This window comes from Spirosoma sp. SC4-14 (assembly GCF_037201965.1).
Taxonomy (GTDB): Bacteria; Bacteroidota; Bacteroidia; order Cytophagales; family Spirosomataceae; genus Spirosoma.
This window is the reverse complement of the sequence record NZ_CP147518.1, coordinates 2,030,487-2,145,829: the sequence shown is the minus strand read 5'-3', so window position 1 is coordinate 2,145,829 and position 115,343 is coordinate 2,030,487. Positions and strand designations below refer to the sequence as shown.

The window sequence follows — 115,343 nt, the reverse complement described above, 5'->3', positions numbered from 1 at the left end:
CGTAAGCTCAGAATAAACCGTTTATAACCTGGTGGCACATTGCTCTGATCGGGATGCCAGATCATCGACGGATTGAACAGGGCCGCCGACTCCAGCGAATATTCCATCGTAAAATAAGCCCCAAGCAGTAATTTCCGCGCATCGGTCAATGGCTCGTCGGTTAGTAACTGAGGCTTAATCTGCTCAAATCGTTGCAGTAGAAATCGCTCCAGTTTGTAGTGTCGACCACCAAACTCACGAATAACTTCCTCCAGTTTTTGCTCGGCTTCCTCGTCGGTCATGCTGCCCACACGCGCAATAATTTTCAATGTGCGGGTGGTACTTCCCAATTCGAACGGGCGAAACAAAACACGTGTAGGATCGGGCCGAAGCACAATACCCGTACGGGTTGCTTTTATACTCATCTATCTACTTAGCGTTACAAAATAATCGAATCGTTGACGGCATGAAATTAGGCGATTTAGCCCGAATTCATGCCGTCAACGATTCGATTATTTATTTGTTATTATGCGTTTATAAGCGTCGACAGCTTAATACCAACTGGCTTTGTTTCTGACGACTGTTTCTGAACATGATATAACTCAGCCAGCGCCAGCAGATACGACAGCGTTGATTCGGCTCCCTGATTCTGATTGACCCGGTCAATGTGCAATCCATCGCGGCAGCCACCCGTTTGCTGATCATATATGGGCAATCCAAGGTCGTTGAGGCCCGTAAACCACTTAAAGACCCGAATAGCGGATCGATGCCAGTAATCGTCGCCTGTTATTTCAAAAGCTGCCAGACAGGCCGACACAGTGCTTTGGGCTTCGAGCGGTTGCTGATCGAAATAAGCTCGGGTTTGCCCTTTTGTGTAGAATCCATTCGAACCAATAGGCTGAAAATGGCCTCGCTCCGACGTCTGTAGCTGAACCAGCCATCGAAGCGACCGCAGGCCACTATCAACCAGATTCTGCTCGCCGGAGCGAATTAAGGCATGAGCCAGCACAGCATTATCGTACGACAATACATTCTCGAACCAGGGCCAGTCGCTGGCAGCAGTTTCCGTATAGCGAAACATCAGTTTGTCGAGTAACTGCCGTTGAATATTTTTAGCCAGACGGTCGTCGTTAAATTTCTTCTGGTATTCGTATATACCCAGCAGCGCAAAAGCCCAGGCCCGTGGCGACGACATATCGGCAACACCCGGCAGCACTTTTTCCATCAGGCTCATAGCCCAGGTAACGGCATTGCGATCGGCAGAGCGACCAATACAAACACCCAGCGCCCAAACGGTTCGACCGGTGCTATCGTCTGAGCCAACTTCTTCGAGCCAGCGACGGTCGTAGCTCATAAAGTTTCGGAAACGTCTATAATCGGCCGTATAGGCATGATTCAAAAACGCACAGTAGTTATCTGCGGCCTGATTTAATTTCTGACTGCCCAAACCGGCCTCCTGAAGTGTCAGAGCCAGAATAAGAGCGCGGGCATTGTCGTCGGTGCAATAGCCTTCTTCGTAAAAAGGTAAATGGTAGCGGGCATGCTGGACAATGCCCGTTGAGTCGGTTAGCCGAAAGAGATGATCCAGACGAATGGCGGGAAGTTTGAACGCAGCACTTCCATTTCCGCCCATATCATAGGGAGTCTGGTTATTGATGGTGCTCATCCGTTCACGACGGGCTTTGGCAAAAGCACTGGCATAGCCCTGAATAACGCGCTCCCAGATCATATCGCGCCCCATCATATACCCCTTTTTGCGCATGGCATGACGGGTTGGTTCGTCGGTCAGTAGCTTAATAATCTCATCGGCAATGGCTTCTGAATCGCCAAAGGGGACCAAAACGCCCCGTCCATCGGCCAGTAGCTCTTCGGCATGCCAGTAGGGCGTCGACACAACAGCCTTACCGCAGCCAAATGCATACGACAATGTACCGGAGGTGATTTGAGCCGGATTCAGATAAGGTGTAACATAAATATCGGCAGCACCCAGGTATTCCAGCAGGTCGTTCAGTTCAACAAACTCATTATAAAAACGAACATTCTCCCCTACGCCACAGTCGTCGGCCAGTTTCAGCACACTGTCGCGATAGGCTTCGCCTTCGTGACGAATCAGATGCGGGTGAGTAGCGCCCAGCACCATATAAACAACATTAGGGAAACGTTCGATAATGCGTGGCAATGCCCGAATCACATTTTCGATGCCTTTATTGGGCGACAAAAGGCCAAATGTGAGCAAGGTCTGCTTCCCTTCCATTCCGAAACGATCCTTATAAAAATGCGGATCAACAAATGGCATATCGGGAATACCATGGGGAATCAGATCAATTTTTTCGGCCGGTACGTCATAGATATTGATCAGAAAATCGCGTCCTTTTTCTGACATACAAATAACCCGCGACGAGAGATCGGCAATACTTTTCAGGACCAGTAGCTGTTCTTCATTGGGGCTTTTGAGTATGGTATGAAAGGTTGTAACAACGGGCATGGTTAAATTACGCAGCAACGTAAGAATGTAACTACCGGCTGGCCCACCAAAAATGCCATACTCATGCTGAAGGCAAACCACTTCGGTATCTTTTGCATTCAGAAACTCGGCGGCCCTACGATAAGCCTCCTGATCATGCTGGTAGAAATCATACCGAACCTCTTCCGGGTAATCATAGCCATCGGGCGTGTCGTTTACCGACACCACAACGGCTTTCGAATCAGGAATAAATGAATCGTATGATTTGCATAAATCTGAGGTAAACGTAGCAATACCGCACTGGCGGGGAAGGTAATCTCCGATGAAAGCTACATTTTTTGGATTGTGGGCCCAAACAACCGAATCCGTCGCGCGTGATGTCATATCCATTGAGTAATGTTTAGCAAAAACTGTAAATCCCAAAGAATCTGAGAGGCACAATTACTTATGATAAAATCGACTTTTTGGCATTTTTGTTTAAGCATTCCAAACGAATAGTTTCAGAAACAGAACCAATACTTTTATTATCCAATTCAAACCCTATTAAACCCTATTCCATACCGCTTACTAAACAAAAATGTCCGTACCCTTTTCGCAAGGGTACGGACATTTTATTCAGTCAATCGGAAGAACCGGTTATAGCAAAGAAAAAAGCTTAGTATCTGTTTTCCATAATCAAATACGATTTAATGGCTACCTCAACGACTCGGTGCAAGCTTAACATAAACGGGCTGCAAACGGTCGAATGTTCCCGTGTATTCTAGATGGGGGCGAAACTCATAATAAGTTAGCTCGATATCTTCGATATCACTGAATCGGAAAATCTGCCAGCGATTATCCTGACCTGCATAGAGCGTTGGGATCACGTCCCGGCAAAACCCATAAAGACTCGGCGTCTGGCTTTCCTTGTGCAGGCCAGCCATGTAGGGTTCCACAGTACGCCACACATTATTATACTTGATTTGAATAACCCGATGATCAGTGATTGCGGTTCCGATAACTGTTAAAAAGTCGTTTTGGGAAAGTGAGTTCATAACCTTGGCAGTTAGTAGGCCTGAGTAGATAATAGCAACTAGTTTTAGTGTACGATGACTGATGTATTCTACTTATACCATATAACATGCCAGATTTTTCAGCACACGCTTTTTTTTACAATTTTATTTTTTACCATAATCATAACTAACTAACCAACAGCCAGTTAGTTAAAAGACAATAGAAATCAGATCGAAAAAAATGTACTCAGGTAGATTTATTTACTTTTAAGTAATTTCAATAACATTTTCTCTACGTTTTTCTGTTTTCCCTTCATTTCTTGTATTTCTTTTTGCAATATATTATTTCTCTTTTCTAACTCAATATTATAAAGAGTTAACTCTTCAATTTTTTCTAATAATTTGGCATGCATCTGCCCAACATCCACCCCATCCTGTTTAACCTGTTCGGCTGAGGGTATGCCGGGGAGGTGTCGATTTATTTTTACGTAGGTTTCCAGTTCGGATAATGACCTTAATTTATATCCGGGCGCAAATACGTAATCAGACCAGTCGGATGTATTTTTTATGGCTACTTTTACTTTCTCGGTCAGTATTCCTCCTTCGACGAATAGCTTATAGCCGATCGGCATTTTACTGATCGATTGGCCAATAACAACTCCATCGCTGTCGGCATTCTGAAGAAACGAACCTGTTCGCTGCCATAACATGTCGGTAGCCGCATCAGCTACACCGGCTCGGGCACCAGTTCCTAAATTGCCCAGCACAACCATTCCGGCGGCATCGACAGTCAGGAACTTAGTTGCATTTACACTGGCAGGCGATGCACTGGTCAGGTTCGTCAACTTTATACCCGAACGACCGCCAACTCCGCTGGTTACTTCGAGTTTAGCCGTAGGTGCTGTTGTTCCAATACCAACATTTGCATTATTTCCTAATACCAGCGCATTACTGGCTGTTACTTTTGCATTGGCGCCAATGGCGGTAGCATTACTCAGGCTGGCGGCTCCAATATCGGCCCGAAACCCTAGCAGTGTATTCGATGCTCCCGAGAAATTTCCTGCTCCTGCTTCGAAACCAATCACAACGTTGTTAATCCCATTAACGCCGGGACCATTGCCCGCATTAACCCCCATGTAGATGTTGGATGTACCTGTTGTATTATTAAACCCTGCATTTTCGCCAATAAACAGGTTATATGAGCCCGTCGTATTGTTTAGCCCCGCATTGGTTCCAGTAATCAGGTTCGATGAACCCGTGGTATTATTCAGGCCTGCCTGCACGCCCAGAAACGTATTTAAACTTCCGGTAGTGGTATTCAACCCTGCGCGATAACCAATGAGCGTATTAGCTCTGCCGTTGCTATAAAATCCTGCCGAATCGCCCAGAAACGTTCCCTGAACACCTGTTGTATTCGAAAATCCGGCTTTGGCACCCACAAACGTGTTGGACGAAGCCATATTCTGGTAACCAGCCGAATCGCCTACAGCTACATTGTTTCGGCCGGTCTGGTTCGCCGTAAGGGCGCGTACACCCAGTCCTACATTGGCAAAACCGGTTGTGTTGGATGCACCGGCACCGACACCGGCAAACAGGTTGTTCGTTCCCGAAAAACCCGTTCCGTTGGTTTCAGTAGTAGCCGACGGATTGGTCGTGGCAATTGCGGTTTGGCTGGCAGCATCGGTAACTTTAACCGTAAACGAAGGTGGCGTTGTGGCGGTTAGGTTCGTAACAGTCGCTGTATTGCCATTGAGCGTAATGGTGCCAGGCCCAGTAAATGTGTAGCTATAGGGCGGTGTGCCTCCCGAAACAGTTGCCGACAGACTTGTAGTGCCAGATGCCGTTACGGGGCTCATGGTGAGCGATACGGCCAGCGAAGCCGCTGGACCGGGCAAAGCCGACAGATCGAACCGCGCCGATACGGGATTATGCCCCGATGTAGTAATCACATACGGGCCTTCGATACCCGTAGCAGGCATTATGACCGCCGACGAATTACCGACATAGGCCGAAGCCAGCTCGTTCGATACCGTAATATGGTCGATAAAGCTGGCCGCCGATACAAACGTTACGCAGGAGGTTGCCTCAAGTGGTTTCGTTATGATTCGATAGGCGCTCGTATCAGCCGAAAAAGCACTGTAGGACGATGGCTTTCCGGTGGTAGTGGATGTTGTAACTTCGTCTTCATAATCACCCAGCATTACCAGATTTGCATTGGGATAATTACGGTCGAGTTCTGCCTTCAGATCGTTGATATCGCTCAGCCGACGGTTATAATCAGCCGTAGCTGTTCCTGATTTGGCATGGATTCCGACCACATGAATTTTTCGGGTAAAACCATTGATGGTTACATTGGCCACGAACAGATACGGCAATCGACCCGACGACCAGGCATTTGAGGTTGGATAGCTATACTTGTCGGTCAACAATGCTTTACTTTCGGCCAGAATGGGCGTTACGGTTGCCTGATTATAAAGAACACATACCTTTTGAGCATAATTGGCCGGTATGTCGATGGTTCCGGCACGGTCTATGATCTGATCGCAATCAGCCTGGAAATAATACGAGAACTTATCAGAACAGACATAGCTGTAACTTCCGGGTAGCGATCGCACTACACTCGCATAACGGGCTTCGTCGCTTACTTCTTCATTGACAACAATATCGGCATTCAGCTTCTGGAGAATAGCTTTCACATTTCGCGCCTGCTTATCTTCGTCTACCGGGCCCTGATCGTTATACGACCGTTTAACTGGAGCCACTGGACAAACAACAGACCCCGAATCGGCACCGAAGAAATCGAGATTCCAGGTGCTGATGTCAAACGTCAGATCGTGCGATAGAGCCGTTCCGCCAGTGCCACCACACATCTGATCCAATGAAGCCGCTCCCGATACATCGCTGAGCAACCGGGGAGATAACTGCGATGAATTTACAGTACCACTCGTAACATGATCGACAATACCCGTTACGCTCACGGGTCCGGTTGGTTTCGATGCGCCATTCAGTTCCGAAGCTGCATTAATAAATAACGTTCCGTTTCCGGATACCGATCGTAGCGGGTAAGTGGTTGCGGCAAACGCCGTTCCCGAACCACTTATTGTTGTACTCTGAACGCTTACCAATTGACCTTCATAGTCGGGAAACTGACTGATTCGGATCACTCTCGGCACTGGAATGATGGGGGTACCGGCTACAATGGTATAACTGGTCAGATCCAGTTCACGAGCGCCCTGATAGGTATTTATAGCTCCCGCCACCTGAACTGAATCGCCGAGTTGCAGTAAATTCCCAACCGCTGTCACACTGTTGAATACCGAAATTCCCCCGGTGGCATCCTGAATATAAAACTGCTTTCCGCCAAACTGGCTGTTCACCGTAACCCGTCCAGCAATTTTTCCACCGGGCAGCGTGGAGGTTAGGGTTCCGTTCGGCTGGCTGCGTGCTTTAGCAATGGTAGTCAATGGAACCGCACCCTGCACTACACCACTAACCGTTACGGTAGCACTCACCGGAATTGCTGTATTACTACTCGTATTCGTAACAAGGGCACTGACCGAACCAGCGCTGGCCCCGGTTAGCCGAACGTTAATGGCAGCATTGATACTGCCACTAGTTGGGGTGATTGAAATGGTTGGTGTATAAATGCTACTGAGGCCGTTATTGATTTCTATACCGGCACTGGCCGATAGTGTAACCGGAGCCGTCAGATTGCGCCCTGTCAGTGTGTACGAAGCGGGGACCGATGTTGCGCCAACCGTAGTCGTCAGATTGGCAATGGTCGTTGGAGTAGCAACTAAAGTAGGCGTAGTCCCCGAGTTGGTCGACAGCGCCATGACCGACACATCGTCGATAGCCAGGCCGTGATCGTTTCCTGCCTGGTCGGCATCGAACCAGCGGAGCATAATCTCAGAACCCGGCGCTATGGATAGGCCGGTGATGACACTGGTTTTGGTTATTCGGTTCACGACGGCGTTGCCATCGATAGGCCCAATAGCTACGCTCGTTCCTGATACGGGACTGGTAAAACTTAAGGCTGCCACACTCGTATATCCAGCCGGTACGGCCAGGCTCGACGATAGGCCCAATGTCGTTATTGGCGTAGCCGACACCAGGTAGGCAAATGTAATTTCCTGAGCACCAGCTCCACTATTGCGCCATTGCTCGCCGGTATAGCTAACCTGAAGCGACGTTATAACCACACCTGTGCTGTTTCGAAACCGGAGTCCATACGCAAAGCTGCCGCCCGTGGTACTATCTCCAATTGATCCCAGCGAACGATCGGTACTGTTGGTAGCACCATAACTGTATAAACTTCCAGTCGCCGACACGCCATTGCTGGCAACAATAACCGCACCGGTTCCAGTATGTTCGGCATACACACCAGCAATCAGCGAATTCGACGAAAAGGTAGTGGTGCTGGCGGCTGGTAACGTATTAAATGTCTGCGAAATGGTTGTTCCGGTCGTGGTGATAGCGATCTGTGCCCAGGAAGGCAAAATTGCACATACACCACAAAACAACAACAAACAGAGCCGGAGCTTAAATCGTCTGTAGAAAGTACTCATAATGTCGGCGTTCAGAAGATTAGCGTTACAAATCTACCAACTTAGCTGACAAACCACACATTATGAACAACTTCGGCGAAAATATTTACTTTTCGAGCCTGGTTCTACTACCACAAGACTACGCAGTGAACAGTCGTGAGTAGGCGACTTATGCGTCTTCGAGCAGTGTATCGAACGAGACAAACTGGTTGGCGAAGCGATCCTGTATCTGTTGCTGCATCGTATCGGCATGAAGCGACTGATAGGTGAAGTAGTCTTCCATGGCATTAAAATCCAACTGTACTGAATAAGTAGCTCCACCATTGTCAATTTCGGTCAACAGACGCAGCACTTTATGGCCGGCAGGCAGGCCCGTTGCCAGCATAGACGGAATGTGGCTGGTTTTCATCCAATGCAGCCAATCCTGCTCTACTTCATTGGCAACGCTATAGGTCGTATTATAAAGAATCATATAGTTCGAACAACCAGGAACTGGTGTAAGTTGGCGTTTTGGTGTTTCTTTACAACAAAATTAACTTCGTATGTATACAGGACTCCTTCACACACACTCTGGACTGCGCTGGATTGCCCTCCTTTTATTAGTTGCCTCTGTTATTACGGCACTACAGAAATGGCAGGGCCAAAGTGGCTATACGGATGGAAACCGTAAATTATATTTGTTTACCCTGATCAGTATCCACCTCCAGTTGGTGATTGGTCTGATCTTATATTTTATTAGTCCCAAAGTAGATTTCAGCATGATGAGCGACAAACTCTACCGGTTCTATACTATAGAACACATTACGGGGATGCTCATCGCCATTATCCTGATTACGATTGGTTATTCGCGTTCTAAACGGGCTACTGATGCTCTAACCAAACAACGCCTGATCACCATTTTCTATGGTATTGGCCTATTGATTATCCTGGCCATGATTCCCTGGCCATTCCGTGGCTTAGGCGCAGGCATGTTCTAAAAAACAGTTTACAGTGCTCCGCTTAGTTAGGACTTTACTACTGCGGAGCACTGCAAACTAAATTAAAGTTTAGCCAGGTGCTGGGTCATTTCGGTCTGCAACGCCTGGGCTTCGGCCCTGGCCTTTCCGGCAAAATCGGTTCCGCTGGATGCATACAGAATGCTCCGCGACGCATTCACCAGCAACCCGCCCGAACGGGTTAGTCCCCGACGCGATACCTCGGCCAGCGAACCACCCTGAGCACCTACCCCCGGCACCAGTAAAAAGTTATCGGGTGCCAGTTCGCGAATGCGGGTTAATACGTCGGCCTGGGTTGCGCCGACTACAAACATCAATCGATCAGGACCGGCCCAGGTTTGGGCTTTCTCGATCACGGTTTCGAATAATTCCTGCTCCCCTACTGGCTGACGCTGAAAATCAGCACTTCCAACATTAGATGTCAACGCCAGCAAAATCACCCATTTTCCTTCATAGTCCAGAAAGGGCATTACGGAATCATGCCCCATATAGGGAGCTACGGTGATAGAATCAAAATTCAGTCCGGCAGCGTCGGGATCAAAAAATGCCCGTGCATACAGGCTCGATGTATTACCAATATCCCCACGTTTCGCATCAGCAATCGTAAAACAGTCGTTTGGCATATACTCCAGCGTGCGTTGCAGACTTTCCCATCCGCGCGGCCCCTGTGCTTCGTAGAATGCAGTATTGGGTTTATAAGCGACCGCAAAATCGGCTGTTGCGTCGATAATGGCCCGATTAAAGGCAAAAACCGGATCGGGTTCGTTCAGCAGATGTCGGGGCAATTTAAGCGGATCGGTGTCGAGGCCAACACAGAGATAGGATTGTTTTCGAAAAATAAGATTGCTTAATTCGTTGTATGTCATGCCGGTAAAATAAACCCACACAGTAAATAGGTATCCGGCAAAGGTACGAACTACCCTTCCGGTTTCGTAGCTTTGCATCAAAAGAGCAATATTATTTACTAGTCAACTATCCTGTATGCAAGTTCGCAAAACGGCTATTAGCGGCCTGATTGAACTAATCCCTCGTGTGTTTGAAGACGAACGCGGTTACTTTTTTGAGTCCTACAATAAAGCCTTATTTACGTCAAAAGGCCTGCCTATGGAGTTTGTGCAGGACAACCAGTCGTTTTCGGTAAAAGGCGTCCTGCGTGGTCTGCATATGCAAAAAGAGCCATTTGCACAGGGAAAACTCGTTCGGGTTATTACTGGCCAGGTGCTCGATGTGGCCGTCGATCTGCGCCCCGACTCGCCTACCTTCGGGCAATATGAAACGTTTCTGCTGGATGCCGAGCTTGCCAACATGGCCTACATCCCCGAAGGATTCGGTCACGGCTTTGTGGCCCTGGAAGATAGTATCTTCAGCTACAAATGTACAAACGTGTATAACAAGGATTCGGAAACCGGAATCATCTGGAATGACCCTGACCTGAACATTGATTGGGGCGTAACCGACCCGATTGTGTCAGACAAAGATATGGAGCTAAAAACCCTCCGCGAAGTATTCCCCCACACGGTGGTGTAATTCAGTTTACGGTTTATGGTTGCTTCACAGCAAGGGCTATTAACTGGCGGAGCAACCATAAACCGTACTCATTTCTCATACATCTCTTCAATTACCTTACGACCGACTTTGCGGGCCGATAATGGGTTCTGACCGGTCACCAGCCGTTCGTCGACTTCAATGTAGGGCAGAAAAGGAATCAGGCTTTTGCTGTAGAGGGTATTTTTCTGGCGCAGTGCATCTTCCAGTAAAAATGGAACCTGATCATCGAGACGTACCAGCCGTTCTTCCATATTGGAGAAGCCCGTTACTTGTCGATTATCGAGTAAGGGCGAACCATCGGAAAGTTTCACATTAAGGAGCCCGCTAACGCCGTGGCAAACCGCAGCAATTAGCCCTCCATTCTCGTAGATCTGCCTGACAATCGTCTGTAGAATCGAATTTTCCGGAAAATCCCACATAGTGCCATGTCCACCCGCTAAATACAGAATCTGATAATCGGTTGGATTTACCTCATCAAACCGAAGTGAATGCTCAAGCTTGCTCCGAAATGTAGGGTTATTATACCATTTTTCGTTGGTGTTGTCGCGCCGGTCCATGCTTTTTTCATCAATGGGAACTGGCCCTCCGTTTGGACTGGCAATGTCGTAGGGCAGATTACGATCGGCCAGTTCGTCGTAGAAATGCGTAGCCTCGCTCAGCCAAAGCCCGGTCTTTTGTGCTTTTGTTGGATAGTCGGTATGATTTGTACAAACAATCAGCGCTTTATAGATAGGGTCCATAGTGGCAGGAGGTCTTCGATAAACACCGGATAGTGTTGGCACGAAGATAAAGGGTTTCGCCTAAAGTGCCTATTCATCAACTCGTATGTAGGCTGGTCTATATCTTACGCGACGATACAGGCCCCACTTCCAGATTCAGTACACCACGCGGGCATACGGCCGAGCATATGCCACAACCTACGCACGAAGATCGGACAATATCCTGCCCCCGTTGTGCATAAGCCCGCACATCGATCCCCATTTCGCAATAAGCCGAACAGTTACCACAGGATATACATTGCCCGCCATTGGTTGTTATGCGAAACCTCGACCGAAACCGCTGTACTAATCCCAGATACGCAGCTAATGGGCAACCAAACCGGCACCAGACCCGGTTACCCATTAATGGATAAAACCCCGTACCAACTACGCCAGCAAAGATAGAACCGATGTAAAGTCCATAGGTAGACCGCACGCTGTAACTATCCAGAAAGCCCAATATGGTCGATTGCCCCGTAAAATAAGTGTATAACACGAGCAACGTCATGCCAACGGCAAATACCAGCACACCATGTACAATAACCCGTTCGGCTTTCCAGGCCTTCAGACTTTTGTCGGACAAATGCCGATACGGATCGCCCATTGTTTCGGCCAGGCCACCACAACCGCATACCCACGAGCAATACCACCGCTTTCCGAAGAAATAGGTCATGACCGGCACCACCACCAGCGCCAGCACAATACCCCAAACCAGCATAAAGATTCCGAATGAGCCAGCCTGAATCTTTTCATTGATTTTATAATCGAAGAAGAACGTATAGTCGAGTGGCCAACTATTTTTCAGGTCCTGATAAGGCTGATTGAGCCGCTGCATGATTTCGGGAATCAGAAAAGCAAAGGACACCTGGAAAAACATAACCGATAGCGTCCGAAGTTGCTGATAACGGCTATGCCGATAATTAACCAGCATTCGGATTCCCATAACCAGAATCACTAACGTATATAGAAATCCGTATAAAAACCAGCGACTGGCGTCTCCTCCATTGAGCATACGGCTAATTGGATCGACCAGTAAGACCCAGTTTGTCAGGTATTCGGGATAAAAATAAAGAGCGATGTAGAATCCAATCAGAAAAAGCCCCACACTTACCCCAATCCAGCCCCGGTTCGTAGCCGCACTTCGATACTGGCGATCATTTCGAACTCCGGGCTGCCGCTGCAACCCGGCCAGCGCATAGAGTAACCCTCCAATTGCGGCAACACCAAAACTTAGCCAAAACCATAACCACGACGAGCTGGTGGTCAGAACACCCAGCGAAGCGGCTTTGGTGATGTCGGCGGTATAATTGTCATAAATAACCTGATCCCAGGCTTTTTTCGCCCGCATATCGTCGTTATAACGATTGATTGCCTGCCGAAAATCGTGAACAAACGACCAGTTGCTGGTATATAGCCTGTTTGCCATAAATGCCGTTCGGTCATGGACAGCAGCCCGATGCTCGGGCTTAACAACGGTATCGACAATTGCATTTGTCAGGCGGAACTCGCCCATCGTCAATGTAACGAGCCAGCAACCGAAACCCAATATGAACAGAAGTAAACCAATGCGTTGGAGCAATTTCATAACAGCCAGTAAATTATGAACCGAAAGGTAAAGCAACAGGACCATATACGGTGTCGCTTAACCGACAGTTTCAATAGAATTAATTAAATCCAATTGCACTATTCTGGTTTAAAAATCGGCCATACTACCGTTTAACAAATTAAAATTTTCCAAAACCAAGAATAAGCCTTTTGAAAAGTCTGGTAAATTGGTATATTTGTTCATAAACCGTACAGTACTAATTCCAATGAAAACCGTCTCCTACGAATCACTTCAGGCGGAACAAGCCTGGATGATTGTTTCTGATCAACTACAACAACGTAATAATGTATTGGCCAAAGGTATTTCGCATATGGAGCGTAACCCTAACGAATTACCCATGGCCAGCCGACTGATGATCCTGCGCTATCATCTTAAAATGAGTCTACGACAATTGACAACAGAAGCCCGGCAAACAGCCCGGTCGCAGGAAGACACGAATCGACTGCATCTTCAGTGGCTTCACGTTCATCAGTTGTTCTTTCTACTTCGCCAGATCGATGCAGAAATTAACCAGGCTACCAGCGAAAACGATACCCTTCGCTCCTGGCTCGATTCGCTCGAAGGGCGGGTCTATCGGTCGGCATTAGTACACTTGAACTGACTTACCTTATTGTCTGTCCACAGAGACACAGAGGGCACAAAGACTATCTCTTTGTGCCCTCTGTGTCTCTGTGGACAAGTTAAACCGGTACTGGCTTTACGATCTAACTTGGCAATGAAGCCAGTGCCGGTTTTTTGTTGTTAGCGCGCCTATCTTAGCGCGAGAAGCCCGATACTTGTTCGGCTATAAATTTATCGGGTGTATTTCCCGACCGGATCACCAGCCGATACCGGAATGTTACCGACTTACCAGCTGGCAGCGTGTAGTTCATGGCCTGAGCTTTCCCATCGCTAAACACCGACGGCGCTAATGGATTGGCGGCAAACAAACCATAACCACGAGCGTGCCAATAGGTTGGATAGCCAACATTTTGAGGGTGATCAATCAGCACAACCGATAAATCTTCACCATTCACATTACCGGTCAGATTCATCCATTTAGCCCGTTTGCCCCAAACAGCATCGCCTTCAACTCCTTCGCTGCTATGATACATGCCCGTTACTCCTGCATTGTTGAGCGCGGGCACTTTGGTAGCTACGCCCTGGGCATCGGTAAAGACCTCAGGTTTAGTAGATGGCAGTTCGAGTTGGCGGGCCATACGGAGCGCAACCATACCTTCTTTATTATCTTTAAAAACAACATCGTTGCCTACCGCTTTCAGGGTTGTGATCCGGTCAATGGTGCGGCTATCGGCCGTACCACGGAACTCAAACGTTGTCGTTTCCTGAAGCATCACTTTATTGTCCTTATCGAGCCAGTTGGCTGTCACAACGAGTTCGGCTTTATCCTTACCGCTTTTCATTGATTTCACACCCGTATGAACAATGGTTCCGAAGGGTCCTTTATGGTCGGGGCCAACCGCCGTCGAGTTGTTCCAGAAATCATGACCGTTTACATCCCCGTAGTTGAACCACATACCTACATGGTGCGGATGGTCGATTCGTTCACCCGGCCGTGGGTCCATAGGCCAGCCGCGTGTAATAAAGTTTCCTCCCGCTGAGCGAATCGGGTAGAGAACCGGTTTCTTGAGCACCGAAGGACCGGGATAAATGTAAGCCGTAAATGGCTTTCCATCTATCGTAACTTCTACCTGTTTCCTGGCTTCATCATGAGAGAGTTGGATTCGGTTCTGAGCCTGAATCAACGGCACAGTCGTCGACGCAAGCAGTAGAGTAAAAACAAGTTGGCGCATCAGCTACTTTCGTTTGTATATCTTTTTCAATTCGGCAAAAAATTAGCCCTGTCTTATTAAAGCCAAGGCTTTTAAAATGCTACTGATATAAATACGTAGTAACGGACCGTTTGGGCTACTCAGTTGCCCGACAGAATTTTGTTGGTTACTTCCTGATCGATGGTGATATAACCAGGATAGTTAATTGCCTTATTACCAAGCGCCAGTGTCGGTTTAATTTTAATGGTGAGCTTTGAGGGCTGAGTCCCTGAAGCGCCAGAAAGATTCTGAACCAATTGTGTGAAGGCATCGCGGGTTTTTGCATCAGTCAGTAACTGATAGGCATTCGTACTGAGCCGAACAGGCACGCGCGTACGCCCACCAGGTTGCACTTCGATTCGCTGGTTCAGAAATCCGTTGAACAATTCCTGCCCCGTTAACAACACTTTGTATTCCAACTGATTAATACCAGCCAGCTTGCCGGTGGGGTTTGTAATATCGAGGTTAAGCCGGGCATCGAGTGGAATATTACGCGTCAGCAGGCCCGTGGCCAGCCGGGGAAAACGGGCAAGGTTCAGGTCTTCGAGCTTACGAAACTCCCGAATATCAATTCCTGCCAGATAGACACTATCGGCCGATGCGACCGAATAGCGGCAGTCGCCCAGCGTTTTTGCCTGCGAAAGTTGCTGGTTTACACTACACTGGCTGAACAAAGCTGGCAGCAAGGCCAGCAGTATGACAATTCCTTTTTTCATAGTTAATAGCTGATTCATAGTACACCTAACGTTCGACAGGGGGAAAAGGGTTTGGTTTAATTACTTTTAACAAATACCATTTGATTACGATCGGCCTTAGCTACTTTCTTGCGAAAATCAAGCCAATCGCTATAAGTAGCTGATGGAAATCGGCCCTGATGCATGGTAATTTTCCGTATGTACGTAATATGCTCATTTTCTACAGTGAGCTGAGCCGTATAGACTCCAAATTTTGACTCAATTCTGACAGGTGCTATCTGGTATTCGGGAACATAGCCTTTAGGGATATGATAGGTGATCGTATCACTATCCATAAAATCATAACTTGCCCCAAGCTCAAGGTCGGTCTTTCGCGTCTGTATTTGAGGTGTGGCAGACGAAAGAGCAGATAGCAGATTGAGAGGTAAAAATAACCGCGTACCACTTACCGTAGCCCATCGATGAATGGTTAGGGCAAGTTTCTCCGTAATGGCCGGAATTGTTCCTGGCTGTTCCTGATAGACAAACGAATTCAACTCAAAAGCAGGAATATGAATACGCTTCAATAACCAGCTCCGCTGGTCCTCCTGATTGAGTCGATGTAGTGCGCTACTATAGTCGTCCTGCTGAAGTCCCTTATACAGAGTTAACACATCAGCCGTTGCGTCGCCCTGTTCTGTCACGTTAACAACAATTCGTCGCTGCTGCAAATTATCAGCAGGTCGATAAGTCGGAGTTTTTATGACTTGGCCTCCTCCGGGAAGTATGAGCAGCACATGGCGATTTCCTGTAAAATCACCGACATAGCCTACTGGTCCGTGCTGACTGGTACATTCCAGAAAAAGTGTATCGCGCCCATCTGGAACGCACAAAATAACGTGATTGAACTGAAAACTCGGAAAATCTGCCAGAAGATCCGGTTCATTTTCGCCTGCTCTGACTAGCGCCGGATAGGCCGTTATACCCACCGTTTTGAGCAACGCTTTCATATAGTTTGTCAAGGCCTTACAATCGCCATACTTACTGGCCGCCACCTTATCGGCTTCGATCGTTTGCCAGCCGCCAATCCCCAATTGAATGCTTACATAACGAGTATGGTCCTGTAAGAACTGGTAAATTTTTCGAATTTTCCCGGCGGTGTTAGGCTCGTTTCGGGTCAGTTCTATCACCTGCTGGCGAAGATTATCTGGTATCTGATCACGTCCATTATTCAAACTATGATAAAACTTACCAACATCATTCCAACTCGTAAGTTTTCCTTTGTATTCCTGTACTTCAAATTCAGTTGGGGCCGTAAATACGATTGGCAATTGTTCACGGGCTGGCGGAGACAATGGCTCAAATTCAATTGCCGGGCAGTTAACGAGCTTCCAGACGTAGGTTTTACCTCCATTAGCTAATGTTTCCACTACGCCTGGTGTGGGCAGGTTCATTTCTTTATAACGCAGAGAAAGACCCGGCGCCATAGTAACGGTAAAAATAGCCTGCTCTACAGCTAATTGCTCCTCATCCTGTGGTATCCAGGCTGGGTAGAACATCAGGTTGTGTTCAACCGTTTCAACAACAAATTCAACCGTGTAAGGATACGCTGGCTGTTTCGGAAACGAAGCCGATTTGAAGCGGCTGTCATCGAATAAATTATAATCTGTATAGGTGCTATAATCCTCAATATCAGCTTTTTTCAACTTCCTGATCAGCTTTCCAGAAGCATCATATAAAGCCCCTTCCAGGCTGGTTATTTTCGATAGTTTGTCATAACCTACTACCATTTTTGCATGATCGTCGCCCTGTTCATCCAATACGGTTACAACAGTTCGAATGCGTTTTGTAGCCTCTCCCGCTGCTTTTACCGTAAATGTTGTTTCATGCCGACGAACTACCCCGTGCGCATTTTCTTTAAGCTCAGCCGGTATCACATTCGCCTGAAATTCAACTTGCGCCCAACTGATCTGACTAATCAGGAGAGCCAACAAAAGAAGTGGTTTCATTCTCACTTAATTCTTCTCAGCTACGGTTCCTCGTTTCAATACAATCTGTTCGGCATGTTTAGCTACAATTCGGCTAAACAATTCCCGCAAGGGACCATACTCGCCCGTATGATATACAGAACGACGTAACAGAATACGGCTAACAACCTGAAGTTGATTATTCGCATTTACGGATACCTGATATAAAAACCGACCGCCCTCTTCTGGAAGCATCATCGATACTGTTTTCGGCATTTCTTCAACCTGAAACCCAGCCGGTAGTGTATATGTAGCCGAAAATACTTCATCAATTGGCACTCCTAAATCGACCGGATAGAGCCGCTCAGCCTCCTTAAATGGGTTAATGCCATGTGCTTCTGTCAGCATTGGCTTAAAATAAAGACGTTCGCCCGCTTTCGAACAGGCTTCAGGAATTGTGATGGTATAATCGGCCGAGAATACATTCTTAGCAGGATCAAGAGGAGAAAAATCCGCCTTCCCGATTTGCCAGACGGGACGTTTTTTCTGCACCTCCTCCAGAAATTTCGTTTTTCCGTCTTTGGCAAATTGTTTACGAACACTCCAGGCACTATAACCACCATACGAATGCTTAAACGTACCAGCTATTTCGCCATCTTCGCTAATCGTAAATGAACCCATATACATATCCGTATCCCGTTCTTTGGGTAGCAATGATATAAATCGGGGAGCCGTTGGATGAACAAGCCGACCTGTTCCATTCAAACAATGAACAGGCAGCATACCGGGCGGCAGATAGGGGTCGGTTGCATCCAGCAACATATCCTGTCCGCCAATTGAAACATGGCCAATCACATAGTTGAATTTTTTCAGCAACGCATAAGATTCATTGATGCGCCCATGTGAACGAGTGCTTAAAATAACCGGGTTCGCATCGATATCCATCTCCCGAAGCAAGGCGATCAGCAGCAGGTTAATATCGGCCGCATTACCTTTTTTATTCTCAAATACTCGTTTGATACCTCCCTGCGACCAAAGCCCGGCTTCGTCGTTCCATTTGATACTCTGCCGGATAAATTCATAGGCCGCCTTTACCCTTGCCAGCGTATCGGTGTGTTGAGCCAGCAGTGTTTTTGCCGTTTCCCGCATGAAGCCCGCCCGCTTTATCTGCCCTCCAAAATCGGCATCGTCAAGCAATGTTTTGTCCATAGCATCCCAGCCAACCGAAAAATTTTGAGTATGTATCCCCACTGTCCCCGGTAATTGATAACTAGCTAATTCGAAATCAATCCTGGACAAATAATCATCCTCAGTGGTTATATACGCTTCGTCCCGGAAGGCTGGCACATTTTCCATAGCAAACCGATACGACGTTGCCGAAACAGCACCCTGGCCAGCCAGCAAATTTGTTGTTGTCTTTTTTTGCTCATTAACCGCTATCTGAACGTAGCCGGTCATCAACATTTTATAATAGAAATAATCAGGAATCGTGATACGGTATTCGCTCCAGTTAACCGGTATTTCCTGCTGAAAACGCCAGGTTCGGGGATTGTAACTAACCCCAAAAGGAGTATGCACCGTGTACTTATAATCAATAATTGACCCTTCTCGAACATTGGGTAATGTATACTTTTCAACCCAAAACTGATCCGATGCTTTTTCCGTAAAATGCCCGGCGTTAGTCAGTCGACTGATCATTACATTACCATCCGTCAGATTGTACGTATAACCATCAAAATCAGATATAAACTCATGCTGCCCCGACTTTCCACGGCGAATAGGAAGTTCTATAGTACCCCGGTCAGACGCCGATTTCTTACGAATTTGAATTCTGACATGATACTCACATACGATCCATAAATCGTTAGAATTGTTGTCAAATCGTGCTTCGCCATAATCATAAAGTACGATGGCCTCAGCGCTCGAATCACTCGGAGAAACGGCAAACTGATCGGCTTTAATTGTTCCGAATTTTACTGTCGGACCTTCATGAGCAACTTTCTGCGCCAGTGTTTCTGAAAAAAACAATAAACTACAAACGGCTATCAACATGGATAGCCTGTAACCGAAAAAGGAAGAAAACATAAATGGTGAGGTAAAGTAATCGCTACTAACCGAATCTTTAGTTACAAAGCTGCAAGGTATTTGTTCAAGGATATATATACAAGCATTGGCAGCAAGAGCCTTATTATAAAAGTTTGAAATGTAGTAAGCGGCAAGCCACTCACATTTTTTCTATATTTGTCATAAAACGTCCTCATCATTTCATGAATAAGCTTACCGCAGACGACCTGATTTATGGGTACATTAACGGCATCTTTCCGATGGCCGACGCTGACGGTACGCTCTATTGGTACGCCCCTGATCCACGTGCCATCATTCCGCTCGATACGTATAAACCCGCGAAATCATTACGCCCTGTGCTGAACCGGAAACAATTCGAAATCCGTATCAATGCCGACTTCGAACAGGTTATGCGCTATTGCTCACTTCCGCGGTCAGAAAACGACAGTACCTGGATCTCCGACGAAATCATTGACGCCTACACCGAATTGCACCGAATGGGGCTGGCGCATAGTGTCGAAACGTATATAGACAACCGTTTAGTTGGAGGCCTATATGGCGTTTCGCTGGGAGCGGCTTTTTTTGGTGAATCGATGTTTTATCTGGCTGATAATGCATCGAAAGTTGCGTTTCATTACCTCATTTTAACCCTTCGCCAGCAGAAGTTCGAACTACTCGATACCCAGTTCATCAACGATAACGTTCGGCGGTATGGTGCCATCGAAATCCCAAAGGCCGACTACATGAAGCAGCTTAAAAGCGCGCTTCGAAAAAAAGCCCGTTTCACCGAATCGGTGCTGGAACATCTGTTCAAAAATCACGCGGGCGATTCTGTTGCCTAACCTTTATACCTACTTCTTTACGTGGGTTTCGGTTAAATCCATTCGGCCGGGGGTGCACATCTTCCCGACTGTGCTTATTTTTGCGGTCTTTCTGCCCGTCAAGTGTTTTCGCGGGCAGAAAATGCATATTTCATGTCAAAACCTGTTCTTGTACTTAAATTTGGTACAGCGTCGATAACCAAGCCAAACGGAGAGCCCAACGAACCCGTTATGGTCGACATTGCCCGTCAGATTGCCGCGCTGCATCCACATTTTCGAATTGTACTCGTATCGTCGGGGGCTGTTGGTGCCGGCAAAGCACTGATTCAAGACTACCGGGGTGATATTACCCAGCGCAAAGCCGCAGCTGCCGTTGGTAATCTGCTCTTGCTGAATCAATACTCCCGTTTTTTCTCGATTTATGGCATTTCAATTGCCCAAAGCCTGTGCGAACGCCACCATTTCGCGAACCGCGACCAGTTTCTGCAACTGAAACAGACATATGAAGAGCTGTGGGCTAACAATATTATTCCGATTGCCAATGAAAACGATGTGGTCAGTAATCGAGAGCTTAAATTTTCGGACAACGACGAACTAGCCACACTTATTGCCGTTGGCTTCGGAGCCGAAGCGCTTATGCTCTGCACCTCGGTAGGTGGTCTGCTCGACTCCCATAACCAGATTATCCGGCAGGTTAGTAGTATCGACGAACACATATTTGGCGTTGTCCGTACCGACAAATCGGCGCTGGGTTTAGGCGGTATGGCCTCTAAACTGACCTTTGCCAAGCTGGCCACTCGTATGGGCATTCGGGTACTGATTTTTGGTTTGAACGAACCCAACAGCCTGAGCCGGGCTTTGAAGGGCGAAATCGGTACTGAATTTATCCCGCTGCCCACGACCCTATCGGCCCGTAATCGCTGGCTTGGAAGCGGGAGCCTGGCAGTTGGACAAATTCGGATCGATGGGGGTGCCGTAAAAGCACTGCAACAACGAAAAAGCCTGCTGGCGGTAGGCGTTAAATCGGTGCTGGGCGAATTTGAATCGGGCGAAATGATCGACATTCTCGACGAACAGGACAGTACGATAGCCGTGGCCCGTTCCCGCATTTCGTCGATAAGTCTGACGCAACAGCTTAATCAGCAAAATGTTGAGGTCGCAAATGCGAATGATATCGTACTTTTGTAACCCTGGTCTGTATTAACGACTTATTTATGACACCCATTACCCCACTCCTTCAGGATACGCAACAGGCAGCAGCGGCTGTTCGACGGCTGAGTAACGAACAGAAAACCGAGTTGCTCAACCGACTTGCCGACGTTCTGGCCGCGCACGTAGCCGGGATTATGGTCGAAAATCGGAAAGATCTTGATCGGATGCCGGAGTCGGACCCCAAATATGACCGACTGAAACTAACCGAAGCCCGAATTGCTGATTTGTCGAAAAGTTTACGGGATGTTGCCGTATTGCCCGATCCGGCCGGACAGGTTATTTTCGAGCGGACAATCGAACAAGGACTTCAACTCAAAAAAATTGCCGTTCCGTTGGGCGTGGTGGGCGTAATTTATGAATCCCGTCCTAATGTGACCATCGATGTGGCATCGCTTTGCCTGCGTTCGGGAAACGCCTGCGTGCTCAAAGGCGGCAAAGAAGCTGATTTTTCGAACCAGTATCTGGTTGCTTTAATTCAGAACGTTCTCACTGAGTTTGGCATACCTAAAGCTGCCGTTACGCTGCTACCACCCGACCGTGCCGTTGTGAATGAACTACTGACGGCTACCCGCTATGTCGATATCATTATTCCGCGCGGCTCCGAATCGCTGATTCAGTTTGTCCGGAAAAATTCGCTGGTGCCAACCATTGAAACCGGCGCGGGCGTTTGCCATGCCTACGTTGAAAAAACGGCTGATCTGGCCAAAGCTACGGCAATAGTAGTGAATGCCCGCGTTTCGCGGCCGTCGGTTTGCAACTCTCTCGACTGTGTGCTGGTCGACGAAGCCATTGCCGACACGTTCCTGCCGATGCTGACCGACGACTTCAAAAAATGGAATGTTGAGGTATTCGCTGACGAAACGGCTTATGCTATTTTCGAGAAAGCTGGTTACGAAAAGCTACAGCCCGCTGGCCTGGACGATTTTGGACGGGAGTTTCTGGATTATAAATGTGCCGTTAAGGTTGTTTCTGGCATCGATGACGCCTTGTCGCACATTCAGACCTATTCATCGCGGCATTCGGAAGCGGTTCTATCGCAGAATCAGTCATTGATTGACCGTTTTCTGGCTGAAGTCGATGCAGCCGCTGTCTACGCCAATGCATCGACCCGTTTCACCGATGGGGGTGTTTTTGGGCTAGGAGCCGAAATAGGCATTTCGACCCAAAAACTCCACGCACGCGGCCCATTTGCGCTCGAAAAGCTCGTTACTGAGAAATGGGTGGTTGTGGGCGACGGACAGGTTCGGTGGTAATGGGAGGCAGGTCATTTGTCATTGTTAGACCTAAAAGGTTTTGAAAACCTTTTAGGTCTAACAATGACAAATGGCGCTGAAGGCTAATTAACCGTATCGGCAATGATCAGGGTATCTACCGTTCCCTGATAGCGGTCGTCGATATTACCCGAGCTATCGCGCAGCAGCAGGCTAACATTATAGCTCACTGCACTACCATTGATTTGTGGATCACTGATGTCGACAATTTGTCGCAACACATGATGATCACCATCGGTATACCGAACATCGAAGCCATTTAAGGCAATTTGCGCCGAACGCACCTGGCTCGGAAAATTAACCGTACGGGGTTCGTTCTGAATCTGCCCTTTAGTTGGATCGAATACGACCCGGTCGCGAATGAATCGAAGTGCCATGGTTATACGAGTTTATGTTCGGCACATTAGTCGTACTCTACATCCCCTAAGGAAACAGAAGACTTGAATTTTATAACTGGCGCGCTTAAACAACCTGCTCCACAGCCTTGCACCAACACTCAAAAACGGCCTGATACCGTTTATGGCACTCCACATCGGGTTCAAACGTTCGTCCAAACTGCACTTCTTCGGCAATCTGCTCAAGCGGTTTTTTGAGATCAGCTACCAGCAAAACGGCTCCCATCGCGCTGCTTTCGTTACTGGCATTGAGCCGAACAGGAACACCAAAAATATCGGCCATCATCTGTACCCAAAAATCCGACTGGGCAAAGCCACCATTAGCATAAATCATACGGGTAGGCCCGGTTTGTTCGGCCAGTAGTTGTTCAATTCGGAGTAAGTTAAACATTACCCCTTCCAGGGCAGCCCGCACAAAATGGGCCTGTGTATGCCGAAAATCGACGTTCAGGTAAGCACCCCGCGCCGACGCATCCCAAACCGGTGCCCGTTCGCCATGCAGATACGGCACAAACAGTAAATCATCGGCACCAGCGGCTATGGTTTCGGCTTCGGTCAGTACAGCTTCGGTTTCCTGATGCGTGAGTTTTTCTGCCAGCCACTGCAACACGTTTGCTCCGTTGTTGGTAGGCCCACCAACCACATAATAAGGCTTGCCATTTCGTTCATCTAAATAGTAGCAGAACAACCGTCCGTGCGGGTCGCGCTCTGGTTTATTTACTGTTTGCCGCACAGCACCACTTGTGCCAATGGTAATGGTGGTAATATCGGCATCGACACAGCCCGATCCCAAATTAGCCAGACAACCATCCGAAGCACCCGGATACAGTTTAACACCAATGGGCAGTGCCGTTCTGGCAGCGCCTTTCTTATCAGGCTCGTAGGCGACATCAAATGTAGTTGGCTGAGGGGTGGAAAGTTGATCAGCCCGAATACCCGCAAAATCGAGGGCTGGTTTATACCAGGTTCGTTTTTCGGTATCGAACAAACCGGTAGCCGTCGCCATCGAATAGTCGATTTGGTATTGGCCGGTCAGTTTCCACCAGACATATTCTTTTAAGGAGATAAACTTTGCGGCCTGCCTGAGCAATTCGGGCCGATTGTCCCGAAACCAGGCCAGTTTGCACAGCGGAATCATCGGATGAATGGGCGTACCGGTATGGGCATAGATGTCGTTGCCGAGATTCGACTGTTCCGTATGCAACTTTCTGGCCTGCGGTTCGGCCCGATTATCGGACCAGAGTAAGGCATTGGTAAGGGGTTTACCATCAGCATCAACCGCCAGCAAACTATGCATACCAGCACTGAAACTAACGGCTTCAATAGTGGCCTGTTTTCGTTTCACGCCGATTACTACTTCACTAAGCCCTTGCCGAACAGCCTGCCAGATAGCCTCAGGATCTTGTTCGGCATAGTCGGGCTGAGCTGACAGGGTTGGTATAGGCAGCGACGTCTGTGCAATAATTTGCCAATCGTGAGGAGTTACAGCGAGAATTTTGACATTGGTGGTTCCAAGATCAACGCCCAACAAACAGGTCATAAAAGCAGCGAATAAGTAGCAAAGATAATTGGGTTTATGGTTTATCGTCTATGGTTTATGATTGCTCTTCAATAGAGAGTACTACTTGGCGGAGCAACCATAAACCATAGACGATAAACCATAAACACGCCATCCTCACGGAATTCGTTCCTGCTCCAGTAAGGTTTGAATAACGTAGGCCTGCGTACCATAAAACTTGGCCATCTCACCCAACTGCGACAATTCAATGGTCAGATTATCGCGGTAATTGGGTAGGCAGTACCTATCAATGGCCTGCTCAATGGGCCGTATGATGGCCCGTTCGGCTTTGGCCAGAACGCCATTCACAATAATTAGCTCAGGATTGAACAGATGTACGGTTGTCGACAAGGCTTTTCCTAATGCACTACCAACATCATTCAGTAAATCAATTGAGAAAGCATCGCCTAGTGTTGCTTTTTCAATAATGGTTTCAATATCAATCGTAGCCGGTTCTATATCGGCCAGCATCGACATTCGTCCCTCTTCGAGACCAGCTTTGGCCCGTCGGATCAGCGATGATGCTGACGCCAGCGTTTCAAGACAACCGACTTTGCCACAGGAGCATAGCTCGCCGTCGGTTTTCATCTGAATATGGCCTAATTCGCCCGCAAAACCCGCCGAGCCCTGCAGGATTTCTCCATTTGTGATTACACCCAGGCCGATTCCCCAATCGATATTAATCGACAAAACATGCTTTTTGGCCTGAGCGAGCCCAAAGCGGTGTTCTCCCAGAATGGTTGCTTTTGTATCGTTAATAAGATAAGCCGGAGCATTGAAGAGTGTTTCCAGCAATTGATCCAGTGGTTGATCTGGCGAATTAAGGCCAGGATACGTATGATTGACCGCTTCCCAAGGATTTACGAGCCCCGGCAAGGCTGCTCCTACCCCAATGACCTGCAATTGGTGCTCCTTAATGTACTGCACCAGTTGGTCGAGCGGTTCGGCCAGCACATTCAGAAAAGCTGGCGATTTATCGAGCCGTATATCCACATCAACCCGATGCACGACCTGATTAGCCAGGTTAAAGACCAATAGTTTTGTATCATGAATAGTGATGTCAATAACAACCGTAACGTATTGGGTTGAGTTGAGGGCAAACAAGGATGGTTTCCGGCCATACTGTGCTTCGCCAGTTCCGATTCCCTGCACCCAATGTCCTAAGCTTAATTCTTCAATTAACGAGGTTGTTGATGGAATACTGGTGTGCAAGCGGTTGGCTAACTGCGAAATAGTGCGCGACTGCAAGCGGTAGAGTTCTTTAATGATCTGCCGTTTGAGTTTGTTTTTTTTTGTATCTATTACCGAAAAGAACGTGTTATCCTGCATGAAGTGAAGCTATTCTACTTTTGTAAAATATGAGGTTGGTTCATAGACAAAAAGAACGATGCTGTTCAGAAATACCTTTAGATTCGATTATTTATCTCGTCAAAACAGCATCAATTTCTATTGTTTTATCAGGCGGCAGAACAACGTATCGGCAACAAACTTATAACACAGGCTCCACTCCTGCTTTTTTAAGTTTGTTAATAATAAATACCCCTACGGCTCTGCCCTGCGCCTGTCCGTTTTCTATGGCATCCAGATAATGAATGCCTCCATAAAGCCGCGATATGGCGGCCTCTTCGGCAGCTTTACGAAACGATGGAAATGACCGCTCGGGTAGTTCAAATAAGGTTTCGGTTGTGTCAATAAATGCGAAATTGTCACCCAGCAAATACGTAAGCACTTCGGCTACCGCCGTCGAAATAACGCTATGCCCGCTGGTATATTCAGGAAATGGGGGCGTTTGCAACAAAGGTTGCCAACGCACATTGATGTATTTGTTAATGACCGTTTCGGGGCGGATTCGGTTGCTTCGGTATTTTTCGTCCCAGCAACTAATAAAGGCATCCATCAGCGTAATCGACGCTAACGAATGAACCATAATGGCTTTTTCGAAACTCAACTGGGCTTTTTCGGCAGCAAGGCTAACAATGCTCATCCAGTGCCCGCCCGGACTGATTTTTTTGAAGCCAATAGACATATGCCCCGATGTGTTGATGGCAAACGGATTACAATCCCAGAACGAAGCAATCATTCGCTGCTCATCGGTTAGCGTATTCCCAACCTGATATACCTGATACGTCAATCGATAAAAGGCACTGCTGGTATCTTTACTGAACGATACGGGCGGGGCGGGTTTAAACTGACTACAGGAGTCGATCAGCATCGGGCGGATGGTGCGCCAGTGCGGTTCGATCCCTTCCATATAACCGGGCGGGGTCGGATACCAGGTGCTGTCGCTTTTGCCTGGGCGATAACGTTGCCGCGCGCTCAGGTTTCGGTAATTATCGTCGGCAGCGTAGGCCACAACCTGTTTGGCAACTGTTTGGGCAACAGCAACTGAGCTACGAATGAGCTGTTCGCTATATTTCTGTTTCTTTAACTGATCGATCAGCTTCGTTTCTTCCTCTTCCAGCATATACCCCGACGGCAGCAATAGTTTACCGGTTTCCAGAATGCAATAGAGAGCAGCAATCTGAGAATCGTACGGTTCTTTCCGGCCTATCTCAATCGGTTTCAGGCCACGCAGCAATTGGGTTGGGGCAACAATGGTTTTCTGGTTCCGGGCGGCTATCTCATGCGCTCCCAACAGGCAGTACGTATAAAATCGGCTGGCTGCGGGCGGGTTCACCACATCGTGGATCATAACCATCGTTATGGCAAAAACAGTCGGCTGAATCTGGCTGCGTAAATCGGTTTTTGTTGGTTTGGCCCGCGCAACGGTGGCCAGTAACAGACAAAAAAATAAAGCTTGTCGCATGGTTACTGTTTTTTATACACCTGAATTGGTTGATTAAGCGTGCCAATCAGCAACAGCGGTTGTTGCGGTGTATTCACCCAAAGAACTGACTTGCTGTCGCCAACAATCGAAAGGCCGGAATCAGTTTGATTAACATACAGAAAATTACCTTTTCCATCGCCCAACAATAAACAACCATAGTTTGCATCCATGCTGCCCAGCTTTAAGCGATTGTCTGACTTGTTGCCCAGCAGCAGCAGGTCGGTAGTGCCGTTGTGGTCAACATCGTCGGTCAGAATGGTGGTTACGGGTGCAAACTGCGCCTGCAACGGCAGGATATGTTTTTCAAATTTGCCATTATTGCTCAGAAAACAAACCGACTGCTGTTCAGTAACGGTCAGTTTCTGGGTTCTGGCCAGCTCATCGGGCGAGAGAATATCCGAGATTTTGGCATTTGCATAATCTTTATAGTAAGCGAATTTCTTCCGCATCGCATAAATCTGATCGTTCAGTTCGTCGCGGCTAACAAAGGGATAGGCGACCCCCTGAATATGAAAGCAGAAAAAGGGATCAATTGACCCATTGTTATCAACATCGGCGTAGATCAGTTCGGCAGGCTCCTGCTTCGATACTCTGATTTGGGAATTGTTGCCCAGATTACCGGCAACAATGTCTTTGTGGCCGTCGCCATTCAGGTCGGCAATGGCCAGCGAAAACCAGAATCCATTTTCCGAATTCGGAAAATAGTGCGCCGTTTGATCGACAAAGCCGGTAGCCGTATACCGATATACTTTTATGGGCATAAACTCTCCGCATACGATTAACTCAGTATGGCCATCAGCATCCAGATCAGCCCACTGCGCATCGGTCACCATCCCGACCGACGAAAACGGCACGTCTACAGACCGAAATTGACCTTTTCCCGTGTTTTCGAGCAGGTAGGAACGCGGTGCCTGTGGGTAACGGCCCGGAATAACCCGCCCGCCAACAAACAGATCGAGGTCGCCGTCGCCATCGTAGTCGAATGGCCGAACGCAGGCTTTACTACTAGCCTTCATGTCGGGCAATGCTCCCTTCTGTAGTGCTAAACTCCCACGACCATTATTGAGGTATAACTCATCCTGCAATGATTCTGTGTTTGGTTCAAACAACGAGTATCCGCCTTTAGCAACATACAAATCATCGAAGCCGTCGCCATTGGCATCGAAAAAAACAGCCGCCGACACCGCCGACGTGGCCTCGTCGCCAATGACAAGGCCGTCAATCGGTTTAAACGATCCGTTCTTCTGCTGCCTTAAAATAGTACCCGTTTTTTTCTGGTCGCCACTTACAAAGATGTCGTCGAGCCCATCTTTGTTTATATCACCTTTGGCTATGACCGGACCAGTGTGCGAATACATCCACAGCATAAGCGGCTGCCGCTTAAAATCATTTTCGGTATAACCCTCATGCGTATACGTAAACGTAGTTTCGGCTTTGGCAAAAAATGGCTTTCGCTGCGGATGCGCCGATGCAACGACCGAGCTATTGGTTGATGCCGACTGCTGAATAAGCAGTTGCTGATTTACGGCCGTACCGGTCAGTAGCTGCCGCGACTGATCGGGCCAGACAATGGCAATGGAATCGATAACTGTAGCGTTCCCTAATCCAAAATGAAGCACATACGGCTGGCTCGACAGATAGCCCCGAACGGGAGCCAGCTCCTGATATTGCCGATTTCCCTGCGCATACACCGTAACTTTAGTGCCTATAACGCTCTGATTGATCTGAGCAGGCTGTAGCTTCACCTGAATATAGGCATTGCCCGATTGTTCGCGGCTCATATTCTGATAAATAAAAGCCGGGTCGTTGATGTTATTGACGATTAATTCCAGATCGCCGTCGTTGTCCAGATCGGCATAGGCCGCCCCGTTCGATATAGACGGCGTTTCGATGCCCCACAGCCGCTGGGTGTTGGTAAATGTAAGGTCGTGGTTATTGCGAAAAATGTAGTTGGGCAGCTTGGTCGATGGCATGGCCCGTACCAGATCCATGAGCTGGACGGGTTCGCGATTGACTGCCTTTTTAACTTTGTAGTCGCCCCAGTACTTAAGAAAATCCTTGTTTGTATAATCGCGCAGATAGCCGTTTGTCACGAACAGGTCTTTGTAGCCATCGTTGTCGAAATCGGCCAGCAGCGGAGCCCAGCTCCAGTCAGTATTCGACACGCCGGCGGCCTGAGCGATCTCGCTGAAAGTACCGTTGCCATTGTTGATCTGCAACATATTGCGCATATATTGCCGGTATAGGCCCTGTTGCTGCATCAACTCAAACGACTCGTAGTTTTCCTGAAGTTGCAGCAGTTTCTGCCGTCGGTTGTCTTCGGGCAGCATATCGAGCGACATCACATCCGGCTTGCCATCGTTGTTATAATCGGCAATGTCGACACCCATTGAGAAATGAGCCAGATGCCGGAAATACTGCTGGGTTTCGTCGCGGAAAGTGCCGTTTTTCTGGTTAATGTAGAGGTAGTCTGGCTCGTTGTAATCGTTGGTTACGTAAAGGTCGGGCCAGCCGTCCAGATTTACATCGGCAACGGCAACACCAAGCCCGAATGTGAGCGGGAACTGATAAATACCCGCTTTTTTGGCCACATCTGTAAAATGGCCGTTCTGGTTTTCGAATAATTTATTACCGGCAAACTCATCGGTTTCGTTATGGAGCCGGGCAAGCTCCATATTGTCGAATTTCCGAACATTATGGTTCAGCAGAACCATATCCAGATCGCCATCGCGATCATAATCGACAAAGACAGCCTGCGTGCTATAGCCCGGATCGTCGAGACCGTATTCGTTGGCTTTTTCAACAAAACGTACGGTTCCGCCATCCTTAACACCCTGATTGATAAACAGTTGATTCCTACGTTTATCGGTATCTACTTTTCCAGAATAACAGACATAAATATCGAGCCAGCCATCGCCGTTTACATCGGCCATACAAACGCCCGTTTTCCAACCGCCCGATCGGCCAGCCAGTTCAGAAGCGGCTTCTTTCGTAATATCTTTGAACGTTAGCGCCCCCAGGTTTAGGTATAGTTTGTTTGCTTTCAGGTTGGCGGTCAGAAAAATGTCCTGTAAGCCATCGTTGTTGAGATCGCCAACGGCAACACCACCACCGTTATAGAAATATTCGTAAGCCAGCACGTTGAGGCTTTCGTTTTCGTCGATCTCATTCCGAAACTCAACGTGGGTTTGTTTTGAATCCAGTAATTTAAATAAGGGAGTCTGAGCGTAGAGTGTAGGACTAAAAAAGCAGAGAACGATCAGGAATAGGCAAAAACGATGTCTGTTCGGCTTAGTTTGGGCAATAGATTCAGAAAAAGTTAGGTCTATACTCATTACGTTACGATGTTCATTACTCAGTGAATATTCTCCTCAGAATGTTCAGGCAGGTAATCAAAAATAAGCATAAATGCCCGATTGGCATTACTCATCAATGCCTTTACACTGGTTTTCCGTTTTTACCAGCGAGTAATTCTTTTAGGTAACCCAATTTCATAATTTGCATAAAAAACGTAAGGGACTCCATGAGTCCCTTACGTTTTTGTTCGATTACTTATCCCACCAGACTCGACTGGTGAGCAAATCGCCACCCGTCAGTCGTGAAACCGCATCCTTATAATTGGTTGGATTATTCAGGATTTCGGACGAGAGATAGATCATTCGGCGGGGAATCTGACCGTTTGTTACATTGCCCGGATAATTGACTGGTGCCAGTGCCGGATAGCCCGACCGGCGCCAGTTCATCCAGGTTTCGATGAAGTTGAAGGTCGAACCCGTTTCCAGCCAGTATTGCGTATTGATTGCATTCAGCGATGCTTCTGTCGAACTAACATCAAGCGGATGGGCGGTGGCAAAAGCCGTAGCAACATCGGTAGAGACGGTTGCACTGGCATCGAGCTGAGCCAGTTCGGTAATAGCGGCAATGACACCATTCTTGTAGTGATCGGCAGCCGTACCCGGCACATTCCAGCCGCGAACTTTTGCTTCGGCCAGCAGGAATTCCGTTTCGGCATAGGTCATCACCATTAGCGTACCGGCCTTTTTCAGATAAACCGATATCCGCGGACGAGAGTAATTGCCCAGCGGAGCAACATCGTCGCCAGTTCCGGTAGGGCCTGGGTAGCCAGTAGCTTTCCGAATGTCGGTAGTGCCACCGTTCAGGTCGTAGCCGTTTGGCAATCCCATCTGAATAGAAGCCGTATTGTCGCCAACCAAGGTCTGGGTTTTGTTATTGGCCAGACCAGCCTGAGGCACTTCGGCAATGGCACTCAACCGCGGATCGCCTGCCGACTTGAGGGCATCGATAAAGGTTTTCGAGAACCGTAGTTCGCGGAAATCGTCGGCTACCTGATACACACTGTAGATTCCCGATGTCGCATTGTTGGCATCAGCAATTTCCATGGCATTATCGGCATTGGAAGTAAAGACACCACCAGCGGCCGCTTTCTCAGCCCAGGTTTTTGCCGTTGCCGGATCAATTTTCACCAGGCGCATGGCCGAACGAAGCATCAGCGAATAGCCAAAGCGCTTCCATTTGTTGATGTCGCCACCATAATAGAGATCGCCGGTAATTTTTGCCTTCGAGGCATCGAGCGCCGAAATAGCCGCGTCGAGATCGGTCAGCATAGCGGTATAAATCGACTGCTGCGTATCGTATTTAGGCTGTGCAATACCCGACGTTTTTACTTTGAAGGCTTCTGTATAGGGCACATCGCCATATACGTCAGTACCGCGCAGAATGTTCATGGCCTGCATGATCCGCCCAACATTGTAGAGGTTCGAATATTGGTCTTTCCCCTGCGTGAGGCTCAGCATTTCGGACAATACGGTTCCTGTCGAATAGGTGGTATTGAATAGCGTTCCCTGATAGCTGGTCGAGTTTTGCGTATTCACATACTTGTCGCCGTTGCCGTAGTAGCTGAACGTTGAAGCCAGCACCTGCATGGCTGGTGCCTGATACAGCATACTTCCGTATCCTAAATTAATATAGCTATTCTGCGCATTTGGGAGGAAGTAGTTCGGGTCCCAGTTGGCGGCAGTCGCTTTTGTTGGATCGGTATTAATGGTGTCGAAATTATCCGTACAGCCTGTTGTCAGAACCGATGCCAGCGCTGCTATATATAATGCCTTGTTTTTCATTTTCATGGCTTATTTTTTGAATCGAGCATTTAGCGTGAAACCATAAGTGCGGGTTGATGGCATCTGTAACCCTTCGATACCGGCATACCGTACGTCGGAAGAAATACCAGATTCAGGATCAAAATTGTCGGTATGTTTCAGCAGGGTTGCCAGGTTGCGGCCAACCACCGAAATAGACACCGCTTCGAAGGGAAGTTTGCTACCCGTAAACCACTGAGCGGGCAAGTGGTAGCTAAGCACAACCTGACGAAGTTTAATGAAACTGGCATCGAATACGTTCAGTTTAGATACGTTGGTAACTAACCCTTTGTAGTAGTCCTGAGCCGCTACATTTTTAGTGTTCACTTCACCCGTTGCCAGAACGCCATCGGCAACAACGCCCGTTTCGCGGCCAACCAGAGTCATTTTGTTCAGGCCATCCACAATCGAGTAGTGATTGGTTGCCGACAACACTTTGGCACCAAACTTATAATCGAACAGAAACGAGAACGAGAAATTACCATAGTTGAAGTTGTTGTTCAGACCACCATATACTTTAGGCAGCGCCGAACCCATTGGCTTCAGATCACCACGAACCGGAATACCATCGCTACCGACAATGACTTTGCCGTTCGCATCATATTTGAAATCGTAGGCCATGATCTGTGCTGCGGCCATACCCTGAACGTGAGCAACGTTACCATTGAGTGGCCGATAGGTACCCAGTGTCAGCGGAGCCGGATTAGCCGTACCGTCGATGCTCACAATGGTGTTTTTCACATTTGTGATGTTGAACGACACATCCCATTTAAATTTCTGGGTCATCACTGGCGTACCGGTCAGCAATACTTCGATACCCGTGTTTTTAGTCGAACCCAGATTCAATACGCGTGAGGTGTAGCCGGTTGCAATCGACAACGGACCGTTCACGATTTCTCCATTGGTTTCGCGGTTAAAGTACGCTACATCAAGACCTAAGCGGTTGTTCAGGAACTTAGTTTCAAAACCAACTTCCAGTTCTTTCAAACGATAGGGTTTCAGATTGATGTTCGGCAGCGTACTGCTGAAGCTACCCTGAGGCAGGTTGTTGTAGGTGTTGCCCAGCGAGTAGTACTGGGTTGTCAGATAAGCATCGTAGGCTTCACCGCTTGTCTGGGCATACGATGCCCGGAGCTTACCAAAGTTGAGTATGGTAGGCTTCCACAATTCAGAGAAGACAAAGCTTCCTGATACCGCCGGAGCAAAAATACCGCGGTTAGCCGATGGCAGCGTCGAATACACGTCGTAGCGGCCGGTTGTCGAAAGAGTCAGGTAGTTTTTGTAGTTGAAATCAGCCGTATAGTAAGCCGACTGTACCTGACGCTCGTTGTAGCCGTAACTCTGGCTTTTCGACAGCGTGTTGGTAATCGTATACAGATACGGAATGTTCAACTGACTACCCGAAATACCGATGCTTTCGAGCTTGTTTTTCCGCAGGTTAGCGCCCAGGGCTACATTCAGGTTCAGATCAGGAGCAATGTTTTTGTTGATTCCCAACAGTCCGTCGATGTTTAATTCGGAGGTCTGTTGCTTACTCTGACCAATACCTCCCAGATGCGAATAAGCTGTACCGTAAGGCGTAATATTGAACGCACCATCGTTGATGATGTCATAACCAATCCGGCCTTGCAGATAAATCCAGTCGGCAAACTGATATTTACCGGTGATGGCCGAAATCAGACGCTTCCGGTCGAAGTTGTTTTTATACTGATTGACAACAAACCAGGGGTTCGTTTTATATACGTCATCACTAAAGGTCAGCTCATCGCCCGTGGTTGTGTTGTAGCCAGGTTTGAGGGCCTCCTGATTGAAGCTCGTTGCCAGCAACAGAATACCATAGTTAGCATTCATCGGCGCATCCATCAGCGAAGGCCGGTTCTGGTCCTGCTGATCGATGTAGTTCCCCATCAACGACACATCGAACTTTTGCGTAACCTTCTGATTGATGTTAAGGTTGATCGTTTTCCGTTTCAGGCCGCTATTCCGAAGTACCGCTTCGGCATTCAGCGACGAGAGCGACATCCGGAAACTGGTCTGATCACTACCACCCGATACTGCAATGGTATTGGTCAGCGACGAAGCTGTGCGGTAGAACTTCTCCAGATTGTCTTTCACGGGCGAGTAAGGATATTGCTTACCATCGTATTGCGTAAATGGCTGACCATCCATTTTGGCTCCCCAGCTATAAACACCTGAGTTTTTCGCAGTAGCCACATCGGTAGGCCGCTGGCCCTGCTGCCCCTGACCATACTCATACTGAAAATCGGTATAGTTGATAATATGGTCGAACTGCTGGTTTACGTTATACTCGACCGACAGGTTCGAGTTTTTGCTACCGCTCTTGGTCGTAATCAGAATTACGCCGTTAGCCGCCCGCGTACCATACAGCGCCGAAGCCGTTGCTCCTTTCAGAACAGTCATGGTCTCAATATCGTCGGGGTTAATGTTCGAAATACCATCGCCATTGGTCGAGCCACCCCACTCACCGGAGTTACCGCGCTGGGTGTTATCCATCGGAATACCGTTGATAACAAACAGAGGGCTCCCCCCGTTGAAGTTGCTCACCCCCCGAAGGTTAATACGCGATGATGAACCAGGGCCGCCACTTGCCGGAGCAATGTTCAGACCGGCCACCCGGCCTTGCAACGAGTTTACTACGTTTGTTTCCCGGGCCACATTCAGCGCCGATGACTCAATGGTAGTAACCGAATAACCCAGGGCTCTATTTTCTTTTTTGATCCCCAGTGCCGTTACAACCACTTCGGCCAGTGAGGCATCTCCGGGTACAAGTTTCACCGTAAAAACAGTTTGATTGCCAACGGTTATTTCCTGTTTGGTATAGCCGATGTAAGAAAACACCAGCACAGCATTTCCATCGGGCACACTAATCCGGAACGCACCTTCCGAATCCGTATTTGTCCCTTTCGTTGTTCCCTTAATGGTTACCGTTGCTCCGGCCAGCCCATTTCCTTTCTCATCAAGTACTTTACCGGTCACATCCCTGTCGGCGGCCAGCGCAAACGATGAGGCCAGGAAAATCCAAGCTCCCAAGCACAACAAAACCTTCCTGAAGGTTAACTGTAGCTTCTGTTCCATACAATTTACTGGTTGGTTGATTAATTAATTAAAGAATACACAAATCTACTTTTTTGCGCACAACGTTGATAAACTATAAAATTAGTGATCGACAGAGCGTTACAGATAAGGATTTATACTTAATTAAAGTATAATAATGCACTACTACCAGTGCGCTGATGCTCTTTATGTAAGAATAGATGTATACCGCTCAACTGCTGCCTGAAGGCTGTTTTCAGAAACAACCCTCGTCAAACCTTACCTTATATACTTCGTTGATCGGCTATTTTCAGCAAATATAGTTGCAATTATTAAAAATATTCAAAAACTATCCTATATTTACGAATATAATTTACAGATTAAAATAAACTTATACAGTATATCATGAACAATTACTAAGGCGCACTTCCTTTATAAATACAACTAATAATCAATGATCCTTTCTGAACGCCAAGTATTTACACTTACCTAATCGATAAGTATGAACAGGCTTTTTTTACACAGCAACTTTTTTTTGTTATATGACGCTTTCCTATAGTTCTCTTTTTTTTCTTTTACTCGACTGTTTACTTTCGTTTACTGTCCATCCTTTGGTAGCACAATCGGCTCCAAAACCCCATCGCTATGTGATTATTGGCTACATCAGTGGCAATGGCTGGACAAAAGACCAGATCGAGGTCCAAAAACTCACGCACATCAACTACGCCTTTGCGGTTCCGGCAGCCAATGGCGAACTAGCTCCTCTGAGCAACAAAGACGCCAGCAATCTGGCCGCGCTGAATACCTTGAAAGCCGATAACAAAGACCTGAAAATCCTGATTTCGATTGGCGGATGGGGCGGCTGTAAATACTTCTCCGATTGTGCGCTGACCGATGCATCGCGAAAGAAATTTGCCACTAGTGCGATTGAGTTATTGAAAAAGCATAAACTTGATGGAATCGACATCGACTGGGAATACCCCGACCAGCCTGGCGATAACAACATTTTCCGACCCGCCGACAAACAGAACTACACGCTGCTGTTTAAAGAACTTCGCCAACAACTCGACAAACAGGGAAAACTAGACAAACGTACCGGAGCCAATCATTATCTGCTCACAACGGCAACCGGCGTCGACACGGCTTTTGTGAATCATACCGAACTTGGCAAAGCGCAGAAATACCTGGACTACGTCAACATCATGACCTATGACATCTATCATGGCAACGACAAAGTGACGGGCCATCATAGCAATCTGTATCAGTCGAAAAAAGGCAGTCAGGCGCGCAACAGCAGTGCCGACGGTGTCGAAGGGCATATTAAGGCGGGTGTTCCGGCCAGCAAAATTGTACTGGGTCTGCCATTCTACGGTCGCGGATGGGCCGATGCGAATCCGAAAGACAACGGCCTTTACCAGCCAGCTACCGGCAAACACTACTTCATTAGCTACGACGAACTGGTTGATAAATACATCAACAAAAACGGTTTTGTTCGCTATTGGGACAACGATGCCAAGTCACCCTATCTCTGGAATCCGACCTCACGGATGTTTATTTCCTACGCCGATGCCCAATCGTTCGACCCTAAGATTGCCTACGTGAAATCGAAACACCTCGCAGGTGTTATGTTCTGGGAGTATATCTATGACCTAAAACAGCCAACTTTGCTGAACAAACTGGCTGATGGACTAGGTAAATAGCACCGGCCTATTGCTTATAGAATCGCCCGTTCAGATCAACAGACTATATTTGAAAGAATTATTACTTTCGATATAGTCTGTTGATGCAATAAGCGGTCTAACTATTCAGTAAGCATGTCGTTTTTCCGATTGGCAGTTGTTCTTTTCACTGGTTCACTGCCGTTCTTCTCCTGTCAGTCGTCGTCCAGCGAAAAAAATAGTCCACCGACTCCTCCGGCTGCTACCCAACTCACCGGCAAACAACTTAGCCAGAGCTATTGCGGTAGTTGCCACCAGGCCCCAGACCCTTCGTTGCTCGATAAAGAAACCTGGCAGCGGGGTGTTTTGCCACAAATGGCACTCCGTATGGGTCAGTCGGGCAATTCGATGGCAGAATACATGCGCATCAGCAACATGGACGAAATGACGCGTTTGATGGAAGCCCACGTTTTCCCGGAAACGCCCATGCTGCACCCCTCCGACTGGCAAAAAATTGTTGATTACTATATCACAGTTGCGCCAGTCACACTCCCTTCCCAACCCCAGCACATACCCACGCAGGTAGGTTTACCGCTGTTTCGGCCCCAACAGTCAACGAAGGCAATCGATGCATTTGTAACACTCCTCCGGTACGACTCGCTTTCGCACCGCATTTGGGCAGGCGATGGGCGTACCAATCTCTATGCGCTTGATGCTGGTTTACATCGGCTCGATTCGGCCCGGCTGAGCAGTCCGGCAACCGATGTCCGTTTTAATCGCGATGGCAGTATGGATCTGCTATTGGTTGGCGTTCTGAATCCGAATGACCGGCAAGCTGGTGAATGGAGCCATTTCTCAAAATCCGGCACAATTCCGACTCCCCAACTAACCAAACTACAGCGACCCGTTCAGGCAACACCGGCCGATCTGAATCGGGATGGACAGGAAGATGTAATTGTTTGTCAGTTTGGTAATCATCTGGGCAAACTAACCTGGCATGAGCGATTGCCAACAGGCTATCGGGAGCATATTATCGACAGTTTGCCCGGTGCCCGCAATGTGATTGTGCAGGATATTAACCACGACCAGTGGCCCGACATTGTGGCCTTGTTGACGCAGGGTAACGAGCAGATTGCCGTTTATTACAACCAACACAACGGTCAGTTTCGCAAAGAAACGGTTCTCCGATTTCCGCCCGTTTATGGTTCCAGCTATTTCGAACTGACCGATATTGACCGCGACGGTGATCTGGACATACTGTATACCAACGGCGACAACGCCGATTATTCGATTATACTCAAGCCTTACCACGGTCTGCGGTTATACCTGAACGATGGGCAGTTTCGGTTTAAGGAAGCCTGGTTTTATCCGATGTATGGTGCTACTCAAACCGTTGTCCGCGACTTCGACCAGGATGGCGACGCCGATATTGCGGCCATTGCCCATTTCCCCGATTTTGCTCACCACCCGAACGAAAGTTTCATTTATTTCGAAAACCAGGATAATCTACGTTTTCAGCCCCGCACTTTCCCCAATACCGAACGCGGCCGCTGGCTGATCATGACAACCGGCGACGTTGACCACGACGGCGACGACGACATTCTGCTCGGCTCCTTCTTTCGTCCTACCGGTCCAGACCATGCCCAGTTGATGGAGCAATGGCGCAAGCCCGGAACCGGCATTTTGTTGTTGAAGAATACATTGAAAAAATGAGGTATGCCTAGGTTTACAACTCACCGAGCAATACCTGCGAACCAGTGCCGTAATTAAGTTTCCCGTTCCCCGTGAACAATATCTGCAAAGCCCGAACACTAACCCCATCAGGTACCGTTATGGCATGACGGACTTCAACCGGATCACTCCAAACAGGAACGCGGCCACACGACCATACCGCTGAATTCGTCCAGTCTCCCGCTTGTATGGTAAACATATTGCCGCATGATGCCGATAGGGTCTGAAACGTTAATGCCTGCGATGGATAGCCAGAGGAGTGACTGGCATCACATACCGTTTGTACCTGCCATTCGTAGCTCGTATTGCTGCTCAGCCCCGTAAGCGTATAGCTGGCCGATTTGCTTACTGTTAGAGACGTATAGCTTCCCCCAACAACACGGTATTGAAGTTGATAAGAACTGACCGCAGCACCAGCCGAATTCCACGATAGCTCTACTGAATTGGCCTTAATAAAATTGGCAACAAGATCAGTTGGCGCTGCACATTGCGTCTTGAAAAAGCTGGAAGCCGAAAAAGCAGAGCTACCACTACTACAATTTGTACGCACCTGCCATTCATAGCTGGCATTGGTGGTCAAACCTGTTAGTGCGTATGGACTAGTAGCATTGCTTACCGAAATCCAGGTTCCGTTGCTTTGTCGATACCGTAATTCATAGGTAACGCCAGTATAGCCTGTCCAGAGCAATGTTGCCGATGCAACTCCAATATTGGTGCTCGATAATGAACCGGGGCTGGTACAACTGGTTCGGAAAATCGAAATCAGCGAGTAGTTGGATACCGATCCACTATTACACAGGCCCCGAACCTGCCATTCGTAAGGAGTATCGGGCGCAAGGTTTGCCAATCGGTATGAACTATTTGTAGTTGTCAGGCTATTCCAGGTCGTTGTATAGCCTACCCGCCAGCGATACTCATAAGCGGGAGCCGCCGTGGCTATATTCGAACTTGTCCAATGGCTGGTAGCCGCCGTACTGGTAATATCGTCGGTATACACTGCGGCCGATGGAGCACAGGAACAGGCCGTTGAAACAAAACTGGTAGAAACAAATGAGGATGAATTACCGACAGAACACACAGACCGCACCTGTACATCGTAGGCCGTATTAGCTACCAAATCATTCAGCAAAACAGTCGTATAATTCGTAGTCCCTGCCGAAATCCAGATTCCTGTCGATTGTGGTTTGTACTGCACGTCATAATTCGTACCAGCACATCCGGTCCAGGATACCAATATCTGCCCACAGGTTTGCCCATTCGTATAGTATGTAAAAGCACTTAGCCCTTCGGGTAGAGAACAAGTTGCGGATGTCGTGAACGATTGTGGTTCGCTATAGGCCGATGCGTTCTCACCCTCGCCACATTCCGTTCTGATTCTCCACTCATAAGCAGTCTGCACCGAAAGGCCTGTCAGGCTATAAGCCGTACTGGTTAAACTACTCACCGTATTCCAGGTGGCCTGACCAACAGCTCTCCATTGAATGTCGTAACTTCCTTGCCAAACCTCAGTCCAATTGAGTGCAGCACTACTGCTCGTTGAGCACTGCACCGACAAGTTCGTAGGTACCGAACAAGCCGCAGTCGTAAAACTCTGCAAGGGGCCAAAGTCAGACACTCCGCTCTCGCAAACGTTACGTACCTGCCACTCATAGGCTGTATTAGAATGTAACCCGTTAAGTATAATAAGATCAGCGGAAACATTCTGAATAACGTTCCAGGTCGTATTGCCTACCGGCCGCCAGTGTACCTCTATTTTATTATCAGCTACATATCCCCCATAATACCATCTTAATGTAGCTGAATTAACTGTTGGAATGCTATAGGAATAAGGCGGATACATAGGGCAAGTAGTCGCAATAGTATTAACATAAGAATAAGTAATGCTACCGTCCGCACAAATTGCCTTTACTCGGACGTCATACAACTCTCCAGCTAGTAGCTCTGTAAACGAATATGTGTAGGTGTCATATTCTCCACTGTAAGCATTAACTTCCTGAGTACTGACAACAGGTGATGCATTATCCCAAACATCACTACTACTGCGCTTCCATTCTACTACATACGAAACACCTGAAATGGCCGACCATGTAATATAATTATTTCCGACCGAATAAACTATCCCAAAATAAGGGTTATAACAGTTCGTCGTAAATGTGTTCGACGTACTGAACGACGAACTTACAGCAGGTGAACAAACACCTTGAATTTGAACTTCATAAGTGGTATTAGTTAATAGACCGGGTAATAGATATTCCACCCTTCCATAATTACCGGCTATAATACCAACATCATTTTCAGTCATCCAATCGGCGCTATCCTGCTTTCGATAACGGATAGTATATCGGATGTCTTCGTCACTTCCATACCAATTCAGTTTGGCAGCATAGGAGCTCATGTTATCAATAGTTACGAAATTAGGCGTATTACAAACAGTCGTAAACTGCTGAAGATTTGTAAAATCAGTATTACCTAATGCCCCACAAAGGGTACGGACCTTCCATTCATAGCCTACATTAACCGACAACCCTTCTAACGTATACGAATAACCAGTAGTTGTTAGCGACGTAAATGTAGTTGTTCCCTGCTGGCGCCACAGTATTTCATATGGATCGAATGACGAACCAGTCCAACTGAGTGTCGCCCTAGTGGCTGAGACATAAAGAGTTTGCGCATCGGTCGGCATACTACAACTTGGTCGAAAGTCTGGGCCCGTCACATAATCAGAACTCGCAGTTGCGGTACAAAACGTTCGTACCCGCCAGCTATAATCGGTATTGGGAGTAAGCCCCGTCAGGGAATAAGTTACGGAAAAAGAGGAATAGGTCCCTTTCAAACCCTTCACAGTTGTCCAGTTACCAGTAGCCGTCTGGCTAACGGGAGCATACGATAGTTCATAGGTGGCATCCAATAATCCAGGCGTACTCCAGCTTACCTCTGCCGATGTAAGGCCAAGCTTACTAACTTGTAAAGACGATGGCACATCACAATTTTTTGTCGAAAATGATCCTAAAGACGAAAAGGGAGACATTGAGGTCGGCGAACAAATAGTACGTATCCGCGTCTCATAAGTACTTGATGATATTAGATTACTCAATTCTACGCTATATGACGAACTGCTATCAATTATACCAGTCACTGATATCCAGTCGCTTGTCCCTTGTAATCGATACTGTAATTCATAGGATGCGCCGATCTCATATGCAAATCCCCCAAGCGTTACCGTTGTATAATCCCTCCATTGCGCATAGGGTATGCCAGGTATTTTACACTGGGTCGTAAAATTGGTGGAAGTGGTAAAGGCACTAGTAGTAGTCCCACAAACACGCCGAATTTTCGCTTCATAGGTCGTATTATCGGCCAAACCAGACAGCGAATAGGACTTATAATCAGGAGAACCTCCCGTAACATTCGTAAGGCTTACAAAATTACTTATTGTTGGTGCCAGTGTCCGGTATTGAATTTCATACGTAGCCGTATTATCGCTATCGTACCAGTTGAGCGTCGCACCCTGCGAACGTACATTAGTGACCGAAGGTGTTCCATAAATATCCCTACACGCCGTCGTAAATGAAGCCACGTTTGACAACGCAGAGGTAATACCGGGTGCGCACACGGCCTGAACCTGAACAGAATAAGCCTGATCGATGGCAAGTCCGGTAAGTGAATATGGCGATGTTGATGCCGTAGTCGATACGGGAGTTCCATTCAGAGGTGTATATTGAATAACATAGTTCGTTTCTCCAGCGGCATTATTGTCAAAAAAAGATAGAGAGACCGAGTTCCAGCCTACCTGCCCAATACTAATGCCAGGTGTCCAACACTGTGTGGTAAACGAGATTAAAGGCGAATAATCCGAAAAGGTCCCGTTACTGCAATCGGTACGTACCTGAACATAATAGGTAGTATTCGGAAGAAGACCGGTAAGCGAATAAGGGTAAGCACTAACGCCCGAAATTGTCTGAAAAGCGCCATCGATCCCGGCTTTATATTGCACCGTATAGGAAGCATCAGGCTCTGGGCTAGAGATATAAATTTCTGCTCTGTTATACTTTACCCAATAAGATATTGGGTAAGGAGTATTGCATTTGGTTGTAAAATTGGCAATCGCGCTAAATGGCGAAGACACGGTGGCAGTACAGGTCTTTTGTACTCTCCAGTCATAGGAAACGCCTGTTGTTAGTCTGGTAAGACTATACCCTGGAGAAGTCAGTCCAGTAATCGAAATCCAGTCAGAAGCCGTAGTTGGCTTATACTGAACAGTATACGTATTTCCATAATCATTATCATACCAGTATACTTGCGCCGAAGTTGCTACCACATTATTCGTCATAATACTAGTAGGAACCGAACAATCCAAGGTGGTGAAACTGGCGGGAGTTGAATAATCAGAACAGCTAGCCCGAACACGCCAGCTATACTCCGTACCAGGCGTTAACCCGGTCAACAAGTATCCGGTCGTACTAATAGCACTGGCCACTGTTGAATAGGACGTTGTACCACTTTGACGAAGCTGAATTTCGTAGGTGGCATCAGGGTAATTGCTATCCGAAAAGGACCAAGACAAATAGGCCTGCGCCGTTCTGGTACTGGTATATAAGTTGACAGGTGGCCCCGGACAAGGATAAAGTGTAGAAAACTGTACTGGTCCGTTCCAAAGATTGCTACCCGTAGGTCGCATTTGCCATTCGTAGCTGGTACCGGTTGTGAGCCCCCCCAGCGCATAGGTCGTACTCGAAATTCCGGTAATGGTTGTGTACGTCCCTCCTACTGGTCGCCACTGCAATTCATAGCTAGTCGCCCCTCCCAGATTATTCCAGGTCAGAACGGCACTACTATTGGTTATGTTTGCAGCATAAGGATTATACGTTGTAGGAGCGGCTACCATAACCTGATAATCCTCTGTTTCACTATTTGCTAACGAACTACAAGGGTCATCAGCCACACCTGTATAGGTAGATACAATCCGTACTCGAAGATTAAGCGTTCCAGTAGTTGTTCCGGCCGGAATGATGAGTGCTCCCTGGAACGTATTTGCAAAAGTTGCAGGATTACTATAAAGCTGTTCACTCGCATCGGAAAAACTGCCATTATGGTTTAGATCAGCCCAGATGCTAACACTTTCATAAAAGCTTCCCACAGTACCCGAAAACGGAATTGTTACACCTGTTGTAACAGTTGTACTAACGACTGAAAACGAGCTATAACCGCCTGCCGAACAACCTGAATTCTGGCTTAGAGAGATCCCATTGAACGTAAACGAGTCCAGATAATTAAAAGCATCACAGCTTGACGATGGCGTACAATACTGTGCCCTTCCTGCGAAAGGGAAAAGCAAAAAACAGCTCCAAAAGGCTAATTTGAATAGAAAAAACAGCTTACGGACAGAATAGATCAACCGCATAGTGTATAGTTCTGATGTGAATAAGATTACTTTTTTTGCTTAAATATAGATAAAAGCAAAAAAAGTACCAGCATAAACTTTATACACTAATTATATATTACCAATTACATATTAATAGTTTAAAACAGCCATATACTCGTTCACTACATTTCCTGAAAATCCCTAACAAAAAAACGTGCAGACCCAGCATTTTGCCAAGCCTGCACGTCGCGAAGAACAATCCGACTACCTTCCTACGGCACGTAGGTTTCCAGCACCGTCATGGAGCCATCGGGAACCAACGTCACGTTATTGACCGAAGCCGGAATCAGAGCACACTGGCCCATCTTGAGCGATACGCTATAGCCGCCTTTCGCTTCGATAGTCAATGCACCATCCACACAAATCAGAATCACAAACGAATCGATATGCGTGTAGTCGTGCTCCACTTCTTCGTCGAAATTGAGCACGTTTGTCACGAAATAATCGCTCTTCACCGCATTTACGCTCTCGTTGAGCGTTTTCTCATACTGCGTTTTGTAGTGATCGTAGTGATGATAGTCGATTGCATCCACGGCCTGTTCGGTATGTAGCTCACGCTTTTGGCCCGTAGTGGCATCGACACGATCGAAATCGTAAATGCGGTAGGTCGTATCGGATGTTTGCTGGATTTCGGCCAGCAGCAATCCCTTTCCGATGTAATGAACACGACCCGCTGGCAGAAAAAACACATCGCCCGGTTTAGCCGATTCGATATTCAGAATGTCCTGAATGGCGTTATCGGCTACGGCTTTTACATACTCGTCTTTGGTAACCTCCCGGTTGAAGCCCGAATTCAGTTTGGCCCCCTCGTCGGCCTGCATGATGTACCACATCTCGGTTTTCCCAAATCCACTATGGCGTTTGGCCGCCAGATCGTCGTTGGGGTGCACCTGAATTGACAGGTCGTCGTTGGCATCGATAAACTTGATCAGCAGCGGAAACCGGTCGCCAAATTTGTCGTAAACGTGTTTACCAACCAGTTCACCTTTATATTGCGCAACCAGGTCACGAAGTGATTTTCCCTTTAGCGTTCCTTCCTTCACAACCGACACATTGCCTTCTACATCGGAAACTTCCCAGGTTTCGCCACAGTTGGGCAGGGGCGAAAAGTCTTTTCCCAGAATGGTCTTTATTTTCTGTCCACCCCAGATTTTATCTTTAAAAATGGTTTCGAACGTAAGAGGATACAGCATGAATGAAATATGGATAATGAGTAATAAAACTTAACCACCAAGGTACGGCATTTGTTGATCTACGCTTTCATTTAACGATTACTCTTATCGAAACATGGCTAGGTTTTTTGTTCAAACCTAAAAGGTTTTAGAAACCTTTTTAGGCTTACTCCCGCGACGACGCCTTATACACGCCAAATTCGGCCAGTTGAACCGGGCTGTTCGCATTGGTAACGAACAGTCGCAACTTCGACGCTTTCACCTCCGGGAAGCGCAGTAGTCGCTTGTAGCCTACCGTCGTAAAGCTTTGGAGCGGTTGCCAGTCGGAGCCGTTCCAGTATTCGACCCGGCCACTGGCGACACGCTGGCCAGTCGCAATATTCTCCTGAATCGAAATACGATCGAAGGTTTGTTCTTTTCCCAGATCGATCACCACTGGCTCATTGGCAGCAACAGTGAGAAAGGTGCTTAGCTTTTTATCGGTCAGTTTAGGCTGCTTAGCCACCAGATTCGTTTTGAATGTCTCGTCCAGAATGCTCCGAAATTCTTTCAGACTGACCATGTCGGGTTCTGAAAACAGCCCATCCCGATTGGGGGGTACATTGAGCAGAAGCAGACTGTTTCGACCTACCGACTGATAATACAGGTTGACCAGATTCTTCCCCGACCGTACTTTCGAATCCTCCGACGCATGATAAAACCAGCCCGGACGAATCGACACATCGGTTTCGGCCGGAACCCACTGTTTGCCATTGGCATCGCCCCGGTTCAGGTATTTAGAATCGGCTTTGCCGGGAGCCAGCCCTTCGGTATTGATCGTCGACCAGCAGGTTTCGCCTGCATTACCGGCTTCGTTACCAACCCAGCGCACATCGGGACCAGCATCGGAGAACATCACCGCATTGGGCTGCAGCTCGCGTACCAATGCCCAGTAACCCGCAAAATCGTAGGTCATATCTTTGGCATTTTCGCCTTTGGCACCGTCGAACCAGACTTCCGAAATGGGCCCGTAGTTGGTCAGCAATTCGCGGAGTTGTGCTTTGTAGTAGTCGTTGTAAGCCGCCGTTCCATAACGGGGTTCGTGACGGTCCCAGGGCGATAGATACACCCCGAATTTAAGCCCAAACTCACGGCAGGCATCGGCCACTTCTTTCACCACATCGCCTTTTCCGTTTTTCCATGGGCTATTTTTCACCGAATGTTCGGTCATTTTCGAGGGCCACAGGCAAAAGCCATCGTGGTGCTTGGCCGTAATAATTGCCAGCTTAAACCCGGCATCTTTCAGCGTTTTAATCCACTGGCGGGCGTCGAGTTTTGTCGGATTGAAAATAGCAGGACTTTCGGTACCATCACCCCATTCTTTATCCGTATACGTATTTACCGTAAAATGCAGGAAAGCCGTAGTTTCCATTGGTTGCCAGGCTAGTTGACGGGGGGCGGGTTTAGGCAGATTGGTATTCGACTGAGCCTGACTTAATGTTACCGACAACAAGCCGGTGAGTAATAAGCCTGCACTCGTACTGCAAAATGATTTCATGCGATCAGAATAGAATTTGGCTGTACTGTATCTGAAGTGCAAAGAAGCCAATAAAAATGGTTGCCGAGTAAGAGATAACGTAAAATTCTTCTTACGGCAGCGCAAAGGCCACATACCTGTCGCCCGAACGAGTGTTTAATTTACCTCCACCACAGGCAATGACTACATACTGTTTTCCATTGACCGTATACGTGCTTGGCGAGGCATAACCGGCTGCGGGCAACTTTTCCTGCCACAATTGCCTGCCTGTCCGTGCATCGAATGCCCGAAACTGCTCATCACGGCTGGCCGCAATGAACAACAGGTTACTGGCCGTAACCAATGGACCGCCGTAATTGTCGGTGCCGGTAACAGGCACACCGCGTTTCGTCAGCTCGGGGTATTCACCCAGGGGCACCTGCCAGCACCGGTTGCCGGTGTTCAAATCAATGGCGGTGAGCGTTCCCCAGGGCGGACTACTCACCGGATAACCGTTTGCATCGTACCACCGATTGTAGCCTGTATGCTGGTACGGAATCTCCGATGGGTGTGCAGTTAATACGGTTGTCTGAGATGCTTTCTGATTCAGAAAATCGATAATGGCTTTTCGTTCGGCTTCGGGCAGATGCGCAAACGACGGCATCATACCCCGGCCTTTCAGCAAAATCTGCTCGATCTGCGTATCTGCCAGTCGTTTGTTTACCGCTACCAGCGATGGGTAAGAACCATCATGATTACCTCGGCGGTCGGCTCCGTGGCAGGCTGCGCACCGCAAACTGTAGAGGTTGGCGCCTGTCAGCGATGCTCCGGCAGCCTTCTGTTCGCGTCGAACCAAGGAAGTATACACTGGAATTTCCTTCGACGGCACGTAAAGAATTCCGTTTGGATCGGTGGCGGCTCCTCCCCACTGGCCTCCCCCATCGGTTCCCGGAAAGAAAACTGTCAGCTTGTCGGTTAATGGAATATAGGCACGGCCTGTTCGGGCATTTCGAAGAACGGCTACCAGCGAATCGCGGTTTGCAGCAAACGAATTGAAATCATTTTCGGTGAACGACTGTCGGGCGAAGTAGGGTTTTGCCGGAATAGGCTGCGTTTTGCTGACCTGTTCGCCCGGTACGGTCTGCTGCGGAACGGGTGTTTCGGTAATTGGAAACAATGGCTTCCCCGTAACCCGATCAAAAACAAACACATAGCCCTGCTTGGTAATCTGCGCTACCGCATCGATGCGCCGGAGTTGCCCATGGTCTCCTTTCTGCACAACCGTAAGCAGGTTGGGTGGTGCGGGAGGATCGCGGTCCCAAACATCGTGATGCACGAGCTGAAAATGCCATAGCCGTTTTCCAGTATTGGCATCCAGCGCCAGCAGGCAGTTGGCGAACAGGTTATTTCCTTTTCGATTACCTCCGTAGAAATCATAAGCGGCCGAACCCGTTGGAATGTAGACAATGCCCCGCTGCCGGTCGATGGCCATACCCGCCCAGGCATTGGCTCCACCAATATGCTGGCGGGCGGGCTGTGGCGACCAGGTATCGTAGCCAAACTCACCCACTTGTGGAATGGTATGAAACGTCCAGACTGGTTGGCCCGTTCGGGTGTCGTAAGCCCGAACATCGCCCAATAGCGCCGTTTCGCTTTCGGCTACCCGAACGCCCACAATAATCAGGTTTTTATAAATCGTGTTGGGTGTATTGGCCAGCACATAATTATCGCCACCGGGTCGTTCTATGCCTTTTTTGAGATCAATGCGGCCCTGCTTGCCAAACGACTCAATGGGTTTACCCGTATGGGCATCGAGCGCATACAACCCGTTGCCGGCACCAAAAAAAATCCGTCGGTCCGAGCCACTGGCCCAATAGGTAACACCCCGGCTGGTTGTTCCATCATTGTCGGAAATAGCCGTTTTCCAGCGCTCCTGTCCCGTAGCTGCATCGAGGGCGAAGGCCTGCGTATTGGCCGACACACCATATAATATACCATCGACAACAATCGGATTACACTGCATCTGGGTTCGGTTCAGCACCGTGTCGGCTCCACCCGATGCATAAGTCCAGGCTACCCGAAGCTTGTTAACATTCTGCTGATCGATCTGCGTCAGTGGAGAGTAATGACTTCGAGAGCCATCGCCATTGTATTCGGCCCAGTTTGTATCGGGCAACGCGTTGATCAGCGAACGGGTTTTACCGAAAAGAAAAATGCCAGCGACCAGAGCAGACAGGAGCAGATGTTTCATAGATGAGTAAAACCGGCATAGCTGTTTTCACAGCCTGTCGATCAATCAAAACGCAATTACCTTGTCGGAATCGGGGAATCGGAAACGAGCAAATTGTACGGCCCCTGTGCCCAGAAAACCGTAGTGAAGGCCAACAACGCGCCCTGCATCGCCACAGGACTCGCCTTCATAAACGCGTCGATTATTCACGTAAACCGCTGCCCGTCTGCCTTCTACTTCATACCGAACAAGTACCCATTTATTAAAATCTACTCCTAAACCCGACAGATCGGCCGTTTTGCCACTTATCAGGTTATTGCCCGTAACGAGTTGCAGTTCGCCCACACAGCCCGGCACCGACAGCGGAATCTGGTGATACCCCTGCGTACACTTCAGGCCAATCTGAATCGGCTGACATACGGCATTGCCCTGATTGTAGGTACTGCGTACGGCCGTTTCGAAAATAAAATCCTGCCCATCGACAATGCTCATACTATCGACCCAGAACAAACTCGTGGCGGGAACATCAGCGGAGAGCGATACACCGACTGCTTTCAGATCATCGGCCGTAATGGCAATCTGGTCTGCTTTTTTCACTGTACTGGCTCGCAGGTATAACGGAATCGGCAAGCGATCTACGGTGCCCAGCCAGCCATCCGATGCGACAAAAACATCGTGTTCGCGCACGATTGAATCGTTCAGAACCAGTTTTGCCCGGTAATAGCCAGGATAGTAATACGTGCTGGTGTAGGTGTTTTTTGCCTTATCGACCCGAAACCGCAGGCTGGGGTCCCAGCTCTGCTGAATAAATACGCTATCGGCGTTGGAATCGGCAGCATTGTACTGAAAAATAACCGTGTTAGGGGCTCCTTTCGCTACCGGCCGACTCGTAAACGCCACCGAATCGTAGCGCAATACGGTATCACGCTGCCGATAGGCCCACACAAAACACACGATGACCAACAAGCCCAGTACAGCTCCAACGAGCCAGCGACGCCTAAGCGGTCGGGAATCAACCGATGCAGGTATAGATACGGAAGGAGTCGGTTCTTTTACGGGTGCATCTGCTGAAAGAACAGGCATGGGTTCTGGATTCTGCTGACGGAATACGCGCCAGCTATCGTAGCCAACAAACCGGGCAAGCGTATCCAGCGTTGTAGGCGTTGGCACACTATCGTAACGGACGCGCCCCCAAAGCCGCTTGAGTGTACTGACACTAAGCGACACGCCCGTTTCGAGCAGAATCTGTTCGCTGAGCTGTTCAAAATCACGGTTCTGCCACTGTTCGCTATTGCCCCAGCCTACTTTCTGCTCAATCAACCGACGGCAGCGCCCCCATATAATCTCTTCAGAAACCATTGTTAATCAGCATGAACAAACGTGAACAAACATGAACAATCTGTGCTAACCACTTTCACAAACCGGCAACCCACATTTGCATAGTTCTTAAACAAAGATAACAAAATGAACACAAAGCAATTTCTGTTCTCGCTGGCATTCGTGGCCACAGCACTCATTGTTAATGCTCAGGACGATCCGGCCAAACGGCCCAGTCCACCGGCTCAGGCATCGGCAAAAGTTAATGGAAAAACCATTACTATCAACTACAGCCAACCTTCGGTGAATGGGCGCGAAGTCTGGGGAAAGCTCGTTCCCTACGGACAAGTTTGGCGCACGGGTGCCAACGAAACTACATCTATCAATTTTTCGGATGATGTTAAACTAGAAGGTAAGCCGCTGGCCAAAGGTAAATATGCGCTCTTTACGATTCCTAACGAAAAAGACTGGACCATTATCATCAACAAAACCATTAAGTGGGGTGCCTTTAGCTACAAGCAGGACGAAGATGTGTTGCGCGTTACGGTTCCGGCCAAAAAGACAAAAGACTTTACCGAAAAAATGGCGTTTACGGTTTCCCCAAAAGGGGTTGTCTCACTGACCTGGGCGAACGAAAAGGTCGATTTTAAGGTACAGTAGCTTACTCAGGCAAAACCGCTGGCATAGCATCAGCGGTCTGGCTACCCCAGTTCAGGTTAGGTTGTTCGCCCATTGTCAGCACGAGTGTTCCGCCCTGCAGTAACTCACTGTGTGTTAGATAGGTACGAGAGAATGGCTTACCGTTTAAGGTAGCGCGCTGGATATACACGTTCTGGGGTGAATTATTTTCGGCTCTAATGGCAAACGGCTTCCCGGCACCGGTTCGGATGGTCACCGCATCGAGTGTCGGGCTTCCGAGCACATAATAGGGTGTACCGGGGCATACCGGATATAAACCAATCATACTAAACACGAGCCAGGCCGACATCTGACCGCCATCTTCATTGCCACTAAGTCCACCCGGCGAGGTATCGTATTCATCACGAACCAGTTGGCGAACACGAGCCTGGGTTTTGTAGGGTGCCCCTACACAGGCATATAAATAAGCAATCTGATTATTAGGTTCGTTGCCATGCCAGTAATACCCTTCGTTAAATAAGGTATCGAGCTTAGCCACCAATTGTTCGCGACCGCCCACTAGCCGGGCTAGTCCGGGAATGTCCTGTGGCACAAAAAACGTGTATTGCGCTGGAGAACCTTCGGTAATAAACGACGACCGCAACGCGAACGGATTAAATTTAGCGATCCATCGACCATCGGTATAACGACCTCGTACGTAACCGGTTGAGGGGTCCAGCACGTTCCGATAGTTTCTGGCTCGTTGCGTCAACCTATCGGCATCGCTGGTATGCCCCAGCGCTTTGGCTAACTGGCTCAGGCAGAAATCGTCGTAGGCGTATTCGAGCGTACGCGACACCTGCTCCCGCTTGTGAAATGCCTGCCAGACCGAATCTTCGAGCGGGATATAATTGTATTTCAGGTAGGATGTCAGTGCCCGACGCCCTTTACCCGCTTCGTAGCTTTTCGGGTCGGAATTTGGGTCGAAGGCATTTTTGCGCAAGTAGGTGTAGGCCGTTTTTACATCAAAATTGCGAATACCTTTTATGTACGCGTCGGCAATGGCCGACTGCGCGTGATCGCCAATCATGGCGGCCGTATAACTATCCCAACACGGGAAAATAGGCATCCAGCCCCCCTGTTCGGCTTTTTTCACCAACGACTGCATCATGTCGCCCGCCCGCTTTGGGTTCAGCAGGTTTTGCAAAGGCTGACAGGCCCGAAAGGTATCCCAAAGGCTAAAATCGCAGTAGTAGTCGAAGCCTTCAGCTTTATGAATTTCCGTATCGTCGGCAAAACCAGGATAGGCACCGTCGACATCCGAAAAAATACGAGGTGTCAGGTTGGCGTGATACAGGGCCGTATAGAACAGTGTTTTATCCATTTCACGGCCCGTAATCTGCATTCGCCCCAGCTCGGTATTCCAGGCGGTTTCGGTTTGCTGACGAACCCGAGCCATATTCCAGTCGGGCAGTTCGGACCGTACATTTTTTCTCGCACCGGCTTCGCTCACAAAGGAGGTTCCTACCCGCACCCGAACCACTTCGCCCGGCTTTAGTGTCCAGCTCGCAAACCCACCCACCAACTCCCGTTTGCCGGTTCCTTTAGCTTGCTTTGAGCTGGAGGTAGCCTCTTTATTTTTCCAGGTACCAAAGGTGCTAAAAGGTCGGTCGAACTGAACCACGAAATAGCCACTAAATCCGGCAGATTGGCCCGATCCCTGATAAATACGATGAACAGGATTATAGCCAACGATCTCGTTTCGTTCAGGATGAATTTCGATAAACCCTTCGCCTTCGTCGCTGTTTGGTTCCACAAGTATTGAACTTTCGCCACCGTTCCCAAACGTAAACTGAAGCAGCCCGGCCCGCGTATGAGCCGATAGTTGCGCCCGAATGTTGGCATCGGCAAGCAAAACCTCATAAAAAGCAGGCGTTACGGTTTCGGTTTTGTGGTCGAACGGCAACGCCCGTTCGGCTGGAAGCCAGTTCAGCTTGCCCGAAACCGGCATGATGGTTACGCTGCCATAGTCCTGCACACAGCTTCCGTTGAGCCAGTGGCTCCCCCGAAAACCACTGATTTTAGGATCGTTGTAGTAATAAGGCGCAATGCATTTGGTTTCGGTAGCCTGGGTTTGGGGTGTCCAGGTGGTCATGGCATGTGGACGGCCAACGGCTGGCGAAATTTGTCCTTTTAGTTCACTCCCGGCTTCGCTATGCTTTCTGGCGGTTGGTGTCTGACTCGGAGCCGATCCAATCAGCGGATTTACATAAGCAACAGGCGGTTTTGCCGATGGCAAGGTTTGCCCTGGCTGGGCCATTGCTGGCCCAGCCGCCAGAAAAAAGAGAAAGGTTTTATGCATAGGAATACCGGTAGCGATCCGTTTTGCTATGTTAGGGTTTTAATTTGATAACCTGCGAACCCGCCAGCAAAAAAGCACCGGTGCCGTAAACCTCCCAGCTATCTTCGCTAAAATTGCGCCGTGGATCGGCCCCAATCGGTTGTACCCATCCTACCCGGCCCTCGGGCGACACCAGTTTCGTAAGAGCTATCCATGCTTTTTCAACGGCAGGCTGATAGGTTTTCTTCGACAAAATACCCCGATTGATACCCCAAGCCAGTGCATAGCAGTCAAACCCCGACCCACTGGCTTCGCCACCCGGATAGGCAGCCGGATCGAGCAGGCTGGCCCGCCACAGTCCATCGGCCTGCTGAAGTGCCAAAAGGCGTTCGCTCATTTGTTTGAACAGCGTCAGGTAGAACGGTCGGCTCGGATGTTTAGCCGGAAGTTCGTCGAGCACCCGCACCAATCCACCCATTACCCAGCCATTGCCACGCGACCAGAACACTTTCTGACCATTGGCTTCGCGCTTTCCATTGCCGCTGGCATCGACCAGATAACTGCCATCACGCGCAAACAGGTGTTCCTGCTGATTGTAGAGCAGATCGTAGGTTTGTTTGAACAGCGAGTCGGAGAAGGTGTTGTACGACGGATCGTTTAGTGTGGCACTCAGTTTGGCCAGCACGGGCGGTGCCATAAACAGCGCATCGCACCACCACCAGGTTATTCCATGTTTGGCCACCTCTTTTCCGGGTACGGTCCGCAATTTCTGCACCGTATCGATGGTTGGCTGAATCATCCGCCGATCTTTTTTCAACCGATAGAGGTCAATATAGGTCTGGCAAACAGCAATATCGTCGGCATGGTCGTAGCGCGGTCCCGGCCGCCACTGTGTCCGGTTGCCAATGGCCATCAACGAATCAAGAATTTCGGCTGATCGGGTTGTTTCATAAGCCGCAAACACACCCGCATAGAACGCCCCATTGGTCCAGTCGGTGGGGCTGTGTTTCGGGTGTTGCAACTGCCACTTTGTCGCTTTTATTAGTACAGCTTTGATGTATTTTGACGAAAAAACCTCATCACGACTGCGCATTCCGGCTGGTTTGCCCGGTTCAGTCCGTAGCTTCGTAAAACCCGTTCCGGTCAGTAAAATCACGGCAAAACCAACAGCCAGTACACGTTTCATGCTCGGGGTAGTATTCATTTTTCGATTAGTCCATTTCTCCGGGAAAGAAACCATTCCAGCGGAACCTACTCATTTGGTCATTAGTCATTGGATATTGGTCATTGAACGCTAGAATAAAACAAATGACTAATTGTACTGAGTGATAAGATTATACCCCTCCCCTGTTTTCAGGGGAAAGGGTGAGATGGGGTAAAAAGGGTAGCTTGTAGAACAACCTTATCGCTCAATACAACTAATGACCAACACCTAATACCCCGGATTCTGTTTGATTTTTGTTGGATTAATATCGATCTGGCTCTGCGGAATGGGGAAAACAAGGTTATTTTCGGTCAGTGCGGTTTTGATACCAATCGATGCGGCTTTGGCCTGCAAAACGGGCAAGGCACGCCCCGTACGGACCAGATCGAACCAGCGATGTCCTTCAAAAGCAAGTTCAACGCGTCGCTCCTGCTCGATAGCCAGCCGCAAATCGGCCTGTGCGGTGATAGCTTTATCGGCCAGTCCAACCCGCTTACGAACCTGATTCAGATAAGGCAGTGCTTCGGCCGTTTTTCCCGTTTCATTCAGGGCTTCGGCATACATCAGCAACACGTCGGCATAGCGTAGCACATACCAGTTATCGTCAGAATCGCCATTCGCAACTGGCGGATCAGCATATTTTTTTATGAAATAATAGTCGATTTTAACACCGCTACTGTTGATGTAACTATTCGCCATCGAAACGGCCCGGCGCGGGTCGCCAGCTTCATAGCTACTTTCCAGATCGGGCGTTGGATGGTTGTTGCCCCCGCCCCCAAACTGAATTACGGCATTACCCGAGTTTTCGGGCGCATAGGCATTAGCGAACGGACTCCCTTCGCCAATATTCCCTTTCTTATACTGCACTTCAAACACCGACTCTTTATTGTTTTTATTGGCAGCCTTAAACAAATCGGCATAGTTGGGCAATAGTGAGTAAGTGCCCATGTCGATCACTTCTTTCAGCTTTGTAGCAGCCTCGGCATACTTCTTTTGCGTCAGATACACTTTCCCCAGTAAACTTTTGGCTGCTCCGGCCGTAGCGCGGCCCACATCGGTTCCGGTATAGCTGGTTGCCAGCACCGTTTCGGCATCGCTCAAATCTTTTACAATCTGCGCATATACATCGGCAACGGGTGCCCGTCCATAGTCGTAACCTTGCAATGGGTCTGTAATTTCGGTAAGCACCAGCGGCACATCGCCAAACACCCGAACCAGATTGAAGTACATGAGCGCCCGCAGAAACCTGGCCTCCCCAATGATCCGTTTTTTCAGCGTTTCGTCCATCGATACACCCGGCGTGCGCTCAATAATGGCATTGCACCGATAAATGCCCCGATACCCATCGCTCCAGCGAGCCAGAATATACGGGTTTGTCGTGCGAACGTAGAACTTATCGAACTCATCCTGATCGGTAACTGATCCAGACAAAACCGGGCTGGTATCGTCGGAAGGTATTTCGGCAACGACATAAAGCTGCCCATACTGCCCATTAAACTGTAAGGCACCGTAAGCACCGTTTAGGGCCGTCAGTACATCGGACTGCGTTTTGAAAAACGAAGACGTACCAACCGCCGAAATGGGCGACAGATCCAGAAATTGTTCTTTACAGGCTGTCAGGCTTAGGGTTAACAGGCCGACAAGAATATATTTTGCTTTCATGACAGTCAGGGAAAAGATTAGAAGCCCAGATTTAAACCAATCGTGTACGTACGCGCCAACGGATAAGAGCCGTAATCGACACCACCCGTCAGTGGGCCTTCGTAGCCACTAACCTCCGGATTGTAGCCCAGGTATTTCGAAACAGTCAGCGCATTCTGCACACCGGCATACACCCGCAGGGTTTGTACCTTGATTTTTTGCAGGAATGGACGGGGCACATTGTAGCCCAGCGTGATGTTCCGAATGCGGAAATAAGACGCACTTTCGACCCAACGGCTCGATACCTGGTTGTTATTACCCGTACTGCGGGCATTAGCTCGTGGTGTTATGCCATTGCCAGGATCTTGCGGAGAATGCCAGCGGTTGAGCACCGTGGTCAACTGGTTCGAGTTGCCTTCCAGGTTTTCGAAGAACCGGCGCGACAGGTTCAGGATTTGCCCACCCTGAACGCCCTGCGCCACAATGCTCAGATCGAACCCTTTAAACGATAGTGTATTGGTAATACCGTAAATAAAATCGGGCTGGTTATTACCGATCAGCGTTCGGTCATCGGCGGTAATTTTACCGTCGCCATTGACATCGGCAAATTTCACATCGCCCGGACGACTATCAGAAAAGTGGGGGTAACTATCCAGATCGGCCTGGTCGCGAAAAACGCCCAGTTGCTGATACCCAAAGAAACTGCCCAGCGGCTGTCCAATCATGGTAATATTGGTTTCGCCAACACCGGTTCCGCTTCGAATCGGATCGCCGGTTGGCCCCAACGCCAGCACTTTGTTCCGGTTGAACGACAGGTTCAGGTCAGTAGACCAGGTGAAACTCCCCGCACCGCTACCGTTGATGTTTCGCGTCGACAACGCAAACTCCATCCCCTGGTTTTCTACCTTACCGATGTTCCGAACGGCCGAAGTAAAGCCTGTCAGCGTGGGCACCTGCACCGACAGCAACAGATCGGTAGTGATGCGTTTATAATAATCGACAGTCAGAAAAACCCGGTTCTGGAACAATCCTAAATCCAGGCCAATATCGGTCTGGCGGCTCTTCTCCCAGCCCAATCGGTCGTTGGCAATACTGCTCGTTGCCAGCCCGTTTGCCAGTGCATTGCCAAGCACATAATTGTCTTTACCCAGTACACCAATAGCCGGGTAGTTGCTTGTAAACGCATTATTACCCGACAAGCCGTAACTGGCCCGTAGTTTCATGTCGGAGATTACGGGCACCGACTTCATGAATGACTCCTCAATAATGCGCCAGCCGACAGACGCCGATGGGAACGTACCGAAACGACTGATAGTCCCAAAGCGCGATGAGCCATCGCGCCGTACCGATGCATTGAACAGATAGCGATCTTTGTAGTTGTAATTGACACGCGCAAAATACGATGCCAGTGCCCACTGATCGCGGTAAGACGTACCGCCAATGATGGTTCCGGCATTGACGGTTCTAACCAGATCGTTCGGAAAATTATTGGCATTGACCCGGCTTTCCTGATAATCGTTCCGCTGCGACTCCAGCCCAACCAACGCTTCCAGATGGTGCGTGGTGTTCAGATCCAGCGTGTAGCTCAGCGTATGGTTCGTAACCCAGTTGATGTTTTGTGATGTATAGGCAGAACCCGTACTTACGTTTGGCGGCAATAGCTGATTTAGCGGCATGGCCGACGTCTGGTACTGATTCTGGCGCAGATAGTTCAGATCGGCACCGATAGTTCCCCGATAACGAAGGCTTTTCCAGATGGCCAGTTCGGCGTAGGCATTGCCCAGCAACCGAAGTTGCGTCACCTGATTATCGGCCTCGGTAATGTTGGCAACCGGATTCGTAATACCCGGCCAGTCGTAGGGAGCTGCGTAGAAGGTTTGTGAATTATAGGTCATCCCGTCGGCCTGATAAATTGGGATAAATGGCGGCAACGACAGGGCAGCATTGATAACACCATTGCTGGCCCAGTGCCCATCGGAGTTAACCCGATTTTCGGTCATGAACGACGGGCTAAAGCTCAGACCTACCTTCAGTTTCGAGGAGAGTTGCGCATCCACATTCGAACGCACGGTGTAGCGGTCGATTCCCGAGCGTTTAATGACACCGTCCTGTTTCAGATAATTACCCGACAGAAAATACTGCACTTTCTCGGTGCCCCCCGAAGCCGACAACTGATAGTTGCTAATGGGCGCTTTCCGAAAAATCATGTCCTGATAATCGTAGGAAGCCAGACTGGCCGGATCATCGAAGTTCACACCGGCAAACTCACCGCGCGGGTAGCGGTACCGCTGTCCCGATGCTCTGGCACTGTTAGGATCAGTAATCGACGCACCCGGCACCCGGTCGAGATAAGCCGTGTTGGCCGCTTCTTTCGAAAATTCGGCAAACTGTTGCGCATTCAGCACGTCCATTTTTTTGCTTACTTCCTGACTGCCGGTATAATAGTCGAAGCTAATTCGGCTCTGGCCGGTTTTTCCACGTTTAGTCGTAATCATAACAACCCCGTTCGAACCACGCGACCCGTAGATAGCGGTTGCCGACGCATCTTTCAGCACGTCGATTTTTTCAATATCGTTGGGGTTAAGCTGGTTCAAGCCGCCCGCATTGGTTAGCCCCCCTGAGTTGAGCGGTTGTCCATCTACCACAATCAGCGGTCCGTTTCCGGCACTAATGGAGCCTAATCCGCGCACTTTAATAGACGGAGCATTACCGGGAGCACCCGTATTTTGCTGAATCAACACCCCCGGCATCCGGCCCGTTAGCCCTTCCACTACGTTCGATACGGGCTGATCTTTAATTGTCTGCGTTTGAATAGACGCAACCGATCCGGTCAGTTCCCGGCGATTCTGCGTACCATAACCTACTACCACGATTTCGTTCAATGTCTTGTCATCATTCGACAACGAAACATTGATGCTACTCCGATTGCCAACCACAATTTCCTGCGTTGTGTAGCCAATGAACGAAAAAACCAGCGTTAGCGTCGGGCCCGCGTTCTGGTCGGGCACCGACACTTTATAGTTGCCTTCGCCGTCGGTAGTGGTTCCTCGGCTGGTTCCTTTCACTACCACACTTACGCCCGGTAGTGGGCTGTTCGTTGCCGCATCGATTACCTGACCACTTATTGTCTGATCGGCCGCTACCAGATTGATTGTTTTTGCCTGTAGCTGATTGGTCTGAGTAAACTCGGGTTTTTCAACCACCGTTGCAGCAGTGGCAGGCAGGGCATTGATTTCGTCTGCCGAGGTTAGCTTCCGGCTTTTATTTTCTGTGAGAACCACATAAACACCCGCTCTAACTTTGGTATATCGCAGCCCTCGAGGCTTCAGCAGATTTGTCAGGTTTTTTTCCAGCGATGCCGACGGATCGATCGCAGTCGGGTCAACAATATGGTTGTTCACCAACCGGTCTTCGAACAGAATATCGACCTGATAGCGGGTTTTAAACTGATTCAGCACTTCCCGCAATTGAAGTGCCTGCGGGTGGGCCGTCTGGTGCGTTGTTCGGGGAAATGCTTTAGCCGCTGCCACAAATTGTGCCAGTCCGGGGTGGCCTCCTGCCAGTAATGAACTGACCAGTAAGACCCGAATTAGGTGTACAGAATACTTCATTTAAGTGATCGGTTTTGTGGTTAGGAGTCAATCGGTAAACGAGACATGATTGTTCTCGCGGATGTAGTTAATCTGAAGGAGCTGAGCGATCAGTTGTAGAATTTCATTAGCATTACGAGCCGTAAAGGAGCCCGAAATTGTTCGGCGGGCCAGTTGCTGATCGGCAATCTGCACGGTCAGGCCATAGTTGTCGTGGAGCATGGCGGCAATTTCACGTAAGGGAGTTTGCTCGAACACAAAGCGATGATCTTTCCAGGACGCCATCACTTCAGGATGAGCCGTTCGGCGGATTGCCAGTTTACCCTGCCGATTGAGCGTAGCCAGGTCGCCCGGTTTCATAATTAGGGGTGGTTCACTTTTCTGCTGGGTTGTCAATTGCACCCGCCCCGACCGAAGCGCTACCCGCGTAGCCCGCTCCCGGCTAAATACGGTAAACTGCGTGCCCAGCACAGTTACGTCTAACCCTTTGTTGGTAGCAACCACAAACGGCTGATGATTAGGCAGGTGCCGTACCGAAAAATCGGCTTCGCCCGATAGTTCAACCAGTCGCGGATTCTGATGGGCGGTATCAAAGCTTAATGTCCACTCGCCAAAACCAAACCGGGGAAAACGCAGTGACGAATTGGCGTTGAGGGTAACAACCGACCCATCGGGCAAGGTTAGCTCACGGGTTTGGCCAAAGCCCGTCCGAACGGTTTTGTAGAGTAGCGCATCCCGAAAAAACCAGCCTCCTGCCAGCAGACACAGGGCTATGGATGCAGCAATCAGCCAGTTTCGGTTTAGCCAATGACGGGCGCTATCAATGCGCCAGGTAAGTGGTCGCAATTGGTCGTCTGAATCCGTCTCGCTGGTTGTTTGCTGAATACGCAGTGCTGTTTTTTCGTAAGCATGTTGCCAGTTTACATTCGCCTGCAACCGGCTCATTTCCCACTCATGCAGCCACTGGTAATACAAATCCTGATTCGCGGCATCGGCCAGCCAGCTTTCAATTGACTTCTTCTGTAACGGACTCACCCGGCCCGAAAAATAGTCGAACAGCACCGTTTTGTTGACGATATCTTCCATGAACAGACATTTACCTGTTTGACACAGGCAGCTAGTATTACCCTTAGTGCGCAAATAGAAAAAGAAGTAGCCCCAGAGGCAAAAACACCCGGCGGAGTTGCTGAAGTGCACGCGCCATATGCGCTTCTACCGTTTTGAGCGCCAGACCCAGCTCATCGGCGATTTCCTGATTTTTACGGTTCTCGAACCGGCTCATCAGGAACACGCGCTGACATTGGGGAGGTAGTTCCCGAATCGCTTCTTCAACCCGCTGAAACGTTTCATCATACTCGATCAGAGTCTGGGGAGTTTCGTCGAGACTGGCCTCATCCACATCGTCGAGCGATGCTGGCGTCCGGCTACCCGTTAATTCGTCGCGGAGGTAATTGTAGGCCCGATGACGCACGGCTGCGTAGAGGTAAGTACGGTATGTGTGTGTTACAGCAGCGTATCGCTCCGATTTCCAGAACTGATAAAACACTTCGCCGACAATATCTTCGGCGACTTCGCGGGTGTACACAAAGCGGACAGCATGACTACAAAGCGGAACATAATAGAGCCGAAAAAGGAGTTCGAAGCCTTTTTGGGGAGATTCGGCAAAGGCAGAACGAACAACATGCTCGTTGTCGACAACCGTTGGCACACGCTCTGGGCTATGCAACGGTCGAAAGTAATTGCCTTGATTGGGTAGAGGGTGGCCTTCTGATTCTGTCATCGGTTAGGCGGTCAGATACCGGAATGACACGAATCATAAGGCTTACCCTTAGTCGATCTATCGTTTTTTTGAAAAATATTCCAGTTTTTTTCACATAGAGCTTACAATACCTGCTCCAGCATCCGAATGTAACCATCGACACCTTCGTCGATTTCGCGCAGGTAGATAAATTCATCAGCCGAATGCGATCGGGCCGAATGGCCAGGACCACATTTCAGTGAAGGACAATCCAGGACCGCCTGATCAGACGTTGTTGGAGAACCGTAGGTATGGCGACCAAGGGCAATACCGGCTTTTACAATTGGATGATCGGCCGGAATGCTCGACGGCTTCAGCCGGATCGAGCGGGGTTTAACTTCCGATTCGATATGAGTCTGAATCGTTTCGATTACTTCTTCGAGTGTGTATTGTTCCGTTACACGTACATCAACTGTAAAGGTGCAGGTATCGGGCACTACATTATGCTGCGTTCCGGCATTGATAATCGTTACCGATAACTTGATAGGCCCCAGCGTTGGCGACACTTTGGGGAACTGATAGGTGGTTAGCCAGTTAATGTCCTTAATGGCCCGGTAAATGGCATTGTCGCCCTCATTGCGGGCGGCATGGCCACTAACGCCATGGGCCGTGCAATCGAGCACAAGTAATCCCTTTTCGGCAATGGCCAGTTGCATTTCGGTAGGTTCGCCAACAATGGCAAAATGGATTGGTGGTAACTCGGGCAGGAGCAGTTCCAGGCCATCGCGGCCCGAGATTTCCTCTTCGGCCGATGCTGCCATAACCAGGTTATAGGCCATGTTGGGCCGGTCGTAGAAATAGGCAAAAGCAGCCAGCAACGATACCAGACATCCTCCGGCATCGTTAGAACCCAACCCGAAAAGTTTGCCGTCGCTTTCGAGCGGTTCAAACGGATCGAGCGTCCACGACTTGTTGGGTTTAACCGTATCGTGATGGGAGTTAAGCAGTATAGTTGGTTTCTGCTCGTCGAAATGGAGGTTCTTCGCCCAGATATTGTTTTTTAATCGCTGGAAAGGAATCTGATTCTGGCGAAAAAAATCTTCGATCAGTAACGCTGTCTGATCTTCCTGGCGACTAAACGACTGCGTAGCAATCAGACGTTTCAGCAACGCCAGTGCGTCGGCAGCAAGCATAATTTGCTTTGACGTCTGAGCAGTGAGTTCGGACATAAAAAAAGTGTTGGCCGCTCAAAGATACAGCCAACACTTGGTTGTTTTATCAAAAACGGATCAGAACCGTACTTCTACGGTGTTCCGTTCGGTATAGAGTTTCCAGAACTCTTCGGCAATATTGTCGGGGGTTAGCTTTTCGGCGTCGGGTCTTACAGAGCCACTTACAGTAACCGTTCCGACGTATATACCACTGGCTTTTAGCGATTTATTCAGCAACTTTGCCAGCGTTACAATACCCGATTTCCCTAAAGTAAGCGACAGGTAGTCAGGCGCTGTCATATAGGCCAACCCTCCTCCAGTTAGTAGCACAGCACTTTCGTCGGGTATCATCTTAGCACGTACTGCATTTACGGCCGCAACTACATTGGCCACATTTACCCGAAAATCGGCCACCAGCGAATCGGCTGTTTCCTGTTCTAAGGAGCCTTTGTGCAACGCAGCCGCATTATAATGAAGCACAGTTGTTGGCCCTAACTGGTTTTCGACCTGTTTAAGCGCGTTTTCGAGCGAGGCCGAATCGGCAGCGTCATAATGAAAAGCCGCAGCGTCAACACCGTTGCGCTGCAACTCATCGACATAGCCCTGCAATTTGGCTAAATCGCGGGAAATCAGCGCTATCGCAAATCCTTCGCGGGCAAACCGTTGAGCAACGGCCAAACTAATGCCAGGCCCAACACCAATGACCGACAGTATTTTTTTCATTACGCTTCCAGCGTAGCAGTTTTCGTTACTTTAATGTCGGGGTGCAGAGCCTGCGAGATAATACAGTTTTTAGCAGCATCGGCAGCAAATTCTTCGAACTGCTCTTTCGACATACCAGGAACTTTGCCCGTGATCTGTAGATCGACAGCCGTAACTTTAAGCATACCTTCTGTTTCCAGCGTGAGCGTAGCATTCACGCTTAGTTCGTCGGGCGTAAAACCAGCCTGCCCCATAGTAGCGCTAACGGCCATGCCATAGCAGCCTGCGTGCGCTGCCGCCAGCAGTTCTTCGGGGTTAGTACCGGCTTTGCCATCTTCACTAACCAGCCGGGTTTTAAATGAATAGGGAGTGTTGTCAAGAACACCACTGAACGACGATATAACGCCCGTTCCGTCTTGTAGACCGCCTTTCCATACGGCCGAACCTCTACGTTTCAACATGTTTATGTAGTGAATGCGCTTTAGTGGCATTCGAGTCTGTTAACCGATAAATATGGCCTTGGGTTTTCTGACTGCGAAATTTTCCCTGTCCTATCTCTGCCTTTTACCGTTATCCTTCGTAGTATTTAACCCCGCGTTCCTGCAAAAATGCCTTAATTACATCTACATGAACACACTGGCCTACGTTGAGGAACGGATAATTGGAAACTTTACTTTTGCGGCCATTGACCAGCACTTCGCGATCTTCGATATCGAATCCCAGATGCAGATGCCGGGTAGCCGACTGCATGCCGAAAATCAGGCCATTTGGGTCAAACAAAGGCCCTCCACTTTGCCCGCGCAAACCGGGAGTGCTCATTTCGATGCCGGTAATGCCCCCGTTTTCGCTCAGCAACCGGGTAATGATGCCGTCGATGGGGAAACGGGGCGACGTAACACGGCCTTCATTTGTCCATTCAATATCGTCGACGGTCGAATTATATCGAAAGTTGGTAAACTCCGGGAACGGGTAGCCCAGCCGACATAGGCTTCGGCCCGGTTTCACCCGGCTCGAATCGCCCACAAAGACGGCATGAGAATTGTATAATAACCGATGGTAACCTTTAAACTGTAGCAGTGCCAGATCCTGCGTAGGGTGCATGTCGATGGTCAGTTCCTTATACTGATCGACACAACCAATGAAGCTATTACGCACCCGAATTATTGTTTCAGACTGAAGTTTAAACTTTATCTCCAGTTGGCTGATTTGTTGGGCCGCATCTCTCTCCCGGAGTACATCGCGCCGGGCTCCCTGAAAATTTCGGTAGTGATGATAAATGGAGTCGGCTCTGGCCACCAGTTCGGCCACGTGCTTACAGGTGATGGCACACCCTAACTCGTTCACAAAAAACAGGGTAGCGCTCCCTGGCACAATTTCGTTGTGACCGTATAACCGGACAATGGAATGAAGAGGTCGTGTGAATAAATCAATGCGCTCAATAGCGTCGACAAACATAAAAAAGTCAGTGAATCAATCAGACGGCAATATACAGCCTGTACGGATTGACTCACTGACTCTATGCCTTATTTCTTCGTCTTTACTTCTATTGCAACGTATAGCTTGCCTGCCTGCTGCCATCAGGGCCTATTTGCCGATGAGTCGCGAATGCCCAGAGGGCCCGGTGCTGTTGAATCGCTCACCTGACCATGGGCCTCTTCAACGCTGCGTTTGGTAGCCGCCGACGTATCTTCGACGGCATTGGATTCGACGCGGGTGGTTGAATCGGTACTTATGCCATCAATGCCATTTTGATTCTCGCTGCACTTCTGAATCAGTAGTGCCAGAACCAGTACTGCAATGGCTATCATGGCCCACCGTAACCATCGTACATTTTCGCGCCGACGGTCGCCTTCGTCGCTCTTCGGAATATTTGGGCTTAATTCGGAGCCACTAAAATTGTCGGTACCCTGCACTTCCGTTGGCGGGCCAGTGGGCGTAATGAGTTCATTGAAACCCAGCAAACTACTTACGCCATCCAATCCACTGGGCACCGACGTTCGGAATTCCGATGCCTGACCAATCAGCAGGGTTGTCAGGCTATGGGCAGTCAGGCCGTTTTCCTGCTCCTGCCTTCCCAGCATACCCATAACGATCGACCCGGCCAATTCCAGAATGGTGAGTACCGATGCCGGTTGCACTCCGCTGTAGGTTCCGATAAGCTGGGTTGTGCGATCGAGTCGATCGTCAAAAATTTCATCCAGAAATTTCCGGGCGGCCGATGCAGTAGTTTCAACTTTTTGCGGTGAATCTGATACCTGGCTAACATCGAGTGGAGTTTCCCGATAATCGCCTTTATCTAACAACGAAATTACAGACGAAGCACCGCCAGAGGTCTGTACCCGCCGGGTTAAAGCTCCCAGCAAAACGGGTAATGATCCAGTAACTGTTTTTAATATACCGGCCGGTGTCTCGCCAAGGTCATCACTAAGCTGATCAATTACGCCAGGAGAGAACTGATCTTTTAAATAGGATAATAGATGAACAGCCATGGGTTTCTAATTCAGTTGAGATGTATAAAACTGGCTGCTTTCTGGGAATGTTCGGAAAGGTTATTCACTGACCAAAATGCAAAAGGAGTGTAGCGACTGAAGTGAGCTGCTACCAGCATTCAACTTCAATCTACTACACCCCTTTTGCCAACGCCTGAATAGGTACGTCGCTTACAGTTTCGGAATCCGCAACACCTGATCAGGATAAATCAGATCAGGGTCTTTCAGCATTGGCTTATTGGCTTCAAAAATGACACCGTATTTCATTGGATCGCCATATACTTCTTTGGCAATTTTCGAAAGCGAATCACCCGATTTTACTGTGTAAAACTGCCCTTCCTGGGTTGGTTCATCTACAGTAAGTTGGTTATCGACGGCGCTAACGCCTTCTACATTACCAACGGCCAGTGCAATTTTTTCTGAGTCTTCCTGCGACTTCACAGAGCCGGTCAACGTAACGGTATCACCTTTCGTTTTTACGGTTAGACTGTTGTACGCCAATCCTAATTCTTTTACGTGATCAAGAAGCGCCTGAGCACGCACTGGTTCAACCTTCTCGGCCTGTACCGGATCGGCAGGGGGTGTAGTTTGATCTTTGTGAAAGATCTTTTCGCCTACTCCTTTGAAAAATGATAAGAGACCCATTCGTTTAGCGTGGTTTTTTAGTGAAACATCAATTAAACGGCTGGCAAATAAGCCAATTAATCTATTTCAAACAACCTCTTCGATAGGTAATTGTTTACTCTATTTAACAGAAAGGTTAATAATATTTCAATAAAAAAGGCCGTTTCAGACGCAGGAACAGCGTAGTTTAGCGTTCTAGCATCAATTACTTCTCAATTTTTTAATATTAACCGGTTGTTGACTCGCTTATGAAACGCATACAATTTACGGCACTGGCCTTTTTGGTCAGTATGATTACGGCGCTGGCTCAGGGTGATTTTGAAGGTGGAGTTAAAGGCGGAGCTACATTTACGCATGGTTACACCACTATTCCGTCGGTTCCGCTTTCGGCTACCTTGTCGATTCCACAGTTGAATAACAAAAACAATGGCATTGGCACTGGCTACTCGTTCGGCATCTGGGGGCGGCAGAATTTTGAAAAATTCTTTCTTCAGGTCGAGGTGGATTACAATAAATTTCTGCTGAAACAAAAAACGGATTTCAGCGTGCCGGCAGCCGTAGCAGCGGTCCTGGCCGGGCAACCTCTACCATCGGTTATACCCGCCAGCACGCCCACCACCATCAATACCATTTCAGAATCGACCCTCGAATCGGTCAACATTCCATTTTTGATCGGGAAAAAGTGGTGTAATGGCAAGTTCAGAGCGTTTCTGGGGCCTAACCTGCTTATCACAACAAAAGCCGAAGCAAAACGAACATCGACAGCTACTGTGCTCTCTTTTTCGATTCCAACCCCCGAAACAACTTCGGACCTGAAAAACCCAAATCCGCAAAGCCCAACCGAAAGTATTTTAAAAGTCAAGTCGGTAACCTATGCTGCCGAAGTTGGCGTAGGCTATACGTTTTTTAGGCGTCTGGATCTGGATGTTCGCTATGCAGCGCCGGTTGGCGGTATTTATAATAATAAGGATATTACGGGGTACCTGGGTATTGCTACGGTTTCGCTGGGCCTGCATCTATTTTAAGCTAGTTCAACCAGCTCGTGTATAAAACTTATGCCGCTGCTGCGAAGTCATAAGTTTTGTATACGAGCTGATCAACGGCTGGCGGCTTCACCAGCCGACGGCTCAGGAATCAGTATAAACGATTGACCCGCAGGCTGAAGCCGATACCGCATCATTTTTGCTCCACCAGTCGGCAGCGCATTGGCATCACCAGCATTATAAATTGGAAATTTACGGCACAGAATGTTCCGTTCTACCCACAGGCTATCGTGGCCCATATACCCTTCGCCCGCTTCCAGCCAGTTGGCAGCCTGAATATCGGCTTTACGCTCTGGCAGAAACTGCCATCCATATACGCGTCCGAACGAACCACTTCCATCACTGGCACTATAAACATAGAGCTCAGGAAAGCGATTATTATCCAGGTCGGCAACCTCTGCCCCAACAACAGTACCATCGACACGTATGTGGAAGTTAGTCAATAGCAGAGAACCCCGGTAGGCTTTTACAGATAAGTCGCGAACAGCACCGCTATCGGCAGCAGTAACCTGGAATGTATAGATATTGAAACGCAACGACTTTTCGAACGCAATAAAAGTGGGCGCCGTGTCTGCCTGATTGTTATGAAACAGATTCGGGCGCAGGCCCGACTCCATCCATAACCCAATGCTTAGTAAAAAGACACTTATCAACAGTTTCATGCGCTCCTACGTATCCGACTATACATATCGAATAACGCCGGGAAAGCAAAAATAGTTACTCTTTACTAACTAGGGCTCTAAAAACGTTCGTCCAATTGTCATAAGATCCTTCAGAATAGGCAAAATCTCCCTGGCTTTTGCAGTCAGACCGTATTCGACACGGGGTGGAATTTCGCTATAGGATTTTTTATGCAATACACCCAGAGCAACGAGCGCTTTTAATTCCTGAATTAATACTTTCTCACTTACATCAGGAATCATCCTGCGCAATTCGCCATAACGAAGGTCGCGTTCGCTTAGTTGAAAAATGATATATAGCCGCCATTTGCCGCAAATAATATCTAATGTCCGTCTTAGGACTGGCTGAGAAATCTCCGAAAAATTTTGCGTACTGGTATTATTATTCATGAGAAAGGATTACACTAACTTTTTGGTGCGCAACTCACTGGTTAGTAGGCACTTGCATCATTATAGGCAAAAATATAATGTTTATGCTAAATATATCATACTTAACATAAACTTAGTTTCATTTTAGATTTTTTGTAGTTATAACTATCTACCAATCAGCAGTAATAATTTCATCAATAAATAAAATTGTTTGCTAATGCTATAGGTATACTTCCCAAAGTGAAAGAACGTGAGAAGAAGCCTTTTGTCAGGCAATGGCTGACAGTGATAGATGTTATCGGATGGTAAGGTTACCTTCAATCAAATTAATTGCAGAATACTGTTTTATAGATGAATCAATCGTTCGTGTTAGATAAATTTCTCACCGTTGATAGTCGTAAATAGTATGCAATATACACTAATCCATATTTACATACAAGATCTATCGAATAAATAATAAAATTAATCAAAACATAGCGCTTGTCGCTTTTCGCACCTGATCTTTACAGGGTTGACTACCCAAATGGCCCTGCCGTTAGACAGCCCGAGCGGGCACCTGAATAGTATATCTGCCGATAAACCTGCTAATTTTGCGATTCCTGAACTTGAGTAAGTACCGTTTAGTTGAAAACACTTTTGGTTATAGCTGGCCCAACAGCCGTTGGAAAGACTGCCCTCTGCATTAGGCTGGCAAAACGGTTGCACACTGCTGTTGTTTCGGCCGACTCCCGGCAGTTGTATCGGGAGCTAACAATTGGCACCGCCAAGCCAACTCCTGACGAGATGGATGGCGTTCGGCATTATTTCATCAATTCGCATTCAATTCTGGACTCAGTCAATGCAGGACGCTACGAGCGGGAATGCCTGGCCGTGCTAGATAAGTTATTTCAGACAAGCGATGTTGTGATTTTGTCCGGAGGAACCGGATTATACATAAATGCAGTCTGTTTTGGTCTGGACGATATGCCGTCTATCGACCCCGCCCTGCGCCTGTTGTTACGCCAGCGTTGGGAAACAGAAGGATTAGAACCACTCCAAAAACAATTGCACCTACTTGACCCTGACTATGTTCAGACAGCCGATATGCAAAACCATGCCCGTGTGTTGCGGGCATTGGAAGTCTGCCTCACTACCGGTCGGCCTTATTCGTCGTTCAGACAAAAAAAAACGGTCCAACGACCGTTTCGATCCTTACTAGTCGCGCTTGAACGGCCACGCCAAGAGTTGTATGACCGCATCGATGCCCGAATGGAGGCCATGCTTGCGGCTGGTTTGGTAGACGAAGCGCGTTCACTTCTTCCGTTTCGTGCCTACTCAGCATTACAGACGGTTGGCTATCAGGAAATATTTCCGTATCTGGACGGTGCTTATGATTATGAGGAAATGGTCCGTTTGCTGAAACGCAACTCAAGGCGATATGCCAAACGCCAGCTTACCTGGTTTCATAACCAGGCAGATTACCATTGGTTTGGCCCAGAGGACGATGAAGCTATTTTAAAATTAGCGATTGAGTGAATAATTTATTGATATCCAGTGCAGTATTCACTCAATCGCTCATTATTTACTGTGCCCGGTACGCCAGCATACCGCCAATAACGTTACGAACGTTATTGAAACCATTCTGTTCCAGAATTTCCTGCGCCATTCCGCTCCGCTTACCTGAGCGGCAGTGAACGATCACTTCTTCGTCCTGCAGACCGTCGAGTTCATCGAGCCGATACGGCAGATCGCCAAGTGGAATCAGAGTAGCACCAATGTTATCAGCTTCGTACTCGGCTGGTTCACGAACATCGAAGAGGTTTAACTTTTCGCCCTTGTCGAGCCGCTCTTTTAACTCCTGAACGGTAATATCCATAATAGTCTTACGATTTTAGGTTTTACTAAGTTGGTCATTAGTTAGTGGCCATTAGGATTTTTTTTCAACCAATGACACTTGACCAATGACCCACTATTAATGTTGAATAATGAGTTTCTGCACAACCAGCCGTTCTCCTTCGAATAAGCGAATCAGATACATACCGTTGGGCAGATCGCTCAGGTCTAACGTTTGCTGCCCTCGACTTGGTTCGAGCTGGTGCAGGATTTGTCCCGTCAGGTTAAGTACATCAAGGCGGGTAAGTTTTGTATTGTCCCAACGAATCAATCCGGTTGTTGGATTTGGATAGGCCTGCAATGGCGATACCGGTTCAGGATTTTCGACACCTGTAACGATTCCATCGTCCTTTCCCCCCATGACCGGCCGTAACATAAAAACCCCCTGAAAACTCAGCGATGCTCCCGAAAGATTCTGTTCCCAGATGGTACCGCCATTATAAAAAATCTCTCGGCTAAAGGGACTGTTTTTATCAATGCCTAACCGCAAAATCGTAGTGTCGCTACTACTAATCTGCTGATAGCCTACATAAAAAGTATCTTTTACGGCAACGCCCTGACTAAACGGAAAACTCACAAATCCATTTCGGGTAGGCGGATACTGCATCATAAATTCTTGCCGATAAATGGCATTGCCTGGCCGACCATTGCTATTGCTGTAAACGCTTATGACAAACGACTGTCCTGTCTGATTAAGCACAAATGGTACAATGCAGGCCTGAATACCCGCCATCACATCGGGCTTGTTAAGAATAAAGCGCATGGCAACCTGCTCTCTGGGGCCAATTTGTGCACCGTACTCCCAAGTACCGTCGTCATAGGCATAGTAATTGTCGAGCACGGTCACCCCCGAAATGGTATCGTTCTGACGGAGATTGACGCCAGGAATGGATGGATTCTGATCGTCGGTGGTGAGCACTTCAAATTTATAGCGCAGCATAGCCTTCGTTGCTGACCCAAAACTGGAAATTGGATTAGGTTTGCTGACTTTAATCTGCGAACTAAGTGCCTGAATCAACGACGAAGCTGTTTGGGGAGAATCCTGCAAAAGCTGACCAGATACCTCATCCTGCACAGTAAATCGGAATGTTGTAAAATTAAAGGTATTGAACAGATTATTGATGTCGGTAAACACCGAATCGGCGGTTTCGGCAGCCGGATTAACCATATACTGCGTCAACGGCATTGCTGTATATCGTTTCAGAAAAGGGCTCACCGCTTGCCGAACCGCAACGTCTTTTATGTAGCGATTAGTAACCGAGCGATTTTTGCCCAGATAAATATAATCGATGTTCCAGGTATCGAATGGGCCAGACTGGCGGGCAAAGGAACGAAACCGAAAGGCAAAGTTCGGGTGGAAATAATTCGGGTCCTTAACCAAAACAAATGCCTGGGGGAAATTATTGTTGGTTTCGCCCCCAGCGATGCCCCAGGCATGCTGCCAGACCTTGTTTACATCCAGAAATTCGACAACCAGCGAATCGCCGGGTTGCAGCACAATGGTGTCGATAACCGTAGTCGTATCATTGCCAACGATTTGTTTATCGTAAACATACGAAAGGCTGGCCGCATCGGGCGCTTCGCCCAATCCTTTGATCTGCCAGTAAAAACTAAGGTAAACCGAATCGGCTGCAGTAAGGCCAGCCAGGTTAATCGATTTTGAGGTAAGTGTATCGGTATATCCCCGCGACAGTCCGTTATTAAACACATAAGGCAACCCATTGGCGGCTAACCCATCAAAAGAGGCCACGTTAACCGTAGGTTGATTGATGGCCATTGTATTGTTGATATACACCCCACTACCAGGCAGCCAGCGCGTCGTATCGGGCTGGTCGATACCGGGTCGGCCCGACGCGGTCGAAAAATCGTCGAAGAATGGTAAGTTTAACGGCGACTGAGCCATGCCCGTAAGTGCCGATAAGCTACACAGTAAGCAAAGAAAACTGCAAAGAATCCACTGATGCAGCCGAACAGGTAGCGCAATGTCCATGTACAATCGGTTCAGGAAGCGATTACTCTTAATTTGGCTCGATTGGCCCAACAACCCACAAATCCATTGTTTCGCCAACACGAATCCGCTCGCCCGGGCGGGCTTCGGGTCGTTGCCGAACAACGGTACCTACTTCCTTCTCCGGATCTTCTACGGAAATTTTCGTGCCAACTTTCAGATTGGAGCCTCGAATGGCCGCTTCGGCCTCATCGAGTTGTAGACCTACAACGTTGGGCACCTCAAACATCGTATTTCCTAAACCATCGCCAACCTCCAGATCAATTCGTGCCCCTTTCGGTACAGGCGTACCGGGCGCGATCTCTTTCCCGTTATATAACTGACGAAGCACGGAGTTTTTAGCGACATCGGGCACATAGGTACGTTCGCCTTCTACTAATCCCAGCGCTTCGAGCGTGCGGGCGGCACTCCGGTCAATCATATCGACCAGATTGGGCATCGATACCATTGGCGGTACTCGCTTCACCAGCGTAACGTAAATTTTTCGTCCTTCTTTTACTTTAGCATTCGCCCTCGGATATTGCTGAAATACAGTCAGTGGCGGAGCCCCAGCCACAAATGTGCTGTCGACTTCATAGCGCAACCCTCTGTCTTCCAGAATATTTTTCATTTCATCGAAACTGAGTTTCGTTACTTCGGGTACGGTTATGGTCTGGCCGTGGTTGGTCGTAAACGGCAGATATACGAAGAAGAAGCCCAGAAATAAAACAGCCAGCAGGGCCAGAACAATGCCAATCTGAATCAGCAGGTCGGAAACAGATTGGGTGCTGATTTTCGCCATTCAGGAGATTAATTGCGTGTAATAGTTACAAAAGTAGCAGAATCTGAAAGTGCTTACCGATAGCCTACCAGCATTTTTTTAATGTATTTCCCTACAACGTCGAATTCCAGATTCACAGTATCGCCGGGTTTCAGATCCCGAAAATTAGTGTGCTCGTAAGTATAAGGAATTATGGTGACCCGAAATCCGTCAGGATGTGAATTAAAAACGGTCAGGCTAACGCCATTAATACAAATTGAGCCTTTTTCTACCGTTACGTTATCGGCAATCGCAGGATCGTACTGAAAATCGAACAGCCAGCTTCCGTTCATATCCTGCACGTTGGTACACACACCCGTCTGATCGACATGGCCCTGAACAATATGCCCATCGAAACGCCCATTAGCAGGCATACAGCGTTCCAGATTGACGCGCTCCCCAATCTTAAGCTGACCCAGATTGGTTTTTTTGAGGGTTTCATCCACCGCCGTAACCGTATAGCTCCCATCGGCAACACTCGTAACCGTCAGGCAAACGCCGTTATGATTAACACTCTGATCTATTTTCAGCTCGGGAGCCAGCAACGACTCGATTCGAAACGTTAAATTGGTTCCCTCTGACTCTATACCAGCTACTACGCCAGTTGTTTCTACAATTCCGGTAAACATGGTTCTGGTTTTAATTTTCTACGCACTACCGATCTCATTTCCGAACCTTAAACCGGGCAGCCTTTTTCAGTCAGCACGGTCTGGATTCAGAATCAGGAACAGCGAACTCCCAAATGGGGTTCGGGGCAGCAGGTTCTCTTCAATGCGCACAAGCTTGTAAAGCGCTTCATTTAGCCATGTGCTGGGCAAATATACATCCGACTGCACATCTTCGGGCTTTTGCCAGCCAAGTTTAAGCTGCCAGTTCTGCCACTGACGCATCAGCAGAATCATGGGCGAGAGCACAAAACTCCAGTAAGTTGATTTTTTGATTGTTAAACCAGCACCTGAAGCAAATCGCTCAAAATCGGACAACACAAACCGTTGAATACTCCCAACGGCTACATCGTGTTGCCCCCGAAAAGCGTTAAAAGCGTTATTGTTGCTGATTAGCAAACCATTGGGCTTGAGCCGAAGTGCTAGCTCGAACAGGATTCGGGCAATAGCCGGGTTATCGAAATAGCAAAATACATCGTTGCACACAATCACATCATAGCGAGTATCGGGTTCATACTGAGCCAGATTGTTCAGGTTAATCAGTACAACGGGCAAGCTACGTTCCTGACAGAATGCAACGGCATCGGTCGAGCCATCGATTCCGTTCAGCTTTGTATAACCGCACTTTTGCAAATAATTCAGAAGTCCTCCTGTGCCACATCCTACATCCAGAATAGCCACATCCCGACGTTCGCCAAAATGATGACGAATAGCTGTACAAACACGTTCGTGGAGAGCCCGATACCACCACAATCGTCCTTCCAGCCGGTACATTTTTTCGTATTCGTCGACAAGACCAATCATATTCTGCTACGCAATCACCGTTTATCTACACGTTGTTCTATGCCTCATTTTCGGTTGATGTTCCCGGACGGCTTGCTTCTGTTTTCACTACATAAGGCGGTAAACCGCTATGTGCCATGAATAATTTACCCAGATATTCGCCCAGAATGCCCAGAAATGATAGAAGCAGACCCGTTGCCATCAGAATAGCCCAGCTCACTACACCCCAGCCAGAGAACTCAAGGGTACCGAGCAGGTTTCCCGATAGCCATACTAGCCCCGCCAGTAAACCAATGAGTAGCAAACAAATGCCCAGCGCCGTAAACATCCGAATTGGCCAGAGCGAATAACCGATAAAGACATTCAGGAACAAGGCAATCAGTTTTTTTGCTGTATAATTCGACCGTCCTTCTGCTCGGTTCTGATGCGGCACTTCTACACTACCAATGTTATGCGTAACCCGAAAAATCAACCCATCAATGTACGGATAAGGACCTTTGTATTTACAAATTTCATAGACAACTTCCTGCCTTATCAGCTTAAAACTCGACAGATACAACTGACGCGGTTTACCTAGTGAATACGTTGTTAGGGTATTGACCAGCCAGCTTCCCAGATTCCGAAACCAGTGGTGCTGTTTATGCGCATAGCGGCTATAGACAACATCATAATCACCTTGCCGGGCTGTTGCAAGGAGAGTTAAAATAGATTCGGGTGGGTTCTGAAAATCGTCGTCAATAATTACCGAATAGGCTCCCCGCGCATGGTTGAGTCCACACAGCACCGCATTAAATTCGCCAAAATTCCGTCGTAATGACAGAAATCGAACATTATTGTAGCGATTGGCAATGGCCTGCCCTTCGCTTTCAGAGTTATCCCAACTCCCATCATTGACCAAAATTACCTCGAAGCTATAGTCGGTCATACACGCCTGCAATCGTTCAACCAGTGGACCAATGGTTCGTTCACTATTGTAGACGGGAATGACAACGGTTAATTGCATGGGAAGATCCTGGATTTGATTAGCCGTTCTTTTCAAACCGGTTTATGCTGTCAATAATATAGCTTACTTCCTCATCTGTTAAAGCCGGGTTGAGCGGGAGACTAATAACTTCGTGGTGCAACTGGTCTGCAATGGGCAGAGCATAGTGCGAATATTGCGCATAAGCCTTTTGCTTATAGGGAGGAACGGGATAATGAATATCCGTGCCAATACCCCGCTCCTGTAAATAAGCCCGCAATCTGTCGCGATGTGGATGTCGAATAACAAACAAATGCCAGGCATCATCACTAACCTGATCAGCGGGAGGTAACAAAACGGCTGGGTTCTTAATTCCTGTTAAATACTGCCGAGCCAGCATTTGCCGTCGTTTATTTTCGGCAGACAGGAAGGGTAGTTTTGCCGACAGAATTGCCGCCTGTAGCTCATCTAAACGGCTATTATTGCCAACATATTCATTTACATATCGCTGCAAGGAGCCGTAATTCCGCAAAGCCCGAATACGGCTGGCGAGTTCGGCATCATTTGTTGTTACGGCCCCAGCATCGCCTAAAGCACCCAGGTTTTTGCTCGGATAAAAACTCCATCCGGCCGCATGGCCTAGGTTTCCGGATCGTTTTCCTTTATAAATTGCCCCATGTGCCTGTGCAGCATCTTCCAGCACATAGAGTTGGTGCTGTTCGGCTAGTTCGAGAATAGGGTCCATATTGCAGCAACGGCCATATAAATGAACGGGCAAAATAGCGCGGGTTTGGGAAGTAATAGCCGCTTCGATCTGGGCAGGATCAATTAAACAGGTGTGCGGGTCAGGTTCAACCCATACAGGTTTTAAACCTGCCAGAGTAACGCTCAGTACCGATGCAATGTAGGTATTGGCCGGAACAATCACTTCGCTCCGATCGGGCAGATCCCAGGCTTTTAATACGAGCGTTAAGGCGTCAAGTCCATTGGCCACGCCAATACAATGGCGCGTACCACAAAAATCAGCAAAGCTGTTTTCGAAGGTTTCCACTTCACGCCCAAGAATGTACCAACCCGACTCCATTACCCGATCGGCGGCTTGCCGAATACGTTCCTGATGGGGTTTGTTAATCTGGCCTAAGTCGAGAAATGGAATCATTCCGAAACAGTCAGCACCCGGCTGTTCGGATAAGGCTCATAAATATAGTCGTCTTTGTCGTAGAGTTGATTCGATACGACCAACAGAATAGCATCGCGTGAAAACTCGTCCATAATATGCCAGTCTTCTGGCTCCAAAACAAGGCACTGTTTTGGATCATTCAGGAAATAAGTAGTTTCCGTTTTTCCATCATGATTATATACCCGACAACTCCCATTGATACAAATTAATGCATTCCAGGCGCGCCAGTGCCGATGACCCGCTCTTGGACTCTGCCCGGCTCCATAGATATAAAAAACGCGCTGGATCGTTCCCGGAATAACGTTCTCGAAAACAGTCAGATTCCCATTTTCAGAAGCAAAGGTTTTAAGTTCGTAGAGTTGGGCCATCAGGTAAGATGAAAAAAAAGGTAGATGAACGAAATTCGTTCAAATATATTAAAGCAGCGCCAAAGTTTATTTAAGTAATTATTACTAATTACCAAATTAGTATAAAAATTCAAAAGCTATAGGGCCGATTTCAATTTCAAGAAGACATTTTGGCAAAAAATAAACATTTTTTTGCAGGTTTGCACTCATGTTGAAGAACAACTATTTATTGGCCGGGCTGTCTCTCCTTATTTTGGCAGTTCTGTATTTTAGCTTTTTCGATAATGCCCCTTCAACCCTTACCGAAGGGTTGAAAGCCACTGTTAATCCGAATGAGTATCGGCAACAGCTCGACGCAGAGCGGCAGAAAAAAAATGATTTTTTCAAAACAGGCTCCGAATCCCCTCTAACCGATAAGACAAGCTTTAAAGGCCTTTCCTATTTTGCTCCTGATCCGGCCTATCGGCTTGTTGCCCGCCTGGAACCATTTGCCGATAAAACCCAGAAACTGGTCGTACACATGACCGACGGGTCAGAAGAGACCTATGACAAATTTGCCCACGCAGTTTTTAATCTGAATGGCGAAACGTGTCGGTTACTGGTTGTGAAGTTTCAGGACACCTATTCGATTTTGTTCCGCGATGCCACATCAGGCAAAGAATCCTACGGCGGAGGCCGTTATCTTGAAATACCGGCTGTCCAGATAACAGATAATCAGATTCTTTTAGACTTCAATACCGCCTACAACCCCTACTGCGCCTATAACCCTACCTATGCCTGTCCGCTTCCACCCGCCGAAAACACACTTCCGATCGCTATCAGGGCAGGAGAACGGTATCATTAAGTCCAGCAGAAACGTCTGACAGGATTTAACTCTTTTCGCCGACCTTTCTCTGTTTTCTCCTTACCTTTGCAATATTTATTGCATTGGCATCTATGGAGATTTCCTATAAATGGTTACAAGATTATATTGAATTGCCGGAATCGCCGGAAGAAGTTGGTAAACTGTTAACGGGCACTGGCCTTGAGGTTGAAGGAGTTGAAAAGATTGAGGCAGTACCGGGTGGTCTGGAAGGCATCGTAATTGGTGAAGTGCTCACCTGCATTCCGCACCCCGATGCCGATAAACTGAGCCTCACTACGGTCGATGCCGGAACTGGCCAACCACTTTCCATTGTGTGTGGAGCCCCTAATGTGGCCGCCGGACAAAAAGTAGTTGTAGCCCTGGTGGGGGCTACCCTACACCCAACGGCTGGCGAACCTTTTCAGATCAAAAAAGCTAAAATTCGGGGAGCAGCCTCCGAAGGAATGATCTGTGCCGAAGATGAAATCGGTTTGGGCACATCGCATGCAGGAATTATGGTGCTGACCACCGATCTGCCCAACGGGACCCCGGCAGCTCGCTATTTCAATCTCGAAGCCGATTATCAGATAGCCATCGGCCTAACACCGAACCGGATCGATGCAGCCTCACACTTCGGAACGGCCCGCGATCTGAAAGCTGTTCTGAAACGGCCACTCACCATGCCGTCGGTCGACGCGTTTTCGGTAAACAACCACGATCTGACGATCGATGTGCGTGTAGACGATGAGGCTGCGTGCCCACGCTACACAGGGCTAACGATTAGCGGCCTTACCGTTAATGAATCGCCCGATTGGCTCAAAAAACGCCTGCTTAGTATCGGACTAAATCCGATCAATAACGTTGTCGATGTAACCAATTTTGTTTGTCATGATCTTGGGCAGCCGCTTCACGCATTCGATGCCGAAAAGATTGCGGGCAAACAGGTCATCGTTAAAACTCTGCCAGAGGGAACATCCTTTGTTACCCTTGATGGCGTTGAGCGAACACTCAGCGCTACCGATCTAATGATTTGCGATGCCGAAAAGCCGATGTGCATTGCTGGCGTTTTTGGTGGACAAAACTCTGGCGTAACAGTCCAGACGACAAGTATTTTTCTGGAATCGGCCTATTTTTCACCGACATCAGTTCGTAAAACAGCCCAATACCACAGCCTGAAAACAGATGCATCGTTCCGCTTCGAACGGGGTACTGACCCCAATATGCCGATTTTTGCACTGAAGCGTGCCGCTTTATTGATTCAGGAAGTAGCCGGGGGCACTATAAGTTCCGAAATCACTGATCTCTATCCTGAACCCATTCAGCCCTTTCGGGTATTGGTTCGCTATAAAAACATCGACCGGCTCATTGGTATCAAAATTGACCGGACAGACATTCACCGCATTTTAAGTGCACTGGATATCGAAGCCGACGAGATAACTGCCGATAGTTTCATCGCCGTTGTGCCTCCCTACCGGGTCGATGTAACGCGCGAAGCCGATGTTATTGAAGAAATTCTGCGAATCTATGGTTTAGACAATGTTCCGCTATCGGTTCATCTGGCCGCCGATTCACTTTCTGAATTTCCTAAAGTAGACCCCAATCAGTGGCAAAGTCGGGTGGGCCAATTGCTGGCAGCTAATGGTTTTTATGAAATACTAACCCTTTCGTTGACCCGCCCTGCCTATAACGACGCCATTCGGGCCACCTTACCCGGAGCAGATGTGACCCTGCTCAATCCGTTGAGTGAAGAGCTATCGGTAATGCGGCAGACACTGCTTTTCTCGGCCCTCGAAACACTCGTTTACAATCTTAACCGTCGGCAAAAAGATCTTAAGACGTTTGAGTTTGGCAAGATTTACCACAAAACCCAACCCGAAGACGGTGCCAGTAACTACCATGAGCGAGCGCGGTTAAGTCTGGCAATGATTGGCAATCAAATGGCTGAAAGCTGGTTAGCCAAAGGCCAGCCGGTTGCGTTTCATGATCTGGCAACATCTGTTCAGCGTGTATTAAACATATTCAGAATAAAACAGTTTGATACACAGCCATCTGACCCGGTTTTGTTCCAGTACGGCTTAACTTATCTGGTCAATAAAAAACCTTTGGTAAGTTTGGGACTGGTAAATCCAAAACTGACTAAATTAGTGGACCTGAAACAACCTGTATTCTATGCCGACTTCGACTGGAATGCATTGCTAAAACTGGCCAATACCAAAATTCGGTACGAAGAAGTGCCACGTTTTCCAGAAGTTCGGCGGGATTTGTCACTCGTACTCGATAAAAATGTTCCATTTGAACAAATCAGTCGACTGGCTCACCAAACGGAACGAAAATTGCTCCGTGCTATAACTGTTTTTGATACGTATGAAGGTGAGAATTTGGGCGCTGATAAGAAATCGTATTCGGTGAGTTTTACCTTGCAGGATCCAACCCAAACCCTTACCGATACAGCTATCGACAAAACTATGCAACGGCTTATGAGCGGTTTCGAACGCGAACTGGGTGCCGTTATTCGAAAATAATGATTGAATTGTTGAATGATTGAATGGAGGTTCCCATCGAATATACCCTCATTCAATCATTCAACAATTCAATCATTCAATTATTCATAACATGGTTAGTGAGCATCAAATCGTAGCACTGGTCGAACAGCTCGAACGGAAAATCGGGTTGCTAAAAGGCGTATGCGATGATGCAAAAAAGCGCATAAAACAATTAGAACAACAAAACACCGATTTGAATGATCGGTTAAAGGAACAACAAACACAGGCTAAAGAGTTACAGAAAAAACTCGATAATTCAGAAAAAAAGATTTCAAAGTCAAAAGACTTTGGTATTATTGTAAATAACAATCTGTCTGAGACAGATACGAATGCCGAATTTAAAAAACAACTCGACGAGTATATCCGGGAATTAGAACGGTGTATTGCTCACTTGAGTAGTTTGTCATAAACCCAAATTGGCTCCGGGCAATTGCCCAATCTGAGCCGACCGCAGCGATGGAAGAACTGTCTATTCGCGTAAAAATCGCCGATCGGTACTATAAACTGTTTGTAGAATCCGATTCGGAAGCCGTTGTGCGCGAGGCCGCCAAACTGATTCAGGATGAACTGAAACAATATCGGGATATGGGCATCAGCGATACGCAGGACGCTTTGGCCAGAATAGCCTTCGATTGCCTGATTACCAAGCTCAGAGGAGAACGACAGGTACAACGATTACAACAAATGGTGTTTGACAAAATAACTCAGTTAGATCAGGTCGTCACGCCGGCCATAACAACATAAACAACGGCGGGGCAGTACCCACCCCATAATACCTGGGAACTAGTGAAGGGCACTCGTATCGCGGCAGGTTGAATGGTTTATTTGTTCACCCCAAACGATATAAGTACAATGGATATCCCACTTTGGTTAGCCATCTTAGCCGTCTTAGCGGGCGGTGGGATTGGGCTAATGATTGGCCGCCAGATGATGGCGGGCGATCATGCCAAACGCGAGCAGGAAGCCGAAGAGAAAGCGGCTAGTATATTGAAAAATGCTGAACTTCAGGCCGAAACAATAAAAAAGGATCGGATGCTGGAGGCTAAAGAAAAATACCTGAAGCTCAAAGCCGAATTTGAAGAAACAACCAATCAGAAACGTAATTTACTTCTTCAGAACGAAACAAAACTTAAGCAGCGCGAACAGCAATTGAACCAGCAGGCCGAACAACAACGGCATCGGGATCATGAACTCAATCAGCAACGCAACGAACTCGCCCAACAGAAAAATAGCCTTTCTCAACAAATCGATGCGCTTAACCGACGCCGGGAAGAGGTTGATCGCCGTCAGCAGGAAGCCGACCGCATGCTGGCCGATCAGGTAGCCCAACTCGAAAAAATTGCCGGGCTCTCCGCCGATCAGGCTCGCGAACAACTTATCGATACACTAAAGGCAGAAGCCGAAACAAGAGCCTCCTCCTACATCAAAAGCATTGTAGAAGAAGCCAAACTGACGGCAACCAAAGAGGCTAAAAAAGTAGTTATTGAAACCATTCAGCGGACGGCAACCGAGCATGCAATTGAAAACTGTGTATCGGTATTCAATATCGAATCAGACGATGTTAAGGGCAAAGTAATTGGCCGCGAAGGGCGAAATATTCGTGCGCTCGAAGCGGCAACCGGTGTCGAAATTATTGTCGATGATACCCCAGAAGCCATCATCATTTCTGGTTTTGATCCTGTCCGGCGCGAAATTGCCCGCCTTTCATTACACCGGCTCGTACAGGATGGTCGGATTCACCCGGCCCGCATTGAAGAAATCGTTGCCAAAACCCGGAAAAATATTGAAGACGAAATCGTAGAAATTGGCGAACGTACAGTTATCGATCTGGGCATTCATGGACTTCATCCCGAACTGATTAAAATGGTTGGCCGGATGCGTTTCCGGTCTAGCTATGGTCAGAACCTGTTGCAACACTCCCGCGAAGTTGCCAAACTCTGCGCAACTATGGCCGCCGAACTTGGCCTGAACGCCAAACTAGCCAAGCGGGCGGGTCTGCTTCACGATATTGGTAAAGTATGGCCTGAAGAAGCCGAGCTTCCACACGCCATTTTGGGTATGGAGCTAGCCAAGAAGTATAAAGAAAATCCGGAGGTAATCAATGCCATTGGTGCCCACCACGACGAAATTGAAATGACAAGCATGATTTCTCCAATCGTGCAGGTCTGCGATGCCGTGTCAGGATCACGGCCGGGTGCCCGTCGCGAAATGATGGAGTCGTATATCAAACGACTAAAAGAACTGGAAGAACTGGCCAGCAATTTCCCCGGTGTTACCAAATGCTATGCCATCCAGGCTGGTCGCGAACTCCGCATCATGGTCGATGCCGATCATGTTTCTGATGAACGGGCAGGTGTATTGTCGTACGAAATTTCTCAGAAAATCGAGAAAGAAATGCAATACCCCGGTCAGATCAAAGTAACAGTTATTCGCGAAATGCGGGCCGTTGCCTACGCGAAATAGTGAAACCAGAATACATACTGGCCAGCCTGTAAGCTGAAAATCGGATAAGTGTTAGGAGAGGTTCTGGATCAGAGCCTCTCCTAACACTTATTCTGGTTTTGGAGGGCTTGTCCAATATTATACATTATCCATTTTTAGTAATACATTTGGGCTATTATGGATTTCTTAACAATTGTCTTACTGCTTCTGGTTGGCGTTGGTGGGGGCGTTGCATTAGGCAATGCACTACGGGGGCGTTCGGGCAAAACAGACGTTCGCCACGAATCGACTCTATTGCTGGAGCGTATCGAAAAAGTGTTTAAGGTCGTGATGGCAGAGGGTTATTTTTCTGAAATTTATAATTATCAGGATCAGAAAAAGATTCTCTATCTACTGAACGACCCCAAGAAAGCAATGATCATTGCCAAATCGAAAGTGCTGGTAGGGTTTGACTTTGCGAAAGTTCGTTTTCGAACACCGGAAAACGGAACCAAAAAATTAGTCATCGAATCGTTTCCCCAGCCCGAAATACTATCGATCGACACCGACTATAAGTTTTATGACATTCAGGCGGGCATACTAAACCACTTCAGCAGCGAGGATTATACCCAAATTCTGGACGAGGCTAAACAAGCCATGAATGATCGGGCGCTTCAAAGTGATCTGCCCAAAATTGCCAACAATCAGATTCAATATATGATGTATCAGTTGGCGAACTCAATGGGTTGGCACCTTCAGTTGCCCGAAGCAGAGCAAAAAGAGCTGGAGGCTCTGAAAGCCCAGACTGAAAACAAAACAGATAGACCAAAACAGCTCCAGGCTGAACAATAAAGTGGCTTCTCTTTCAGTACTTTTGGGGGAGTATTATACGTATTGCAGGCGTTTTCTCTCCCTTATCTTACTTATTTTGCCAGCTCAGGTCAAGGCTCAGCCCGACACGACCGATAACGGATGGTTATTCTGCCAACAGGGAAAAATCCGGTATGCTCAGAAACTGGCAGCAAACCCGAAGGCGCGGCTTGCCTACCCCGGCGATCAGTCGATTGATATTACCTATTATGGTCTCGACCTCAAGTTAACCCATACGCCAAACTACTTGCGCGGAGCTGCAACCATAACGCTCAAAAGTACGGCAGCTTCGACTAACAGCTTCTTTCTCGACTTCAACTCAACCACGGCCGCTGGCGGATTAGGTCTACAGGTCGACTCAGTAAAAGCCAATGGCCAGCACCTGAGCTACCAACACGCACAAAACCGCCTGACCATCACTCCAGCTCAATCGCTAACTAACGGTCAGGCACTAACGCTGACTGTTTACTATCAGGGCATTCCAAACAGCCGCGATCTGGGGAGTTTCGTTTTTGGTAAACATGAAGCCACAAACGACCCGGTGATCTGGAGTTTAAGTGAGCCTTATGGCTCGCCCGACTGGTTTCCGTGCAAAGATACCCCCGGCGACAAAGCCGATTCATCGGCCGTTAGTATAACAGCGCCCGCTCAGTTCGTATCGGTATCCAATGGCGTACTTGTCAGTACGACCGATAATGCCGATGGCACCCGAACCTACCGCTGGAAGAACAGCTATCCAATTGCGCAATATCTCATTTCGATTGCCCTAACCAATTATCAGCAGTTCGATACCCCCATTACTGTTGGTGGACAGCAACTCCCAATTACTCACTACATCTATCCCGAAACCTTACCACAGGTTCAGTCCAATCTGGCGCTTACACCTAAAATGATTCAGTTATTTACGAATCGATTTGGCTCTTATCCCTTCTGGCGGGCGAAGTATGGTCATGCACAAATTGGACGGTATACGGGCGGTATGGAACATCAGACCATTTCGTCGATGGAAGATCGGGCACTAACGCCCAGAGTTATTGCCCATGAGTTGGCTCATCAGTGGTTTGGTGATAAAATCACCTGCCGGGATTGGCAGAATATCTGGCTCAACGAGGGATTTGCTTCCTATGCGGAAGCTGTTTATGTGGAGTCGGAAAGTGGAAAGGCGGGTTATCAATCAACCATGAATAATTTTATGGCTAGTGCCCGAGCTGCTACTGGATCAATCTACGTACAGGACATCAGCAACTTCAACAATATTTTCAACTCCAACCGAACATATGCCAAGGGAGCTACCGTTTTGCATATGCTCAGGGGTGTTGTTGGCGACAGCACCTTCTTCCGGATTCTGCGCACCTATGCGGCTACTCCCTCACTTGCCTACAATACAGCCATTACTGAAGATTTCCAGGCAGTGGCCGAACAGGTATCGGGGCAAAAATTAGATTATTTCTTTAAGCAATGGATTTATGGCGAAGGCTATCCGGTCTACCGGGCAACGGCCTATGTGGTCAATACCGCTACCAATGTCATGGTGCAGCTACAACAACGAAATGCGACTGCTACCAATCCAGCTTCATTTACCATGCCCGTACAGCTCCAGATACAATCAGCGGCTGGCGACACCTTAGTAACCGTATTCCATACGCAGGCCGACCAGACATTCACGCTCCCTTGCCGGGGCACAGTGACCGGAGTTATCATCGACCCAAACAATCTTCTGTTGAAAGTGGCAGAGAACACCATTCTGTCGCCAATAACAGCTATCAACGAGCCAAAACCAACCCAGTTCGGCGTCTATCCAAACCCCGCTCAGGAAACCATAACCATTGATTTTTCGCTACAGCGGGCGGGGCCTGTTACACTAACCCTTACCAATACGTCGGGCCAGCGAGTTGGCGGTTTGACAGAGGCAAATGTTGGCTCGGGCAGGCATACCCGAATGCTTAGTTTGCACGGCTTATCGGCAGGTCGTTATATCGTAACACTTCATAGCGGAAACGGCCACGAAAGCCGGGTAGTTTTAATTCACTGATTACTTTTCCTGCCATGAAAAAACTGTTTATTCCCTTATTGTTTACTTGCATTTGCCTGGTATCGACTTCGGTATTAGCCCAGGATAAACTTGGTATTGTGCGGCATAATCACCTCTCTATACACGTGAAAGATGTGCCCAAAAGTGCAGCATTCTATCGTGACGTAATGGGACTTAAGCCAATTCCGGTTCCAGATAATCTGAAAGCGATCCGCGCGTGGTTCGATCTGGGCGACGGTCAGCAAATTCACCTGCTCAATGGTCGCACAGAAGACATTGTGCATGATAAGAATGGGAGCCACTTTGCCTTGTTTGTAGCCGACATTAACAAATCAGAACAATACTTAAAGTCGCAGAATATTGCCTTTCATCGACAGGTTCGATTTGACGGCGTTGTTCAGGTTTACTTTTCAGATCTTGATGGATACTTATTCAAATTAAATGAGGCTCCAAAGCAAACTAAAGCTTATTGAAAATAGCTATTTACATCATTTATTAAACGGTAAATTACTTAAGAACAAGTCTAAATAAAAGAGTCATAATCAACAAATTACCCTGATACTGTTGCCGAGTATCAGGGTAATTTTATTATAGATAAACGTATAGTTTGGTATACGTTTAACGGTTTTTTTATACGAAATTATTAATCTTTAAGTTCTATTAGCACGTACCTATCCAATAAACCTACCGTAACCTTCATGAATCACCTATCTCAACCCCAAGTTGTACAGCCTGGTTTTGGCCTATCAACCGAAGAGAGTGCGCTCTTATGGCAACAAGTTCTGACTCATTCGATCAATGGACTGGTAGGACTGGTAGCTGTTCGAGACGACACGTCTCCCCATAGAGCTATCGTCAACTTTCGCTATCTGTTTATGAACCAGACAGCGTTGCGCGATACATTACAAAATAATAACCCCGCCAATAATCCGATTACGGGCCAATTACTAACCGATTTTTTTCCATTTATTCGTGAATCGAAACTTTGGCAAACCTACATTAAGGTTGTCGAAACCGGCGAAGCCAGTCGGGTTGAACAAAGTTTTCGTATCGGCGACCGCGAAGCCTGGGTAATCCAGTCGGCATCCGCTTTCGGCACCGACGGCCTGCTGCTCTCTTATACCGATACCAGCGACCTACACCAAACGGCCCGTCGGCTTGCCCAGCAGACCACGCTGCTCAACGGTGTGCTAAATTCATCGCCCAATGCCATAGTCGTTTTTGAGGCCATACGAAGCCCTCAACAAGCAATCACGAACTTTCAGGTTACGTTAGCCAATCGGCAGTTCGAAACCCTGGCGGGTCAGGCAACGGTCCGGTTTACGGGCTTGATGCTGACTGATTTTTATCCGCTAAAGCCCGAACGGATGGTTCGATTGTGCGAACGGATCGATGCGGGGCAGTCAGTTGAAATCGACGAATTTATTCCGATGCTAAACCGATGGTTTCATATTACGCTGACCCCGCTAAACGATGGTTTTGTTGCTACACTACAGGACATAACAGCCTCCAAACAAATGCATCAGCAGTTGGAAGCTACCGTTCAGGAACTCCACCGATCAAACGAGAGTCTGGAACAGTTTGCTTATGTAGCTTCGCACGACTTACAGGAACCCCTGCGTAAAATCATTGCCTTTGGCGATGTACTCAGCAATCAGTTTTCAAACGAACTAAGTGAACCTGCTTCTGATCTGATCCGACGAATGCAGGGTTCAGCCCGACGGATGCGATCTTTGGTTCAGGATTTACTAACTTACTCGCGTTTATCAGGCGATACCAAAACATTTGGTCTGGTCGATCTGAATCAACTCATAGCTTCGGTAGCCGAAGATCTGGAACTGGCAATTTTAGATCAGAAGGCTCAGCTTACCACTGGTCATTTACCCCTCGTTTGGGGCGACGCATCGTTGTTGCGGCAATTATTTCAGAATTTATTGAGCAACGCTCTGAAGTTTCAGAAAGCACAAACCGACGGCACAAAAATTCCCCCTTTCATTACGGTTAACGGATATGCAGCTACCGAAGCTGAATTACCCGACGGTTTCCTGAAAACGGATGCCTTCCAGATTGGAAAACGATTCGCGGTTATATCCGTAAAGGATAATGGTATTGGTTTTGATGAGCGGTATCTAGACCGGATCTTTACAATTTTCCGGAGGCTTCACGGGCGTATGCACTATACGGGTACAGGCACAGGTCTGGCTATTTGCAAAAAGGTTGTAGACATTCATGGAGGTTATATAACCGCAAGCAGCCAGGAGGGGCATGGAGCTACATTTCGAGTGTATCTGCCTTTGCCGCAATCGGCCAGCGGAGGGCATCGGCACACGCTGAAGCCACTCCCTCAATAAATTATCGGATCATCAACATTTCGTAAACGGTCAGGTTTCGGAAGAGCACTATAGTAACATAAACCTATAGCCATACTGCCTAATTAACTTTCTCCGAAACACTGTTTATGAAACTTACGGACTCAACGCCTGATTCAGCCGATGCCGCTAATTCGTCAACGTCCCGGTCAGCTATGGCTGGTGAAAATCATTTTTCCACTCCGTTTTCGGTCGGTGATGTCCACGACCTGATATGCTTCTCGCACCTTCGCTGGAATTTCGTCTATCAACGGCCTCAGCATCTCCTGACCAGAGCTACTAAAAACTATCGGGTGTGGGTTCTGGAAGAGCCTATCTGGGATTCCGATTTCCGGCTCAATGTATGCCAGCAAATGGATCAGCTCACGGTGCTGGTTCCCCATCTGCCACATGGCACTAGCCCCACCGACGCAATTGAATTGCAACGGCAGCTACTCGACCAATTTTTACGGGCCGAACGCATTGAAAAATATATTGCCTGGTACTATACACCCATGGCCCTCCTCTTCAGCGACCATCTTCGCCCCAATTTAACCGTCTACGATTGCATGGACGAACTTTCTGCCTTTCTGGGAGCCCCTCCTCAGTTGATCGAGCAGGAGCAGAAACTTCTGGAACGGGCCGATCTGGTTTTTACGGGCGGTTATAGTCTGTACGAAGCCAAACAAAACCGGCATCCGAGTGTTTTTGCGTTTCCGAGTAGCATCGATTTCGCTCACTTTTCGGCAGCCCGGCAGCCCTGCCCTGATCCAGTTGATCAACAAAATCTACCCAATCCACGACTTGGCTTTAGTGGCGTAATCGACGAACGATTCGACAACGGGCTAATCCAGCAACTAGCCGAACGACGCCCCGAATGGCAATTTATATTGTTAGGCCCCGTAGTTAAAGTTGATCCGGCAACGCTCCCTAAAGGCCCTAACATTCATTTTTTGGGCATGAAACCCTATGCCGAATTACCATCCTACTTTAGCAACTGGGCAGTAGCGCTGCTACCTTTTGCCCTCAACGAATCAACCCGGTTCATCAGCCCTACCAAAACCCCCGAGTATCTGGCTGCGGGTTTACCCGTTGTTTCGGCCCCCATTCGCGATGTCGTACGTACCTATGGCTGTTCCGATTTTGTTCAGATTGCCGATTCAGTGACTACTTTTGAAACAGCTATTGAAACGGCTCTGGCGGCAAAGCATCCCGGAAACTGGGATGCGATTGATGCCTTCTTGACCGAAAACTCATGGAACAACACCTGGAGCGAAATGAACCGGCTCATGGTAGCTCATATGAGTCTGGCTCTGGAACAGTAACGATAACCTGAGCAGATAATCAACTATTGCGGAGTATCTGCTCAGTTACTCTTTTGGTTCAACCAGAATGACGTCTTCCTTTTCAATTACCACCTGCCCTTCAGCAAGTCCTTTAGGCTTTCGGACAAATTTTTTAGGCGTTACCGTTACCGGGCATAGGCTATCCGTACGACGTTTTGAATACCACGCGGCCAGTTCTCCGGCCCTTTCTATCACGTTTTTGGGAAATGGCTTACCAGCCTGATATTTAATTACTACGTGCGATCCTGGCACATCGCGGGCATGTAGCCACAAGTCTTCCTTGTAGGCATATTTCTGCGTCAGGAGGTCATTATTTTTGGCATTTCGCCCAATCAGTATCCGAAAATTATTAATCACAACTTCCTTGAAGAGTTGCGATGCATCGCCCCCCGTTTGAGTCCCTGTCAGTTCTCCCAACAGGTTATGCTGTTTGACATAGCGCCGTAGTTCTTTCAGGGTCAGAATGGCCTCCAGATCGGCCTTCTGCTGGTCGATTCGGTTTAGTTCGGCTTCATTAGCCACAATCTGCCGATTTAGATAATCCTCTTCTATTTTTTCATTTTTGGCTTTCCGATAATAATTCTCAGCATTCTTTTGGGGGGTCAGATCCGTTTTTAATTTTATTATGATGGGTCGATCACGGTAAAAATCCGTTAAGGTTACCGTTTCGGGCGATTTCACATTGGGGCTGGTAGGTATATCGTGCAGATTAGCCATCAAAATATGACCGATTTCTTCGTGACTGGCTCCTTCTTCGCGGGTTATCATCCGCTGCAAATTGACTTCGATTAAGGATTCGGCCCGTTTTCGGCGTTTTTCGAGGAGTCGTAATAGCTCTCCCTTTTCGCGCTCAAACGTATTCAGACCATTATATGCAGCATAAAATCGGTTAGCGGCTTCGATTGGGCCTTCAAATTCACGCTGTATGTCGCCTATTGGTACTAAACTAAGCGTAGGAATATGCTGCAACCTGGTTAGATAATAACGAGGCCGTTCGAGCTGAGCAAGCGTTTGCTGAATAACATTCCATTGTTCTTCAGCAGTGAGTTTTCCGGTGCCAACACCCAATTCCGTTAGTTGCTGGTTTACCACTTTGCCGAACGTCGGAAATAGTTTACGATGATCGAAGCCCGCTTTTACATAAGCCTCCCACGATTGGTCGATTGGCCGGTCAAATGCATCCAGTACCAGATTCCGATCGGTCAGGAGTTTCTGATTAAATGAATCAATGACGGTGTTGTTATAGAAAGCCAGCAAATTGGGGCGATTGCCAAAGAACTTAAACAACATCGTATAATTATCTTCCAGCAAAATGGCCAGACAGCGTTCATTCAAAAAGGCACGAACACCTACAACGGCTCGGCCGGGCCATTTTGCTCCATTCTCACCAGTTGTACTGTCAAAGGAATCGACCGTATGACTCGTGATAACGTCCTCAAAAAGGTCGGCACTATTGGTGCGGGCACGCTGCACGGAGTCCGGAAACATCAGCCCCGAAAAGTCGGGCCGAAGGGTTGCCTTCACGTAAAATGGCTTGTAATAGTTAAGCTTTCCTTTCGCCTGCGCAAAGACCAGTATTACCTCATCACGATCCTGACTAAAGCATTCCAGAAAGCGAAGGCCAGTCAGATCAGGTTCGAGCGCTACTGCAAGCTGGCGCAGAAAATAGTAATTCGTATGCATAATGGCCAAAATTACGCCTATATGAGCGTTAAAGGCATTTTTTAAGTGATTTTTCGTATAGAATTATTCATAGAAGTTCGCTCTTATTTATGGAGATATTAATTATGGGTTAAAATTTAATATATTGATAATCAATGTTATATAAAATAATTGTAAGTGAAATTACTCAAATATTGCACTACACTAAGATAAACAGCCTAAATTTTATTCTGATTCTACTTTGGAATATAATAAAACAGCTATAATATTTGTACGATTAATTTCTCTATAGGTAAAGTACAAACTACTCAATAAGTAAAATTTGTAGCACGTATTGGCCCTATAAGACCAGTAAAAAAAATCTCTAAACCAATCTTTTACCAACCTATGAAGTCAACACTTTACAGGCTTCTGCATTCCTCTCTTCTGGGGGCAGTCTTACTGCTCTGGAGTCTGAATGCCTCCGCTCAAGACCGTCGCATAACGGGTAAGATTAGTGGCGCCGATGGTGCAGTTCCGGGTGCTAACGTAGTCTTAAAGGGAACTACAACTGGTACTGCCACAGATGCTGAGGGTAATTTTACTATTAACGTTCGCGGTTCAAATCCAACCATTGTCATTTCGGCTATTGGATTCAAAACGCAGGAAGTTGCTGTTGGAAACCGTTCTGAAGTGAACGTAACGCTGGAAGATGAAGCTACTGCTCTGAACGAAGTCGTTGTAACGGGTTATTCGACAGAAAGCCGCCGTGAAACAACCGGCGCCGTGTCGACCGTAAAACCGGCTCAGTTAAAAGTGGTTCCTTCTACGAACGTAGAGCAGCAGTTGCAGGGTCGCGTATCCGGGGTAACCGTTATCACCAACGGTCAGCCGGGTACTAGTAGCCAGGTTCGTATTCGCGGCTTTGGTTCCTTCGGTGGTAACCAGCCATTGTATGTAGTCGATGGAGTCCCAACGCAAAACATTGCTTATCTGGCTCCTGACGACATTGAAAGTACCACCGTACTGAAAGATGCGGCTTCTGCTTCGATCTATGGTGCTCGCGCTGCCTCGGGTGTGATTGTGTTAACAACCAAAAAAGGTCAACGCAATGCCCAGAAGCTCACCGTAACTTATGATGGATTGTATGGTGTTACTGATCCAGGTAAAGGCCCGGCTACACTGAATCCACAGGAACAGGCCGACTGGACCTGGCAGGCCCGCAAGAACGACATCTATCAGGCAGGCGGCACAATTGGTCCAGATAGCTTCACAGGTATTGCCAACGGTCAGTATGGTGCGGGCCAGTCTCCGGTTCTTCCAGATTACCTACTCGTTGGCAGCAATGTTGGTCTGTCTGCATCGCAGGTTGATCTGGCTGCTGAAAAACTGAAGTATAATACAAATTCGGCCAACGGTCCGGTATATCTGGTTATTCCTTCTAACAAACAGGGAACAAACTGGTATAATGAAATCACTCGTGTAGCGCCACTGACCCGCCACACACTTGGTTTCTCGGGCGGAACTGCTTCAAGCCGGTATTATCTGAGCTTAAGCTATCAGAATCAGGCTGGTATTATCATTTATAACAACTATAAACGCTATACCTTCCGGGCCAATACCGAGTTTGACATTACGAAAAAACTACGCTTTGGCGAAAACCTGCAGATGGCTTATATCTCCAACACAGGTGTACTCGGGGGCGTTGGTAGCCAGTTAGGTAATGGTACAAACAACAACTCCAGCTCGCCATCCGACGAAAACGACGTGTTGTTAGCTTTCCGTATGGCACCCATCATTCCGGTATATAACTCCTTTGGAGGCTATGCCGGTACGGCGGCTAAAGGGTTCAACAACCCAAGCAACCCGGTAGCCAACCGTCAGGCAGCGCAGAACAACGGTAACTTCAATATTTACGGATTCGGTAACGCTTATCTGGAGTATGATCTGCTGCCATCTCTGACTCTGAAAAGTAGCATTGGTGGTACGTACTTCAGTAACTACTTCAATAGCTACGGTCGGGTTCAGTACGAAAACTCGGAGAACAACACCACCTATACCTATAGCGAAGGCTCTGGTTATGGTCTGGCCTGGACGTTCACCAATACCGCATCTTATAAACAACGCTTTGGCGTTCACGATGTAAGTGTTCTGGCGGGTATCGAAGCATTGAATACGGGAGCAGGTCGTAGCATCAGCGGCTCAGGCCAAAACCCATTCACGACCGATCCGAACTACGTCACGATCAGCACTACAACTCCGGGTGCCACTCGTAACGTAAACAGTGGCTATGGTTTGGGTAACAAGTTCTACTCGTTGTTCGCCCAGGCTCGCTACACGTTCAACGACAAGTACATTGTGACGGGTGTTGTTCGTCGGGATGGTTCGTCGCAGTTTGCGCCCAGCAACCGTTTCGGGGTGTTCCCGGCTATTTCGGCAGCATGGCGGATTTCGTCGGAAGAGTTCATGAAAAATCTGCCTTGGGTATCTGACCTGAAAATTCGTGGTGGTTATGGTATCATGGGTAACTCAAACTACCTGAGTGCTACCAACCAGTATAACCTGTTTGCCTCGAACGCTGGTAATGGTTACGACATCAGTGGTACCAACAACAGTATCTCGGCTGGTTTCTACCGGAGCCAGATTGGTAACCCAACGGCTAAATGGGAAAGCAGCGTTACCTCGAACATTGGTCTGGACGGATCGTTCTTCAACAACAAGTTAGAGTTAATCCTCGACTTCTGGCGGAAAGATACCAAAGATCTGCTGTTCCAGCTTAGCCTTCCAGGTGTAGTAGGTGTGCGCGCATCAGCTCCTTATTCAAACGTTGCCAGCATGCGTAACCAGGGTATCGACATCACGGCCATTACCCGCGGTAACATCACCAGCGATCTGGGTTATGAAGTTACTGTTGTTGGCGGTTTCCTGAGCAACAAAATTGTTTCGCTGGCTCCTGGCGTACCTTACTTTGCATCGGGCGGTACTCGTCTGAATGGTAACGTAGTTCGTAACCAGCCAGGTCAGCCGATCTCGTCGTTCTTCGGTTATAAAGTGATTGGCCTCTTCAACAGCAAAGAAGAAGTTGCCGCAGCTCCTACGCAGGATGGTGCCGCTCCGGGTCGTTTCCGGTATGCTGATATCAATGGCGATGGCAAAATCGATGACAACGACCGGACTTTCCTGGGAAGCCCAGTTCCGAAATTTACGGGTAGTATCACGCTGACGTTGAAGTATAAAGGTTTCGATCTGAACACTAACCTCTATGCGTCGATCGGCAACAAGCTTTTCAACAACCAGCGCTGGTTCACCGATTTCTATCCTTCATTTACGGGAGCCGCTGTTAGTGCCCGCGTGAAAGATTCGTGGTTGCCAACACATACCAATACGGATATACCCATCTTCGAAAGTGCATCGAACTTCAGCACCAACACGCAGCCTAACTCCTACTACGTAGAAAATGGTTCGTATGGTCGGATGCAGTATCTGAACATTGGCTATACGTTCCCGTCGGTGATTCTGAACCGGATCAAAATGAGCCGTCTGCGGATTTCGGCTTCGGCAACGAACCTGTTCACGATCACCAAATATAAAGGCCTTGATCCGGGTGTAGGTGGTGCAGCCGATACAAACTTCGGTATCGATATCGGTAACTACCCAATCACTCGCGGCTATAACGTTGGTTTAAGCTTTGGTTTCTAAATGAATAAGGGTGGAGTAACAATGTTTCAGCGTACTCCACCTTAATCAAAAACATATCAGGTAAACTGGACTATGAAAAAATACATTACAAAGGGAACTGTGGCCACAGCGATGCTGATGATGGTTACATTTGCCTGCAAAGACAAATTCCTGGAAGTACCCGCAACAGGGCAGTTATCCAGTACGCAGCTCACGTCAAAAGCTGGTCTGGAAGGGTTACTGCTGGCTACTTATGCACAGTTAAATGCACGCGGATTCAGCCAGTCGGCAAGTTCGTACAACTGGGTACGGGGTAGCATTTCGGGTGGTGAAGCCAACAAAGGCTCCAACTCTGGTGACTTTAACGCCCTTACCCCTTATCAGACATACCTGCTTCTGCCATCCAGTGGTGAGGTAAACGCGAAGTGGAACGCCATGTATGAAGGTGTTAGCCGGGCTAACATTGTTATCCGTACATTGGCATCGGCTAGCAATGATGTAACGGCTAGTGATAAAGCACGGATTACGGCTGAAGCCCGTTTCCTGCGCGGTCACTACTATTTTGAACTGAAGCGTGCGTTCAACAAGGTTCCTTATGTTGACGAAACGGTCGATTATGGTACAGGCATCGAAAAGGTGAAAAACGATGCTGATATCTGGCCTAAAATCGAAGCCGACTTCAAAAACGCCTACGATAATCTGCCCGAAACGCAGAGTGCTGCTGGCCGTGCCAACAAATGGGCTGCTGCTTCTTATCTGGCCAAAACCTACCTGTATCAGAAAAAATATGCAGAAGCAAAAGCATTATTTGATCTGGTTATTGCCAATGGCCAAACCACTAATGGTAAGAAATATGGTCTGGTTGCCAGCTATTCGCAGATCTTTAATGCGGCAAATGACAACCACGAAGAATCTATTTTTGCAACGCAGGCTGCGGCCAATACGGGTAGTTCTGATAACGCTAACCCCGATCTGGTACTGAACTTCCCTTACAACACGGGTTCGGGTGGCCCTGCCGGTTGCTGCGGATTCTTCCCTCCCAGCTTCGAACTGGCCAACTCATTCCGGGTTGATGCTACAGGGCTTCCGCTTCTGGATGGTTCTTATAACTCAGCGGCCAACGAATTGAAAACCGATCAGGGTGTTGCTTCGTCGACTCCTTTCACTCCCGATGCTGGTCTGCTCGATCCTCGTCTGGACTGGTCAGTAGGTCGTCGTGGCATTCCATACCTCGACTGGAACGTACACCCAGGTCTTGACTGGATTCGTGACCAGAGCTTCGCTGGTCCTTATTCGCCGAAGAAGTTTATCTTCTACAAATCGCAGGACAAAACCCTGACCGATGGTAGCTCATGGACCGATGGTTATTCAGCCATCAACTATTGCATCATTCGTTTCGCTGATGTGCTGCTAATGGCTGCTGAATGCGAAATTGAAGTTGGTAGTCTGGAAACGGCTCGTAAGTATGTGAACATGATTCGCACGAGAGCGGCTAACCCAGCCGGCTTTGTGAAGAATGCCGATGGTACGAACGCAGCCAACTACAAAATTGCTACTTACGATGCTGCCTGGACCGATAAAGCCGCAGCGCGTACGGCCGTTCAATTTGAGCGTAAACTTGAACTTTCGGGCGAGGGACACCGCTTATTTGACCTCGTTCGCTGGGGAACTGCAGCAACAGTACTGAACAACTTCTTGTCTTATGAAAGCAAGAAATTGTCAGTAGGCTATGCTAACGCTAAGTTTACGGCGGGCAAAGATGAATATATGCCGATCCCACAAACGCAGATCGACTATCAGGGCAAAGATGTTCTGTCACAAAACCCAGGATATTAAGCTTACTTGAGTAACCTGTTAACAAATGCCCCATCGGAATCCGATGGGGCATTTGTGTTAAACATTGATTAAGCTCATAACGTTTATTCTACAAAACAACTAGACAAACGTTATGAGCAATCACAAAACCACAGACCAGCCGGGTTCGAATAACTTACAGCCAAACGGCGACCGCACTCGCAATCAGCAGGCACATGATACGAGCAAAACCCGCCCCAATGGAGAACGCACGATGACAAACGCAAACAAAACCAAACAGGGCCCTGAAGACAACCACGACCTAAACGGCAAAACTAAAAACGAACTAGCCGATGAACGCGGAGGGCACGGCCATTCGGGACACAGTAGCAGTCGAAATGGAAGCCGCAAATAACAGTAGAAAATGATAAATGATGAATTATGAATGATGAACTGTTTCTCTGGAATGAGATTCATCATTTCCCATTCATAATTCATCATTCCTAACATGGATCTTAAGCAACTCCGCGCCGAACTACGACAGGAACATAAAGATATCCTTTCGTATTGGGAGCGATTCGCGCCCGACCCACAAAATGGAGGCTTCTATGGTCGGGTAAATTACCAGAATCAGCCTGATCCTAATGCCGATAAAGGCATTGTCTTGAATAGCCGCATTCTATGGACCTTCTCAGCGGCTTTGCGCCATACGCAACATGAAGAGTACAAAGCCGTTGCCGACAGGGCCTTTGACTATATTCGAGACCATTTTATTGACCCGAAATACGGGGGTGCCTATTGGTCTGTCGATGCCAAAGGAAAACCTAAATACCCCCTCAAGCACTTATATGGCCAGGCGTTTACCCTATATGGCTTAAGCGAATATGTTCATGCTACCGGCTCTGCTCCTGCTCTCACTTTAGCCAGAGACTTATTTGGTCTAATGGTAAAACACGCCTACGACCCCAGGAAAGGAGGTTTTGTAGAGGCTCTCTCTCAGGACTGGTCGCCCGCTACCGACTATATCATCAGCAAGTACGACAATCAGGAAATTAAGACGATGAACACGCATCTCCACATTTTGGAGTCGTTCACGTGTTTATACCGGGTTTGGCCCGAAAAAATAGTAGCCGATCAGATGCGAGGTATGTTGACCATATTTCAGCAACATATTGTTGATCCGAAAACCTATCGGATGAATCTATTCATGGATACTGACTGGACTATACGACGTACGGCCATTTCCTACGGACACGATATTGAAGCCTCCTGGCTATTACCCGAAGCCGCCGACCTGCTGGCAACCCAAAACGCTGAAGATAAACCCCTTCAAAAGAAAATTCAGGCGCTGGCCATCAATATGGCAAAGGCCGCTACCACTGGCTTCGACACCGACGGTGGCATGAACTACGAACTTGATCCCGATGGGCATCTGAACCGCGAACGCTCCTGGTGGGTTATGGCAGAAGCAATGGTTGGTTTTATGAATGCCTACCAGCATACGCGCGACAAATCGTATCTCGACAAATCAGTAAAAAGCTGGGAGTTCATAAAAAAATACCTCCTCGACACAACGAATGGCGAGTGGTACAGCGGTGTCACGGCCGATCATAAAATTCTCGGCAACGACAAAATAAGTATGTGGAAGTGCCCTTACCACAACAGTCGTTCCTGCCTGGAAATGCTCGAACGGATCGATCATATCCGCTAATCAATAGCCGGTTATGGCGGCCTGGTCAAATAAAAAGTAAAAGCCCCCAACTAATTGGAGGCTTTAAAACGTTTATAGCGATGTCGGTATTACAACCGGCAGTTGTGCCTTAGTTCTAATTACTTCGCGCTATCTGACGACATCGTCGAAGCCGAATCAGTAGCCATGGTAGAATCAGACATCATAGTAGAATCAGACATCATGGTAGAGGTAGAATCAGCCGAAGTCGTCTCAGTTTCAGTCTTTTTCGAGCTGCAAGCAGTTGCAAGGGCGATCATAGCCATGAAAAAGAAGGCAGATTTCGTGATAGCTTTCATAGTTTTGGGGCGTTTTGTTTACGAGTGATAAATAGATTAATGTCAACGTTAATACCCTATCGAGAAAAAGGTAACCCAACTTTTTTTAATTTTTTTTTGGGTTACGTTTGGGGTGATTTTGTATTAAGTAATGACGCAATACGATGAAGGAAAGTAGGCGGCCCGTTTTAACTGACGACGAATTGCTGGCGGGCCTTGCCGATGGTTCCGATGAGGTGCTCAATCAATTGTATCGACGGTATTTCCCGATGATCTTACATTTTATCACGACCAATAGTGGTAGCGAGGATGATGCAAAAGATATTTATCAGGAAGCGATTGTAGTGTTGTATGAAAAAGTCAGAGGAGGTTCGCTGGAACTTTACTGTCAACTAAAAACATACATTTACTCAGTTAGTCGTCGGCTTTGGCTCAAGCAATTAGCTCAGCGGAATCGATACATGGTACGCGATATTGAAACACCGGCCGGAGAGGATTTTGCGGGTCAGCAGGTTGATGACGATTTTATCGATCATGAAGAACGAGACCGGCAATTTAATCTGATGGCCGATTCGCTGGCCCGGCTTGGCGAGCCCTGCCGAACGTTGCTGGAAGATTTTTATATTCAGCACCTGAGCATGCAGGAGATTACCGAAAAGTTTGGCTATACGAATGCCGACAACGCCAAAACGCAGAAGTATAAATGCCTGATGCGGTTGAAGCGATTGTTTTTTTCTGAGTACAAACAAAGCTAGGGCCTGTGCCCATCCACCCGTTACTTAACCGACGTGATGTCGGTCTTTTACGACAATGGAGACTAATGACGAAAACGAAATTGAAAACGCACTGCTGGCTTATGGCGAACGGATTCGGCTTAAACAACGGTTAGCCGCTGCCCAGTCTGCTCTCGACATGGAGGCAATGCGGGAAGAAAGTGCGCTTTACCGCTCACCTATTCCACAGCCTGGCCAAATTCGTTCCTTGTGGCGTGCCTATCGGACTACCCTGGCCGTAGCGGCATCGGTAGCTGCTATTACAACGTTTGGTTCCATTTTCTTATATCGTTCCTATCAGCAAAGCCATAAACAGCAGGAACAGCAGTATAGCCTGCTTAGTAAAGAGATTCAGGCCGTTAAATCGTCGCAGCGAAAACTGCTGAACGATCTTAATGGACGTAGCCGCGCATTGAGTGTCAATCCAGCTCAGGTGGCTGGCTCAGGCTTTATGCTTACAGCCGATGGTTATATGGTCACCAACAACCATATTATCCTCAATGCTGATTCCATTTATGTGCAGAGTCAAACCGGTGAAGTTTACAAAGCTCGGGTGGTTCATGCTGACCAGACCAACGATCTGGCCATTTTGCAACTCTGCGACGACAGTGCGTTTCGGCCGCTCCCACCCGTTCCATATAGCTTTGACAACCATCAGTCTGATTTGGGCGAACGTGTCTTTACGCTGGGCTACCCCCGCGAAGAAATCGTTTATGGAGAAGGTTATCTTAGCTCAGGTACCGGTTTCCGGGGCGACACAACAGCTTATCAGGTTGCTATTGGAGTAAATCCTGGCAACTCGGGCGGGCCATTGCTCGACGAAAAAGGAAATGTAATTGGAATTATCAGCGGAAAACAAACTACCTCAGAGGGAGTAAGCTTTGCCATTAAAACCAATTATCTGTTTAAAACACTAGACAGTATATCGTCTGATTCACTTAAAGGGATTCCATTACGATTAAATAAAAAAAATACCCTTGCTCATTTATCGCGTAAGCAGCAGATCAAGCGTATGCAGTCTTACGTTTATCAGGTTAAAGTATTTAAACATAAAGAGTAATTGAGGAGCGAGTTGCCTCAAACAATTTGTAGTCGGGCAGGGTTGTAAATACAAGTATTTGAAAACACTCAACGACTATGAAAAAGGTAATGATGCTGGCCACTGCGCTGGCTTTCTCAACTGCTGTAGCACTGGCTCAGGACACAAAAGAAAAAGCAAAAGAAACAGCCCATCAGGCGGGTCAGACTGCCGATGCTGCTGCGGATAAAGTTGGACGCGAAACGAAAAAAGCAGGACGAAAAATTTCGAAAGCGGCTAAAAATACAAAGGAAGACGTAAAAGAAGGCACCAATAAGGCCCTCGACAAAACGGATAAAAAACTAAAAAAAGCTGAGCGTAAATTAGATAATTCGCAATAGTATTCAGCCCGGTATTCTGTTCCCAAACGGTGTCGTCAGGTTCAAAACGACACCGTTTTTTATTGGTTTTCCGAACTTCAGGCCACCCCTATTACGTTCGGTATAAAGGCAGAATGCCTGTTCATACTGTTTTTTGCTCAATGAACACTCCTATTTCTATACTTCTGTTTGGCATTACCCGCGACCTGACAGGACAATCGATGGTTTCAGTACCCATACAAAATGGGGCACGCGTTAGTGATTTACTGGCAGGGCTCTATGAGCAATACCCTAAATTGGCGGAGATACGGTCGTTGCTTATCGCAGTCAATGGCGAATATGCCGAAGCCGACCACGTACTCAACAGTAACGATGAAGTTGCCCTTATTCCACCTGTGAGTGGAGGCTGAACACCCTATACAATTGTCTGGAGTACCCGCTAAACGTTTACTAACTGTCTGCAAAGACTATGATTGCTCTTACCACCAACCCTATTGACGTTGCCTCAGCCCTAAACTATTTGCAATCCGATCAGGCAGGTGCCCTCGATCTGTTTCTGGGTGTTGTCCGCGACAATACCCAGGAGCGCCCTGTCGAACGTCTTGAATATGAAGCGTATGATCGGATGGCCATCAGTGAAATGCAGAAAATTGCCGACGAAGCTCAGCGTCGCTGGCCTATCCTACGCTATACGATTATTCATCGGAAAGGAATACTGCTTACTGGCGAAATAGCCATTCTGATTGGCGTATCGACCGCCCACCGGGCCGACGCCTTTGATGCCTGCCGCTACATGATCGATACAATTAAGCAAACAGTTCCAATCTGGAAGAAAGAAGTGTTTACCGATGGCGAAGTGTGGGTCAATGCTCATCCCTAAATGCAGCAACCAGACTATCTTACTCCTCTGAGGTTCTCTTCCTGGTGGCTCCCAGTAAATAAGTTCCTGCAATTGGGTAATGATCCGAATAACGGATATAGTTGATCGTCTCAAAATTGAGTACGAACAAACGGGGATCATGAAACTGATGATCGATCCGGATAAAACCGGGTAAGCGATTATAAGTAAACCCAAATCCTCGTCCGGCATCCTCAAAGCTATTCGGGAAAATCCGTCGCATGCGTTCATAAACAACACTATAAGGTGTATCATTATGATCGCCCGTCACAATAACCGGAAACTCACTTTCGCGAATATGCCGTTCAACCCGTTCAACCTGCTCACGCCGATCGATAAAGCCTGTTCGTAAGGCACTGAGAACTCCACGCGTTTCGTGCCGAACACCCGTTAGCTGATCTTGCCTGAATACCTTACCGACCCGAATCCCCATCGATTGCAGGTGGACATTAATAACCCGAATCGTATCATTCCCTACTTTAATGTTGGCCCAAACCAACCCGTTATTCTTGTCGAATAATTCGCGACCCGAGTGAATTATTGGATAAATGGAAAAAATGGCGACTCCAATTGCCCCTGCCGATTTATCGGCCGCTTCGGGGTGCAAAAATACCGAATACGTATACCCCGCCGAACGAAACCGGCTTACAACGTCGTAGTCGGCAATTGAGGTCGAGTTCTGAAACTCCTGAAAACATTTCACCGGAGCATCATACCGCAGCACATAGTTAATGAGCCGTCGAACCCTAGGCGAACTATGAATTCGTTCATAATCGTTATCAAGCCCAAACGATTGCACATTATAGCTGAATAGCTTGAGCGCCATTCCCTTTCCGCTTAGTTCGGAGGTAGGATTCCAGACAAACGTTCGTTTGCCAAACAGAAAAATCCCCACAATGAGTACCAGTCCCGACAACCAGCTTCGCCATGGACGAATAAACAACCAGGCAACTAAACAGATAAAATTCAGCACCCAAACGATTGGAATGGAAATCATGATCATACTCGCCGACCAGTGCTGGATAACAAGCGAGTGGAGCAGCCAATAGCTGACCAGGGTATAAAGCGCAAGAAGTAAATTCAATGACCAGAACAAAGACCGGACGAAAAAACCAATGAACCGACCAATTTGAGAACCTACCGCCATAATGTCGTTGAGCAGCCTGTAATTTATTTCTGAGCCAAAAATAGAGTATTAGCCATATAAACCCACAATGTATGCTACAGTTCAGACTTGCGAAGTACTAAATTTCACCTTATATTTGTGCCATTACTACCGTATGGCGTCATTAAAAAAAGGGAGTCGAACTCCCTTTTTTGTTAGCCCTACTTTATGGACGACAAAACACGAATAATTGAACTTTTACAACCGTACCTGAACAACGGAAGCCTTTATATTGTTGATGTTCAGGTGGTTGGTCGGCGAGGAGGTCGTATTAAAGTCACAATTTTACTCGATAGTGATGCAGGTATTACCATCGATGAGTGTGCCGACATAAGCCGCCAGCTAGGTAACCAGATGGATGAGTTAAATTTCTTTGGCGAATCGGCGTTTATACTTGAAGTTTCTTCGCCAGGTGTTGATTATCCATTGCTGTTTCCGCGTCAATATATTCGTAATATTGGTCGAAATCTCTTAATTACCTTAACGGATGGCACCCTCCGCTCGGGCAAATTAGAGTCGGTAGATGATGCGGGAGTTGTTATTCTGATTGAGCCCGAAAAAAAGTCAAAGAGTAAAAAGAAAAAAGAAGAGAATTTAGCTGCCCAGGCTCCGATTGTTGGTGCCACGTCGATTCCCTTTGAGCAGATCAAAAAAGCCAACGTAGAAATATCATTTAAATAGTTTTCGGTTGGCTGTAGTCTGTCTGAAATTCATACGGAAACTCGCCAACAGCTAATCGAAAGCAGTAGACAGAAACCTAAAAAAATGACCAGTGGATTATTAATCGAATCGTTTGCCGATTTCGCCCGGTCGAAAAATATTGATCGGCCCACCATGATCGCCATTCTGGAAGATGTCTTCCGGACAATGATTCGCAAAAAATTCGGTACCGACGAAAATTTCGACGTGATTATCAACGCCGAAACCGGCGACCTTGAAATGTGGCGTACCCGTGAAATTGTAGACGACGATTCGGAGGATATTTGGGATTACGACAAAATTCCTCTCGCTGAAGCGCGTAAGATTCAGGACGATTTCGAAGTGGGCGAACAGGTTGCCGAAGAGGTAAAACTGGAAGATTTCGGACGTCGGGTTGTGCAAACAGCCCGCCAAACCCTGATTCAGAAGATAAAGGACATGGAAAAAGAACTCCTTTATCAGAAATATAAAGACCAGGTTGGCGATTTGATTACGGCCGAAGTGTATCAGATTCTGAAACACGAAATTATTTTGGTTGATTCAGAAAACAATGAACTGAGTTTGCCCCGTACTGAACAGATTCCGAAAGATCGCTACCGGAAAGGCGAAGCGGTTAGAGCCGTAATCAGCCGGGTCGACATGCTGAATGGTACGCCCAAAATCGTACTGTCGCGCACATCGCCTGTTTTTCTGGAGCGGTTGTTTGAAATTGAAGTCCCCGAAATTTATGATGGTCTGATTTCCATTCGGAAAATTGTTCGGGAACCCGGCGAGCGCGCCAAAGTAGCTGTTGAATCGTACGACGACCGTATCGACCCCGTAGGAGCCTGCGTTGGCATGAAAGGCTCACGGATTCATGGCATCGTCCGCGAACTAGGCAACGAGAATATCGACGTAATTAACTACACCGAAAACCTCGAACTATTGATCAGCCGTGCGTTGAGCCCGGCTAAAATCAGTTCGATGCAAATTGATCGGGATACCAAGCGGGTGTCTGTTTTCCTCAAACCCGATCAGGTTTCGCTGGCTATTGGCAAGGGTGGGCAGAACATCAAACTGGCCGGTCGGCTTGTCGATATGGAAATTGATGTATTCCGTGATAACGAAGGCCAGGAAGACGACGAAGACGTTGACCTGATGGAGTTCTCGGACGAAATTGATGAATGGATGATTGACGAACTTCGGAAAGTTGGTCTCGATACGGCTAAGAGCGTTCTGGCACTGAGCAAAGAAGAGCTTGTCCGTCGGACCGATCTGGAAGAAGGTACTGTAGAGGAAATAGTAAATATCCTCAAACAGGAATTTGAGTAAAACCAAGTGAAGAATGAAAAGTTAAGAATGTAGAAATTTATTAAACATTTATTCTTCAATCTTTACTTTTCGCTTTACATTCTTAAAATAAGGGATTTTTATTGCTGTAACTGTTGTTCATACCATATCAACAACCATTAAATTTGCCGAATATAGACCGAACGTATGGCAGAAGATAAGTCAATGCGCCTAAGCCAAGTGGCAAAAATTCTCAACACTGGAACTTCCTCTGTTGTGAATCGTCTGTCTGCCAAAGGGTTTAAGGTTGATAGTAATCCCAATACCAAAATCGGCACTGAACTGCTGGAGGTATTGGCGAAGGAGTATAAATCAACGGAACTCCTGAATGGAGCTCGCCGGTCCGAACCGTCGGTTGCGGTCGCTGAGCCACCACGTCGTCGGGAGGATGATGTCATTTTGTACCGTCGTGATGACGCAGGCCGTCCTATTGTGGACGCAAAGGCGGATGTTCCGAAAACGGACACCCCTCGGGCAGAAGCGCCTAAACCAGGCCCTACCGAGCAAAAGCCTTCCCCTCAAACCGTATCGACCGGTTTGCCAGGACTGAAAGTAATCGGCAAAATTGATCTCAACGCAAAACCAACTCCGGCTGCGAAAGCTCCTGCTCCGCAGGAAACAAAACCGGTAGAAACTACGTCAGTTGTACCACCTCGGGTTGAACCTCAGAAACCCGCTACAGTGCAGCCAACGGACATTAAACCGCCCGTAGAAGCCCCTAAACCGGCTCAGCCTGCGGAGGTAAAACCTGTTGTTCCACAACCGACGGTATCAGCTCCTGCCGAACAGCCGAAAGTTGAAGTACCCAAACCTGTAGCTGAGCAGCCCAAAGCAGAACCCGTTCAGGCAAAACCTGAGCAGGCTCCCGCTCCGCAGGCTCGTGCCGAAGTTGTAAAACCTGAAAATCCACGTCCTGTAGTGGCGGCTCCAACAGTACCTACCAAGCCGAGCGAACCTCGGCAGGAAGATAAGCCCAAAGCTATCCAGCAACAACCTAAAGCTCCGGCACCGCCAGTAGCACCCACTGATAGCGATCAGGAAAGTGCTCCGACAGAAACCATCCGGGCCGCCGGTAGTCATCAGTTGGGCGGCCTTAAAATTCTGGGTAAGATTGAGTTGCCCGTCAACAATCCACGTCAGGGCGGTAGTGGCAACAATGCTGATAAGAAAAAGCGGAAGCGTATCCGGGGTGGTCGCGAAAACGCCGTAGGCGGAAGCGGGCATCAGGGAGGCAATAACCAGCCACAAGGTCAGGCAGGAAACACTCCTCGTAATGACCGCAATGACCGGGGTCCGGCAAATCGTCAGCAGGGTGAGCGGAACGACCGTAATGATCGGAACCATACTAATCCTCAACGCGATTCGAACCGGACAGCCAATCCAAACCAGGCAGGTGGCGGGCAGAACAATGCCAACACCAATGCGAATACGAATAACCGTACCAATAGTGGTGGCGGGCAGAACAATGCCAACACCAATACGAATACGAATAATCGTACTAATAGCGGTGGTTCTAACAATCGCAATGGGCGAGACCGCGATAAAGATCGGGGTGGAAAAGACCGCAATCGGCGCGAAGCACCAAGCCAGGCCGATGTTCGGAAATCGATTCAGCAGACAAATGCCCGCATGCAGGGTAATACGCCTAACCGTGGAGCCGACCGTCGTCGCGATCGCCGGGCCGACCGGGCCGAACGGGATCGGATTGCCAGCGAGCAGGAGGAACTGGAAGCAAAAATCCTGAAAGTTACCGAGTTCGTATCGGCCAACGACCTGGCATCACTCATGAACGTTTCGATCAACGAAGTTATCTCCGTTTGTTTGAATCTGGGTATGTTCGTTTCGATTAACCAACGACTGGATGCGGAAGCTATTACGGTTATTGCCGATGAATTTGGCTACGACGTACAGTTTGTTTCGGCCGAAGATGAAACCGAAGCTGGTATCGATGTTGCTGCCGATGAGCCCGAAGACCTACAGCCTCGTGCACCAATCGTAACGATTATGGGGCACGTCGATCACGGTAAAACCTCGCTGCTCGACTATATCCGTCGTGCCAAAGTAGCTGCTGGTGAGGCCGGTGGAATTACCCAGCACATTGGCGCCTATAGCGTAAAAACATCCGACGACCGGATGATTACTTTCCTCGATACACCAGGTCACGAAGCCTTCACGGCTATGCGGGCACGGGGTGCGAAGGTAACGGACGTTGTTATTATTGTGATTGCAGCCGACGATAGTGTGATGCCGCAAACCCGCGAGGCTATCAACCATGCGCAAGTTGCAGGTGTACCGATTGTGTTTGCCTTCTCGAAAGTAGATAAGCCCGGTGCTGATGCGGAAAAAATTCGGACCGAACTGGCTGCTATGAACCTGCTCGTTGAAGAATGGGGTGGTAAATATCAGGCTCAGGAAATTTCGTCGAAATCGGGAATGGGCGTCGATGAGTTGCTCGAAAAAGTACTACTCGAAGCCGAACTGCTCGAATTGAAAGCAAACCCGCATCGTCGTGCGCTCGGTACCGTTATCGAAGCCTCGCTCGATAAAGGTCGGGGATATGTTTCTACCGTACTGGTAGAGAACGGAACCCTTCGTCAGGGCGACATTATGCTCGTGGGTGCTCACTACGGACGGATTCGGGCCATGACCAACGATCGTGGTGATCGGATTAAAGAAGCAGGGCCAGCAACCCCTGTTCAGATTCTGGGTCTGCCAGGTGCTCCGCAAGCGGGCGATAAGTTCAACGTGATGGAAACTGAGCGCGAAGCGCGCGAAATAGCCAACAAACGTGAACAACTCCTGCGCGAACAAACGCTTCGTACCCGCAAGCACATTACACTCGAAGAAATTGGTCGTCGGAAGGCAATTGGTAGTTTCAAAGAGCTTAATGTGATTGTTAAAGGTGATGTGGATGGTTCGGTAGAAGCGCTGTCAGATTCATTGCTGCAACTTTCGACCGAAGAAGTTCAGGTGAATATCATTCATAAGGCTGTTGGACAGATTTCGGAATCGGATGTTCTGCTGGCTTCCGCTTCGGATGCGGTTATTGTAGGTTTCCAGGTTCGTCCTTCATCCAACGCCCGGCGGTTAGCTGAGCAGGAGCAGATTGAGATTCGCCTGTACTCAATTATCTACGATGCCATCAACGAAGTAAAAGATGCGATGGAAGGCCTGTTAGCCCCAACTACTGAAGAGGTGATAACGGGTAATATTGAAGTCCGCGAAGTCTTTAAGATCAGCAAAGTTGGCACCGTGGCTGGTTGCTACGTAACCGATGGTCTTATTAAGCGGAGTCATAAAATCCGTGTCATTCGCGACTTTATCGTGATCCATACTGGCGAAATCAGTGCGCTGAAACGGTTTAAAGATGACGTCAATGAAGTTCGTTCGGGCTACGAATGTGGGTTGAGTGTTAAAAACTTCAACGACATCGAAGTCGGCGATACGATCGAAGGATTCGAAATTAAAGAAGTGAAACGGACTTTGTAGTCTGACATAATACTGTGCTAAAAAACCCAACTGGTTTCCAGTTGGGTTTTTTTTTAATACCTCATCATCCATAATTCGTTTTGATGGGTCTGCATAGTATCTTGGCTTATTATGAAACTTGTTACAATCAGCGATCTGCATGGCCGTACCATGTGGAAAGATCTCAATGTCAACGACTATGATCAGGTTATTTTTCTGGGTGACTATACCGACAGTTATGTTGTCGACGACGATACGATTTATACTAATCTGAGCGACATCATTGGCTTGAAGCGTCTATACTCCGACAAAGTTATCCTCCTGATCGGTAATCATGATGCGCAGTATATTCACTATCCTAATTACCGATGCTCAGGGTTTCGGACCTGGGCGCAGGCCGAATTAACGGCACTATTTGCCCAAAATCAGGATCTGTTTCAGATTGCCCACCAGCATAATGCCTATTTATTCACACACGCAGGCATAACCAATCAATGGTTGGCACGACTATTGGCGAAAACAAATCATACGATGGAAACGATAACGCCTACATACGACCTGGCCGGATTGATTAATAGCATTCATCAACAGCCTTTACAAAGCATCTTGTTCGAGGTTAGCCCAAAGCGAGGTGGTTCAGACTCATTTGGCGGACCAGTCTGGGCCGATCGATCAGAAACCAGAGTCGATTACCTGACTAATTTTCATCAGATTGTAGGCCATACACCCACCGATCAATTCCTGACTATTGGTAATACCAGAAGCTCAATCACGTATACAGATATACTACAAACCAGAACAGCATTTTATGAAGTCGAAATCCCTGATTAACTTGGGCTAGCAGAAACCAAAGTAACGAGTTGGGTCGTTAATAGCAGTAGACCTTCGTTTGCAGAATCTTTTTCGACGAACACAACCTGAATGAATTTCCTATATCCCTCTTTCCTATTCGGCTTACTAACCATATCGGTTCCGATTGCCATTCACCTTTTCAACTTTCGTCGGACACGCCGGGTGTTTTTCACCAATGTAGCGCTGTTGCGAACGGTTCAGACCGAAACCAAATCGTTTCGGCGGTTGAAGCATTGGCTTATTCTGGCGGCCCGATGCCTCTTCCTGATTTGTCTGGTACTGGCCTTTGCACAACCGTTTATTCCGAATAAAAATAAACTGGGCATTACTCGACAGGGCGTGACGAGTCTCTATCTCGACAACTCATACAGTATGCAGAATGAGCGGAATGCAAAGCGCTATCTCGACATAGCAACCGGCAAACTCGACGAGTTATTAACACTGTTTCGGAACGCATCTTCGCTTCAATTACTTACCAACGATTTTTCGGCCGCCGAACAACAGGCAGGATCGGCCGAAGCGGTTCGCGATCGCGTAACATCAATTCGATTTGCTCATACGCCCCGAACGCTCGAAGCAGTCTATAAACGGCAGCGAAATCTGCTCGCAAGTCTGAATCCAGGTGGCCGCAACCAACTATTCTGGTTTTCCGATTTTCAGAAAAGCACAGCCGGTGACTTGTCGCGTCTCAACGTTGACACCACCGATCAGTTATTTATTGTACCGCTCGATGCCCAGCCAACCAAAAACGTATATGTTGATTCGGTCTGGCTCAGTACGCCGTTCATTCGCGAATTACAGAACAACAGTGTTAATGTTAAACTGAGTAACGGTGGGCGTGAAAACGTAAAAAACCTACCGATCCGGCTCTATCTCGACGACACCCAAACCTCCACAGCTTCGGCCACCATTGCACCCGGAGGCTCAGCAACCATATCGCTGAATTTCAACGTCACCAAAAAAGGCTATCATCGGGGTCGAATTGTGTTTGAAGATTTCCCCATTACGTTCGACAACCAGTATTTCTTTGTATTGGAGGCTTCGCCTGCCGTTCGGGTACTGCACTTGTTTGAGCAAACATCTGGTGCTCCTAACCCGCCATCCAACTACATCGACGCTGTTTACGGGAATGATAGTTTATTTGTGCGGAAAAGCTTTAACGCACAAAATTTCGATGTTGGTCAACTCAAAGAAACCAATCTGGTAGTGCTGGAAGGCGTGTCGCAGGTAAACGGTGCATTGCGCAGCGAGTTGGAGCGGTTTGTTCGACAGGGAGGCAGTTTAACCATAATTCCGCCTACTAACCCCGATATGGCCACATATGGACCGTTTCTGAATGCGTTAGGGGTTGGGGGTACCCAACGTATAGATCAAGGCAACCTGCTTCCAGTTGCCGACCCCGACCGGCGAAATCCATTTTTTAGAGACGTTTTTCAGGAAAGCTATCAGTCAGAGCCACTCAACATGCCCAGTGCGGCTCCTGTTTGGCGGTGGAATGCTGGCAATCGCCTGCTGAGTCTTCGCGATGGAAGTCCATTCCTGACTCAATCCAAAATAGGGCAGGGAACGGTTTATATGCTGGCAAACCCGCTCAATAGCACCTATGGAAATATGGCCGAACATGCCCTGTTTGTTCCTGTTATGTATAAAATGGCAGCGCTAAGTGTTCGGGGACAACGGACTGCATATTCGTTCGATGATGCCCTCATAACAATACCTGTCAGTAGCCCTTCGGAACGATCGGTTTATAAACTCAAACACGACAAACTGGAGATTATTCCTGTGCAGCGCATTGTTGGCAATCAGTTACTGCTCGAAATGCCAAAAAGTAACGAACTGGCTACTGGCCAGGAAGTTGAAGCAGGTTATTACGAACTTCAACTCGACGGAAAAACGGAGCGGCTGCTGGCTTTTAACCATGGCAATAAAGAATCGATGATGGATTTTTATTCGCCCGAAGAACTACGCCGGACTTTTGCCAGTCAGCCAAACATCGAAATCTTCGACAGTATTCAGGACAACGATTTTGTAAAAGTGCTGGAACAGGAGAATCTGGGCCATAGTTTGTGGAAGTACTTTCTTTTAGCCGCATTGGCCTTTCTTCTGATAGAAGTAGGCCTGGTGCGCTTCATGAAAGGGTAACGAACTCATTTAAAATACGCTACTGTGCCCTCCGTTTGTTCGATAGCAATTGGAGGGCATTTTTAGTTTATTCAGGAAAGCGGGACTTAGGTCTCTGGGATTGCTTTATACCGCCTGTCGACTGGTCTACGCCCGAACGTAGTGCCTGCTGCCGTTACTTTTCAAACGCAACCAGTTTCTTTCGGTCTTGTGCGCTTCGCTAACTCACGACCAAAAGCTCGTCGTTTGTTCCACTTATTCTGTCGTTCACGGCAATTTTTTCGCCCCCTAACACGAAGTTGATAGCTTTGATATAGTATTCTACGACTAATGTGACGTTTCCGTTTCTATCCAAATCCCAACCCTAGAGTCTCTTTTTTACAGGTAAAACCCGCGCTGCATTTCAGCCATATAACAGTATGCATACTTCATATGGCTGCGGGTTGCCTGTAGAAGAGCCAGATTGCTGTAGAATTGATCTTGTGGCTCTTTATTTACCGGTCGATTGCCCTCCGAAAGAAACCGGCAATATTCAATACAACAACCGGTGACCGTACCTGAATTAGACTAAAAAATAAAAAGCGAAATCGTGATGAATTAGTCTTTACTATCAACCTGATATGAAAAGAAAGGGAGGGTTATTGCTGATAGCATGGAGTATATGCTGTTTAGTTCTTTATGCTCATTATTCTGCAGCGCAACGAACCCAAATCAGAGGTTTTATCGATCTGGATTCGTCATACCAGAATAACAAATTAAATTTTAGTTTTGGCGAGCAGGATCTTTTTATCGCGTCTGAATTAAATGATCGATTGTCTTTTTTAGGCGAAAGCGTTTTTAACTATTTGCCCGACTCACCTACTTTCTTTAACGTTAGCGCCGAACGGGTAATTCTGAAATATAATTACGCAGGAAACCATACTATTCTCCCTGGAAAACACCATACTCCCATAAATTACTGGAATGACACTTACCATCACGGACGCGTTTTTTTTCCAACCATAGACCGCCCGCTGGTCTTCAGCGAAAATATTATTCCGCTCCATACAACGAGTATAAGTTTACAGGGTCAAAACCTGGGAACTATCCGGTTTGGATATGATTTAATGCTGGGCAATGGAATTGGGCTGGCGATCTGGAAGATAACGATCAATATAAATCACTCACGGCAGCCATACACATCAAACCCATTGATGGTTTACGGATAGGCGCTTCCTATTATCAGGATGCGATCTCAAAAGGAGTTGTACCGCATAGCCATACAGGAACAGTTCACGTAACTACCAGCAAAGTAAATCAACGTTTATTAACGGGATCCGTTGCTTATTTTGGGCGGAAATATGAATGTTCGACATCTTTTCTCGCCATTTTCAACAACAAAACCAACCTCTAAGGGCACCGGGCTTGGTTTGTTCATCAGTCAGAATATTGTAAAAACGCACAAAGGTCATATCAGCATCGATACAAAAGAAGGTGAATATACTGTTCTGACCATCAGGTTACCTCTGGCTAGTTAATTCTCCTGCACGTCACAAATTAGAGCAACTTTACAACTACCATTTAGTCAACGACTTGTGCCCAAATTGATTATCAGCCTTAACTTGGGCTCATAATCCGTCCTCTTTCTACCTAATGAATCTGGTTCTGCTACATACCCACTCCGTAATGGCTTACATACTTGTTCTTGTATCGGGCAGTATGTACATTTATCTAATCAGGCTAAAGATAGATGCTCCGGGCAAAAAGTGGTTTATAATCTTCTACCTGAGTCAGATTTTCTGGCAGTTTGGCGATATGATTCGGTATAGTGTTCACCCGGTTTATGTTGGAACACTGCCTTACCAGCTCCAGATTATCCTCATGTTTGTTCCTGCGCTGGGGCTTGTCGAAATTGCCTACATTCAGTTTCTCTATCGTTTTGTTCAGCCAGCCTTTCCGCGTGAGCAGAAGGTTTTGCTGTATCTGATGATCTGTGCTGTTCTGGGTCTGATTGGGTTTAATAGCTGGAATGAATTCTACAACAACAGCGACTTGTTGCTAATGCAATCGTCGATGTTCATCTATGGGTTGCTGACCAATCTATGGGCTATTTACATTGGCCTGCGAAAAGAACGGTTGCTGAGAAAACTGGGCTACGAGCGAGCGGCTAAAGGAAATCGCTACCTGGCCCTGGTCAATTTGTGCTTTGTAATTCCCTGTATCGTAGCGGTCATTTTCGGCATTTATAGCACCATTGGCTATTGGACCTTCTTTATCTTCATCTGGGTGGGCAACCTGGCTCAGATTGTTGTGTCGATAACCTATGCGGCCATACCAACCAGCTTTCAGATTAAACTCGTTGGTTTCACATTTGTGATGATAGGAACGGTGTTGCTCATTGTTACGCTGGTTTTCTATCCCCCCCTGTTCCCTACCGATTATGGCCCAAGAGCCAGTCAGCAAGATGGCTTAGTGAAGCTCTTTGGCATTATTACGCTTTCGACAGCAGGGCTGATTCTGCTTTTGCCGCGTATTCTCCGCATTACGCTTACCGATCCTTTACAACGACTTCTGGAGGGCGTTCAACAGGTCAACTCCGGTAATCTTAGTACGGCAGTACCCGTTGGTTTGCCCGACGAAATTGGAGATCTGACACAGAATTTCAACGAAATGACCAGGTCGTTGAAAAAAGCAAACGATACACTGACCCTATATACCGAACAACTGGAAGTGCAAATTGCCGAACGAACTGCCGAAATAACGAAGCAAAATCAGGAACTGGAAGTGCAGCGAGACTCGCTAACCAAAACACTCATCGAACTCGAAGAAACCCAGACCCAGCTCATCCAAAAAGAAAAAATGGCGTCGCTCGGTGAGTTAACATCGGGAATTGCTCATGAAATTCAGAATCCGCTCAACTTCGTCAATAACTTTTCGTCGGTCAGCCTCGAATTGCTCGGCGAGCTTAAAGAAGAAATCGAATCTGATCACAAAACCGACTCCCTGCAACTTACCGACGATCTGATCCAGAATCTGCAACGGATTTCAAACCACGGTCAGCGTGCCGATAGCATCGTAAAAGGTATGCTTCAGCTTTCACACAGCGGCACCAGTACGGGCAAAAAACAACTGGTTAACCTTAATGAGCTGGCTTCCGAATACATGAAACTGGCGTATAAGGATATGCAAACTAAAGACAAAACCTTTACGGCTGAATTGATCGAAGAATTAGCCCCCCTTGTTGGCTCCATTAAAGTAGTTCCTGTTGACATTGGCCGGGTGCTGATTAATATATTCAACAACGCCTTTTATGCTGTTCGGCAAAAACAGAAACAGCTACCAACTGACTACAAGCCCAGTATAGTACTCAGTACGCAGGTAAGCCAGTCCGATCAGTTAGTGACCATTCGTATTCGCGACAATGGCACGGGTATTCCGGAGTCGATCCTAAGCAAAATTTATCAGCCTTTTTTTACTACGAAACCAACCGGTCAGGGCACTGGGCTGGGGCTCTCGCAAAGCTTTAATATTATTACTCAGGGACATGC

85 protein-coding genes (2 of these 85 cut by a window edge) are annotated in these 115,343 nt (G+C 47.9%); 37 read left to right on the top strand and 48 right to left on the bottom strand.

Features of this window, described 5'->3' with window-relative positions:
• From WBJ53_RS08635 to WBJ53_RS08615, 5 genes are all read right to left on the bottom strand, one after another.
• Window positions 1–404, bottom strand: the 5' portion of a protein-coding gene (locus WBJ53_RS08635; RefSeq protein WP_338875679.1) for a glycoside hydrolase family 130 protein. The gene continues 1,054 nt to the left of window position 1, outside the view; only the first 404 of its 1,458 coding nucleotides appear in the window; its start codon is at window positions 402–404; its stop codon lies beyond the left edge, outside the window.
• Between the two features lie 101 nt (window positions 405–505).
• A complete protein-coding gene (locus WBJ53_RS08630; protein WP_338875678.1) occupies window positions 506–2,827 on the bottom strand; it encodes a glycosyltransferase family 4 protein in 2,322 nt (773 codons plus the stop codon).
• A gap of 314 nt (window positions 2,828–3,141) precedes the next feature.
• Window positions 3,142–3,477, bottom strand: a complete 336-nt coding sequence (locus WBJ53_RS08625) for a WYL domain-containing protein (protein ID WP_338875677.1) — start codon at window positions 3,475–3,477, stop codon at window positions 3,142–3,144.
• 215 nt (window positions 3,478–3,692) lie between these two features.
• Window positions 3,693–8,003, bottom strand: a complete 4,311-nt coding sequence (locus WBJ53_RS08620; RefSeq protein ID WP_338875676.1) for a DUF5689 domain-containing protein — start codon at window positions 8,001–8,003, stop codon at window positions 3,693–3,695.
• 148 nt (window positions 8,004–8,151) lie between these two features.
• On the bottom strand, window positions 8,152–8,454 hold the full coding sequence (locus WBJ53_RS08615) for a DUF4286 family protein (RefSeq protein ID WP_338875674.1): 303 nt from the start codon (window positions 8,452–8,454) through the stop codon (window positions 8,152–8,154).
• Between the two features lie 70 nt (window positions 8,455–8,524).
• Between WBJ53_RS08615 and WBJ53_RS08610 the strand changes: the two genes are divergently transcribed.
• Window positions 8,525–8,959, top strand: coding sequence for a cytochrome B (locus WBJ53_RS08610; RefSeq protein ID WP_338875673.1), 435 nt, complete (start codon window positions 8,525–8,527; stop codon window positions 8,957–8,959).
• 62 nt (window positions 8,960–9,021) lie between these two features.
• Here the strand turns inward: WBJ53_RS08610 and pyrF are convergent, their stop codons facing one another.
• Window positions 9,022–9,843 (bottom strand): orotidine-5'-phosphate decarboxylase, encoded by an 822-nt coding sequence (gene pyrF / locus WBJ53_RS08605; RefSeq protein ID WP_338875671.1) that lies wholly within the window; start codon window positions 9,841–9,843, stop codon window positions 9,022–9,024.
• 115 nt (window positions 9,844–9,958) lie between these two features.
• Between pyrF and rfbC the strand changes: the two genes are divergently transcribed.
• On the top strand, window positions 9,959–10,504 hold the full coding sequence (rfbC, locus tag WBJ53_RS08600) for a dTDP-4-dehydrorhamnose 3,5-epimerase (RefSeq protein WP_338875670.1): 546 nt from the start codon (window positions 9,959–9,961) through the stop codon (window positions 10,502–10,504).
• Between the two features lie 68 nt (window positions 10,505–10,572).
• Here rfbC and WBJ53_RS08595 read toward each other — a convergent pair whose 3' ends face one another.
• Both WBJ53_RS08595 and WBJ53_RS08590 read right to left on the bottom strand, forming a co-directional pair.
• Window positions 10,573–11,265 (bottom strand): type 1 glutamine amidotransferase domain-containing protein, encoded by a 693-nt coding sequence (locus WBJ53_RS08595; RefSeq protein ID WP_338875669.1) that lies wholly within the window; start codon window positions 11,263–11,265, stop codon window positions 10,573–10,575.
• Window positions 11,266–11,362: 97 nt separating this feature from the next.
• Window positions 11,363–12,868, bottom strand: coding sequence for a 4Fe-4S binding protein (locus WBJ53_RS08590; RefSeq protein ID WP_338875668.1), 1,506 nt, complete (start codon window positions 12,866–12,868; stop codon window positions 11,363–11,365).
• A 226-nt stretch (window positions 12,869–13,094) separates the two neighbouring features.
• On the opposite strand from WBJ53_RS08590, the gene WBJ53_RS08585 reads away from it, so the two are divergent.
• Entirely contained in the window at window positions 13,095–13,490 is a 396-nt protein-coding gene (locus WBJ53_RS08585) for a hypothetical protein (protein ID WP_338875667.1), read from the top strand.
• 154 nt (window positions 13,491–13,644) lie between these two features.
• Here WBJ53_RS08585 and WBJ53_RS08580 read toward each other — a convergent pair whose 3' ends face one another.
• The 4 genes from WBJ53_RS08580 to WBJ53_RS08565 all read right to left on the bottom strand — a co-directional run bounded on the left by WBJ53_RS08580 (window position 13,645) and on the right by WBJ53_RS08565 (window position 19,426).
• Entirely contained in the window at window positions 13,645–14,682 is a 1,038-nt protein-coding gene (locus WBJ53_RS08580; protein ID WP_338875666.1) for a PmoA family protein, read from the bottom strand.
• Window positions 14,683–14,801: 119 nt separating this feature from the next.
• Complete coding sequence (locus WBJ53_RS08575) at window positions 14,802–15,416, bottom strand: hypothetical protein (protein WP_338875665.1); 615 nt, start codon at window positions 15,414–15,416, stop codon at window positions 14,802–14,804.
• Window positions 15,417–15,472: 56 nt separating this feature from the next.
• Window positions 15,473–17,383: a DUF3857 and transglutaminase domain-containing protein gene (locus tag WBJ53_RS08570; protein WP_338875664.1), complete on the bottom strand. Its 1,911-nt coding sequence runs from the start codon at window positions 17,381–17,383 to the stop codon at window positions 15,473–15,475.
• Between the two features lie 6 nt (window positions 17,384–17,389).
• On the bottom strand, window positions 17,390–19,426 hold the full coding sequence (locus WBJ53_RS08565; RefSeq protein WP_338875663.1) for a transglutaminase domain-containing protein: 2,037 nt from the start codon (window positions 19,424–19,426) through the stop codon (window positions 17,390–17,392).
• Between the two features lie 182 nt (window positions 19,427–19,608).
• Between WBJ53_RS08565 and aat the strand changes: the two genes are divergently transcribed.
• The 3 genes from aat to WBJ53_RS08550 all read left to right on the top strand — a co-directional run bounded on the left by aat (window position 19,609) and on the right by WBJ53_RS08550 (window position 22,691).
• A complete protein-coding gene (gene aat / locus WBJ53_RS08560) occupies window positions 19,609–20,247 on the top strand; it encodes a leucyl/phenylalanyl-tRNA--protein transferase (protein ID WP_338875662.1) in 639 nt (212 codons plus the stop codon).
• Window positions 20,248–20,379: 132 nt separating this feature from the next.
• A complete protein-coding gene (gene proB / locus WBJ53_RS08555; RefSeq protein ID WP_338875661.1) occupies window positions 20,380–21,414 on the top strand; it encodes a glutamate 5-kinase in 1,035 nt (344 codons plus the stop codon).
• A 26-nt stretch (window positions 21,415–21,440) separates the two neighbouring features.
• Window positions 21,441–22,691, top strand: a complete 1,251-nt coding sequence (locus tag WBJ53_RS08550) for a glutamate-5-semialdehyde dehydrogenase (protein ID WP_338875660.1) — start codon at window positions 21,441–21,443, stop codon at window positions 22,689–22,691.
• Window positions 22,692–22,774: 83 nt separating this feature from the next.
• On the opposite strand, the gene WBJ53_RS08545 is transcribed toward WBJ53_RS08550, so the two are convergent.
• The 7 genes from WBJ53_RS08545 to WBJ53_RS08515 form a co-directional block, all read right to left on the bottom strand.
• Entirely contained in the window at window positions 22,775–23,086 is a 312-nt protein-coding gene (locus WBJ53_RS08545) for a hypothetical protein (RefSeq protein WP_338875659.1), read from the bottom strand.
• A gap of 85 nt (window positions 23,087–23,171) precedes the next feature.
• The gene (locus tag WBJ53_RS08540; protein WP_338875658.1) at window positions 23,172–24,644 is read right to left on the bottom strand and encodes a gluconokinase; all 1,473 of its coding nucleotides are present in this window, start codon (window positions 24,642–24,644) and stop codon (window positions 23,172–23,174) included.
• A gap of 135 nt (window positions 24,645–24,779) precedes the next feature.
• Window positions 24,780–25,991, bottom strand: coding sequence for an ROK family protein (locus WBJ53_RS08535; RefSeq protein WP_338875657.1), 1,212 nt, complete (start codon window positions 25,989–25,991; stop codon window positions 24,780–24,782).
• 160 nt (window positions 25,992–26,151) lie between these two features.
• Complete coding sequence (locus tag WBJ53_RS08530) at window positions 26,152–27,468, bottom strand: vanadium-dependent haloperoxidase (protein ID WP_338875656.1); 1,317 nt, start codon at window positions 27,466–27,468, stop codon at window positions 26,152–26,154.
• Window positions 27,469–27,470: 2 nt separating this feature from the next.
• The gene (locus WBJ53_RS08525; RefSeq protein ID WP_338875655.1) at window positions 27,471–30,824 is read right to left on the bottom strand and encodes a VCBS repeat-containing protein; all 3,354 of its coding nucleotides are present in this window, start codon (window positions 30,822–30,824) and stop codon (window positions 27,471–27,473) included.
• Window positions 30,825–31,037: 213 nt separating this feature from the next.
• Entirely contained in the window at window positions 31,038–32,633 is a 1,596-nt protein-coding gene (locus tag WBJ53_RS08520) for a SusD/RagB family nutrient-binding outer membrane lipoprotein (RefSeq protein ID WP_338875654.1), read from the bottom strand.
• 3 nt (window positions 32,634–32,636) lie between these two features.
• A complete protein-coding gene (locus WBJ53_RS08515; protein WP_338875653.1) occupies window positions 32,637–35,741 on the bottom strand; it encodes a SusC/RagA family TonB-linked outer membrane protein in 3,105 nt (1,034 codons plus the stop codon).
• Window positions 35,742–36,241: 500 nt separating this feature from the next.
• Here WBJ53_RS08515 and WBJ53_RS08510 point away from each other — a divergent pair, with 500 nt between their 5' ends.
• The gene (locus tag WBJ53_RS08510) at window positions 36,242–37,399 is read left to right on the top strand and encodes a glycoside hydrolase family 18 protein (RefSeq protein WP_338875652.1); all 1,158 of its coding nucleotides are present in this window, start codon (window positions 36,242–36,244) and stop codon (window positions 37,397–37,399) included.
• Between the two features lie 114 nt (window positions 37,400–37,513).
• Window positions 37,514–39,070 (top strand): VCBS repeat-containing protein, encoded by a 1,557-nt coding sequence (locus tag WBJ53_RS08505; protein WP_338875651.1) that lies wholly within the window; start codon window positions 37,514–37,516, stop codon window positions 39,068–39,070.
• Window positions 39,071–39,083: 13 nt separating this feature from the next.
• Here the strand turns inward: WBJ53_RS08505 and WBJ53_RS08500 are convergent, their stop codons facing one another.
• From WBJ53_RS08500 to WBJ53_RS08480, 5 genes are all read right to left on the bottom strand, one after another.
• The gene (locus WBJ53_RS08500; protein ID WP_338875650.1) at window positions 39,084–44,423 is read right to left on the bottom strand and encodes a fibronectin type III domain-containing protein; all 5,340 of its coding nucleotides are present in this window, start codon (window positions 44,421–44,423) and stop codon (window positions 39,084–39,086) included.
• A 299-nt stretch (window positions 44,424–44,722) separates the two neighbouring features.
• Window positions 44,723–45,703, bottom strand: coding sequence for a type I phosphomannose isomerase catalytic subunit (locus tag WBJ53_RS08495; RefSeq protein WP_338875649.1), 981 nt, complete (start codon window positions 45,701–45,703; stop codon window positions 44,723–44,725).
• Window positions 45,704–45,848: 145 nt separating this feature from the next.
• Window positions 45,849–47,219 (bottom strand): alpha-L-fucosidase, encoded by a 1,371-nt coding sequence (locus tag WBJ53_RS08490; RefSeq protein WP_338875648.1) that lies wholly within the window; start codon window positions 47,217–47,219, stop codon window positions 45,849–45,851.
• Window positions 47,220–47,310: 91 nt separating this feature from the next.
• A complete protein-coding gene (locus WBJ53_RS08485; RefSeq protein ID WP_338875647.1) occupies window positions 47,311–49,428 on the bottom strand; it encodes a PQQ-binding-like beta-propeller repeat protein in 2,118 nt (705 codons plus the stop codon).
• A 45-nt stretch (window positions 49,429–49,473) separates the two neighbouring features.
• Entirely contained in the window at window positions 49,474–50,766 is a 1,293-nt protein-coding gene (locus tag WBJ53_RS08480; RefSeq protein WP_338875646.1) for a hypothetical protein, read from the bottom strand.
• 105 nt (window positions 50,767–50,871) lie between these two features.
• On the opposite strand from WBJ53_RS08480, the gene WBJ53_RS08475 reads away from it, so the two are divergent.
• The gene (locus WBJ53_RS08475) at window positions 50,872–51,384 is read left to right on the top strand and encodes a DUF2911 domain-containing protein (protein WP_338875645.1); all 513 of its coding nucleotides are present in this window, start codon (window positions 50,872–50,874) and stop codon (window positions 51,382–51,384) included.
• 1 nt (window position 51,385) lies between these two features.
• Here the strand turns inward: WBJ53_RS08475 and WBJ53_RS08470 are convergent, their stop codons facing one another.
• The 12 genes from WBJ53_RS08470 to lysM form a co-directional block, all read right to left on the bottom strand.
• Complete coding sequence (locus tag WBJ53_RS08470) at window positions 51,386–53,704, bottom strand: GH92 family glycosyl hydrolase (RefSeq protein ID WP_338875644.1); 2,319 nt, start codon at window positions 53,702–53,704, stop codon at window positions 51,386–51,388.
• Window positions 53,705–53,735: 31 nt separating this feature from the next.
• The gene (locus WBJ53_RS08465; protein WP_338875643.1) at window positions 53,736–54,869 is read right to left on the bottom strand and encodes a glycoside hydrolase family 88 protein; all 1,134 of its coding nucleotides are present in this window, start codon (window positions 54,867–54,869) and stop codon (window positions 53,736–53,738) included.
• 246 nt (window positions 54,870–55,115) lie between these two features.
• A complete protein-coding gene (locus tag WBJ53_RS08460; RefSeq protein ID WP_338875642.1) occupies window positions 55,116–56,549 on the bottom strand; it encodes a RagB/SusD family nutrient uptake outer membrane protein in 1,434 nt (477 codons plus the stop codon).
• Between the two features lie 17 nt (window positions 56,550–56,566).
• Complete coding sequence (locus tag WBJ53_RS08455) at window positions 56,567–60,139, bottom strand: TonB-dependent receptor (protein WP_338875641.1); 3,573 nt, start codon at window positions 60,137–60,139, stop codon at window positions 56,567–56,569.
• Window positions 60,140–60,166: 27 nt separating this feature from the next.
• Window positions 60,167–61,204, bottom strand: a complete 1,038-nt coding sequence (locus tag WBJ53_RS08450) for a FecR domain-containing protein (RefSeq protein WP_338875640.1) — start codon at window positions 61,202–61,204, stop codon at window positions 60,167–60,169.
• A gap of 43 nt (window positions 61,205–61,247) precedes the next feature.
• Entirely contained in the window at window positions 61,248–61,898 is a 651-nt protein-coding gene (locus tag WBJ53_RS08445; protein WP_338875639.1) for an RNA polymerase sigma-70 factor, read from the bottom strand.
• A gap of 101 nt (window positions 61,899–61,999) precedes the next feature.
• Window positions 62,000–63,085, bottom strand: coding sequence for a M20 family metallo-hydrolase (locus WBJ53_RS08440; RefSeq protein WP_338875638.1), 1,086 nt, complete (start codon window positions 63,083–63,085; stop codon window positions 62,000–62,002).
• A 60-nt stretch (window positions 63,086–63,145) separates the two neighbouring features.
• Window positions 63,146–63,790 carry an SDR family NAD(P)-dependent oxidoreductase gene (locus WBJ53_RS08435; protein ID WP_338875637.1) on the bottom strand — a complete coding sequence of 215 codons (645 nt, stop codon included), beginning with the start codon at window positions 63,788–63,790 and terminating at the stop codon, window positions 63,146–63,148.
• Window positions 63,790–64,230: an OsmC family peroxiredoxin gene (locus WBJ53_RS08430; RefSeq protein WP_338875636.1), complete on the bottom strand. Its 441-nt coding sequence runs from the start codon at window positions 64,228–64,230 to the stop codon at window positions 63,790–63,792. Before WBJ53_RS08430 ends, WBJ53_RS08435 begins: the two co-directional genes overlap by 1 nt.
• Before the next feature lie 109 nt (window positions 64,231–64,339).
• Window positions 64,340–65,224 (bottom strand): trypsin-like peptidase domain-containing protein, encoded by an 885-nt coding sequence (locus tag WBJ53_RS08425; RefSeq protein ID WP_338875635.1) that lies wholly within the window; start codon window positions 65,222–65,224, stop codon window positions 64,340–64,342.
• Between the two features lie 122 nt (window positions 65,225–65,346).
• Entirely contained in the window at window positions 65,347–66,258 is a 912-nt protein-coding gene (locus tag WBJ53_RS08420; RefSeq protein ID WP_338875634.1) for a DUF937 domain-containing protein, read from the bottom strand.
• Between the two features lie 171 nt (window positions 66,259–66,429).
• Complete coding sequence (lysM, locus tag WBJ53_RS08415; protein ID WP_338875632.1) at window positions 66,430–66,903, bottom strand: peptidoglycan-binding protein LysM; 474 nt, start codon at window positions 66,901–66,903, stop codon at window positions 66,430–66,432.
• A 227-nt stretch (window positions 66,904–67,130) separates the two neighbouring features.
• Between lysM and WBJ53_RS08410 the strand changes: the two genes are divergently transcribed.
• Entirely contained in the window at window positions 67,131–67,907 is a 777-nt protein-coding gene (locus WBJ53_RS08410) for an outer membrane beta-barrel protein (protein WP_338875631.1), read from the top strand.
• Between the two features lie 71 nt (window positions 67,908–67,978).
• Here WBJ53_RS08410 and WBJ53_RS08405 read toward each other — a convergent pair whose 3' ends face one another.
• Together WBJ53_RS08405 and WBJ53_RS08400 are read right to left on the bottom strand one after the other, a co-directional pair.
• Window positions 67,979–68,587, bottom strand: a complete 609-nt coding sequence (locus WBJ53_RS08405; protein ID WP_338875630.1) for a hypothetical protein — start codon at window positions 68,585–68,587, stop codon at window positions 67,979–67,981.
• A gap of 69 nt (window positions 68,588–68,656) precedes the next feature.
• Window positions 68,657–68,995, bottom strand: coding sequence for a helix-turn-helix domain-containing protein (locus tag WBJ53_RS08400; protein WP_338875629.1), 339 nt, complete (start codon window positions 68,993–68,995; stop codon window positions 68,657–68,659).
• Between the two features lie 603 nt (window positions 68,996–69,598).
• Between WBJ53_RS08400 and miaA the strand changes: the two genes are divergently transcribed.
• Complete coding sequence (gene miaA / locus WBJ53_RS08395) at window positions 69,599–70,489, top strand: tRNA (adenosine(37)-N6)-dimethylallyltransferase MiaA (protein WP_338875628.1); 891 nt, start codon at window positions 69,599–69,601, stop codon at window positions 70,487–70,489.
• Window positions 70,490–70,535: 46 nt separating this feature from the next.
• Here miaA and WBJ53_RS08390 read toward each other — a convergent pair whose 3' ends face one another.
• From WBJ53_RS08390 to WBJ53_RS08355, 8 genes are all read right to left on the bottom strand, one after another.
• Window positions 70,536–70,829 carry a rhodanese-like domain-containing protein gene (locus tag WBJ53_RS08390; RefSeq protein ID WP_338875627.1) on the bottom strand — a complete coding sequence of 98 codons (294 nt, stop codon included), beginning with the start codon at window positions 70,827–70,829 and terminating at the stop codon, window positions 70,536–70,538.
• A 96-nt stretch (window positions 70,830–70,925) separates the two neighbouring features.
• Complete coding sequence (locus WBJ53_RS08385; protein WP_338875625.1) at window positions 70,926–72,836, bottom strand: T9SS type A sorting domain-containing protein; 1,911 nt, start codon at window positions 72,834–72,836, stop codon at window positions 70,926–70,928.
• A 28-nt stretch (window positions 72,837–72,864) separates the two neighbouring features.
• Window positions 72,865–73,635: a PASTA domain-containing protein gene (locus WBJ53_RS08380; protein ID WP_338875624.1), complete on the bottom strand. Its 771-nt coding sequence runs from the start codon at window positions 73,633–73,635 to the stop codon at window positions 72,865–72,867.
• Between the two features lie 53 nt (window positions 73,636–73,688).
• The gene (locus WBJ53_RS08375; RefSeq protein ID WP_338875623.1) at window positions 73,689–74,282 is read right to left on the bottom strand and encodes a riboflavin synthase; all 594 of its coding nucleotides are present in this window, start codon (window positions 74,280–74,282) and stop codon (window positions 73,689–73,691) included.
• A gap of 66 nt (window positions 74,283–74,348) precedes the next feature.
• Window positions 74,349–75,122 carry a class I SAM-dependent methyltransferase gene (locus WBJ53_RS08370; RefSeq protein ID WP_338875622.1) on the bottom strand — a complete coding sequence of 258 codons (774 nt, stop codon included), beginning with the start codon at window positions 75,120–75,122 and terminating at the stop codon, window positions 74,349–74,351.
• 37 nt (window positions 75,123–75,159) lie between these two features.
• Window positions 75,160–76,104, bottom strand: a complete 945-nt coding sequence (locus WBJ53_RS08365) for a glycosyltransferase family 2 protein (RefSeq protein WP_338875621.1) — start codon at window positions 76,102–76,104, stop codon at window positions 75,160–75,162.
• 19 nt (window positions 76,105–76,123) lie between these two features.
• The gene (locus WBJ53_RS08360; protein WP_338875620.1) at window positions 76,124–77,221 is read right to left on the bottom strand and encodes a DegT/DnrJ/EryC1/StrS family aminotransferase; all 1,098 of its coding nucleotides are present in this window, start codon (window positions 77,219–77,221) and stop codon (window positions 76,124–76,126) included.
• On the bottom strand, window positions 77,218–77,610 hold the full coding sequence (locus WBJ53_RS08355) for an FdtA/QdtA family cupin domain-containing protein (RefSeq protein WP_338875619.1): 393 nt from the start codon (window positions 77,608–77,610) through the stop codon (window positions 77,218–77,220). The genes WBJ53_RS08360 and WBJ53_RS08355 overlap by 4 nt, the downstream gene beginning before the upstream one ends.
• Window positions 77,611–77,842: 232 nt before the next feature.
• On the opposite strand from WBJ53_RS08355, the gene WBJ53_RS08350 reads away from it, so the two are divergent.
• From WBJ53_RS08350 to WBJ53_RS08305, 10 genes are all read left to right on the top strand, one after another.
• Complete coding sequence (locus WBJ53_RS08350; RefSeq protein ID WP_338875617.1) at window positions 77,843–78,433, top strand: DUF1684 domain-containing protein; 591 nt, start codon at window positions 77,843–77,845, stop codon at window positions 78,431–78,433.
• Window positions 78,434–78,525: 92 nt separating this feature from the next.
• Window positions 78,526–80,955, top strand: coding sequence for a phenylalanine--tRNA ligase subunit beta (gene pheT / locus WBJ53_RS08345; RefSeq protein WP_338875616.1), 2,430 nt, complete (start codon window positions 78,526–78,528; stop codon window positions 80,953–80,955).
• Window positions 80,956–81,046: 91 nt separating this feature from the next.
• The gene (locus tag WBJ53_RS08340; RefSeq protein WP_338875615.1) at window positions 81,047–81,385 is read left to right on the top strand and encodes a hypothetical protein; all 339 of its coding nucleotides are present in this window, start codon (window positions 81,047–81,049) and stop codon (window positions 81,383–81,385) included.
• A gap of 47 nt (window positions 81,386–81,432) precedes the next feature.
• A complete protein-coding gene (locus tag WBJ53_RS08335; RefSeq protein WP_338875613.1) occupies window positions 81,433–81,720 on the top strand; it encodes a cell division protein ZapA in 288 nt (95 codons plus the stop codon).
• 108 nt (window positions 81,721–81,828) lie between these two features.
• A complete protein-coding gene (gene rny, locus WBJ53_RS08330) occupies window positions 81,829–83,439 on the top strand; it encodes a ribonuclease Y (RefSeq protein WP_338875612.1) in 1,611 nt (536 codons plus the stop codon).
• A gap of 156 nt (window positions 83,440–83,595) precedes the next feature.
• The gene (locus WBJ53_RS08325; protein WP_338875611.1) at window positions 83,596–84,249 is read left to right on the top strand and encodes a DUF4230 domain-containing protein; all 654 of its coding nucleotides are present in this window, start codon (window positions 83,596–83,598) and stop codon (window positions 84,247–84,249) included.
• 76 nt (window positions 84,250–84,325) lie between these two features.
• Window positions 84,326–86,299, top strand: a complete 1,974-nt coding sequence (locus WBJ53_RS08320; RefSeq protein WP_338875610.1) for a M1 family aminopeptidase — start codon at window positions 84,326–84,328, stop codon at window positions 86,297–86,299.
• 14 nt (window positions 86,300–86,313) lie between these two features.
• Window positions 86,314–86,772: a VOC family protein gene (locus tag WBJ53_RS08315; protein ID WP_338875609.1), complete on the top strand. Its 459-nt coding sequence runs from the start codon at window positions 86,314–86,316 to the stop codon at window positions 86,770–86,772.
• A gap of 225 nt (window positions 86,773–86,997) precedes the next feature.
• A complete protein-coding gene (locus WBJ53_RS08310; RefSeq protein WP_338875608.1) occupies window positions 86,998–88,650 on the top strand; it encodes an ATP-binding protein in 1,653 nt (550 codons plus the stop codon).
• A gap of 107 nt (window positions 88,651–88,757) precedes the next feature.
• Window positions 88,758–89,972 (top strand): glycosyltransferase family 1 protein, encoded by a 1,215-nt coding sequence (locus tag WBJ53_RS08305; RefSeq protein WP_338875607.1) that lies wholly within the window; start codon window positions 88,758–88,760, stop codon window positions 89,970–89,972.
• Between the two features lie 45 nt (window positions 89,973–90,017).
• On the opposite strand, the gene WBJ53_RS08300 is transcribed toward WBJ53_RS08305, so the two are convergent.
• Window positions 90,018–91,676 carry an NFACT RNA binding domain-containing protein gene (locus WBJ53_RS08300; RefSeq protein WP_338875606.1) on the bottom strand — a complete coding sequence of 553 codons (1,659 nt, stop codon included), beginning with the start codon at window positions 91,674–91,676 and terminating at the stop codon, window positions 90,018–90,020.
• A gap of 366 nt (window positions 91,677–92,042) precedes the next feature.
• On the opposite strand from WBJ53_RS08300, the gene WBJ53_RS08295 reads away from it, so the two are divergent.
• The 9 genes from WBJ53_RS08295 (at window position 92,043) to WBJ53_RS08255 (ending at window position 102,164) form a co-directional block, all read left to right on the top strand.
• Window positions 92,043–95,333: a TonB-dependent receptor gene (locus tag WBJ53_RS08295; RefSeq protein ID WP_338875605.1), complete on the top strand. Its 3,291-nt coding sequence runs from the start codon at window positions 92,043–92,045 to the stop codon at window positions 95,331–95,333.
• Window positions 95,334–95,405: 72 nt separating this feature from the next.
• Window positions 95,406–97,148, top strand: a complete 1,743-nt coding sequence (locus WBJ53_RS08290; protein WP_338875604.1) for a RagB/SusD family nutrient uptake outer membrane protein — start codon at window positions 95,406–95,408, stop codon at window positions 97,146–97,148.
• Window positions 97,149–97,260: 112 nt separating this feature from the next.
• Window positions 97,261–97,521: a hypothetical protein gene (locus WBJ53_RS08285; protein WP_338875603.1), complete on the top strand. Its 261-nt coding sequence runs from the start codon at window positions 97,261–97,263 to the stop codon at window positions 97,519–97,521.
• A gap of 93 nt (window positions 97,522–97,614) precedes the next feature.
• Complete coding sequence (locus WBJ53_RS08280; RefSeq protein ID WP_338875602.1) at window positions 97,615–98,817, top strand: AGE family epimerase/isomerase; 1,203 nt, start codon at window positions 97,615–97,617, stop codon at window positions 98,815–98,817.
• Between the two features lie 460 nt (window positions 98,818–99,277).
• Window positions 99,278–99,868: a sigma-70 family RNA polymerase sigma factor gene (locus WBJ53_RS08275; protein ID WP_338875601.1), complete on the top strand. Its 591-nt coding sequence runs from the start codon at window positions 99,278–99,280 to the stop codon at window positions 99,866–99,868.
• Between the two features lie 55 nt (window positions 99,869–99,923).
• On the top strand, window positions 99,924–100,946 hold the full coding sequence (locus WBJ53_RS08270) for a serine protease (protein ID WP_338875600.1): 1,023 nt from the start codon (window positions 99,924–99,926) through the stop codon (window positions 100,944–100,946).
• Between the two features lie 77 nt (window positions 100,947–101,023).
• Window positions 101,024–101,305: a hypothetical protein gene (locus WBJ53_RS08265; RefSeq protein WP_338875599.1), complete on the top strand. Its 282-nt coding sequence runs from the start codon at window positions 101,024–101,026 to the stop codon at window positions 101,303–101,305.
• 140 nt (window positions 101,306–101,445) lie between these two features.
• Entirely contained in the window at window positions 101,446–101,694 is a 249-nt protein-coding gene (locus tag WBJ53_RS08260; protein ID WP_338875598.1) for a MoaD/ThiS family protein, read from the top strand.
• Window positions 101,695–101,753: 59 nt separating this feature from the next.
• Window positions 101,754–102,164 carry a molybdenum cofactor biosynthesis protein MoaE gene (locus WBJ53_RS08255; RefSeq protein ID WP_338875597.1) on the top strand — a complete coding sequence of 137 codons (411 nt, stop codon included), beginning with the start codon at window positions 101,754–101,756 and terminating at the stop codon, window positions 102,162–102,164.
• Between the two features lie 19 nt (window positions 102,165–102,183).
• On the opposite strand, the gene WBJ53_RS08250 is transcribed toward WBJ53_RS08255, so the two are convergent.
• Window positions 102,184–103,266 (bottom strand): endonuclease/exonuclease/phosphatase family protein, encoded by a 1,083-nt coding sequence (locus WBJ53_RS08250; protein WP_338875596.1) that lies wholly within the window; start codon window positions 103,264–103,266, stop codon window positions 102,184–102,186.
• A gap of 249 nt (window positions 103,267–103,515) precedes the next feature.
• On the opposite strand from WBJ53_RS08250, the gene WBJ53_RS08245 reads away from it, so the two are divergent.
• The 7 genes from WBJ53_RS08245 to WBJ53_RS08215 all read left to right on the top strand — a co-directional run.
• The gene (locus WBJ53_RS08245; protein ID WP_338875595.1) at window positions 103,516–104,028 is read left to right on the top strand and encodes a ribosome maturation factor RimP; all 513 of its coding nucleotides are present in this window, start codon (window positions 103,516–103,518) and stop codon (window positions 104,026–104,028) included.
• Between the two features lie 84 nt (window positions 104,029–104,112).
• Window positions 104,113–105,357, top strand: a complete 1,245-nt coding sequence (nusA, locus tag WBJ53_RS08240; RefSeq protein WP_338875594.1) for a transcription termination factor NusA — start codon at window positions 104,113–104,115, stop codon at window positions 105,355–105,357.
• A 165-nt stretch (window positions 105,358–105,522) separates the two neighbouring features.
• Window positions 105,523–108,864, top strand: a complete 3,342-nt coding sequence (gene infB, locus WBJ53_RS08235) for a translation initiation factor IF-2 (protein WP_338875593.1) — start codon at window positions 105,523–105,525, stop codon at window positions 108,862–108,864.
• Between the two features lie 111 nt (window positions 108,865–108,975).
• On the top strand, window positions 108,976–109,674 hold the full coding sequence (locus tag WBJ53_RS08230; protein ID WP_338875592.1) for a metallophosphoesterase: 699 nt from the start codon (window positions 108,976–108,978) through the stop codon (window positions 109,672–109,674).
• A gap of 90 nt (window positions 109,675–109,764) precedes the next feature.
• Window positions 109,765–111,837 carry a BatA domain-containing protein gene (locus WBJ53_RS08225; RefSeq protein WP_338875591.1) on the top strand — a complete coding sequence of 691 codons (2,073 nt, stop codon included), beginning with the start codon at window positions 109,765–109,767 and terminating at the stop codon, window positions 111,835–111,837.
• A 599-nt stretch (window positions 111,838–112,436) separates the two neighbouring features.
• Window positions 112,437–113,024, top strand: coding sequence for a hypothetical protein (locus WBJ53_RS08220; RefSeq protein WP_338875590.1), 588 nt, complete (start codon window positions 112,437–112,439; stop codon window positions 113,022–113,024).
• Between the two features lie 457 nt (window positions 113,025–113,481).
• Window positions 113,482–115,343, top strand: the 5' portion of a protein-coding gene (locus tag WBJ53_RS08215) for an ATP-binding protein (protein ID WP_338875589.1). Its footprint extends 70 nt past the window's final position; only the first 1,862 of its 1,932 coding nucleotides appear in the window; it begins with the start codon at window positions 113,482–113,484; the stop codon falls past the right edge of the window.

Bases quoted from the DNA above. Each gene is read 5' to 3' on its own strand.
- WBJ53_RS08630 (WP_338875678.1), bottom strand. From the start codon at position 2,827: ATGACATCACGCGCGACGGATTCGGTTGTTTGGGCCCACAATCCAAAA.
- WBJ53_RS08625 (WP_338875677.1), bottom strand. From the start codon at position 3,477: ATGAACTCACTTTCCCAAAACGACTTTTTAACAGTTATCGGAACCGCA.
- WBJ53_RS08620 (WP_338875676.1), bottom strand. From the start codon at position 8,003: ATGAGTACTTTCTACAGACGATTTAAGCTCCGGCTCTGTTTGTTGTTG.
- WBJ53_RS08615 (WP_338875674.1), bottom strand. From the start codon at position 8,454: ATGATTCTTTATAATACGACCTATAGCGTTGCCAATGAAGTAGAGCAG.
- WBJ53_RS08610 (WP_338875673.1), top strand. From the start codon at position 8,525: ATGTATACAGGACTCCTTCACACACACTCTGGACTGCGCTGGATTGCC.
- pyrF (WP_338875671.1), bottom strand. From the start codon at position 9,843: ATGACATACAACGAATTAAGCAATCTTATTTTTCGAAAACAATCCTAT.
- rfbC (WP_338875670.1), top strand. From the start codon at position 9,959: ATGCAAGTTCGCAAAACGGCTATTAGCGGCCTGATTGAACTAATCCCT.
- WBJ53_RS08595 (WP_338875669.1), bottom strand. From the start codon at position 11,265: ATGGACCCTATCTATAAAGCGCTGATTGTTTGTACAAATCATACCGAC.
- WBJ53_RS08590 (WP_338875668.1), bottom strand. From the start codon at position 12,868: ATGAAATTGCTCCAACGCATTGGTTTACTTCTGTTCATATTGGGTTTC.
- WBJ53_RS08585 (WP_338875667.1), top strand. From the start codon at position 13,095: ATGAAAACCGTCTCCTACGAATCACTTCAGGCGGAACAAGCCTGGATG.
- WBJ53_RS08580 (WP_338875666.1), bottom strand. From the start codon at position 14,682: ATGCGCCAACTTGTTTTTACTCTACTGCTTGCGTCGACGACTGTGCCG.
- WBJ53_RS08575 (WP_338875665.1), bottom strand. From the start codon at position 15,416: ATGAAAAAAGGAATTGTCATACTGCTGGCCTTGCTGCCAGCTTTGTTC.
- WBJ53_RS08570 (WP_338875664.1), bottom strand. From the start codon at position 17,383: ATGAAACCACTTCTTTTGTTGGCTCTCCTGATTAGTCAGATCAGTTGG.
- WBJ53_RS08565 (WP_338875663.1), bottom strand. From the start codon at position 19,426: ATGTTTTCTTCCTTTTTCGGTTACAGGCTATCCATGTTGATAGCCGTT.
- aat (WP_338875662.1), top strand. From the start codon at position 19,609: ATGAATAAGCTTACCGCAGACGACCTGATTTATGGGTACATTAACGGC.
- proB (WP_338875661.1), top strand. From the start codon at position 20,380: ATGTCAAAACCTGTTCTTGTACTTAAATTTGGTACAGCGTCGATAACC.
- WBJ53_RS08550 (WP_338875660.1), top strand. From the start codon at position 21,441: ATGACACCCATTACCCCACTCCTTCAGGATACGCAACAGGCAGCAGCG.
- WBJ53_RS08545 (WP_338875659.1), bottom strand. From the start codon at position 23,086: ATGGCACTTCGATTCATTCGCGACCGGGTCGTATTCGATCCAACTAAA.
- WBJ53_RS08540 (WP_338875658.1), bottom strand. From the start codon at position 24,644: ATGACCTGTTTGTTGGGCGTTGATCTTGGAACCACCAATGTCAAAATT.
- WBJ53_RS08535 (WP_338875657.1), bottom strand. From the start codon at position 25,991: ATGCAGGATAACACGTTCTTTTCGGTAATAGATACAAAAAAAAACAAA.
- WBJ53_RS08530 (WP_338875656.1), bottom strand. From the start codon at position 27,468: ATGCGACAAGCTTTATTTTTTTGTCTGTTACTGGCCACCGTTGCGCGG.
- WBJ53_RS08525 (WP_338875655.1), bottom strand. From the start codon at position 30,824: ATGAGTATAGACCTAACTTTTTCTGAATCTATTGCCCAAACTAAGCCG.
- WBJ53_RS08520 (WP_338875654.1), bottom strand. From the start codon at position 32,633: ATGAAAATGAAAAACAAGGCATTATATATAGCAGCGCTGGCATCGGTT.
- WBJ53_RS08515 (WP_338875653.1), bottom strand. From the start codon at position 35,741: ATGGAACAGAAGCTACAGTTAACCTTCAGGAAGGTTTTGTTGTGCTTG.
- WBJ53_RS08510 (WP_338875652.1), top strand. From the start codon at position 36,242: ATGACGCTTTCCTATAGTTCTCTTTTTTTTCTTTTACTCGACTGTTTA.
- WBJ53_RS08505 (WP_338875651.1), top strand. From the start codon at position 37,514: ATGTCGTTTTTCCGATTGGCAGTTGTTCTTTTCACTGGTTCACTGCCG.
- WBJ53_RS08495 (WP_338875649.1), bottom strand. From the start codon at position 45,703: ATGCTGTATCCTCTTACGTTCGAAACCATTTTTAAAGATAAAATCTGG.
- WBJ53_RS08490 (WP_338875648.1), bottom strand. From the start codon at position 47,219: ATGAAATCATTTTGCAGTACGAGTGCAGGCTTATTACTCACCGGCTTG.
- WBJ53_RS08485 (WP_338875647.1), bottom strand. From the start codon at position 49,428: ATGAAACATCTGCTCCTGTCTGCTCTGGTCGCTGGCATTTTTCTTTTC.
- WBJ53_RS08480 (WP_338875646.1), bottom strand. From the start codon at position 50,766: ATGGTTTCTGAAGAGATTATATGGGGGCGCTGCCGTCGGTTGATTGAG.
- WBJ53_RS08475 (WP_338875645.1), top strand. From the start codon at position 50,872: ATGAACACAAAGCAATTTCTGTTCTCGCTGGCATTCGTGGCCACAGCA.
- WBJ53_RS08470 (WP_338875644.1), bottom strand. From the start codon at position 53,704: ATGCATAAAACCTTTCTCTTTTTTCTGGCGGCTGGGCCAGCAATGGCC.
- WBJ53_RS08465 (WP_338875643.1), bottom strand. From the start codon at position 54,869: ATGAAACGTGTACTGGCTGTTGGTTTTGCCGTGATTTTACTGACCGGA.
- WBJ53_RS08460 (WP_338875642.1), bottom strand. From the start codon at position 56,549: ATGAAAGCAAAATATATTCTTGTCGGCCTGTTAACCCTAAGCCTGACA.
- WBJ53_RS08455 (WP_338875641.1), bottom strand. From the start codon at position 60,139: ATGAAGTATTCTGTACACCTAATTCGGGTCTTACTGGTCAGTTCATTA.
- WBJ53_RS08450 (WP_338875640.1), bottom strand. From the start codon at position 61,204: ATGGAAGATATCGTCAACAAAACGGTGCTGTTCGACTATTTTTCGGGC.
- WBJ53_RS08445 (WP_338875639.1), bottom strand. From the start codon at position 61,898: ATGACAGAATCAGAAGGCCACCCTCTACCCAATCAAGGCAATTACTTT.
- WBJ53_RS08440 (WP_338875638.1), bottom strand. From the start codon at position 63,085: ATGTCCGAACTCACTGCTCAGACGTCAAAGCAAATTATGCTTGCTGCC.
- WBJ53_RS08435 (WP_338875637.1), bottom strand. From the start codon at position 63,790: ATGAAAAAAATACTGTCGGTCATTGGTGTTGGGCCTGGCATTAGTTTG.
- WBJ53_RS08430 (WP_338875636.1), bottom strand. From the start codon at position 64,230: ATGTTGAAACGTAGAGGTTCGGCCGTATGGAAAGGCGGTCTACAAGAC.
- WBJ53_RS08425 (WP_338875635.1), bottom strand. From the start codon at position 65,224: ATGTTTGTCGACGCTATTGAGCGCATTGATTTATTCACACGACCTCTT.
- WBJ53_RS08420 (WP_338875634.1), bottom strand. From the start codon at position 66,258: ATGGCTGTTCATCTATTATCCTATTTAAAAGATCAGTTCTCTCCTGGC.
- lysM (WP_338875632.1), bottom strand. From the start codon at position 66,903: ATGGGTCTCTTATCATTTTTCAAAGGAGTAGGCGAAAAGATCTTTCAC.
- WBJ53_RS08410 (WP_338875631.1), top strand. From the start codon at position 67,131: ATGAAACGCATACAATTTACGGCACTGGCCTTTTTGGTCAGTATGATT.
- WBJ53_RS08405 (WP_338875630.1), bottom strand. From the start codon at position 68,587: ATGAAACTGTTGATAAGTGTCTTTTTACTAAGCATTGGGTTATGGATG.
- WBJ53_RS08400 (WP_338875629.1), bottom strand. From the start codon at position 68,995: ATGAATAATAATACCAGTACGCAAAATTTTTCGGAGATTTCTCAGCCA.
- WBJ53_RS08390 (WP_338875627.1), bottom strand. From the start codon at position 70,829: ATGGATATTACCGTTCAGGAGTTAAAAGAGCGGCTCGACAAGGGCGAA.
- WBJ53_RS08385 (WP_338875625.1), bottom strand. From the start codon at position 72,836: ATGGACATTGCGCTACCTGTTCGGCTGCATCAGTGGATTCTTTGCAGT.
- WBJ53_RS08380 (WP_338875624.1), bottom strand. From the start codon at position 73,635: ATGGCGAAAATCAGCACCCAATCTGTTTCCGACCTGCTGATTCAGATT.
- WBJ53_RS08375 (WP_338875623.1), bottom strand. From the start codon at position 74,282: ATGTTTACCGGAATTGTAGAAACAACTGGCGTAGTAGCTGGTATAGAG.
- WBJ53_RS08370 (WP_338875622.1), bottom strand. From the start codon at position 75,122: ATGATTGGTCTTGTCGACGAATACGAAAAAATGTACCGGCTGGAAGGA.
- WBJ53_RS08365 (WP_338875621.1), bottom strand. From the start codon at position 76,104: ATGCAATTAACCGTTGTCATTCCCGTCTACAATAGTGAACGAACCATT.
- WBJ53_RS08360 (WP_338875620.1), bottom strand. From the start codon at position 77,221: ATGATTCCATTTCTCGACTTAGGCCAGATTAACAAACCCCATCAGGAA.
- WBJ53_RS08355 (WP_338875619.1), bottom strand. From the start codon at position 77,610: ATGGCCCAACTCTACGAACTTAAAACCTTTGCTTCTGAAAATGGGAAT.
- pheT (WP_338875616.1), top strand. From the start codon at position 78,526: ATGGAGATTTCCTATAAATGGTTACAAGATTATATTGAATTGCCGGAA.
- WBJ53_RS08340 (WP_338875615.1), top strand. From the start codon at position 81,047: ATGGTTAGTGAGCATCAAATCGTAGCACTGGTCGAACAGCTCGAACGG.
- WBJ53_RS08335 (WP_338875613.1), top strand. From the start codon at position 81,433: ATGGAAGAACTGTCTATTCGCGTAAAAATCGCCGATCGGTACTATAAA.
- rny (WP_338875612.1), top strand. From the start codon at position 81,829: ATGGATATCCCACTTTGGTTAGCCATCTTAGCCGTCTTAGCGGGCGGT.
- WBJ53_RS08325 (WP_338875611.1), top strand. From the start codon at position 83,596: ATGGATTTCTTAACAATTGTCTTACTGCTTCTGGTTGGCGTTGGTGGG.
- WBJ53_RS08315 (WP_338875609.1), top strand. From the start codon at position 86,314: ATGAAAAAACTGTTTATTCCCTTATTGTTTACTTGCATTTGCCTGGTA.
- WBJ53_RS08310 (WP_338875608.1), top strand. From the start codon at position 86,998: ATGAATCACCTATCTCAACCCCAAGTTGTACAGCCTGGTTTTGGCCTA.
- WBJ53_RS08305 (WP_338875607.1), top strand. From the start codon at position 88,758: ATGAAACTTACGGACTCAACGCCTGATTCAGCCGATGCCGCTAATTCG.
- WBJ53_RS08300 (WP_338875606.1), bottom strand. From the start codon at position 91,676: ATGCATACGAATTACTATTTTCTGCGCCAGCTTGCAGTAGCGCTCGAA.
- WBJ53_RS08295 (WP_338875605.1), top strand. From the start codon at position 92,043: ATGAAGTCAACACTTTACAGGCTTCTGCATTCCTCTCTTCTGGGGGCA.
- WBJ53_RS08290 (WP_338875604.1), top strand. From the start codon at position 95,406: ATGAAAAAATACATTACAAAGGGAACTGTGGCCACAGCGATGCTGATG.
- WBJ53_RS08285 (WP_338875603.1), top strand. From the start codon at position 97,261: ATGAGCAATCACAAAACCACAGACCAGCCGGGTTCGAATAACTTACAG.
- WBJ53_RS08280 (WP_338875602.1), top strand. From the start codon at position 97,615: ATGGATCTTAAGCAACTCCGCGCCGAACTACGACAGGAACATAAAGAT.
- WBJ53_RS08275 (WP_338875601.1), top strand. From the start codon at position 99,278: ATGAAGGAAAGTAGGCGGCCCGTTTTAACTGACGACGAATTGCTGGCG.
- WBJ53_RS08270 (WP_338875600.1), top strand. From the start codon at position 99,924: ATGGAGACTAATGACGAAAACGAAATTGAAAACGCACTGCTGGCTTAT.
- WBJ53_RS08265 (WP_338875599.1), top strand. From the start codon at position 101,024: ATGAAAAAGGTAATGATGCTGGCCACTGCGCTGGCTTTCTCAACTGCT.
- WBJ53_RS08260 (WP_338875598.1), top strand. From the start codon at position 101,446: ATGAACACTCCTATTTCTATACTTCTGTTTGGCATTACCCGCGACCTG.
- WBJ53_RS08255 (WP_338875597.1), top strand. From the start codon at position 101,754: ATGATTGCTCTTACCACCAACCCTATTGACGTTGCCTCAGCCCTAAAC.
- WBJ53_RS08245 (WP_338875595.1), top strand. From the start codon at position 103,516: ATGGACGACAAAACACGAATAATTGAACTTTTACAACCGTACCTGAAC.
- nusA (WP_338875594.1), top strand. From the start codon at position 104,113: ATGACCAGTGGATTATTAATCGAATCGTTTGCCGATTTCGCCCGGTCG.
- infB (WP_338875593.1), top strand. From the start codon at position 105,523: ATGGCAGAAGATAAGTCAATGCGCCTAAGCCAAGTGGCAAAAATTCTC.
- WBJ53_RS08230 (WP_338875592.1), top strand. From the start codon at position 108,976: ATGAAACTTGTTACAATCAGCGATCTGCATGGCCGTACCATGTGGAAA.
- WBJ53_RS08225 (WP_338875591.1), top strand. From the start codon at position 109,765: ATGAATTTCCTATATCCCTCTTTCCTATTCGGCTTACTAACCATATCG.
- WBJ53_RS08220 (WP_338875590.1), top strand. From the start codon at position 112,437: ATGAAAAGAAAGGGAGGGTTATTGCTGATAGCATGGAGTATATGCTGT.